Genomic DNA, 112,503 nt, shown 5'->3' with positions numbered 1-112,503 from the left:
AGCGCCGCTGCGGCCTCCAGCAGGGCTCGGGCGTGCTGGCGGGCCTCGACGTCGTGCCAGGGGTTGGGAGCGGGGCGGGCGAGCAGGTGCGCGGTCAGGAGCAGGGCGTCGGGCTCACACGCGTGGCCGACGGCGCCGTTCGGCGACGGCGTCGGGGCCTTCCTGGGCCGGGGTGTGCTCGGCGCCGGCACGGGCTGGCGGCAGCCACACCCCGCCCGGGAGCGCGCTGTCCGCGAAGACTCCGGCGCCGGCCAACGCGCCGGGCGGCAGGCGGCAGGCGGCAGGCGGCAGGCGGCAGGCGGCAGGCCAGCGTCGAGCGCGGCCCACCACCACACGACCGCCGCGTCCAGGACTGCAACGGCGGCCGGTTCCGGCGCGGTGTCGTCCGGGCCGGAGCGGTGCGGGGCGCGACAGGCAAGCGCCGCCAAGAGCCGGGAGACGGCCGCCACGCCGCCCGGCCCAGCGGCCGAGGTCGGCGCCGGTGCGCCACAGCTCAGCGTCGGCGGGGTGGATGGTCCGCACCAACTCACGTAGCAGGTCCGCGACCTCGTGGCCGGGCAGACGGGCTGCCATCTCTTGCTTGACCGCCTCCTCCACCTCCAGGTCGGCGAGAGCCTCCGTGCGGGCGCTGCCGAGTGGGCCCGCGCCGGTCTGAGCTCACTCCTCGGCGGCGTAGGCCCGCTCCAGCACCGCCTGCAGGACCAGGCTGCCGGTGTGCTCGGCGTCCACCGCCTCCTGTAGCAACTCCTCGACCCTCGGACCGTGTTCGGGATGCCAGCGGTCCACGCACCAGTACGGCCTCGGCGGTCTCCGCCAGGCTCGCCACGGAGTCGTCAAGTCCCCTGGGAGGAGAGCCAGTCGGGGTCGCACAAAAGGAGACCGTCGTCGGGGGCAATGGGCAGCGTGTCGCCGGTCAGAGCCGCGTCGGCGAGGCGGGCGGGCAAGTCCGCGCAGGGCAGGTCGAAGAACGAGTTCGACGTGCTCGGCCAGGGAGGGCGGGAGGCAGGGACGGTGCGCAGGGCGTCGACTGTCAACACGTGCGTCGCTTCCTTGAACGCCTCGTCGGTGAGCACGCTGAAGATCCGTATCGGCTCGCCCAGGTTCTCCCAGCCGACCAGGTCCAGGAGTCCGGGCGCGACCTGTAGCGCGGGTGGTTCATCGGCCCGCAGACGCAAGGCGATCAGCCGCCGGGGCCCGTACGGAAAGGCGACCAGGATCAGGGATCGCTCGCACACCGTGTCCAGCAGCCGCAGGGCTTCCTCGGAGCGGTTCCCGATCATTGAGCGTGCCCTCCTTGGCCCTTCGGCCGCGCCACTGGAGACGAGAGCGTGCACCAGTTGCGGCTCGAGGAGACGCAGGGTCAGGTCGCGGCCGAGAGCCACGGTGCCCGGGTCGGCCCCCGCGTCGTCCTCGGCTCTGTCCGGCAGTCGGCCGATCACCAGCCGTGCCCGGCCGCTGTAGTCCACGGAGCGGTGCAGGAATGCGTCGCGCAGTGACCCGGTGGTGGCGGTCGGGCGCGACAGGAGTGAGTCCGCGAGGCCGCGCAACGCCCTGCCGTCGTCGTCCTTGAGGGGTTCGGGCTTCCTGGCGTTGTCCAGGAGCGAGTCGACCTTCGACTGGAGCACGCGGTGGGCGCCGAGCCACAGGTCGAGGAGCCCGTAGTCGATCTGACGGCTGAATGACTCGATGCAAGAAAGCACGCCGTGGTAGAGGGTGTTGAGGTCACTGGTCCATGTCCGGCCGTCCTCCGCGCGGACGTGGGGGCGCTGTGCGGGAGGCACTACGGGCAGCCGTTGGAGGAGGACCGTGTCGGGAGAGGGTGTGGCCGGGTCAGTGGCGGCCGCCCGTTCCAGGAGGAAGCGTACCGCCGCGCCGCCTGTCACCGCCGTGGCCTGGCTTTCATAGAACGCGGAACGCCAGTCCTGGGGATCCACCAACTGTCCCGTGCGCAGCATTGTGGGCCCGGGATCGGTAATGAGCAGGAGGTCGCAGTGGGCGATCTGCCGCAGTTCCTCCTCGGTGACGCGCAGCGAGAGGGCGAGCTGGGTGCCGGCCTCGCCGGTGAGGTACCAGGGGTGGATCACCGGCGCGGGAAGCTCGATGTGGCCGAAGCGGCGGCCGCGCTCCCGGGGCGTGAGCAGGGTGCGCCCGCACCGGCCGCACGCCTGGCCCGCGTCCCGGGGGCGGTGGCGTTCCCCGCAGGCGCACTCGTCGGCACGGTCCGGGCCGAAGATCTCGCGGCACAGGAGCCCGCCGGGCACCGGCCGCCCGGTCCACATGTCGAGGAGGGAAGCGTTCACCACTTCGCCGTGCGAGAGGCGCAGCACGTCGGTGTCGGTCATCGGGCGCAGGTGGACCCGGTCGGTGTCGAGGCGCGGCTCGATCCGGGCGCCGCGCAGCGACAGGTCGAGCCGGCGGACGGAGTACGACGGTGCCTCGGGAAGGGCACTCGCCCGGCCCTCAGGGGGACGTAGCGGTCCGCCGCCCGACTCCAGCGCGGCCCGCAGCTTTCCGCGCCAGACCGTGCAGTCGCTGCGCGGCCCGTAGAGCTCCATGGCCAGATGGCGCGCCCCCTGGCCGACGAGCCACCGGAAGTCTTCGGGCTCGACCATCTGCGCGCCATTCCCGTCGGTGCTCTGCATCGGCTGGTTGGTGACGATGGAGTAGTCGCCGACGGAACGGGCTCCGGTGTCCGGCCCCGCCAGGCCGTGGGCTGCGAGGCGGACGCGAATGGTGCGGGCGGTCTCGCCCGCGGGCGGGGCCCAGGGGTGGTCGGGCGCCACGACCAGATCTGGTTCGTCCGGGCTGCCTGCGAAGCGTCTGAGTGCGGGCCCGGTGAGGACACCGCACACGACCGCGCGGGCACCTGACTCGTCGTCCAGGGCGTCCCCGTGCTGCAGCGGCTGGTCCACGGCGACCGTGACGCTGACATGGGTCTCGGGGTTGCCGACATGGGTCAGGTGCCTGCCGAACGTGGTGGGGATGGCGTCGGTCACCAGGGCACCGGTGATCCGCTGCTGAAGGATGTGCCCGGGGAGCCGACCGGGCATCGTCAGCGAGGTGTCGCGCAGTGCCTCGTCCCCGAAGACGGCGGCCAGCAGGCGTTCCTCGGGCGTGCGTGGTGGCCTGTCACCCAGGGGTGAGGCGGCTCCGACGAGTAGTTGTCCGGGCAACACCTCTCGGCCTGGGGTGGCCAAGCCGCACGGTTCCAGAACCGACGCCCGCTCGTCGGCCGTGAGTGGAGGTCTCGCGGTGAGGACGGTGCCCTCGCGCAGCGTCGAGCACACCTGGTGCAGTGTCGGGACGGTGAGCGCGTCCGGGCCCGACAATCGCTCGTTGACCAGGGCGGCCGTGCCCTGCAGCCGGGGTGAGGCGACGATGGTGACCTGCGCGGACACGCCGCCGTGGCCCACGAGATCACCGATGTCGAGGTCGCGCACGCCCACGCTGCGCAGCCGTAGCCAGAAGCCGCGCGTGTAGTTCCTGCCGGGCAGCCAGTCACCGTCCGACAACTCGCTCACATTGCGCAGCAGATCGCGGCAGAACCGGGCGTACGAGCCTCGGTTTCCCAGCAGGGTGCGGCGCAGCGCTGCTTCGAGGAGCGGGCGCAACTGGGTTCGTCCGTCGTAGCGCAGCGTGTCTTTGAGGCCGAGGAACCGGTCGCCCTCGTGGTGGTCGGACCCCTCGTCGTCCCAGAAGACGGCGGGCGCGTCGAAGACGATCTCGGCGTCCCGTTCCCGCACGCCGAGGGGGAGCGGGACATTCATCAGCCGCAGGCGCCTGTGTCGGGTCGTTCCCTGAGGGTCCTCGACCACGAGGTCCAGTGTGAGCGGCACCTTGAAGGCGTATGCGTGCGCCCCGTCGCGCCGCAGCCGCCACAGGTTCGCCAGGGTGACCCGGGTCCCGCAATCGGGACAGACGGCGTAGCCGACGGGCCCTGTGCAGGTGGGCCGAGGGCAGTCCGCGGTCGTACCGGTGATCCTGCCGTGCCCCGATACGGCCCCACACGGGCAGGAATGGTCGTAGCGCCGGGCGAGACCGGTCAACCGCCCGCAGGAGCAGCTCCATTTGCCGAGCTCGTAGCCGGCCAGGCGCAGGCGGATCCCGTCGGTGGCGGGGGCGCTGTCGGGGAAGAAGCGGCTTAGCACCGCGGGCAGTCCAGTGCCGGTCCGCTCGTGCGGGAGCCGGTCCACCTGGAGGAAGTCGGCGTACTCGCGGCAGTGCTCTTGTGCGAGTGCGCTCTCGGGCGTGCCGAAAGGGTGCTGCTCCAGGAGAAGCACCTGGACGTATCTCAGGAAGTCGGGCTGCCGGGTCAGGAAGTAGCTGCGCGCCACGTGCAGATCGCCGCGCAGCGCGTTGACCCCGAACATGCGCCGGCGCAGGTGCCGGAAGCGCTCGTCGAGGATCGTGTCGTGCAGGTCGTCGGGCCGCTCTTCGTCCGCTGCCAGCCGGACGGTGTTCTCGATCGTGTACGGCGTGGGGCACTGGCGCCAGTTCCGCGCATGGGCAGCCAGAGCGCCGCGGATCCGATTGCCGGCCACCAGCGCGTTGACGTCGTCACGCAAGGAGCGGTCGGACGGCATCGGCTATCCGATCCCGGCGCGGCCCCGGAAGTACTCCCGGAACCGTGCGTGGCAGAAGCTGTACTCCTCGTTGCCCCGGTGCGGTGCGAGACCGGGCGCGGCCCGGCGGTGGACAAGCAGGAAGCGGTGGATCTCCCGCAGGATGCTGTCGAAGTTCAACCAGGTGAGCCCTTCGATGAGGGTGCACAGGTCCATCCCTGAGAGCGTGCCCGCCTCCAGCAGGAACCCGAGGATCTCGACGTGCTCGGCGCGGTGGGCGCTGCGGTTGAGCTGTTCCAACTGCTGGTCCAGGTAGCCCTCCAGGCCGGTGGGGACGCGCTCGACATTGTCTGGGGTGAGCACACCCGTGGCCGCGTCCTCCACCAGGAACCGCACATAGAACGGGTCGCCGGCCGAGACGCCGTGCATCTGCGCGACGAAGTCCTCGTCCCGCGCCAGGTCGGCCGCCCTGCCGCCCGCCATCCGCAGCAGTTCGACGAGCGCCTGCTCGTCCAGACCGGCCAGGCTCAGATGCAGGCCCACGTCGGACGGGGACAGCGCGATGTCGTCGAGACACGACCGGTCGCCTTGTGCCCGGCCCGAGAGCACGAGCACCAGCCCCTCCGGCAGCCGCCGCGGCAGCAGGGTCCGCAGCTGCTCCGGCGGCTCCAACTCGTCGACTGCGTCCAGCACGACTACCGTCGGCTCCTGCGGCGGACGCTTCATGAGGGCGTGGAACTGCCGCTCCAGGCTCTTGAGACCGCCACCGCGCACATGGGCGGGGTCCAACTGCTCACACAGGCAATCCAGTACGTCCTCGGGGCTGGTGGGGTCGAATCCGCCGCCCCTGCGCCGATAGGCCTGGCTGATGAAGTGGTAGCGGAACTCGGGGTGTTGGCGAACCAGGTCCGCAAGGAGAGAGGTCTTGCCGTATCCCGAAAGCGCCTCCACGAAGACGTAGCCGGTGGCGCGGTCCTGGATGAACTCCATGACCTGTGCGCTCTCGTTGCGGCGCCCTGCGAACAGCCGGGTGTGCTGTTCGATGAGATCGCTGAAGAAGTCCCGCGTCAACGGCTCGTCCGGTGCTCGCGCTTCCTCATGCTCACCGTTCACCGCCTGCCGGTGCAGGCGCAGCAGCGGGTCCGGATCCGTGCGCAGGGCCTTCGCCAGGGCGATCACGGTGGCCCTGGTCGGGATGCCCGGTCCGTTGAGTGCCTTGCTGACGGTGGTGTGACCGAGACCAGCCGACCTCTCGACAGCGTGCATCGTGATGCCGAGCGCTGCCCGCCGGTCCCGCAGCAGCAGCTTGAGCTCCTCGAGGGGCCGCGCCGCCCCACCCCGCCCGTCCGTCATGGCAATGAGTGACCTCGTACAGATTCGTTCGCGCGAACGCCGGTGTACGACGTCTCCGGCATGGTCGTGCTCGGACAACTCCTCTACAAGGAACGGAGCTTGACCGTGTCTGTCGCGCTGGTCTCCCCGCCCGTCTACGCCCTCACTCTACTTGTCGCGGTCCTCGCAGCGGCCCTGCTCTCCCTTTTGATCGCCGTGGTCGCAGGGCTGCTCGCGCGCTGGGACGGCGCCTCCCTTCCCGGCGCCCTGCTCCGCGCGGGCGCGGTCTTCGGCGCCGCCATGACCCTGCTCTGCGGCCTGATCGCCCTGGGCGTGGCCGCGACGACCTGAAGCCTGTGATGCCTGGGCAACACGCTCCGAAAATCACTTGCAGTGCCTGCTTAGAGTGCGGACATGCCAGTTTCGCTGCACCTGCAAGAGGTCACCCCCGACAACTTCGAGACCGCTGTCGACCTGAGGGTCCGCCCCGACCAGGAACACCTGGTGGCACCCGTGGTGAAGTCGCTCGCCGAGGCATACGTCCACCCCGGCATCGCATGGCCCCGGCTCATCTGCGATGACGACGAAGTCGTCGGGTTCCTCATGGCCTTCTTCGACATCGACTGGACCGGCAAAGGCACCGACTTCCGCTCCGGACTCTGGCGTCTCAACATCGCGGATGGAAAGCAGTGCCGAGGCTACGGACGCTTCGCAGTAGAGTCCGTAGCCGGCGAGATCCGGCGCCGAGGAGGCACACGCCTGACGACCACCTGGCACCCCGGAGCGGATGGCCCAACAGGCTTCTATCTGGCCCTCGGCTTCCAACCAACCGGAGAGACCAGCGGAGACCAAACGGTGGGCATGCTGGAACTGAACTGAACCCGCGCTTCTGCCGCACCTGCACTGATCACGCACGACGATATCCCGGCCACCGGGACCCCGGGGGACCTGCCACGCAGCAGTCCGCCCGGGCCAGGCCGAGCCTGATCTACTCAGCACAGGTAGAACCGCACTCGATGAAGCCCGCGCAGCCTGGCCATCCACCAGCGTCCGAGGCTCAGCCGAAGTCCTGGCCGTGAGCGCCCGTATCCATGCGGGCTGCGGCGACCGCGGCATCGCAGCCGAACTTGCCTCACGCGCCGTCGCCATCTCCATCGCCACCCACACCGGATCAGCGAGGAGCCCTGCGCGCCGCACTGACCGCCATGAACAGGTGAAGGGCACAAGAGGATCAGCCGTGCTGAATTCCCGAAATCGGCTCCGTCCCAGCAGTGCTGTCGAGTTGCGGATCCTCGCTGTCGGGCACGAACTCAATCGGACGGCGTCACCGGGGACCACATGCCGAGCCACTGCTCGGCGCCCCAGGCCTCGAACCGCTCCACCTCGGTGAACCCCAGCTTCGCCGCGAGGCGCATCGAGCCGACGTTGGCGGTCTGGGTGGCGAGCACCACCGGCTCGCCGGGAAGCGTGCCGGCGAGCCAGCCGAGTGCCGCCGCGCACGCCTCGGCGGCGTACCCGAATCCCCACGCCCGCGGCAGGAACATGTAACCGAGATCGGCCTTCCCCGCAGCAGTCGGGCGACGGTGCCCCGTTGCTCTCCTGAGCAGGATCTGGCCGATCATCGCCCCGTCGAGATCAACGACGAAACTCCCCGGCCACCGCTCCGGCACTTCGGGCAGTTCGCGCTCAAGCTCGTCACGCGGCCGGGGGCCGCCGAGGTAGGTGTGCACCTCTGGCGACGCCAGCAGCTCGATGAACGCGGCACGGTCCCGGGCCTCGGGCTCACGGAGCACGAGCCTCTCGGTCCTGATCGGGGCAGGTGGCCAGGCGACGGGTCCGAGTTCAGTCACGGCGACCAACCAATCAGGAGCCTCGGCAGCGATCAAGACTCGCGGACCGATCGACCCACCGGGGACACCCGTAGAACGGTCGGGTCGGTGCTGATCGTTTCGACCAGCCTGGCCGCCTTGTCGACGGCAGGGTCGGGCGCGGGCCGGAAGTCGCGCAGGAGCGTTGCTGCGAGGTGGAGTGCGGTGTTCACGCAGGGTTCGGCGATGATCACGTCTGCTGCTGCCCGCGCCGCCGGGCCGGAGATCTCTTCGATGTCCAGGACTCGGTCGGTGAGGGTGGACACCGGGGCGGTGAGGAACGGGCGGAAGCCGCCGGGTCGGAATCGCAGACCGAGTGCCCGGCCGGTAGCGGAGATCTCTCGGGTGAACGTGTCGCTGACGATGCCTGAGATCTGGACCTGTCCGCCGGTGGTGAAGCTGAGGTGGACCACCGGGTGGGTGAGGACTTGCTGCCGGTGCGGTTCGGTCGGGTCTCAGTGGAGAATCCAGTAACCGTCCACGAACGGGGTCAGATCCGTAGGGGGCGGCTCGTGGTCGAGTCGCAACCGCTCAGCCGCGGTGCGCGGGTCGAGGATGGCCCGCTGTCGCGTTTCTTCAATACCCGTCATCGTCGTCCTGTCTACCGTGCCTATGGGCAAACGGGGAAGGAAGGAATGGCATGGAGACGAGATCGGTGATGGCCCGAGCCTCGAAGGCGGCGGTGGACATCGTCCGAGGGATCGGGCCGGACGCGTTCGACGGGTGCACACCGTGCCCGGAGCTGAAGGTCGGGGCACTCCTGAATCACCTGATCTTCTTCACCGGCGTGCGGGGGCACTCCGCGGGACTGAAGCAGTCCCCGCAGGCTCCGGATGAGGTGGCGCAGGGGCATGACTTCATCGCGGAGCCGGATTGGGCCGAGGCGTATGCCGCCCGGTCGGCGGCGACCGCCGCCGTCTGGAGCGCTCCGGAGGCATGGGCCGGCGAGACGGCGCTGACCGGGAGCGGGCGGATGCCGGCCCGCTTCATCGGTGGGATCGTGCTGGGCGAGTGGCTGCTGCACGGCTGGGACCTGGCGGTGGCGACCGGGCAGAAGCTGAACGTGGACGACGAACTCGCGGCAGCGCTGTACGAGGACATCGCGGGCCCGGCCGAAATGGCCAGGCAGTACGGGGTGTTCGGCCCCGAAGTCAGCGTGCCGGAGACCGCGCCGCTGTTTGACCGCGCTCTGGGACTGGCGGGCCGTGACCCGTCGTGGAAGCGCCCGGCTGAGCGTATGTGAAGGGAGGCAGGGAACCCCCTGTGGTCCTGCGGATCGCAACCCACGTTCCCCCAGCTGTGGGTAGGGCGCAGCGGCCGGCAGTGTTTGTGATGCCCTCGTCGAGCCCACCGGGGCGCTGCACCTCGGAGACAGCCAACACGGCGGGGTTCGGCCAGTTCGCCTCGGGGTCAGGAACACGGGCCCGGCTTCCTGCGCTACGACCTCGATGCCGGCTCCGCACAACAAGCTCGGGCACGGCGGGGGCTACTTCTGCTTCCCGCTGCCCGGCGCCCCGCTTGCCTGGCCGTTTGCGGCCGGGTTGCCCGTGCCGCCGGCGCCGTTGCCGGAGTCGCCGGTGCTTCCCGCCTTGCCGTTGCCGGCGGGCCTGCTCGGCGCGGCGGTCGCCCGCGCCAGCTGCTCGGAACAGTATGCGGCGACCTTGTCCTTCCCGCCGGCGGCCGTGACGAGTCGCTGCCAGGCCGTTCCGTCGAGCGCTGTGCCGTGATCCTTGACCTGCTCGTAGGCGCGGCAGTGGGCTTCGGTGTCCTGGGCGGTGGCCGGGCGGTCCGTCGGTCCGGGGACGCCGGAGGACGCCGAAGGGGCCTCACCGCCCGGCTGGTCCGGGGCGACCGCCGACGGGTGCGCGGTCTCGCGCGCGGCGCCGTCACCGTCCGTGGACGAGCCGACGGAGCCGATGGCCGCGACCGCGACTCCACCCAGCGTGAGGCTGGCGAACACCACGCCGAGCGTTATCCTCACAGGACGCCTGGCACGTCGCTCCGCGGGCAGCCGCCAGTCGTCCCGGCGCCGGGTACGCGCCCGGTGCGCGCTTTCTTCATGGGCGTCCCGGAAGGCGGTCAGGGCCCGCTGCTCGGCCTCGGGGTCGAGATGGCCTTCGCGTAGGACGGCGCCCAGCTCCGTTTCCAGCGTGGCGGCGTCACACACCTCCGACAGGGCGGACACGGCGCCGCCAGGGTACGCACGTCGACGGCCCGGAACTCCGTCACCGCCCAGCCGTTCACCCATGTCCGCTTCCGTTCCTGTTCGACCGATTCGCTTCGTTCGGCGTTCCGGGTCTGATGCCTGTCCGTCGGTAACTGTTGCCGACGTCGTTCATTTCGACTCACCCAGCGTCGAGGAAGCCTCATTCGTCACACCCGTGTCCGTTTCACCATCGACGCCCAGCTGACGGGCGAGGCGTTTCAGCCCCCGGTGGGCGGCAGTTCGCACCGCTCCCGGACGCTTGCCGAGGACGCGTGCGGCGGCGGGACCGTCCAGGCCGACGACGACCCGCAGGAGCACGGCCTCGGCCTGGTCCCGCGGCAGTCCGCGGACCAGTTCCAGCGCCCGTTCGGTGGACAAGGACTCCAGGGCCTCTTCATGGGTGTTGTGCCGACCGGGCAGGTCCAGTACGTCCCGTTCGGTCCCTCCTGCCCGGGGCCGTACGCGCTGGCGGCGCAGATGGTCCAGCGCCCGGTGCCGGGCGATGGTCGAGGTCCAGCCGCGGAACCCGGACCCGTCCCCCTTGAAACGGCCGAGGTCCCGGGCGATCTCGAGCCAGGCGTCGGAGGCCACGTCCTCCGCGTCGTCGCCGACCAGGCCGCGCAGATAGCCGAGCAGGCCCGGCTGCACGATCCGGTACGCGACCGCGAAAGCGGCCTCGTCGCCGTCCTGGGCCCGCGCGACCGCCGCGCCCAATTCCCCAGTGCACTCGTGTACACGCCGGGGTTGCCGTACCTGGCCCAAGACTGTCCTCGTTCGTACCGGGTTCATGGCGAGTGCGTGCCGCCCGCCGTGCTCCGGTCGCATCGACGGCCCCATGGCTACCAGCGCCCGTCCTTACAGAAGTGTCACAACGCTCCGGGCGCCCCACCCCCGCGCGCACGACGGTCGAGGCGGCTTCCCTCAAACGGGGTCCGTCGGCCGCGTAATGCTTCGGCGCCCCCGTGCGCTCTCTCTGGCATGAGTACGTACCTCCGCCTGCGAGCGGTGCCGCCCCCCGCACTGCGCAACAGCACGACCTGGCTTGAACGACTCTTCGAGGACGACTCGGAGACCGTCCGGCACCGGGTCGTCCGGCACCGTGAAGAGGCGCTGGACAAGCGCTATCTGGACCAGCAACGCATCTACGCCGCCGCTCCCCCGCGTCGTGTCGAAGACCGGCCCCAGGCCCAGGTGGTGCTCGGCGGTCGGCCGGTGTTCCGCGCCGACCGGCACAAGCCGCCGTTCCTGGTGCTGACGGCGGCTCAGGCCCGCGGGGTGGCCAGGTTCCTGGCGATGGCCGACTTCGACGCACTGTGGGATTTCGCCCGCGCCCAACTGCTGCCGCACTACGGCGGGGAGACCGCGGAGCCCGAGACATGGCATGCGTTCGCAACGGCGCACCAGGAGCTGAGGGCGTTCTACGCGCAGACGGCCGAGTGCGGGGACGCGGTGGTGAAGTGGCTGCCGACCTGAGGCGCGCGAAGGATCCCGCGACAGGCGCCGTACGACGGCTCTCCAAAGACGGCGCCGTACGACAGCTCTCCGCAGACCGCGCCGTACGACCCCGGCCCGCACCGGCACCGTACGACGGCCTTCCACAGCCCTCCCCCTACCCCCGCTCTCCGGCAGCCCGGACCCTCCGAGACACCACAGTTGTACTGAGAAGGACAGTGATCAGAGTCCATGAGCGGAAACCGGCGCCGACCGCCGCGGCGCTTCGACGGCGGCCCGCGGGCCGGGGGTGACCGCGCCACAGGCCGCCGGGCCTCACGTCGTGACCAGGCTCCCCGACAGGACATGCCGCGCCCCGTCCGGAGAAGGGCGCCGCAGGAGAAACGCTGGATCGACCACCCGCGCCGGCGCAGGATGGGCCCGCGTCGGCGGCTGCCGTCGGTGCACCAACTGCTGGCGCTCTTCCTGCTCCTCCTCGGCGACATGGCAACGGCCGTCGGCAATGCCTACGCCACGGTCACCATGCCCAACCCCGATCCCACGGCACTGCCGCAGAACAACGTCCACTCCTGGTCCGACGGCACCGTCCTGGCGACCGGCGGCAGCGTCAACCGGCAAAAAAGATCGGAGCGTTCCTGGACGGCGTGCCGCTGACAGTGCCGCTACCGCACCGGTCCATGGCGAGAACTGGAATGACTGCCCCGCACCGCCCTGTGACGTTTGAGACTGCAGCTGCGCTTGATGTACCGGGCTGCCTCTGTGACGGCTGTGCCCAAACCATGGCAGCTGATGGCCAGGAGGATGCGGATGGCTCCGCGTGCGGCACGACACCGGCGTTCAGTGAGACGGCGTGTCATCGCCGGGGTTTCTGTCGCCGCGACGGCCGGAATCGCGGTCACCGCGACGGTGACCGCGAACGCCGAGGCCGCGTGGACGTCGGCGTCGAATGTGTCGGCCTCCGGCTGGATGGCCGACGACTCCCCCAGGGTCTCGGTCGACCGGCAGGGTGACGCTCTGCCGGCCTGGACGGCCGGGTACCCCAAGTCGACGCCCGCCCGAGCTCCCAGTTCACGGTGACCTGGCAGCAGGCCACCCATCCGGGCACGATCAAGTCCGTCACCGGTCCCTGACCGCCGTCGGGGCGGCACCCGGGAGCGCACTCGTGCCGGAATGGCAGCGCGAAGCCGTGAGCCACATGGATCGGCTCCCGGGAGGCACCCCGGTCGTCAGCGACCGCCTCGTGGATGGCAAAGGTCACCTACGAACTCGGAGGTGACCTTTCCGCGGTTGCGCGGTGGGTCGTCGCCCTGGCGCTCGATCTACGGCGAAGGGAAGCGCCTGGGCTCCACCGGCGCGGCCCGATGCTCCGCAGCCGACGACAAGCTCAGTAGACAGCAGGACAGGAGGACAGAAGGACAGGAGGACAGAAGGTACTGATGGCCATCGCGCTCGTTCTATGGTTCCTGCTGCCCGTCGCCTGGGCGGCGCTGCCCTGGCTGCCTCCGAACCGGACGTTCGGCTGCTTCGTGGCAGCGGCGCAGCTGACGCTGTCCGTAGCGACCCTCTCCGTCGGAATGCCGGCGGAGAATCTGCCGGCATGGTTCCTCATTCCAGGGCTGGTCTCCTCCGTGGCGAGACTGGCATCTGTGCCCTTGATGCGCCAGAGGCAAGGATGAAGCGAGGCTGGGCCGCGTCGTGGCTGACCTGCAGGATTGCCGTCTTGGCTGCGGCCCGCCTGAGCAACCGCCAGGCCCCGGAGTCCCCGCTCCTCCTGTTCGGGCTGAGACTGGCCGGCCGTGAACACCGACATCAGCACCGGCACATCGGCGAGCTTCGTGCCGTGTCCGCACACCCGCGCGCGAATGGACGGCCCGGCCGTAAGTGTTGCGCCCGTCGTACACTCGGCAACTGCCTCCGCGCCGCGTGAGGCTGCCGACAAAAGGGGCGAGTTTCGTGTTTCAGGATGGGCCGATCTACCGGCAGCTTGTCGCCGAGCGTGGCGACATTTTGACGCAGGTGCGCGGCGAGGCCGAACGGATCAACCGGGATCTTCAGCGCGTGATGCCACCCCTGAAGACCTCCGCTCATGCCGCGACCGGACGCGCAGACGCACCGGCCGGACTGCCCGCACGCTGACCGTATAGGGAGCTCAAGCAGGGTGGGAGGGAGTGCCGACGGGCCCGGAAATTCACGTAGTTCGGCACCCGGGCCCGCCCGTCCACTGCGGCCCGCACCGCTCCGCTGTCGATCCGGGCGCCGGCCAGGGCCGCGCTGGTGTACCCGCCGGAGGAAGAACCCGGCTTTGCCCGCCCTGCTCCGCAGGACCCCGATTCCTCCCCCGTCTGAAGACCGGGGTTCCTCGGAAGAACCCGGTGATTCGGTGATCATGAGGCCCCGTTGCCCTGATGATCCCCGAAGTTCGACCATTGCCTTCCCCTGGCCGGTATTGACGGGAATCATGCGCGGCATGAGGCGTACGCGAATGGTGGGGATAGCGGCGGTCGTTGTGCTGGCGGCCGGGGGTGTGGCCGGCTGCTCCAGCGGTGGGGGTGGGGAGGATGCGGATCCGTCCGCGTCGGCACCGTCGGGGGTGGTGAATCCGCGGGCTGCATTGGAGACATACAACGATGTGACGGCGCCCGGATGCACGGATGCTCCGGATTGTCAGGCGTTCATGACGCGGAAGCTGGCGGCCGCGGACAAGGTGCGGGCGGCGATGAAGGCGGCGGATGCGGCCTTGTACGCGGAGCCCATCGGGTCCGTGGACGAGGCGGCCCGGCAAGCTGACCAGTACGGGCAGGACAGCCTGGGGGAGAAAGAGAACATGCTGTCGGTTTCAAAGCCGTTGGAGCGGATGGTCACGTGGTTCCGGGAGCATCCGGAGGGCTGAAACACGTGGACCCCGCCACGCTCCCGGAGGGTGGGGGCGGGCGGGGCCGGGTGCTCGGCCTCCCGAGCGGAAAGGCGGACCGAGCGCATGGCCGGGTGATCTGGCCGTACCCATGTCGGTGAAGCTGCGCACCTCTTCCCAGCATGGTGCGCAGCTGTCCGAGGAACTCCTCCAGCCGCTCGGCGAGGAGCGCGTCAGGGTCGGGGACGCGGGTGTGGAACGGCCCTGTCGGCCATATAGAGCCATTGCAGCGACTTGACGGTTCTGCGGCGGTTCAGTGGACATGCCCAGTCGGGAGGCCCGTCGGCGGGAGGTTCGCGGACCGATGAGGAGCGTCAGACCGTAGAGGATTGCTGCAGGCGCCGCTGGGCTGCCGAGGCGAAGCACGGCCGCCGGTCTCGGAGTGGTTGAGTCTTTGCCGGGACGGCCACCATCCACTGCGCGTAGCGTGCCTTCGCCCGCCGCTACACCTTCAGATGACGCTTCAACGACGACGCAGTCGCCTACCGAGCCTGATCGGGCAGCGTACGGTTTCAAACAGTGGTGCTACGCACGCCAACTGTCTCAATAGTGTGCCGCTCAGGTACCAGCCAGCGAATGGGGAACGGGTGGACAACGAAGGGCGCCGTCCTGATTCAGCGGACATCGGGATGGCCGGATGCGGATGGCTCCTGATCGTGGCCGTCATCGCCATGCCCGGACTCATCCTGAACGACGGACCACTGACCGTGTACCTGGTCGTTGTCGGCGGAGTGATCGGGCTTCTTTGGGCGCGTAAGAGGCTCCTCCGCTGACGGGTGACGACCAGGGTGGCATCGCCGAACTTGCGCGGCTGCCGCTGACAATCGTGCAGGCCCGGGAGATGACGGCCGGGTTGCGCGGGGCGATGGACGACGTCCCGCGCTCGGCGGCGGCGCTCAGCTCAGAGGTGGCCGTCCAGGAACTCCCGTACCTCCGCGATGGTCATAGGCCCCGTGCCGTGCGCCACCGCCTCTCCCTCCTTCAGCAGGACGTAGGACGGGGCTCCGGTGATCCCGTATCGCTCGGTTGCGGCCGGACAGCGCGTAATGTCGGCGCGGACGGCCGTCAGGCGGCCCGTGTACTCGTCGGCGATGCCACCCACAACGAGGTCCATCGCCCGGCAGGGCTCGATTGCCTTGGGCCATGTCCCGGTGAAGTACGCGAGGACCGGGACTCCGCTCATCCTGAGGATGAAATCGAACTCCGCGTCCTCACGGGGTTGGTGAACCCGCTTCGCCATGGAAGCTCCTGACCTCGCGTTCCGTCATTCCGTCCCCATCATCCCCCGCGCGGTGCGGCAGACCGACCCGGTCGGTCGTCCGGCTGACCTGTCGGAAGGGAGGGACAGGGCCGGCCGCGCGTGGTCCCTGGCAATGGGGGCCACCACCGTACGAGCGCAGGGAGTGCGCCGGACTCACGGCGTCAGGTCGAGTTGCGGGAGGCGCACCGTCTCCACCCAGCTCGGGGGCTGCGGTGCGGTGGAGCCGATCAGAGCCGCGATGACGCGGCAGGGCGGGTTCTCGTCGGGCCAGGGGGTGATCCCGTCGGTGAGCACGACGATGATGTTCGGGCGGTCCGGCGTCGCGAGCGCCGCGGCTATACCGACGCGCATGTCCGTGCCGCCTCCGCCGCCCAGGGTGATCTGCTCGGTGGCCGCAACCCGGGACACGGCCTGCACATCGGCGTCGCACGCCAGCACGGTCACGCGATTGCCCCGTACACCCACCTCGCGCAGGACGCCCGTCACCTCCGCGAGGGCGGCGGCCAGTTCGCCGTCGCTCATCGAACCGGAGGTGTCGATGACCACAGCCACCCGCGGCAGCGGCCGGCGCAGGCTCGGCAGCACGACACCGCGCAGTGCCGGAGTGCGGCGCGAGGGGCGGCGATACGTGTAGTCGACGGCTCCGCCCGCCCATGCGGCGGCTTCCCGGACCGCGCCCGACAGCGCCTGCCGCCAATCCACCGTGGGTTCCAGGATCTCCTGGGCCCAGCGTTGCCAGCCCCCGGGCAGGGAGCCACGGCTGCGCTGGTGGGCGCGCATCGCCTCGGCGGTCTGCCGCCGCAGGGCCTGCGCCTCCACCTCGCCGATCCGTGCGGTCCCGGCGGACCCCGGCAGGTCCCAGGGCGCGGGCCGCCCGTGGGCACCCGATCCGCAGTCCGGCGTACGCACCTGCGGCGGCAGGCGGTCGACGTACACCTCGAACAACTGGCCCTCGGGCAGGCCGAACAGCCGGGGTTCCATGCGCCCCTCGGGCAGCCGAAGGCCGTCGGCGAGCAGATCGTCGTTGATCTCGCAGTCCTGAGCGACGTTCACGCGGTGCCAGTCGCGCTGGGCGGCGGCAGGCAGCCGTTCGGCCCGGCCGTGGTGGTCACGCAGCAGATGCGCCACCTCGTGCACCCACACACCCGCGAGCTCGGGCACCGCCGTCGCCTCGACGAAGGCAGGGGACACATAGCAGCGCCAGTGCCGGTCCACCCCCATAGTCGGCACCTCGGTGCTCGGCACGACGGTCAGGCTGTACAACGCCGCCGCCAGATACGGCCGGTCGCTCGCCGCCCGGTAGCGGGCGGCCAGCAGTTTGGTCATGTCCAGTGTGCTGCCGCCGTCTCCCGTGGTCCCCGCGCGGCTCACCGGCTGCCGCCGGGCAGCGCCCCCGACATCTGCAGCAGGTCCAGGAACCCGTCGATGCCGGGCGGTACGGGCCAGTCGAGGCGCCGCATCGCGGCGAGGTCGGTGGCGGCCCGGGCGGCCACGTCCGGTACGCCCGCGTCCACCGCCTTGGCCAGCACCGTCCAGCCGGCCTCCCAGCGGGGCCGGGTGAGGTCGCTCTGGATGGCGGCGACCACCGCGATGAGGAACGCCAGTTGCCGGTCGCCGCGGTCGGGCAGGGCGAAGGCGTCCGGGTCGGCGAGGACCCGGTCGGGGTCGGGCAGATCGAGGTGTTCGAGGTAGGACAGCAGCTCCAGGCCCGCGCCGTCACCGACGGCGCCGGTGAGCGCGGCGGCCAGTGCCTCGCGGCCGACCCCGGCCGCGTACCCGGTGGCGAGCAGCTTGAGAGCCATCTCCCAGGTCCGCGGGGACGGCCAGGACCGGCCTCGGCTCTCGGCGTCGCCGGGTAGGTGGTGGACCAGGCCGGGCCGGGCCGTGAGGAAGCCGGAGATCGCGCCGCGGGCCCTTGCGACCGCACCCGGCACCCTGGCGGCACCGACGACGGGCACGGTCACCTCCGGCCAGGTACCGGCCATGCCGCGGGCGACCGTCCGGGGGTCGTGGGTCCATTGCAGATGGACGAACCGGTTGGCGAGCGGCGGGCTGAGATGCCAGCCGTCCGCCGCGCTGGACGGCGGGTTGGCGGCCGCGACGATACGTACCGCCTCCGGCAGGACCAGACTGCCGACCCGTCGTTCGAGCACCACCCTCAGCAGCGCTGCCTGCACGGCCGGCGGTGCGGAGGACAGTTCGTCGAAGAAGAGCAGGCCCTGTCCGGCCCGAGCGAGGCGCACCGCCCAGTCCGGCGGAGCCATCGGGACTCCGGTCACGGCCGGGTCGTCACCGACGATCGGCAGTCCCGCGAAGTCGGAGGGTTCGTGCACGCTGGCGATGACCGTCTCCAGCGGCAGGCCGAGCCCGGCGGCGAGCTGCTCCAGTGCGGCCGACTTGCCGATACCGGGCTCGCCCCACAACAGTACGGGCTGATTGGCCGTCACGGCGAGGGCAAGCGCCTCCAGCTGCGGGTTCGCGGCGGGCTCGGTCCGTCGCGTGCGCAGCCTGTGGTTGAGGTCGTCCGCGGCCGCCAGCGGGCCGGACGACGTGGTGGGGGCGGCGGTGCGGTCGGTGCTCACGCGGGCTCTTCCTCGTCATCGGGCTCATCCGCGTGTCGCGGCTCCGGCTCTTCCATGGGCTCATCCCCCGAGAAGAGCTCTGCCGCCTCGCCGGGGTCCTCCACGTGTCGCGGCTCCGACTCCGGCTCCTCCATCGGTTCGTCCCCCCAGAAGGGCTCTTCCACCTCGTCGGAATCGTCCGCGTGGTACTCCGCCTGCTCGTCCATCCATTCGTCCCACCACTCGGCGCCGACGCCCGGATGCTCCTCGCCTACGCGGTCCTGGAGGAAGGCCAGGTCGGGCCGCTTGTACCGGCGGACGAGCTGGGCGAGCGACAACTCCGACTCGTCGGTCACGTCGAGCCGCGCCCCGGCGGCGACGAGCGCCTCCACCAGCTCCTTCGTGCCGAGGTCGTTGACGGCCACGAACAGCGGCGTGCGCTCCCGCCGGTCGCGGGCTTCGAGATCCAGTCCCTCCGCGAGCAGCCGCGGCAGCAGCGTCTCGTGGTCGAGCAGATTCAGTACGTGGAGCAGGGTGCGGCCGCCGGCGTCCCGCACCCGGGGATCCACACCGGCGTCCAGGAGCTCCAGCACGCCGGGGGTGTCACCGTGCTGGGCGCGCAGGAACAGTTCGTTGCGCTGCGCCCGCAGTTCCTTCGGCAGGCGGCCTTCTCCGGATGTCCACGTCTGTTCCACGGCGAAGCATCCGGCGACGGCACCGCCGAAGGCGCGCAGGGCGCGTTCGCGCCGCTGCTCCTCGTCACTGTGCGGCATGCACAGCAGGGATCCGGGCCGGAAGCCCACCTCGTGCCATTGCCCGTGGCATCTGACCTGTACGGGTGCGGGCGCCGTCGGCCCCGGCGGGCCGACCGGGCCTTGCGGGACCTGGAGAGCGGGGAAGAGTGCCTCACGGACGAGCGGATGCAGATGCTCCGGTGCGACGCCTCCGGCGCGCATCAGATCGAGGTCGGGGAGCCTGCGCCACAGGGCCTCGGCGAGGGTGGGCTCGCCCTTGGCCTCGTCCCGGTCGACGATGCGCGCCAGCAGCCCGCCGCCGTCCGCGGGCTCCAGCAGGATGAAGGTCCGCCAGTGCGTGGTGGGGACGAGGAAGCGATCGGAGACGCCCTCGGCCGCCTGCCGACGGATCTCCGGCTCCAGGCGAGAGTGGTTGAGTGCGATCCCGTCCAGGAGCCGCTCCGGCTCCTCGCGGTACCGAGACCTCTTCGGGGAAGTCAGGTCCAACTCGATGCCGACGGCGGCGCACGCGGTCCGGGTCTCGCCCCTCTGGTGCAGCAGCGTGGCCCACTCGGCCCGCGCCGCCGGGTCGCCGTCGCCGGGATCGGCCTTCGGCAGTTCGTCGGTGTCGCGCGGGGTGGCGTCGGCGTGGAAGAACGGCGGCCGATCAGTGCCGCCACCGACCCGTTCGCGCAGCTCGGCGGTGTGCCGGACATCCCACAGGTGTCGCGCGTCGCGCCAGTCCTGCGTGGTCTGCCCGAAGACGCCCGCGGCCCCCTCGTCCTTGACGGCCGCGAACCGCAGGGTGATCCGCTGCGGTCCGTCGATCATCGCGGGAGTGGTGATGTGCAGGTACGGCGTGGCCGGGCGGCCCGCGTCAGGTGTTCTCGGACGGTAGTGCGCGAGGACGACGGTCGTGTCCTTGGCGAGTGTGGTCCGCCCGCCGAGTGTGCGCGGCAGGTGCCAGCGCAGCAGGTCCGGGGCGAAGTGGCGGAGGTCGTCCTCCAGCACGGCTGCGATGTCCTCGCCCCAGTGGCCCACGACATCGGACAGGTCGAAGGTGACATCGACGTCGGCCGCCGCGCAGGACCCCCGCCAGTCGCCGGCCAGACGGCATTCGCTCGCGCGCTCGATCATCCAGCGGGGCACCGCGTACCGGCGGATCCGGCGCCGGCTCGACACCTCGTCCGGGAGGAAGCAGCGCAGGTCGCCACGAGAACTCAACGGTAGACGCTCCCTATCGCGCGCAGGTCGGGATGCGCCCCGGCGGCGGGCCGCAGACGCCGGGTGAAGGACCGCTTCACGTTGCGGGGCAGGCCCGGTCCCAGACCGACGTACTCCAGGGGCGAGTTGTCGGGCACGGCCGCCAGCAGTGTTTTCGCGCCTCGCCCGGTCAGGCCGGTGTGGCACAGCTCCAGTCGGCGCAGCGGGCTGCCCGGCAGGGCGGCGGCCAGCGCGTGGGCGCCTTCGTCGCCGGGGGTGTTCGCGGGGGCGCCGAGGCTGCGTTCCGACATGGGCCGGCCCAGGTCGAGTGCTTCGATCCCGTCGAGGCGGTCGGCGAGGGCCCGGACACCGGCGGGACCGATCCCGTTGCCGCCCAGGCCCAGGCGCACCGGCCGTACGGGGTCGGCCGCGGCGGCGAGGATCGCGGCGCCTTCGTCTCCGAGGTGGTTGGCGGGGAGATACAGCTCGCGCACACCGGCCTCGCGGATCAGCGCCGCCAGCAGGGGGGCGGCGTCGGCGGTCAGGCCGTTGCCGCCGAGGAAGAGGCGTTCCACTGGGTTGGTCCGGTTGGTGAGGGCGTCGAACAGGGCCCGCAGACCGTCGGTGGTCAGACCGGTGTTGACCAGGTCGAGGGTGCGCAGCGTGGTGTTGCGGCGCAGCATCGCGGCGAGCGCGCGGGCGCCGTCGTCACCGACCGGGTTGCGCTTGAGCCACAGGGCGCGAACGGTGCCGTCCGTCGTCAGCGCGTCGGCGAGTGCGGTGACACCCTCGGGGCCGATGCGGTTGCAGCCGAGGTAGAGCGTGCGCAGGCCATGGCCGTCGACCAGCGCGTCGGCGACCGTACGGGCGCCGTCGTTCCCGATGGCGTTCGTGCCGAGCAGGACGTGCGCGGCGTACGCGGAAGCGGCGGCGACGGGCATCAGCCGCGCGGCGCCCACCGCTCCGAGTCCCTGCTTGCACAGGTCGATACGCCCGTCCGCCCGCACGGTGCCGAGCGGGAAGACCTCGTCGGCCTCGACCGGCTCCACGGACCGCAGCCGGTCCAGCAGAGGCTGCAGAGCGGCGGGGTCACTGACCGGGATGTCCGGGTGCTCGATCGCGGGGCAGCGTACGGGTGTCGGCTGCGTCATCACCACTCCACCGGTCCATCGCCGGTGCCCGGCTCGCCGAGGGCGGCATCGCCCTACGACCGCCCGGGACGAACCGACGCCAATCGACTTTCCTCCACGACAAGGGCGGCAAGGCTGGCCGGATTCGAACCGACGTCCTCCAGCTCGATGCTTGGGCGCGACGACCTCTGCGCTACAGCCTTGCCGCGAAGATCATAGCAACTTTCATCCTTGCGTTCGAACCCAGTTGGGCGCATCAGGGATCGAACGAAGGCCGGGTGGGGAGGTCCGCCGGGCCGCTTCCGGAGCGAGCCACGTCGCTCGCCCGGTCACCCGTGCTCGACCTCCTCGCCCATCCCGCTCACCGCTCTCGGCCATGACATCCGCGCATGTCCGATGGAGCGCTCGTGGCGCGAAGTCGTCCAGGCCACGGCGCCCACTCGGCGTCGGATGCCGGCGTTCAAGGGCACCCGCCCGTTGGCCCCGCGGACACCGCCGACGCCGACCGCCGACCGCAACTCCCCCAGCGCACCGAAGCGTTCGACCGGCCCAGCAACCCACCGATGCCCGGCCACAGGTGCACGAGCCGCCGGTCACGCTTGTCCGCGGGCTCGCTCGTGCGGACGGGGCCGGCGCTCCTCAGAGCGGGGCGGCCGGCTCAAGGGCCTCGACTGCGGCTGCCGCGGCGGCGGAGTCCCGGCCGTAGAAGATGTCGATGTCGACCTCTTCGCCGCCCATGGTGAGTGTGTCCCAGGCGCCGCTGAGCACCAGCATCCGCAGCGTGCTGCCCTCCAGGGTCTCCAGCCGTTCCAGGATCGCCTCGTCGTCCGGCAGACCCGGCATGCGCTTCGCCAGCCGGGTACGGATCTCACGCAGCCGCTCCAGCAGCGTCGCGGTGTCCGCCTCGCGATCCGGCTCCTCGGCGATGCCGTCGATGCCGTGCGCAATGATGTCCTTGATGGCCCAGGTGGCGCCCTGATCGTCGGTGGTCACCATCGCCTTCCAGGCGCGGCTCTTGTGGCGGTACTGGAGCATGGACATGGCGGCCTCGTGGCGCAGGAAGTCCGCGTCCCGGAAGGGCTTGCCGTTCCATGCCCCGTTGAGCGACCGTGCGAGCGAGATCGCGGAGGCCAGGCCGCTGTTGAGTCCCCGCCCCGGCCAGAAGTGGATGGCGTTGGCGGCGTCGCCCAGCAGAAAGCCGTACGTACCGGTGGAGTTGGCCGTGGGCGGCAGCAACTCGGCAGTGAAGCGGGGGCGTTGGACCATATCCAGACGGAAGGAGGTGACCGCGCTCAGGTCGTGCGACTCGACGCCGAACAGGCGCAGCCCCTCGCCCACCCGCTTCCACAGGGCCGAGCCCTTGATGAGGGCGGGCAGGAACAGGGTGCTGTGCGTGGAGCACTGGAAGTCGCCGTACTCGTCACGCCCCATCAGGCAGGGGCGAGAGGCGATGCACTCTTCGAAGACGCGGCGCACCGGATCGATACCGACGACCTCCGCGGCCTCCGCATCCGTCAGCCGCATGTTGAGGAAGCCCTCTCCACGCAGGGAGTTCAGCAGGAACCGGTTCTGCCCGACGGTCAGCAGTACCGCCATGGGGTCGCTCAGACCCGATTTCACGCGCAGGCCGAGCACCACGTCCTGGAGATGACGGTCGTTCAGCGAGTAGATGGACTCGTCCGCTCTGCCGAACTTGGCGGCGAAGTGCTCGCGGGTACGCGACCGTCCGCCGTCGCAGATCGCCAGTACGTGCTGGGTGGCCAGGGCCTCCTGCTGCTCATCGGTGCTGAACAGGGCGGGCACGAGTCGGATCCGGCCCGGTTTCTCGTTCGCCACCTCCAACAGCCGGTCCTCGATGTAGGCGATGCGCATGTTGCGCGGATGGTGATCGCCGATCGAGTCGGGGCCGGAGGGCCACATCTCGGTGTAGCTGTCCGGATCGAAGAGCCGGGTCTGCACCTCCTCGGGCAGGCTGAGGTACTGGCGGCTCTGAACGGTCACCACCTGCTGGCGCCGCACATTGCCCCGACTCGCGTCCTTCCAGACGACCTTGCGGCCCTGCTTGCGCCACCGGCCGTCGTAGACGGTGATGTCCACCTGGGTACCGAGGAAGCGCTCCAGCAGCAGGGCGAGGGACAGGCCCACGGGACCCCCGCCCGCGATGGTGACCCGCAGTACCGGCCCGCGTTCGATCTCCTCGTCGCCGTGGGTCAGCGACCTCGGCAGGGAGAGCGCCATGATGGTCTCCATGGCGTCCGGCACCTCGAAGCGGAACTCCTGGTCACCGATGGTGATGTCGTCCCCGGGCTTGAGAAGTCGGACATCAATGTCCTCACCGTTCACCAGCGTTCCGTTGCTGCTGCCGCAGTCGCGCAGCACGTAGCCCTGAGTGTCGTCGAGGACGATTTCCGCGTGGAAGCGTGAGACGTTCAAGCTGGAGATGACAAGGGTGTTTTCCGGATTGCGTCCGAAGGTGACCCTGGTGCCTATCACCGGTATGCGCTCTCCGGCCAGCAGTCCTTCTTTTCCAACAAGCACCGGTGCCACGGCACTTCCTTCCGAGATCGACGACATGGCCGCTGCCGCGGTGCCACCAGAACGCACCGCTGCGCGGGCTAGACCGGGCAGCGTGTGACGGTTGGGAGAAAGGGGTGTCCGCTCGACGTATCCGAAGGGGGAATGGATCACTTTGACGACGGCGTAGCCGTCGCTTGACCGGTACAGATGACCCATCATGCCCGATTCCGAAGCCGTACGGGAGAGGCCTTCAGGCGACGGCGGAACGGACCTCGCCGGAAGCGCGTCAAGGTCCATCCCCCCCCCACCGGACACCAGCCGCACGCGATGTCAGCCGAGTGGCGTCGCACATCGACGATCACGGCGCTTTGCGCCACCCGGCACCCAGCACCCAGTACCCGCGGGCCGGCGGACATGGACGACCTGGTAGAGGGCTGCGAGGGAGAATGTCCGGCGGGACTCCTCCAGCACGGACGCCGACTCCTGCTCGAAGGCCGGGACCCACCGAGCGGCGCGACGGTCGGCGCGCAGCTGCGCAAGCAGTTCGGCCGGAGCTCCCGTGGCGGCAACGAGGTCGCGCAGGTGGGGCAGTAGACGCCTTACGCGCGAGTCGGGGGCGTTGGCCGCACATTCCGTGGAGCCGAGCGACCCCCGGATCAGGGGTAGCGGATGCCTACCTCGTCGCAACCCCCAGGCAGCCATCACAGCTTCCCTCCGGCAGGGGCGGGAGAACGACGCCGAAATACCCTGCCGGATTCGGGGGCGATGCCGGGCAACCGTTCGTACGCCTCAGGAGTCACCTCCCGAAACCCCCTGGTCCCCGCCCAGTTCCGTCGTCCCACTTGGAGCCCGCCATGCGTACGCACCGCCGATCGGCCGCCGTCCTGGGCTGCGCCCTGTTGTTGGCGGTCGCGGGGTGCGGCGCGAACGAGCCCTCCGACCGCTCGTCCCGTCCCGCCGCGGGAAGGCCCGCCGAACGCCCCGACCCCGGCGACTTCAACGGCGACGGCTACGACGACTTCGTGGACGTCGTGGAGTCGAAGTCCAAGGACGGCGAGAAGTACGCGGCGAACCTGGTCGTGGTCTACGGATCGCGCTCGGGCCTCGACGCCGCCACGGCACAACGGACTCCGGCCGGCACCGAGAAGTACGCGATGTTCATGTCGGAGCCCCTGCGCACCGACCTCGACGGCGACGGTTTCACGGACCTGGTCGGCAGCCGTGGCGCGAGCAGGACTCAACTCGAATCCTTCGCGTTGTTCGGCGGCGCGCGCGGGCTGAGCACCGCCCGCCGGCTCGATCTGCCCGACGGTTTCCGCCCGCTGGCCGCCGCCGACTTCGACGGCGACGGCTCCGTGGACCTGCTCGACGGCGGCCAAGGCAGCTCGGGCGACCCCAACGCCACGGGTACGAAGGGCGACGGCCTGCTCCTGTACGGCCCCTTCGACCGCAAGGGGGCACCGAGCCGGCGGGCCGTGCTCGACCTGGGCCAGCACGGCTACACCACGCCCGGCTCGGCCACCACCGGCGACTTCGACGGCGACGGCAGGGCCGAGGTGGTGTTCACGTACTCGTTCGACGCCGAAGAGGACGAGAGCGCGCCCGCCGACCTGCACTCGATCGGCGTGTACGAGGGCGGCGAGCAGGGGCTGGTGCGCAACACCCGTCAGGAGGAGGCCATCGCAACCCTGACGGCGACCAACGACGGCCCAAGAGTGCCGGCCACCGGGGACGCGGACGGCGACGGCCTCCCCGACCTGCTCGTGCCCACCCTTCTCCCCGTGGCCCCGGCGGACATGCCCGGCGCGGGCGGCGCCCTGACGATCCTGTACGGGGCGAAGTCCGGTCTGGACACGGGCCGCGAGCGGACCGTGATCGGCGGCATGGGCACCGCCGACCGGCGCCGCATCGACTTCGGCTCGTCGCCCGCCGTCGGCGACGTCGACGACGACGGGAAACCCGATGTCGTCGTGAACACCCCGCGCTTCCGGCGTCACGACGGCAAGGTGACGCTGTTGCCCGGTGGAGCGGACGGGGCGCAGTCCCTCGACGGCGAGCAGGTGACCGACGCGGAGACCGACGGCCTGCCCGGCACCCCGAATCCGTACTACTGGAACGCCTTCAGCCACCGTCCCCCGCTGCTCGACGTCAACGGCGACGGCCACGCGGACGCGGTCGTCTTCGGTCCGCTCTACGAGAAGCGCAAGGGCGCGTTTCTGGTGCTGCAGGGCACGGACCACGGGTTCGACCCCAAGAAGGCAAGGCTCTTCACACCGGACGACCTCGGCGTACCGCTCCTGCTCAGTGAGCGGGAGTGAGCCCGTATGCGCCAGAACCTCGGAGAGTCCCTCCTGCGCACGCGGGGATGGTCCCGGCCTCGCGGCGCCGCCTACGGGCAGCGCGAACGGATCCCGCTCCACACTGTGCACAGCTAGGCCGAGAAGCAACGGTGCGCCGCGGCCCGCCCCATGCCCACCACGCCCGTCGGCGCCGACGCCCCCGCGTCGTCCGCCGACAAGGGACTCCTGGAGATCCCACCGCCGACCGCACCGGGCGTACGAGCGGGACGCGCCGTCCCGCTGGACCGAACCACTCACGACGGTCACGACGGGGCGCGGGGCGCCTGGAGAGCGTGCAGTCCCTCGCGCCTCGCCGCCCTGCCCACTCCCCCAGCGGCATCCCGTGACGGCCCGGGTGCTCGACCACGTCGCGGCTCGGCCGCAGCCCGCTGCGCCCCGGACCGGCTTCAGGGACGACGTCCCGCGGGGTCGGGGTTGCGTGGCCCGGGTGGAATCCGCCCAACACCCCTTTCTTGCCAGGTGTGTTGGGTGGCACGGGATCGAGCGCGACCGACGAGCCCGAGCAGGAAGCCGGCCGGAATGGTGATCAGCCCCGGGGTCTGGAGCGGGAACCAGTGGACGTCGTGGTCGGGGAAGATCGCGATCGGTGTGCCCGACACCGCGGGGGACCCCGCCAGCAGCAGCACGACGAGCGGCAGGTTCCCGTAGACGGTCCAGCGCACGCCGGTGGCGGAGTAGCCGGGCAGGAAGAGTGCGTAGAGCAGGACCGGGGCGAGCACCGAGGCTGCCACGGCGAACGACAGCGAGATCAATGTCAGTCTGCCGCGGTCCCCGAGGCTCGCCGACAGGACGACGGCGACGGCTCCGACCAGGACGATGCCCAGCCGCGCCCGGCGGATCTCTCTGGCGGGCGCACGGTCCCCGGTCCCGTGGGCGGGCCAGGCACCGAAGTCGCGGGCGAGACTGGAGGCGGCCGCCAGGGTGATGCCCGCGACGGCCGCGAGCGTGGTCGCGAAGACGGCGCAGGCGACGATCGCGAACAGCATGCTGTGCCGGGCGCCCCCGGCGACCGGGTCGAGCGCACCCGTCACCATCAGCAGGGCGGTCGCTCCCCCGGGGTCGGCGGCCCGCACCAGGTCCCGGCCGAGCAGGGCGCAGGCACCCAGCCCGGCCACCACGACTCCTCCGCACACCACCGCGACGGGTCCCACCGCCCAGCCGACGGCGCGCCGCGCGGTGCGGGCCTCGCTGACCGGGTGCAGCCTCATGGTGATGTGCGGCAGACAGGCGGCGCCGATCAGGAGGGTGCCCTCGAAGCTGATCAGGTCGAGGCGCCCGGTGAGGGAGTGACCGAAGTGGAGTCCGGGGTGCGCGTAGTCGGCACCCGCTCCGGAGCGGTCCGCGGCGGCGTCGAAGAGGGCGGACGGTGACCATCCGTAGCGGGCGAGGACGATGCCGGCGAGGAGCAGCATGGCGGTGAGAGCCACACCGACCTTCAGGATCTGTACGTATCCGATGCCGCGCATCCCTCCGAACGCGGCGTAGCAGACCATCAGGGTGCCTCCGGCGACGGTGCATCCGGTGAGCGCGCCGTCGGGGAGCCCGAACATGGCCGCCATGATGCGCCCGGCGGTGGAGAGCTGCACCAGGAGCAGCGGAGTGAGGACGACCAGGGTGGTGACGCCGAGGCCCCGGCGTACCGAGGGGGCGCCGAGCCGGGCGGCGAGGAAGTCCCCCAGGGTGAACACGCCTTTGCGGCGCAGGGGTTCGCTCAGGATCCGCATGACCAGGTAGAGCGAGACGACGGTGGCGCAGGCGAAGAGGATGCCGTCAGCCCCGTCGAGCGCGACCGCGCCCGTCGTGCTGAGCAGGGTGGCCGCGGAAATGTAGTCGCCGGCGATGGCGAGCCCGCCTCCGACCGGGCCGAAGGCCGCGCTGCCGCCCGCGTAGAAGTGTTCGGGGTCGTCCAGATCGGCCGCGGCCAGGCCGCACAGCAGCAATGACACGGCCACGAAGCCGAGGAAGACCACGACGGCGAACGACTGTCCGTCACCGGCGCTCATGAGCGGCGCTCCGGTGCCGCTGGTGCGTGCACGACTGTCGTTGCGCCAGGAACCGGAGGTGAGGGAGATGCGGGAGATGCGGGAGACATGCCGGGCATGGCATCAGCCGCCCGGTACCGCGTACAGGGGACGGCGCGTTCGGGAGGCGGGTGCACAGCGGTACCGGGACGGGGTTGTGCGGCGGCACACGTGCCCACAGGCCCACACGCCCACGCCCACGCCCAGCCGACCACCAGCACCAGCACCAGCACCAGCACCAGCACCAGCACCAGCACCAGTCAGCGTCACGGGCGGAGCGGTGCAAGCCGTCTACCCGGCTTGAGCGGGAGCACCGCGTTGGTCCATCGGGATGATTCACCGGCGCCACGGGGTGAAGGATGAGCCGGTACGCCCCGCGCGGGCGGCAGCGAGTCCCTCGCGGTCACTAGCGTTGCTCCTTGTGTCGATGAGCTATGCCTTTGTGAACCTGAAACCCGGAGTGGGCAAGACGACGAGCGCGGTGTGGTTGGCTCACGCACTGCACGAGTCAGGCTTCTCACCGCTGCTGGTGGACAGCGACCCCGCGTCCTCGGCGCTGCGGTGGAGCGAACTGGCCGGGGGGTTCCCGTTCCCCGTGTTCTCCCTTCCGGTGGGTGACGTGCACCGGCGCGTGAACGACTTCCTCGGCGACCGGCAGGCCGTGGTGTTCGACGCCCCGCAGATGGAGGACCACGCCCACATCGCCCGGAGCGTCATGCGGTACGCGAGCGAGTGGATCGTTCCGGTCACCCCGTCCCCCATCGAACTGGACCGGATGGCACCCATCGGCGGCGAGATGGGCGACGTACAGTCCCTGCGGGCCAGGCCGGCCCGCTCCGCGGTGCTGCTGAACCGTACGAACCGTCCCGACGCCACGCGTACCGGTCCCGATGCCGACGCACGCGAGGCGCTCACCGAGCGCGGCTTCGACGTGTTGTCCACCCACATTCCACGACTCGACCTGTACTCCCAGTCGTTCGGCAGCCCGGTCGAGGTCAAGGGATCGGCGTACATGGACCTCGCGGACGAGCTCATCAAGCGTCAGGACACGATGTGAATCAGCGCAAGGACACCTACCGAGCAGCCTTGCAGCGGGAGCCGGACGTCGCCGCACCCCGCCACGCCAAGGTCGCTCGGCTGCACACGCGATACGTCCGCGTGACGATCGAGCTCGATCCCGCGTTGCCGCGGGAACTGACCCGCTGGGTGGGACCCCCCGTGTCCGCCGTCCTGCGCGTCGGCGCGGCCGTGCTGCGCCCGTTGACGGGCACCGCGTAGACACGTCGACGCTCGCCCTAGGAGCGAGGAGCGAGGCCCAGGGTTGGGGAGCAATTGTCAAGGCTTGTGGTTGGGAGCCGTACCGACCCAGCGGTGATAGGCGTCCATGTCGACGTTGCTGCCGCACACGATGACGACCACGTGCCGGCCGGCGAAGCGGTCACGGTCTTCGAGGATCGCCGCGATACCGAGCGCGGCCGACGGTTCGACGACGAGGCCGGCGTGGTCGAGGAGCATCCTCATCCCGGCGGTGATCGACGCCTCCTGGACCAGGACGGCGTCGTCAGCGACCAGGAGGAGGTCGTCCAGGACGGCCGGGATGGGACGCCGGCCGGCGACGCCGTCAGCGATGGTGTCGGTCGAGTCGGTGGTGACGACACGCCGTTGGCGCCACGAGTGTGTCATCGCCGGTGCGCCCAGCGGCTGGACGCAGATCACCTCGACTTCGGGCGCGCAGGCCTTCACCACATGACCCACGCCGGTGGCCATCGCCCCGCCGCCGAGAGCGATCAGGACGGCGTCGAACGACGGCACGGTGTCCACCAGTTCCAGGCCGATGGTCGCCGCGCCTTCGCAGGTCTCGATGTCCAGGCTGTCTTCGACCAGCCGGACGCCGTCGTACCGCGAGATGGCCGCCGCCCGCTCGCGAGCCATCTCGTGGTCGCCGTCCACCAGCTCCAACCTGGCGTCCAACGCGCGGATACGATCAAGCTTGGCCACCGTCGCAAAGCGGGATGCCACGACGGTCACGTCGAGTCCCCGGCCGCGACCGGACCAGGCGAGGGCTTGGCCCAGGTTGCCCGCGCTGGCGCACACCACGGCCGGCGAGCCCTTGTCGGCGAGCCGGCTCGCGACCACCTCGGTGCCGCGGGCCTTGAAGCTGCGGACCGGGTTCGCCGTTTCGAGCTTGATGCTCACCGTGCACCCGAGCTCGGGCTCCAGCGCCTCGCAGCGGTACAGCGGAGTGTCGAGAAAAATCGGGTCGATCACCCGGCGGGCCGCCCGGATCCGAGCAGTGTCGAGGCGCGTCTCCTGCACGACACAGCAGCGTAGTGCCGCCGATGCTCGTCCATCGAGTAACGGTCCATTCCTGTGCCGGGTGAGCCGGGTGACGGTGGCCGGCGAGAGGCCGGCCCCCGAACTGACGCCAGAGAACGGGGGTTGAGGTAGTAGCCGGCGCCGTGTCAGCGGGGCCGGTCCTAATCGCGCAGGGTTGTCCCACGGCTTAGTGGTCGAGCCCGTAAGTTCCTCGGGGGCTGGCGTGGGGTCCCGATCATCCTGCGCAGCGGCTCACCGGCATCGGCACGGTGCACGCTCTGCTCAGGAGCCTTCACCGGAGCGGACTCTTCGCCTGTCCCGGCATCGGCGCGCTCACCGCTCTCGTCCCGAAGCCGGTGGCTCACCGATCGGGCTGGCCTCCTCGCGGTGGCCGTCCTCGACGCGGGCCACCCGTGTCCACTCCTCGGGGGACAGCGCGAGGAGCCGCCGCACGGCCCTGCCGTCGGGCAGCGGCCCGTGGTCCCCCGTCACCTTCAGGGCGGAGACGGCCGTGATGTGGCCGAGGCGCAGGGCGCGCGTCGTGGTCCCGCCGCTGAGCAGACCGGCCAGGAAGCCTGCGGCGAAGGCGTCGCCGGCGCCGACGGGTTCGACCACCAGCGTGCGCAGCGCCGGAACCGCGATGACTTCCCCGTTCAGTACGGCGGCGGTCGCCCAGTCGGCGCCGTCCTTGACGACGACGATCCGCGGGTGCGGCAGCAACTCCCGCACGCCGATGGCCGTGAGGTCGGCGCCCCACAGGTTCTGTGCCTCGTCCAGGCCGACGAAGACGACGTCCGCGCGGTCGGCGAGGTCGCGCAGGACGGTACCTGCCGTGCCGTCACGCCACAGGGCAGGGCGGTGGTTGACGTCGAAGCTGACGGCGTACGGCCGTTGGGCGGGCGGTGTGGCGAGCGCTTGGGTCACCAGGTCCCGGCAGGAGGGGGACAGGGCTGGGGTGATCCCGCTGACGTGCAGGACGGAGGCGGTGCGTACGGGGTCGGTGTCCAGGAGGCCGGGGCCGAGGGCGGAGGCCGCGGACCCGGACCGGTAGTAGTGGACGCGGGTTCCGGTCCGGTGGGGGTCCTTGAGGAGCAGGCCGGTCGGGCGGTCCGGGTCGGTGCGGACGTGGGTGGTGTCGACGCCGGCGGCAGCGACGGCGGCGCGGACGCGCCGGCCGGGCGCGTCGTCGCCGAGGGCGGAGAGCCAGGCCACCGGTATGGCGTGGTCGGCCAGGTACATCGCGACGTTCGACTCGGCCCCCGCCACGGTCAGGCGCAGGTGCTCGGCGTCCTCCAGCGGGCCGGACGGGTCGGGGGCCAGGGCCGCCATCGTCTCGCCGACGCACACGACGGGACCGGGAGCGGGCCGCCATTGCACGGTCATGCGGGCTCCCCGGGCAAAAGCGGCGGCACGGTCGCCGTGTCGTGGAGGCGGAAGGCCGGCGTCGGCGTTCCGGGCACGTCCACGCGGACGGAGAACACGGCGCCGTCCTCGGGACGCGGGTCGGTGAGGCCCAGCCGGGCGGTGGTGATGTGCAGGACGTCGTGCTCCAGGCACACTCCGGCGGGCCGGCTCGCGGGCAGCCGCAGGACACGGTCGGGGATGCCGTCCGCGAGGTAGCGGCGTACGGTGCCGGTCCCCCATACGGCGACCCACAGGGCGCCCTCGCTGTCGACAGTCATACCGTCGGGGCTGCCGTCGTCAACCGTGGCGAACACCTCAGGCGTGCCGAGGGCGCCGGTGTCCGGGTCGACCGGGTGGCGCCGGATGACTCCGCGGGCGCTGTCGGCCAGGTACATGCCCTTGCCGTCGGGGGTGAAGGCGGGCCCGTTCGGGATGGTGATGCCGTCCAGGACCCGGACGGCGGTGCCGTCGTGGTCGACCCGGTACAGCGAACCGGCGTCCTCTTCGGCGTCGTAGCCCATGCTGCCGGCCCAGAAACGGCCGGAGGGGTCGGCGACCGCGTCGTTCATGCGCATGCTGCGTGTCGCACCGTCCTCGGGCCGGGCGAGCCAGGTGGTCGCGCCGCAGGGCGTCAGCAGACAGATCCCGGTGTCCGCGGCGGCGATCCAGGTGCCGGGGCGCCCGGCCACCGGGGCCACCGCACCGATCGGGAAGGGGAGTTGGGCCAGGGGTTCCAAGGGGGCGGCCGGATCCTTCGGTGCCTTGAGCAGGCGGCCCGCGAGGAGGTCGACGAGGACGACCTCCTGGCCCGTCCAGCGGACTCCCTCGCCGAGTTCCAGGAGGTCGGGGCGGGTGGTGTGCGCGGAGGTGCTCATCGTCCGGACTCCTCTGCGATGGCACGGTAGGCGCGGGCCCGGTCACGGAGCGCGGCGAGGCTGCCTCCGTCGGCGGCGTCGCCGACCAGGGGCGAGCCGACACCGACCGCGATCGCGCCGGCCGTGAGGCAGGCGTGGGCGGCGAGTGCGTCGATTCCGCCGACGGGAACGAAGGGCGCGTCCGGGAAGGGACCGCGCAGCGCCTTCAGATAGTCCGCTCCCCCGAAAGGCGCGGCGGGGAAGAGCTTCAGTGCCTCGGCTCCGAGCGTGCGGGCGGCGATGACGTCGGTCGGGGTCAGGACTCCGGCGAGGACGGGCAGACCCAGGTCCCGGGCCGCGCGGACGCCGTCGCCGAGTCCGGGTGTCACCACGAAGGCGGCTCCCGCGCGGTGTGCGGCGCGGGCGTCGTCGGCGCTCAGTACGGTCCCGGCGCCCAGCAGTGCGTCCGGGCCGAGGGCGTGCCGGGCCCGCTCGATGACGGTGAGGGCGTCCTCTCCGCTCAGGGACACCTCGATGAGGTCGACGCGCTCTTCGGCGAGGGCCAGCACCGTGCGCAGCGCGGCGTCCGCGTCGCGTCCGCGCACGATGGCCAGCAATCGGCGGGAGGCCAGGGCGGCTTGCAGATCCACGGAAGGTAACTCCCTTTCTCGGCAGCGGTGTTCAGGTGCAAGGGCAGGCGGTGCTTAGGGTGAGGCGCCAGCGCACCTCGCCGGAGGCGGGGACGCGGGCGGCGTCGCCGGGGCCGGCCTCGGCCAGGTCGAAGACCCGGCCGAGCATCGGTTCGACGCCGGTGCTCCGGTAGGGGTCGTGCCGGGGGAAGCCGCCGAGGTTGCGCCACAGGGCGACCGAGACCGGCTGCCCTTCGGCGTGCACGGCCAGGTTGAGGCGGTGGGGGCCGTCGTGGACGCAGGCTTGCCGGGCGTCGACGACGGCCCCCACCGCGGTGCCGTCGTCGGGGCCGAGCCGGTCCAGCGGCACTCCTGAGGGAGCGGGCCAGGCGCCGCTGATCCAGGGGGCGCCGTCCGGCCAGGGCCGGTCGACGAGTGCGGCGGCCTCCGGGAACAGGCGGGTGGGCGCGCCGTCGGGCAGGTGCAGGGTGGTGTCGGCCGACAGGTCGAGCAGGGCGTGTGCGGCCCAGATGAAGCGGAACCCGGGCCCGGCGGCGAGGACGTAGTCGGCCTCGGCCCCGTCGGCCGTGGCGCGGATCGTGCGGCGGAGGGTGAACTCCTCGCAGCGGATGGACTCGGCGGCGCCGTCCCGGGTCCAGGGCCGGGACCAGACGTTCCCGTGGTCCGGGTCGCCGCGGACGGTGGGGACGCACTCCTCCAGCCCGCCCGCGTCCACGAACGCCGCACCGGGGGCGGCCTGGTGGCGCTTCGGGTCGGGGCGGTGCCAGAGCCACTCGCGGCCGGGTGACGCGAGGGAGGTCCAACGGCCGCCGTGGACGGGGTCGGTGACGATGTCCAGCGGCACGGTCACCACTCCGCGAACGTGCCGTCGGGGTGCCGCCACACGGGGTTGCGCCAGGCGTGCCCGGCGCGGTCGGCGGCGCGGACGGCGGCCTCGTCGACGGTGACGCCGAGGCCGGGCGCGGTACCGCGCGGTGCGTACCCGTCGACGAACCGGAAGGGTTCGGGGTCGACGACGTAGGAGAGCAGGTCGGCGTCCTTGTTGTAGTGGATGCCCCGGCTCTGCTCCTGGATGAGGAAGTTGGGTGTGGCGAAGGCGACTTGCAGGCTGGCCGCGAGGGCGATCGGCCCGAGGGGACAGTGCGGGGCGAGGTGGGCGCCGTAGGTCTCGGCGAGGGAGGCGATGCGGTGGACCTCGGAGATGCCTCCGGCGTGGGACAGGTCGGGCTGGGCGACGGCGATTCCGGCGGCGAGCGGAGCGAGGAACTCCGCTCGGGAGTAGAGGCGTTCGCCGGTGGCCAGCGGCACCGGGCTCGTGGCGACGAGGCCGGGCAGCAGGTGGTTCTGCTCGGGGACGACCGGCTCCTCGACGAACAGGGGGTGCAGGGGGGCGAGTTCGTTCAGGACGCGGCGGGCATTGGCGGCGGTGAACCGGCCGTGGAAATCGACGGCGACGTCGCGATCGGGCCCGAGGACGTCGCGGGCGGCCGCCACGCGGGCGACGACCGCCGCGGTCTCGGCCATGGTGGCAGCCGGCCCGACACGTCCGGCGCCGTTCATCTTCACCGCGGTGAATCCCGCCTCCACCTGCGCGGTGATCTGCTCGGTGAGTTCGGCGGGTTCGTCGCCGCCGACCCAGGCGTAGACGCGGACCCGGTCGCGCACGGGGCCGCCGAGCAGGGCGTGCACGGGGGCGCCGTAGGTCTTGCCCGCGATGTCCCACAGGGCCTGGTCGAGTCCGGCGACGGCGCTGGAGAGAACTGGTCCGCCGCGGTAGAAGCCGCCCTTGGTGAGGACCTGCCAGTGGTCCTGGATACGGAGCGGGTCCTGGCCGAGGAGGTATTCGGCGAGGACGTCGACGGCGGCCCTGACCACCTCGGCGCGGCCCTCGACGACAGGTTCGCCCCAGCCGGCCACACCCTCGTCGGTCTCCACGCGGCAGAACAGCCAGCGTGGCGGTACCAGGAAGGTTTCGACGCGTGTGATCTTCACCGGCCACCGGTGCCTTTCGTGTCGTCGGGCCCGTCGATGCGGTCCAGGTCGCGTCCGGCCTGGTCGAGCAGGGCGCGCATGGCCGCCTCGGCGGCCCGCGGGTCCCCGTCGCGTACGGCGTCCAGGACGGCGCGGTGGGCGGGCACGGGGTCCTCGCTGTGAGGGGAGCTGTGCACGATGCGGTCGCGGTGGGCGAGTCCCGACTCGATCACCACCTCCATGCGTTCCAGGAGTTCGTTGTGGGTGGCGGCGAGCAGGGCACGGTGGAAGGCGAGGTCGGACTCGACGGCGTGGGCGGCGCCGGTGCCGTGCTCCCCCATCGCCGTCAGGGCGTCCTCCAGGGCCGCGAGGTCGGCGTCGGTCCGGCGTTCGGCGGCCAGCCGGACCGCGGCCGGTTCGACGATGGCACGCACCTCGGCGAGGTTGCGCAGCAGGCCTCGGTCGGCCTCGGCGGAGCCGGCGCCCTGGATCTGCCAGCGCAGCACGTCGGCGTCGAGCAGGTTCCAGTCGGAGCGGTCGCGCACGAATGTGCCGCGTTTCTGGCGGGCGTCGACCATGCCCTTGGCGGCGAGGACCTTGAGGGACTCGCGCAGCGCGGTGAGGCTGACGTCCAGCTCCCGCTGCAGCGCCACGAGGTCGAGCGTGGCCCCCTCGGGGATCTCGCCGCCGAGGATGCGGCGGGCGAGGAACTCCACGGTCTGACCGTGCACGCCGCGGCGGGCGTAGGGCGTCATGTCGTACAGCCTTTCGGTGATCGGGGCGCGGTCATGCGGAGGCCTTCAGGACGCTCCAGCCGCCGTCGACGAGGAGGTGCGACCCGGTGATGTAGGAGGCCTCGTCGGAGCCGAGGAACGCGATGGCCGCGGCCACTTCGGCGGGAGTGCCGAAGCGGCGGGCCGCCGTCTCGGCGACGCTGCGCGCGCGGTCCTCGGGCGGCACGCGGTCCCAGGCGGCCGTGAGGATCGGCCCCGGCAGGACGGCGTTGACGCGGACCTGGGGCCCGTACTCGACGGCGAGCTGGCCGCACAGGGACAGCAGGGCGCCCTTGGACGCGGCGTAGGCGGGATGTCCGGGGATGCCCTTGTGGGCGTGGACGGACGAGGTGAGAACGACCGCGCCGCCCCGGTCGCGCAGGTCGGGCAGGACGGCGCGGACGCCGAGGAAGCAGGCGGTGAGGTTGACGTCGAGCTGGCGGTGCCAGGAGGCGAGGGAGAGTTCGTGGGCGGGGTGGACGTCGACGGTGTAGGCGTTGCTGACCAGGACGTCGACCGGTCCGAAGGAGTGGGCGGCGGCGACGATGCGGCGCCAGTCGTCCTCGGCGGCGACATCGGCCGTGACGAAGCGGGCCCGGCCCCCGTCGCCGGTGATCCCCTCCGTCACGCCGCGGCCCCTCTCCTCGTCGATGTCGGCGAGCACGACGGTGGCTCCCTCCTGGGCGAGGCGTGCGGCGGTGGCGGCTCCGATGCCGGAGGCGGCTCCGGTGACCACGGCCGTGCGGCCGGTGAAGCGGGCACCGCCGCGTCGTGCGGGCTGGTCCATCGTGGGGTACGGCTCCTTCGAGGGTCGGGCACAAAGTGCGGGTCCGTGGGGCTGGACGGGTCGAATCTATGCCGGTCGCGGGCCCGGGTGACGGGTCAGGACGACCAGTTCGGCGTCGTGGTCGGCGGTCCACGCGAACGGCAGCCCGTAGTGCAGGAGGTGGGCGCCGGCGTAGGTGGTGCCGGATGCCTCGTCGCGGTAGCGGGCGCCGGGGTCGAGGCCGCACAGGCGTAGGCGGGCGGGACGTCCGGGTACGAGGGGAGCGCCGTCCAGCCGTCCCGTGTTCAGGGCGGCGACGACGGTCCGGCCGTCCGCGCCGTCGTACTGGACGCCGCAGGTGGCGTCGTCCGGGCTGCCGAGCAGGTGGGCCTCGCCATGGTGGATCACGTCCCGTATGTCCTTGTAGCGGGCGATCCACCGGCCGGCCTCGGCGCGGCGCTGCGGGGGCCAGGTGCGCAGGTCGGCGCCGACGCCGAGGACTCCGCACATCGCGGTGACGAAGCGGAAGGCGAGGCTGCGCGGGCGGGGATCGAAGATTCCGGGGGCGTCGGTGACCCAGGAGCTCATCACGTGCGGGGCGTGGGCGTGCAGGAAGCCGTACTGGATGGCGAGCCGGTCCAGGGGTGCGGTGTTGTCGCTGGGCCAGACGACGTCGGTGCGGGCGAGGGTCGTGTGGTCGATCCGGCCTCCGCCGCCGGCGCAGCCCTCGACGCTCACGTGGGGGTGGGCGGTGCGCAGGTGGTCGAGGACGCGCAGGTATCCGTGGACGTGGGCGGCGTCCAGGTCGAGGCGTTCGGCGGGGGTGTCGCCGGGCCGGCCGCGTTCGGTGGGCGGCCGGTTCATGTCCCACTTGAGGTAGTCGACGCGGTGCTCGGTGAGCAGCCGGTCCAGGGTGGCGATGACGAAGTCCTGGACGTCCGCGCGGCCGAGGTCCAGGAGCAGTTGGTTGCGGACCAGGCGGGCGGGGCGGCCGTCGATCCGGTAGGCCCAGTCGGGGTGTTCGGCCAGCAGCCGGCTGCCGGGGCTGACGGCCTCGGGTTCGATCCACAGGCCGAAGTCCATGCCGAGGGCGCGGACGTCCTCGACGAACCGGCCGAAGCCCCCCGGGAAGGCGGCCGGATCGGGGTGCCAGTCGCCGAGGCCGGCGGTGTCGTCCACGCGGCCCGTGAACCAGCCGTCGTCCACGACGAACAGCTCGATGCCGATGTCGGCTGCGGACTTGGCGAGTTCGAGCTGTCCGGCCGAGTCGACGTCGAAGCCGGTCGCCTCCCAGGAGTTGTAGAGGACCTTGCGGGGGCGGTGCAGCCGCGCTCCGGCGAGGTGGCGCTCGTAGCGATGCCATACGCGGGACAGGCCGTCGAGTCCGTCCGCGCTGAACGCGCAGGCGAGACGTGGCGTGGTGAGGGTCTCGCCGGGCGCGAGGAGGACGGCGCCCTCGTGGGGCACGCGCCCGGCGCGGACCCGGACGGCGCCGCCGGCTTCGGCCTCCGCGGTGATGTGCCAGTTGCCTGGCCACTCCAGGGCGATGCCGTAGGCGGGCGCGTCGTCCGCGGCGAGGTTCTGGACGGCGAGCCAGGGCGCGTAGGCGTGCCCGGGGGTGCCCTGGGTGCTGCCCATGGTGAAGGTGCCCCGGGTGAGGGCGAGTTGGGTGCGCTGGAACTCCTGGGACCACTGGCCGGCGAGATAGGTGAGCCGGGCCCCCACGGTGACCGGCACGTTGACGGCGCCGGAGTCGAACCGTTCCAGACGCAGCTCCTGCCCGCCGGTGCAGGCCAGTTCGGTCCAGCGGTGCAGGACGTCGGTGCCGGGGACGACGGCGTAGCACAGGGTGGTGCGCAGGCCGAGGAGGTCGTCGGTGAAGGTCAGCCGGAGACCGCCGGTGTCCTCCTGCGCCCCGGTGAACTCCCACCAGACGCCGCGTTCCTGTCCGGGGCGGGCTGCGATCAGGTCGGCGCCGGTGAAGGGCCGTTGCCCCTGGGGCAGGTACTCGGCGGGGGCGGCGTCGGCGGGAGTGATGAAGTGGGTGCGGTGCGACCAGTCGAGGGCCGACGGGCCCTCCTCGACCCCGTGCGGGCCCCAGGCGTCCAGTTCGGCCCAGGGCCCGTCCGGGGACAGCCGCACGGTGTAGCTGGTGCTCTCGGTGCGCAGGGTCCAGCGGTCGTACACCGTCACTTCACAGCTCCGAGGTTCAGTCCGGCCACGAAGTGACGCTGGAAGCGGAGGAAGACGGCGACTGTGGGGGCGGCGGCGATGACGGACCCGGCGGCGATCACGTTCCACATGGACACGTACTGTCCCTGGAGTCCGATCAGGGCGGCGGTGATGGGCATCCTGCTGTCGCTGCGCAGGACAGTGATCGCCCACAACAGGTCGTTGAAGATCCAGGTGAAGGACAGGGCGCTGAGCGCGGCGAGGGCGGGACGGGTGAGGGGGAGGATGATCCGCCAGAAGATCTGCCAGGGGCCGGCTCCGTCGACCACCGCGGCCTGCTGGATCTCGGCGGGGATGGACCGCATGAAGCCGTGCAGGACGAAGACGTAGAAGCCGACACCGAAGCCGACCTGCACACCGATCAGCGCGGGCAGTGTGTCGTACACACCCATGAGCTCGCTCAGCCTGGACACCGGGATGAGCAGGATCTGCGGCGGGAGCAGGTTGCCGCCGAGCATGAGCAGGAGCAGGGAGCGACGGAGGGGCATCTCGTAGCGGCTGAGCGCGAACGCGGCCATCGCGGCGAGTGCGAGGGTCACCACGACGCACGGGACGGTCACGGCCAGGCTGTTGATGAGGGCGCGCTGCTGGCCGCCGTCGACCCAGGCCTGCTTGAAGTTGCCGAGGGTGAAGGACCGGGGCCGACTGCCCAGCCCATGCGCGGCGATGTCGTCGAAGGACCGCAGGCTGGTGACCAGGACCAGGGCGATCGGCAGCAGCCACAGCAGGGACAGGGCCCCGGCCCCGGCGTGGAAGCCGGCGGTCGACAGGCGGCGCCGGCGCAGGGCGGCAGCGGAGGAGGTGCGCGCAGTCGTCATCAGTCCGCCTCCCGGAAGGCGCGCACGAGGTAGGAGGCGATCACCCCGAAGGCCAGCAGGAAGATGACGACGGCCAGGGCCGAGCCGTAACCGAGCCGCAGGGACTGGAATGCGGTGGAGTACATGTAGGTGCTCAGCAGTTCCGAGGAGTGATAGGGACCGCCGCGGGTGAGAGACCACACCACGTCGAAGGAGCGCAGCGAGTCGATGACGATGACGGACAGGACGACCGCGTTGACGCCGCGGAGCTGGGGCAGCGTCACATGGCGGAAGCGCTGCCAGCGTCCGGCCCCGTCGACCTTGGCCGCTTCGTACAGGGCCGGGTCGATGCCCTTGAGGCCGGCCAGGTACAGCACCATGACGTAGCCGATCTGCCGCCACAGGGCGGGCACGATGACGGCGTACAGGGCGGTGTCCTGGTCGGCGAGCCAGGCGTGGCGCAGGCTGCCGAGGCCGACCGCCTGGAGGAGCTGGTTGAGGACGCCGTCGGGCTGGTAGATCGCCTGCCAGACGAGGGCGGTGGCGACCAGGGAGAACACCACCGGCAGGAACAGGGCGGCGCGGTAGAAGCCGACCCCGCGGCGTTCCTGCTGGAGCAGCAGGGCGGTGGCGAGGCCGAGCAGCGCGGACAGTCCGCCGAACAGCAGCAGCCACAGCACGGTGTCGACGGCCGCGGTGCGGAAGATGTCGTCGTGGATCATCTCGCGGAAGTTGCCGAGGCCGACGAAGCGCGGTGCGGAGATCCCGTCCCAGCTGGTGAGGGCCAGGTAGAAGCCCTGCAGGGCCGGCCAGAACACCCAGAGTGCCTCGGCCAGCAGCGGGACGAGCACGAACGCCAGGACCAGCGGAGGGGTGCGGCGCGGGCCCTGGGCCCTTCGGCCGCGGGGCGGCGTCGGGGTCGGGGTCGGGGCCTTGCGTGCGACCGTGGTCAAGGCGGCCACGTCACGCTCCCCAGATCTTCTGGGCATCGCGCTGCCAGTCCGTCAGGATGCTGTTGATCTCCTTGGGCTTGGCGATGAACTTGGTCAGGGCAGCATCCGCGGTGGGCTGAAGGGCGTCGCTGGAGTCGCGGTTGAAGAACTGGGTGATCTCGACGGCCTCGTCGATGTGCTTGCGGCCCTTCTTCACCAGCGGGGTCCCGGTGTCCTTGGCGTCGGGGTGGCACGGCAGCGCGGTGCCGGAGGAGCCCTTGAGGTAGATCTCCTGTGCCTCGGCGCCGGCCAGATAGCGCAGCAGGTCGAAGACCTGCTCGCGGTGGCCGGAGCGGGCGCTGGCGAAGTACCCGTCGGTGGGGGCCTCTTCGGCGAGCGGAATCTTGGGGTCGATGACGGGGAAGCGGAAGAAGTCGATGTCGTCCAGGGCGTCCTTCGGTGCCGCGTCGGCGAAGAACGTGCCGATCAGCATCATTCCCGAACGGCCGTTGAGCAGGGCGGTGGTGGCGTCCTGGAAGGCGACGGCGGTGCCGTTGGGGTCGAAGTACGGGAGCACCTCCTTCCAGCGGTCGAAGACCTTGTGGACCTCCGGGTCGTCGAACCGGTGCTTGCCGGCCAGGAGCTCGCGGTGGAACGGGGCGCCGTTGATGCGGATGTCGAGGTAGTCGAACCAGGCGGACGCGACCCAGGCGGTGTTGCCGCCCGCGCCGAGGCCGATCGGGGCGATGCCCTTGGACTTGAGCTTGTCGCACAGGTCGAGGAAGCCGTCCCAGTCGGTGGGCGGGCTCACCCCCCACTTCGCGAAGTTCGACTTGCGGTAGAACATGCCCCACCAGTAGTAGGTGGTCGGCACGAAGACCTTCTTGCCGCTGCTGGAGGTGCACAGTGTGTGCAGGGCCTTGGAGTAGCGCTGCAGGTCGGACGAGGTCCACACCTCGTCCAGTCCGAGCAGGAGGTTCTTGCGGGCGTACGCGTCCGCGACCGAGCCGGGGTACCAGGTGTAGACGTCCGGCGGGTTGGCGGAGGTGAGGTACGTCGGCAGTTGGGTGCGGAAGGTCTCGGCGGCGACGGTGTTGAGGTCGACGCCCCCCTTCTCCTTGTAGGCGGCGACCAGGTCCTGCATCGCGGCCTTGGCCTGTGGCGCCGAGAGGTTGGACTGCAGGGAGACCGCACCCTTGGAGGAGGCCTTGGACGAGGACGAGGTGGAGGTCACGCAACCGCTGAGCAACGCCGCGGTTCCGGCGGCGCCGGCTCCTGCGAGCAAGCGCCGACGGCTGGTCTGTGGAGAGGTCATGGAAGGCTCCTGCCAGGTCAGGACGATTGGATGATCTACTTGAAGGTGATGCGGTGCACGGTGCCGTCGACTCCGCGGTAGACCGCGTCGACCGCCTCGTTCGCACCCGCGACGGCTCCGAGTGCCCCGTCGAACGCGGCGCTGGGGAACTCCTGCCGCTTCGACCAGCCCTGCCAGGCACCCGCCTCGTACCGCTGCTGCCAGAGCGTGTAGTCACCGGCCCGCGCGTACAGGAGCACCTGGTCGCCGACGGTGACGAGGGTGGGGCTGCCACTGACCGTGCCGCCGAGCGCGCTCCACACCGACCACTGGCCCGAGGTGTCCCGGGAGACGGTCCAGATGTCGTCCGACGCGGTCCGCACGGCGACGTGCACCCGGCCAGTGGAGTCGACCGCCGCGGACGGTCTGCCGTACGTCACACGGCCGTCGGGGGTGCCGAGCGAGGACCAGCCGGAGGACGTGCCGCGCTGCACGATCCGGCCTTCGCCGTCACGTGCGACGAGCGTCCAGTGGCCGGGGTCGGTGAACGCCACCGACGGCGCGTCGCTCAGCCGTCCGCCCAGGCTCTGCCAGTCGCCCCAGCGACCGCCCGTGTAGACCCGCCGGTAGGCACGGGAGTCGGCGCCGCGCACGAAGACGTCGATACGGCCGTCGGCGGAGGCATGGGCGGAGGGCTGGCCGAGGATGCCGCCCTTCACCGGACCGCCGAGGTCCCGGGTGCTCGGTGCGCCGCTACCGGTGTCCGTGTGCTGGACCAGCGTGCCGTGGGGCCCGCGCAGGAAGGTGTTCACGGTGTCACCGGAGCGCGCGACCGCTGGGTCGGCGGTGGTCCGCTCCCCCAGGCCGGTACCGGGCAGGGCGTCCGCGCCGGTGAGTTCGAGGAACGCGGTTCCATGGGCGGGCACTTCGACCGTGTAGGAGTCGGTGTGGACACCGCGGTCGGCGCGGGCGCGCAGGTCGCGCACGGCGACGGGTCCGCCGAGGGCGGTGTCGGCGAAGCGTACGGTTCGCTGCGCCGGCTTGTCGGACCGGTTGAGCAGGACGACCGCCCGCCTGCCCCGGCCCGAGAGGACCTTGCTGTACACGTCACCGGTGTCGTCGGCGGCGACCCGGACGCCCTGGATGCCCAGGGGGTCCTGGTCGACGGCGATGATCTCCGGGTTGCGCAGGGTGGCGAGCATCGACGCGTTCAGGGTGCGCGGGTCGGAGCCGAGAACGAGCGGGGAGGCCATCTCGGCCCACATCACGAACTGGGTGGTGGACTCCTCCTCGGTCAGCTCCGGTGTGCCGTCGGACGTCGGGCGCATGGGGATGAGGTAGTCGGGATCGTTCCAGTGACCGGGGCCCTGTGCCTCGGGGTGCCAGGCGTTGGCGTCCATGTTGCGCAGGATGTTGGGCCACTCGCCCGGGGTCGGCGTGCCCCAGGCGATGTCGGTGCCGGTGCGCCAGGAGTCCGCGATGGCCGGGGCGTAGACGAACGTGTTGTGGGCGTCCTGCTCGGGGGTGTGGGGCAGGCCCCAGTCGTCGGTGAGCGGATTGCACAGGTTGAGCAGCATGCGGCGGCCGGACTTCGCGACCGCGTCGCTGAGTTCCTTGAACGCGGGGCCCGGATCGAGCTTCGCGCCGATGCCGCAGAGGAAGTCGGCCTTGATGGCGTCGATCTTCCAGCCGGCGAACTGCCGTGCGTCGGCGTCGTAGTGGCCGCGGCTTCCCAGTCCGCAGCTCTTCCCGCCGTCGTACGTGCCGGCGTCGGTGTAGATGCCCGCGCGCAGGCCGCGCTGGTGCAGATACGACACGAGGGCGGGGATGCCGGAGGGGAAGCGATCGGGGTTGGCGACCAACCGGCCCTGCGCGTCACGGGGGTTGTCGGCCTGCCAGCCGCCGTCGAGCCAGACGATGTCGTAGCCGCTGTCCCGCAGGCCGCTGCTGACCAGCTTGTCGGCGACGGAGCGTACCTCCTTCTCGGTGGGCGCTCCCAGTCCGTAGTAGGTGTTCCAGCCCATGTAGGGGGTGGGGGCGAGTCCGCTGTCGTAGAACGCGGGCGCGCCCTGGTCCTGCGAGGCGGAAGCGGAGGTGGAAGCGGTGGCGGAGGCGGAGGGTGCCGCGGTCGCCGCGACGACCACCATGACGGCGGCGGCGACGCTACGGCGGGTGAGGCGGCGGAGCCCGGGCCTCGGTGCGGGTGCTTGCGAAGTCACGTGCCACTCCCGGGGGTTGGGAAGCAGTAGGGGCGTGACGCGGGCCGCACTGGGCCGGGGGCCTCGGCGTCACGGCGACGACTTTGGACCGCGGCTGAAACCCTGTCAATATTAATTACTAATTTAGTAGAAGCGACTGTCCGACATCTACTGATCTCAGTGACGGGACTACTCCCGCTGCAGGCGCCGCGAGAGCAGCCGGTCCATGTCGCTGACCGCCTCGCGTTGCGTGTCCCGGACCAGCGAAGCACTGGGCTGCGCCACGCTGTCGCCAGGGCCCTTTAGGCTGACCGGCGCAGTCCGGCGCCAGCCGGTGGAGCGGAGCGAAGAGACGTGAGCGACCACGCGCAGGAGCTTGCCGACGTGCAGCGGCAGCACTGGCAGAACACCTACACCGCCGTACGGCGAGCAGCCCTGCACGCCCGCTACCTACGCTGCCGAGGTGTTTCGGTCCGCGGGTGCTGGTGACGTGCTGGAGCTGGGAGCCGGGCACGGTCGTGACGCGCTTTCTTCACTCGCTAGGGCTTCACCGTCCAGGCCACCGACTTCAGCCCCGTCGGGCTGGACCAGATGCGGGACGCCGCTCGTTCCCAAGGAGTCGAACATCGGGTTTCGACCGCGGTGCACGACGGGCGGGACCCGCTACCTCTGCCGGACGCGTCGGTGGACGCGGTTTACGCACACCTGCTGCTGTGCATGGCCCTGTCGACCAAGGAGATCCACGCCGTGGTCGGCGAGATCAGTCGCGTACTGAGGCCGGGCGACGTGTTCGTCTACACCGTCCGTCACACCGGCGACGCCCACTACGGTGCCGGTACCCCGCACCGCGACGACGTCTTCGAGCACGGCGGCTTCGCGGTGCACTTCTTCCCTCGCCACCTTGTCGACTCGCTCGCTGAGGGATGGACGCTCAACGAGGTCCACGATTTCCAAGAAGGCGATCTCCCCCGCCGCTTGTGGTGCGTCACGCAGACCTTGCCCCGGTGAGCGAGGCTCCGATCCCCACAGCCGACATCACCGTCGACGGCACCGGCCTGCTGTGCATGACGCTCCTGCTGCGTCTCCGCAAGCCGATCGAAGCGGCAGAACCAGGCACCGTCGTGCACGTAGTCGCCGCCGACCCGGCCGCACCCCTCGACCTACCAGCCGGCTGCCACATGGTCGGCCACGACTACCTCGGCCCTACGCCCGGCGATCAACCGGTGTACGCCCTCCGACTGGCCACCGACACACGTCCCACTCGCCCCGACGCACCTTGGCACGGGGCCCCGTAACGCCAGAACCCTTCGTTCCAGCTACGGGTCACGAGGCGACCGTGCCCCAGTCGTGCCCGGTCGAGCGGGAAACAGCGCTGAACCGCGGGCACTCACGGGCGGCAGGCAGCACGACGGCCCCTGACAGGAAGCTGGTCAGGGACTCGCACCCAGATAGTCCAGCCGCTCTCACGCGCGCTTCGCGACTCGGATCAGCGGACCGAGTGCTGTGGGTTCCGGGCTCCGGGCTCCGGGCTGCGGGCTGCGGGCTGCGGGCTGCGGGCTGCGGGCTGCGGGCTGCGGGCTGCGGGCTGCGGGCTGCGGGCTGCCGAGGAGGTCAGCCGTGCTGCAGCGCGGCAAGACCCTTCTGCATGTCTTCGGTGTTCATCACCGGCTGGATCTCGATCTTCGCTCCGAGTCTCTCGAAGAGCGGCTCCGCGATCGTGGGCAGCAGTGAACTGTCCTGCATGTCGAAAACGAAGGTGCAGGTCCGCCCGCCCTCGCTGGGGCCGAAGTAGGCCGCCTCGGGCTTGAGTAGTTCCATCATCGACAGCATGATTTTCGACAGTGTGCCGTTCTTGACTGCCTCATTCGAGATCTGGGTGTCCAGATGGGCTCTCAGCATGACCCTCATCGCACGCGCTCCTTCCGTCCACCACGACCGGCGCGGTCCCGTCCGCGCTCACTGAGACCCGGTGACGTCCCGCTCAGCCTCTCCTCGAGTGATCAGGGCAGCAACATCTCGTCCTCCGTCCGTGTCGCAGGTCGCAGGTCGCAGGTCGCAGGTCGCAGGTCGCAGGTCACAGGTCACAGGTCACAGGTCACAGGTCACAGGTCACAGGTCACAGGTCACAGGTCGCAGGTCGCAGGTCGCAGGTCGTGAGCAAGGACGACATCGTCAGCAGGTAACTGTTCCGAAGGGCGTGACTCGGTCGCAAGGCAGTGGTCGATGAGTCGAAGTCGGCGTCATGCCTACGCGCCCGAAGTGTCGGGGTGAAGGGCTTGCCGGTTCTGCCGCTCCGAAGACGGCGGCCTGCTTTGTGTGGCCAACAAGTCCTCTCCACTGGGCCGGCTGCCCCGTTCTGCTCGGGAGGCGGCCACTGCCACTGAATAGTCGCCCAAGACGGCAGCCCCGGCGCTGACGGCTACGAGTTCACTGCTCGGGCCGGTTCACGCGGATGAGTGTCTGCTGCCCGTTGGCGACGAGCTTTCGCGCGCCGTCTTTTTGAACACCGAACACCTCCAGCTGGCACACGGTCAGCGTTCGGCCGGACTTCAGGACTGTCCCGACCGCCTCGATGTAGTCACCGGTGGCCGGTGCGAGGAGGTTGATCTTGTATTCGACGGTGAGGACTTCGGCGCTCTCGGGGAACAATGTGTAGGCGGCGTATCCGCCGGCGCTGTCCGCGATGGCGCTGGTTGCCCCGGCGTGGAAGTAACCGTGCTGCTGGGTCACTTCGGGGCGCGCGGGAAGCGTGATCTGAACGCGACCCGGAGCGATGCGGCTTATCCGTGCACCGAGGTGGGCCATCAGTCCCTGGCGGTCGAAGCTGTCCTGGATGCGCTTTTGCACCTCGGGGCTCGCCTGGTCCTGCTGAGTCTGGTCTTCCACGTGCTCTCCTTCGGCGGACATCACGCTGTGCAGGGTGTGAGACGGGTTGTCATCCGACCAGACGTTCCGCAAGCAGGAACCCGCCGATGGCGATCATCATGGCACCGGAGGCGTGGGTGACAGCTCGTGCCGCCGACGGCCGCGTCTTCAGTACGGTGCGGGCGAGGACGCCGACGGCGAGGTAGACCAGGGCGCAGGCGGTCATGTGGAGCGTGCCGAGCAGTCCGGTCTGCGCGGCGATGGGCCAGCTCGCAGCAGAGTCGATGAACTGTGGGAACAGCGAGAAGTACAGCAGCAGCGCCTTCGGGTTCAGGCCGCTGATCCCGGCGCCCTTGAGTGCGACCTGCCAGCGCGAGGAAGCCACGGCTCCTGCCTGCGCGGCCGTGGCCAACGTGGTGGGCTGTCGCAGTACGCCCCAGCCGAGCCACATCAGGTAGGCGGCCCCGGTGACGGTCAGCGCAGTGAGCACGGTCGGCGAGCTCGCCACGATCACCACCAGCCCTGCCACGGCGAGCAGGGTGTATCCCACGTATCCGGCTACCAGTCCCGCGACCGCAGGGACGACCGATCGCTCCCGCAGCCCCGCCGAAATCGCATAGGCCCAGTCCGCGCCCGGAGTGAACACCAGCAGCAGATCCACCACCAGGAAAGCCGCCACCGTTGTCGTGTCCATCGCTCCCTCTCCATTCGTTGCCCTGGAAGGGAAGATTAGGCACGATGGCCCGGAAGGTGTTCCTTTCTTTACCCCGCGATCGCGCCGTATAGGGGAGAATCTTCTTCATGGATGCCCTTGATCGGAAGATTCTTACCGAGCTCCAGCAGGACGGCCGCCTGACGGTCACCGAGCTTGCCGCCCGCGTGCAGCTGAGCGTCTCGCCCTGCCACCGCCGGCTACGCGACCTCGAACGCGAGGGGGCCATCCGGGGCTACCGTGCCATCGTCGATCCGGCCGCCGTCGGCCTGGACTTCGAAACCCTCGTCTTCGCCACTCTGCGCTGGGAGAACCCCGACACCGTCACCGCCTTCGAAGAAGCCGTGACCGCCATCCCTCACGTCATCCAGGCCCAGCGCCTCTTCGGCGAACCCGACTACCTCCTACGCGTCGCCACCGCCGACCTGGCCGCGTACCAACAGCTCTACGACCAGCAGTTGGCCAGGCTGCCCGGCGTCCAGCGCCTGACCTCCACCCTCGTCATGAAGAACGTCATCGACGATCGCCCCCTGCCCGGGCATGGATGATGACTTGCCACCCGCGAGTTGACGCACCCGCAACCGCACCACAACCGCACTAGACCGAGCAGGGATCAGCGGGAAACCACAGCAAAAGCGTCCGAGACCGACGAAGCCGCACCTCAACCGTTCGCCCAGGTCAGCGCCCGAATCGGCCGCGAAGGGGACGCGACTTCCCAAGCAGAGGTCCTCCGCTCCTGGTTGGTCCCAGAGTCGCTGCCGGTGGCGTCTTCTCCTGCCACCCTCACGGGAAGCCACTTCCAAACCGTCGTCGACCTGGACGCCACACAAGCAGACGCTCCACCCCTCGGAGCCAGCGCCCTCGACTGGCTCGTCGAGGAGCCAGCGCCCTCGACTGGCTCGTTCAAAGAAGGGATGGCCCGGGCCGAGCTCACCGATCGCGTTCCCGGGGCGCCTCTGGGCCCCCGCCCGGTCTTCTCTGGGTGAAGGCGGTCAACCAGGAGGAACGCCCCTCACAGACGCGACTCTTGACGCGCAGTCGGCCAGACGTGGTTCCTGGCGTCCAGGTCGTTCGTACAGTGGTGCGCTCCACCTGGATGCCAGGACCCACGCCCGCTCCACGGTGTGTGGTCGACGGCAGACGGGATGGGAGCTGGGGTGAGTGTTGGGCTGCTGAGGAGTAGCTCATCCTGCACGGGAGCAGCTGACACTCTGCGTGCGGGAAGGGCGCGTCAGGAGGAGAATGGGACGGAGGGAGTTGAGGACATCATGACGTTCCCCATGACCCCGGAGTACCAGTCATATCTCCGTACCTCAACCGCGAGACACCCGAACGAACGCGCAAGGCTCGTAGTCGCCGTAGGCTCCGTGTGGATCGCCTTCGGCTTCATCCTGGTCATCGCGATCTCGACGGGAGGCATCGGCCTTCTGTTCCTCTTCTTGATGATCCTTTTCGTCATGCTAGCCGAGTGGTTCTTCCACAGGCTGCGAAAAGCCCACCTTCTCGGCCGCGCCATCAAGGTGACACCTGACAGCTTTCCGGAGATCCACGCGGAAATTGCCGAACTCCAGCGGAAATTCGACTACCACCGGCCGGTCGACGTCTACGTGCTCGACGAGGTCAACGGGAAGATGACGGTGACCAGCCTGCTCGGGACGCGGGTACTCCTCATCCAGGGAGGGTTCGCAGCAGACCTCCAGCAGGATGGACCCGCGGCCCTGCGCTTCATGCTGGGCAACTTCATCTGCTGGCTCAAGGCCCGGCACGGGCGGCTGACCCTCTCCGTGATCATTCTCGAGCACTTGAAGTGGCTGGCGTATGTCGCCCCCTGGATGCTTCCTTACTGGCGTTGCTCGGTATACACGTGCGACCAGTCCGGGTATCTGTGCGCCGAGGACCTTCATGCGTCCCTCGGTGTGATAGCCCGGCTTGCCGCCGGGAAGGAACTGGGTCCCAGCATTTCCCCCACGGGCGTTCTCGAACAGGCCTATCAGGTGTCCCGGCGTCCCCTTTCGCGCTACGCCGAACTGACCCAGCTGGAGCCGCACTTGGTGAACCGCTACGTCAACCTCGTCGCCTTCGCGCGGTCCCTGATGCCTGCCGACTACGAAAGGTTCCTCGCCGGCCTGGACGAGAAGGGCCGCCGCCTCCTCAGGGACCTCCTGCTGCAAACCCCTCACCGCCAGTCGTCCGGCTCGATCCCCCGGTCGACGACCGGACCCAGGTGAGCGAAAAAGGCGGCGTAAGCCTCGGGCGAGACCCCGGGCAATGCCGGATCAATCCGCTCCGCCTACGCGCACCTAACCGACCCGGTCGCCACAGCTGACCGTCCGCTGTGCACAGCCACGCGTCGACTCGTGCTTGCCGGGTCCCGAGGTCTCGTCGAGGACAGAGTGCTCAACCGGATCACAGCATCTGAGGCACTGTTCATCACGCGTCTCAACCTGAGGGACCCCAACGGTAGGAAGTCGATCCTTATCCAATCCGGCGCCGATTGCAGGGGCACAGGTCAGAGACCCGACCCTTCACTTCTTCGGCATCTGAGGTCACCGCAAGTGAGAGCCCGCGTGACGCTGTCCGCTCACCTGCAGCAGCAGGGGTAGCAGTAACACATGACGGCCCCGAAGCGACCGGTCTCGAAGGAGTACTGGACACCGGCGGGGATGAACATCCAGTCCCCCGCCGTCAGTTCTTGCCCTTCGTAGGTGATCGAGCCACTGACGACGAACCGGATACCATCGCCGTCGTCGTGTGAATGCATAGGTGTTTTTGCGCCGGGCTCAGCCACAGTGATGAACAGATGGGAAGGCTTGTCCAGCCAAACGGGGAGCTGCCACTTCTGGAACCCTGGTGGGACGTTGTCGATAGAAAGGGCCCGCACGGCCTCATCCATCTTCGGATCTCGGGACGTGACGATTCTGCCTTCTGTGCGTAGTCCCACTTTTTGCACGGCCTCTCGAACGGCCTCCACGCAGTCCGCAAAGCTCCGCCTGTTGGGGTCGAACTCGGTCGTCGTCATCGCTTCCTCCTTGGTGGTCAGACCTGTCCATGAGTACCGCGACAATTAGGCATTAAATCCGGCAAACGAGGCCCTCACTCGAGTAGACGCGATCTTCAGATCACGGCAGCAGCAGGATTCAACAGGGCGAGGTTTGGTGATCCCGGACGCCAGCCCCCTCGGCAGGAGCACCAGCCCCAACGTCCCTGGCGACGGCCGCTGCTCAGCTACGCCAGCGAATCCGTCTCTGACTACCGGCTTTGTAAGCGAGCGGGGGTGGTTGCTGTACAGCAGCGGAGTACAGCAACCACAGCAACCGACCATGACCGGCAGTCGCTCTAGAGGTCCTGACAAAGGCGTTGGACGTGTCGGTGGGTGATGAGGCAGGTGGCGAGGCCGAGGAAAGCTTCGTGGATGTCGTCGTCGTTCCCAGCGGATGCGTAAGCGGCGAAAACCGTGGAGCCAGGAGAGGTGCGCTCTACCACCCAAGGGAAAGTGCCCAGGCCGGAGCCGTGCTCGACGCCGCGTTCGGCGATGACCGGGCGGATGCCGCGCTGCCACAGCAGGCGCCGGTACTTGTTTCTCCGCCTCTCCCCGGCACATGTACCCCACCCGGCGCGGGAGATGAGGACCAACGGCCCCTGCCGCGGGAACCGGCCCCCGGCGATCCTGGCGGGGACGACCTGGTCCGGGCACCACGGCCACGAGACAGGCGACGCGACTGTCTGCGGGCACTTATGAGGAGCCGAGAAGACCATGCCTACGATGCCCCGCCCCCCGAAGCCGGAACCCCCGACAGGCAAGTCCCCGACGCACGGCCGAGCGGGTGAAACGCAGGAAACCACCGGTTCGCCCCCGTCCTCCGACCCCGCCACGAACGCGCAGGCTCCACCGTCGGTCGGCCGGCGGCGGCTGATGCTGGCGCTTGCCACGGTCGGGTTCGCGGTGAACTTCTGGGCCTGGGCACTGCTCAGCCCGCTCGGCCCGCGGTTCAAGGACAGCCTGCAACTGAGCGCGTTCCAGCAGGCGTTGCTGGTCGCCGTGCCCGTGGTGGTGGGCTCGCTGGGCCGCATACCGGTCGGTGTGCTGACGGACCGGTTCGGCGGCCGGGTGATGTTCCCGCTGGTCTCCGCGGCAACCATCGTCCCCGTCCTGTATCTGGGGCTGGCCGGACACTCTTCCCTGGACCAGCTGCTGGTGGGCGGGTTCTTTCTCGGTGTCGGCGGCACCGCGTTCGCGGTGGGTGTGCCCTTCGTCAGTGCCTGGTTTCCGCCCGAGCGCAGGGGACTCGCGATCGGTGTCTTCGGCGCCGGGATGGGCGGCACCGCCATCAGCGCCCTGACCACGGTGAATCTGGTCAAGTCGCACGGTCTGGCCACCCCGTTCGTGGCGACCGCGATCGTACTGGCCGGCTATGCGCTGGTGGCTGCGGTCCTGCTGCGCGACGCTCCAGGCAGGACCGTACCGCCCGGGACCATGACGGGCCGGCTCGCCGCCACCGTCAGGCTCGGTGTCACCTGGCAGGCATCCGCGCTGTACGCGGTCGCGTTCGGCGGATACGTCGCCTTCTCCGTCTATCTGCCCACCTACCTCAAGTCCGGGTACGGCCTGGCACAGGCCGACGCGGCCAACCGGATGGCCGGGTTCGTCCTGCTGGCGGTGATGATGCGGCCGGTCGGCGGCTGGTTGTCCGACCGACTGGGCCCCACCCGCGTGCTGGCCATGGCGCTCGGCGTGGTCACGCTGAGTGCGGCCGTTCAGTCCTTCGCCCCGCCGCTGGCCCCGCTGGGCACCATCACCTTCCTGACGATCGCCGCCGCGCTCGGCGCGGGCAGCGGTGCCACCTTCGCCCTCGTCGCCCTGCTCGCCCCGGCCGGCAAAGTCGGCGCCGTCACCGGCGTCGTGGGCGCGGCCGGTGGGCTGGGCGGCTTCGTCCCACCACTGCTGATGGGTTCCCTCTACGGCGCCTACGGCACCTACGCGCTCGGGCTGGCCCTGCTCGCCCTGATCGCCGCCACCGCCCTGGCATTCACCGCGACCACTGTCCGCAAGGCCGTCACCCGCGGCACCCACCGCACCCCGACGGCTGTCAACCCGGCGTGAGACGAGTCACCATGTGTGAGTACTGCGGCTGCCAGGCACTACCCGAGATCGCCGAACTGACCCGCGAACACGACCTGGTCGTCAATCTCATCGGGCACGTCCACACCGCGCACTGCGACGCGGACATCCCCCGGATGGCGTGGATCGCGCGCCGCGTATCCGCCGTTCTCGTGCCGCACACGGCAGTGGAGGAGCTGGGTCTCTTCCCGCCCCTGGCGGAGGAGTTTCCCGACGGCATCGCGGCGCTTCGGGCCGAACACCGGCACATCGAGGCCGTACTCGACGAGGCCGCCGTGGGCGTCCCGGCCGACCCCGCCTGGCCCCTGCGGCTCCTGGACGCCCTGGACCTGCTGCGCAACCACATCCTCAAGGAACAGGACGGCGTGTTCCCCGCCGCCCTGGCCGGGCTGAGCACCGAGGACTGGGAGGCAATGGACGCGGTCCGCACCCGCGTCGGAACGTTGTGCGCGGATTTCGCCACAACGGGATTCGCCACGACGGAGTTCTCCCCGGAAGCCGGTGTCGACAAGCAGCACGCCGGATCACAGCAGGACGGGCCGCTGACGCCCGGGAAGGCGGCATCATGAGCCCAGGAACCCCAGGAACCGACCCGCAGGCACGACAACCAGCCGGTCTGGACGGAGAGTTGGCGGACGCGCTGGTGAGCACCCGCCGGTTCTTCACCCGGGCCGAGGTCTCGGCCGACCACCGCACCCTGTACAAGATCGGCGGCCGGAAGGCCGACGACTTCTACCGGGACCGGTGGAGCCACGACAAGGTGGTGCGCTCCACGCACGGGGTGAACTGCACCGGCTCGTGTTCGTGGAAGGTGTACGTCAAGGACGGGATCATCACCTGGGAGTCCCAGCAGACCGACTACCCCACCGTCGGCCCGGACAGCCCGGAGTACGAGCCGCGCGGCTGCCCGCGCGGCGCCGCGTTCTCCTGGTACACCTACTCACCCACCCGCGTCCGCTACCCCTATGTACGCGGGGTGCTCCTGGAGATGTACCGGGAGGCCAGGGCCCGGCTCGGTGACCCGGTGCTGGCGTGGGCGGACGTCGTCTCCGACCCGGAGCGGTCCCGGCGCTACAAGTCGGCGCGCGGCAAGGGCGGCCTGGTGCGGGCGAGTTGGGACGAGGCGAGCGAGATGATCGCCGCCGCCCATGTGCACACCATCAAGGAATACGGTCCTGACCGGCTGGCCGGGTTCTCGCCGATACCGGCGATGTCGATGGTCTCCCATGCCGCAGGCGCCCGCTTCTACTCGCTGCTCGGCGGGGTGATGCTGTCGTTCTACGACTGGTACGCCGACCTGCCGGTCGCCTCCCCGCAAGTCTTCGGGGACCAGACGGACGTACCCGAGTCCGGCGACTGGTGGGACGCCGGCTATCTGATCATGTGGGGCTCGAACCTGCCGGTGACCCGCACCCCGGACGCGCACTGGATGGCGGAGGCCCGCTACCGGGGGCAGAAGGTGATCGCGGTCGCCCCGGACTACGCCGACAACGTGAAGTTCGCCGACGAGTGGCTGCCCGCCGCGCCGGGCACCGACGGGGCGCTGGCGATGTCGATGGGGCACGTGATCCTCAAGGAGTTCTTCGTCGACCGCCAGGTCGGCTACTTCACCGACTACGTCAAGCGGTACACCGACCTGCCCTTCCTCGTCACCCTCGAAGAACGCGGCACCGGGGCGGACGTGAGGTACGCCCCGGGGAAGTTCCTGACCGCGGCCGACTTGGGCGGCACGGCGGCCGAGGCGGAGAACGCGGAGTTCAGGACCGTCCTGCTGGACGCCGCCACCGGCGAGCCGGTCGTCCCGAACGGTTCGCTCGGCCACCGCTACGGCGAGTCCGGAGCCGGGAAGTGGAACCTCGACCTCGACGACACCGACCCGCTTCTGACCGCCGCCGACGGCGGTGAGGACGCCGTAACAGTGGAGCTGACCCGGTTCGACACCCCGGACGGGACCGCCGGACAGTTGCGGCGAGGTGTCCCCGTACGCCGGGTCGCCGGGCAGTTGGTGACCACGGTGTTCGACCTGCTCCTCGCCCAGTACGGCGTCGCCCGGGACGGGCTGCCGGGGATCTGGCCGACCGGCTACGACGACCCTGACCAGCCCTACACCCCGGCCTGGCAGGCGGCCATCACCGGCGTGGCCGGTGAGACGGCGGCCCGCATAGCGCGCGAGTTCGCCACGAACGCGGAGGAGTCCAAGGGCCGTTCGATGATCATCATGGGGGCGGGGACCAACCACTGGTTCCACTCCGACACCATCTACCGCTCCTTCCTCACCCTGACGACGCTGACAGGCTGCCAGGGCGTCAACGGCGGCGGCTGGGCCCACTACGTGGGGCAGGAGAAGGTCCGCCCGATCACCGGCTACTCGGCGATCGCGACGGCCGCCGACTGGCACCGGCCCGCCCGGCAGATGATCCAGACCGCGTACTGGTACCTGCACACCGACCAGTTCCGCTACGACCCCTTCAGCGCCGACACCCTCGCCGCCGCGGGCGCGGGCGGCACGTTCGCCGGGAAGAGCACCGCGGATGTCATCGCGGCCTCGGCCCGGATGGGCTGGATGCCCTCCTACCCGACGTTCGACCGCAACCCGCTCACCCTCGCGACGGACGCGGAAGCCGCCGGCCAGGAGGTTTCGGAATACGTCGTGGACGAACTAAAGGCAGGCAGGCTGCGGTTCGCCGGTGAGGACCCGGACGCACCGGAGAACTTCCCCCGGGTGCTGACCATTTGGCGGGCGAACCTGCTCGGCTCCTCCGCCAAGGGCAACGAGTACTTCCTCAAGCACCTGCTCGGCACCGACTCCGCCGTACGCGCCACCGAAGCGCCGCCCGGCGCCCGCCCGCGCGATGTGGTGTGGCGCGACGAGGCGCCGGTGGGCAAGCTCGACCTGCTGCTCACCCTGGACTTCCGGATGACCAGTACCACCGTCTACTCCGACATCGTGCTGCCGGCCGCGACCTGGTACGAGAAGCACGACCTGAACACCACGGACATGCACCCGTTCGTGAACTCCTTCAACCCGGCCATCCCACCGCCGTGGCAGACCCGCACCGACTGGGACGCCTTCAACACCGTCGCGGCGGCGTTCAGCCGTCTCGCGGAGGGGCGGCTGGACACCCTGAAGGACGTGGTGGCGGCGCCGCTGCTGCACGACACCCCCGACGCGATGGCCACCCCGCACGGGCGTGTCCGGGACTGGAAGGCAGGCGAGTGCGAGCCGGTCCCCGGCCGGACCATGCCCAGGCTGGTGACGATCGAGCGCGACTACCCAGGCGTCGCCGACCGCATGACCGCCCTCGGCCCGCTCCTGGACACCCTGGGCGCCACCACCAAGGGCGTCACCTTCGACGTACGACAGGAACTGGAGTACCTGCGGCACAAGAACGGCACCGTGCGCGGCGGTCCCGCGGACGGCCGCCCCTCGATCGCCCGGGACGTGCAGGTCTGCGAGGCGATCCTGACTCTGTCGGGAACCACCAACGGACACCTGGCCACCCAGGGCTTCCGCACCCTGGAGGCCCGTACCGGCGTCAAGTTGGCCGACCTGGCCGCCGAGGCCGAGGGAAAGCGGGTCACCTTCGCCGACACCCAGGCGGGCCCGGTCCCGGTCATCACGTCGCCGGAGTGGTCGGGGACGGAGTCGGGCGGGCGCCGCTACTCGCCGTTCACCATCAACGTCGAACGGCTCAAGCCCTGGCACACCCTGACGGGCCGTCAGCACTTCTTCATCGACCACGACTGGATCGCCGAACTCGGCGAGTGGATGCCCGTCTACCGGCCGCCGCTCAGCATGCACGCCCTCTTCGACGAGCCCGAGGTGGGCGATCAAGGCGAACTCGGCATCACCGTGCGCTACTTGACCCCGCACAACAAGTGGTCCATCCACTCCGAGTACCAGGACAACCTGTTCATGCTCTCGCTCTCCCGCGGCGGCCCGACCGTCTGGATGAGCAAGGAGGACGCGGCGAAGATCGGCGTGCACGACAACGACTGGATCGAGGCGGTGAACCGCAACGGCGTCGTCGCCGCCCGCGCTGTCGTCTCCCACCGCATGCCGGAAGGCACCGTCTACATGCACCACGCCCAGGACCGGCTCATCGACGTCCCCCGCACCGAGACCAACGGCCGGCGCGGCGGCGTCCACAACTCGCTGACCCGGCTGCTGGTCAAACCCAGCCACCTCATCGGCGGCTACGCCCAGTTGACGTACGCCTTCAACTACCTCGGCCCGACCGGCAACCAGCGCGACGAGGTCACCGTCATCCGCCGCCGTACCGACCAGGAGGTGACGTACTGATGGCCTCAAGTGCGGCGCCCCGCCGCCGGGTCATGGCGCAGATGGCGATGGTGATGAACCTCGACAAGTGCATCGGCTGCCACACCTGCTCGGTCACCTGCAAACAGGCATGGACCAACCGCCCCGGCGTGGAGTACGTGTGGTTCAACAACGTCGAGACCCGCCCCGGCCAGGGCTATCCGCGCCGCTACGAGGACCAGGAGAAGTGGCGCGGCGGCTGGGACCTCAACAAACGCGGCAACCTGAAGCTGAAGGGCGGCGGCCGGTTCAAGAAGCTGATCAACATCTTCTCCAACCCCACGCTGCCCTCGCTCGACGACTACTACCAGCCCTGGACGTACGACTACGAGACGCTGACCAACGCGCCGCTCCAGGAACACACCCCCGTCGCCCGCCCCAAGTCCCTGATCACCGGCAAGGACATGAAGATCACCTGGTCGGCGAACTGGGACGACAACCTCGGCGGCTCCGCCGACCACGGCGACAAGGACGTGCTGCTCGCCGGCATCGCCGAGAAGGTCAAGTTCGAGTTCGAGCAGACCTTCATGTTCTACCTGCCGCGGATCTGCGAGCACTGCCTCAACCCGTCCTGCGTCGCCTCCTGCCCCTCCGGCGCGATCTACAAGCGCTCGGAGGACGGCATCGTGCTGGTCGACCAGGACCGCTGCCGGGGCTGGCGGATGTGCGTGTCCGGCTGCCCGTACAAGAAGATCTACTTCAACCACCGCACCGGCAAGGCCGAGAAGTGCACCTTCTGCTTCCCGCGCATCGAGGTCGGCCAGCCCACCGTCTGCGCCGAGACCTGCGTCGGTCGGCTCCGCTACATCGGCCTGGTCCTCTACGACCCCGACCAGGTCCTCGAAGCCGCCTCCACCCCCGACGCCACCGACCTGTACGAGGCACAGCGGAAGGTCTTCCTCGACCCCGACGACCCGCAGGTGGCCGCCGACGCGGAACGGTCGGGCATCTCACGGGACTGGATCGAGGCCGCCCGGCGCTCCCCGGTCCACGCCCTGATCAACACGTACAAGCTCGCCCTGCCGCTGCACCCGGAGTACCGCACGCTGCCCATGGTCTGGTACATCCCGCCGCTGTCCCCGGTCGTGGACGTGATCCGCGACACCGGCTACGACGCCGAGGACCGCGGCAACCTGTTCGCCGCGATCGACGCCCTGCGCATCCCCGTGGACTACCTCGCCCAGCTGTTCACCGCCGGCGCCCCCGCCCCCGTCGACGCCGTGCTGCGCCGACTGGCCGCCATGCGCAGCTACATGCGCGACATCAACCTCGGCCGCGACCCCGACGCGACCATCCCCGCCGCGGTGGGCATGACCGAGGAGCAGATGTACGACATGTTCCGGCTCCTGGCGCTGGCCAAGTACGAGGACAGATACGTCATCCCGCCCGCGCACGCCGAACAGGCGCACGGCCTGGAGGAGTTGGCCACCGAGTGCAGCCTCGACTTCGAGGACGGCCCCGGCATGGGCGGCTCCGGTCCTTTCGGCGAGGCGTCCGGCGCTCCGGCCCCGATCGCCGTGGAGAACTTCCACCTGCTGCGCGACCGCCAGACCGCCGACGCCGTGGACACCCCGGCGGCCCCCGGCGACAAATCCACCCGGCTCAACCTCCTCAACTGGGACGGCAACGGCCGCCCCCAGGGCCTGTTCCCCCGCTCCTCCGGAGACGAGGACAGCGACGGGAACAGGGACGGCGAAGCACCGAACACGAACACCGAGAGCGAGCCGCGTCCATGACCCCCACGAGCAAGCGCAACGCCGCCGCCCGCGAAGACACTGCCCGGCACGCCGCCGCCTGGCAGGTCCAGTCGCTGCTCCTCGGCTATCCCGACGAGCGGCTCCTCGAACAGGCGCGGCTCGTACGGGCCGTCACCGACACGCTGCCCGACCGGGTCGCCGAGCCGCTGCGCCGATTCCTCGGGCACCTCGACCGGACGCCCGCCACGCAACTGGCGGCGGACTACGTCGCCACCTTCGACCACCGCAAACGCAACTGCCTCTTCCTGACCTACTACGCCCACGGCGACACCCGCAATCGCGGCGCCGCGCTGCTGCGCCTCAAGCAGACCTACGCCGCGGCCGGGCTGCGGCTGACCGACGACGAACTGCCCGACCACCTCTGCGTCGTCCTGGAATTCGCCGCCACCGGCGACCCCGAAGCAGGCCGGCGCCTCCTCACCGAGCACCGGGCAGGACTGGAACTGCTGCGCCTGGCGCTGCGCGACGCGCGCTCCGCGTGGGCGGACGTCCTGGACTCCGTATCGGCGACCCTGCCCCCACTGGCCGGTGACGAGCGCGAAGCCGTCGCCAAGCTCGCCGCCCAGGGACCGCCCGAGGAACAGGTCGGTCTCGCGCCGTTCGCGCCACCAGAGTTCATGCCCGCCCCGACGGGAGGCCGGTCATGATCCCGGACCCGGACGCGCTCGACGTCGTGCTGTGGGTCGTCCTGCCGTACATCGTGCTGTCCCTGTTCGTCGTCGGCCATGTCTGGCGCTACCGCTACGACAAGTTCGGTTGGACCACCCGGTCCAGCCAGCTGTACGAGAGCCGGCTGCTGCGCGTCGGCAGCCCACTGTTCCACTTCGGGGTCCTGGCGGTGGTGCTGGGCCACATCGGCGGCCTGGTGATCCCGAAGGACTGGACCGGAGCCATCGGCGTCAGCGAGCACGCCTACCACCTCATGGCCACCGGGTTGGGGACCATCGCCGGTGCCGCCACCCTGGCCGGGCTCGCGATCCTCGTCTACCGGCGGCGTACGGTCGGGTCGGTGTTCAGCGCCACCACCCGTAACGACAAGCTCATGTACGTCATGCTCACCGTGACCCTGGCACTGGGGCTGTCCGCCACCGTGGTCAGCAACATCATCGGCGGGGGGTACGACTACCGCACCACCATCTCGCCCTGGTTCCGGTCGGTCTTCTCCCTGTACCCCGACCCGGCGCTGATGGCCGGTGCGCCGATGCTGTTCCGCCTGCACGTGCTCAGCGCCCTGCTGCTGTTCGGCATCTGGCCGTTCACCCGGCTGGTGCACATGCTCACCGCACCGCTCGGCTACCTCACCCGCCCGTACATCGTCTATCGCAGCCGGGATGCGCAGTTGGGCTCCCGCGCGCCCCGGCGCGGATGGGAACGCACCTGATGAGCACCCACCACAACGGTCCTGCCCGGTCTCCCGAGACACATCTGGCCGCCGGTGAGGTCACCAATCTGCCGGCCATGGGAGAACAGTTGCTCGCCGATGCCAGGTCCGCGACCGCCGGGAACTCCGGGAGGGCGGCACGAACCGTCGTCGCCCTTCCGGGACTTCGCGTCACCGTGATCGCGCTCGCGTCGGGTTCCGAACTCGCCGAACACGAGGCCCCGGGCGCCGCCACCCTCACCTGCCTGACCGGTCGGGTGACACTCAACACCACCGACCGCACGTGGCCCCTCGGCCAGGGTGACATCGTCGCCATTCCCGACCAACGGCACAGCCTGACCGCCGAGACCGACGCGGCGGTACTCCTCACCGTCCGGCTCGCATGAACACCGGCGGACAAAACGCATCCACCACACCCGCGGAGCGACTCGATTCCAGGACCTCGGGCAAACTGCACGCCGCGTGCGCCGGCACCGCACCGCCACACAGCACGGACAACCGGAACCGGCGCAGAAGATCTCGGGTACCTCGCGCCATCCCCTCCGTGTGCCCTGAAGAGCGGTAAACCACGATCGATCCGGGAGACGCGCGAGGGCGGCACCAGCGTCGCGACCGGCGCTCGCGCGGTGTCGCGATGTCGGCTGTCGCAGCGGCCATCCGGGCTTGGTTGCTCAATCCGCAAGCCAGTTGCCGTGGAAGCCGTACGGCACGCGGGCCGGCAGGTGAACGGTTGCGACCGGGTCGGCGGCGAGGTCGCCCGCGTCCAGGATGACCAGGTCGCTGCGGTCGGTGCCGGCGTCGTAGACGTACGTCATGAGCCAGCCAGGGCCGCCCGCCGCGTCGCCGGCCGGGGCGAAGGCGGCCTCGCCGGGCGTGCGGCGGGGCCCGAAGTCGTGCGCCGTCGCCGCGCCACTGCCCAGCTCGTATCGGACCAGTGAGCTGCCGCAGGTCACGTGCCCGTATGTGGCCTCCAGCCCGGTCAGCCGGTCGTCGACCCGGGGGAACTCGCCGGGACGGTCGTCGCACTGCTCCTCGCGGACCGTCCCGGTGGCCGGGTCGATCGTCCACTTCCAGAGCACGGCCTCCTGCCTGCGGTCGATGACGTCGCCGGTGCGCCGCCACAGCTCCGGGTAGCGCATGACGTGCAGCACGATGGTGCCGTCCGGCGCGTCGTAGGCGTTGAGCGGGTGGAAGACGTAGCACGGGTCGATGCCGAACCAGCGCACCTCGCCGTACGGGTCGTTGCGGCGGAGCACCCCCAGCCGCGCACCGTAGCCGTCGTCCCAGTGGTAGGGCATGGTCCCGGCCATGGCCAGGTCCAGGTCGAAGACGACGGGCAGGTCCATGAAGACGACGTGCTCCGCGGTGAGGTTGAAGTCGTGCATCATCGTCGGCCCGGGCACCTCGACCGGCCTGGTGATCACCAGCTCGCCCGAGGCATCCGCCCGGTGGTAGGTGAGATACGGGGTCTCCAGCATTCCGTAGCCGAAGAGGTGCAGCTCCCCGGTGACCGGGCACACCTTCGGGTGCGCCGTCATCGCGGTGCCCAGCTTCCCGCCGAAGTCGTATGCGCCGACCGTGTCCAGGTCGCGGGTGAGCTCGTAGGGCAGGGCCGTCTCGACCAGGGCGAGGGTCCGGCCCGCGTGCCGGATGACGTGGGTGTTGGCAGGGCCCACGGTGAGGTCGCGGCGGCCCTGGTCGTCGTAGGTGCGGGCCCCGTCGGTGAAACTGCGGGTGCGCACCCAGCGGTTGCGGTACGAGACGGCCCGGCCGCCCTCCAGCCGGACGCCGTGGATCATGCCGTCGCCGAAGAACCAGTGTCCGGAGGCGGCGTCGGCCGGGTTCGGCCCGTTGCGGAGGTACCAGCCGGCCAGCTCGGCCGGGATCCGCCCGGTCACTGGCAGGTCGTACGCGGTGAGTTCTTCGCCGACCGGAGCGTAGTTGCCCGCCAAGTGGGGCCGGGCCTGTTGCGGGGAGGTCATCGGGTACCGGCCTTGGCCTGGACGTGGGCGACGTAGCGGACGGTGAAGATCATCGGGACGGCGAAGCCGGCGACCTGGATGAGCGTGGCGGGGGTCGAGTGGGCGTTTCCGGCATGCGCCACGAAGGCGAGCACGACAGCGGTCAGGGCGAAGGCCGCGGTCCAGACGGCAGTGATGATGACGTTGGTCCGGATGAACGGCTTGAGCCCCCAGACCTCGCGCGGGGTGGTGCGTTTGGCGATGCCCGACGTGAACGGCTTGCCGATGGCCAGCGAGACCCCGGCGATGACTGCCAGCGTGCCCGCCGACAGCGCCGCCGAGTAGTCGTGCACGCCCGAGTCGGGGTTGGCGAAGGCGATGACGGCCAGCACGGCGAAGAAGACCGCGGAGCCGATCTCGATGATCAGCGCGTCCGGTCCGACGCCGGACCGTATCTGCTGGACGATCACGGCCACCGCGACCACCAGGGCGGCCACCGCCGCCCACTGCCAGTTACCCGAGGGCAGCACGGCGAAGACGATCCACGGGAGGAAGGTGCGCAGGTAGGACATGAGATCTCCACTGCTTCAGTATTTCTGATCTGACATGTCGAAAGTAGAAGGTCCAGTAGTGACATGTCAAGAGTGGAATGTAGACTGGGTGACATGAGCCTTCGACACGCGCTGCTCGGGCTCCTCTCCGAGCGCCCCGCCAGCGGCTACGACCTGCTGAAACTGTTCGAGACGTCGCTGGCCACCGCCTGGCCTGCGACCCAGAGTCAGATCTACACCGAGCTGACCAAGCTGGCGGGCACAGGGCTGATCAAGGTGGCAGCCGAGGGTCCGCGAGGCCGCAAGGAGTACGCCCTCACCGACGAAGGGCTGGCCGAACTACGGCACTGGCTGACCGAGACGAAGCCGCAGCGGAACACCCGCAGCGACATTCTCCTGAGGGTGTTCTTTCTCGGGGTGCTGACGCCCGAGCAGGCACACGGCTACCTCGCCGAGCTCATCGAGCTGTCCGATCAGGGGTACCAGAGTCTGCGTCGGCTGGAGGAGTCCGTCGACTGGGATGACGGCAATCTTTCGGTCTACGGCCGGATCGCCCTGGAGTACGGCCTGCGGTTCAACGCCATGCGCCGCGAGTGGGCCGAGTGGGCGGCCGGCCAGATCACCTGACGGCGGGCGGACCGACGGGAGCGCTGCAGGGACCGGACTTCCCCGCGGAACCGCCCCCTGCGACGGCGTCGAGCGCACCGGTCCTGGACTACCAGCTGAGCTTGTAGTCCACTTCGGCGGAAGTGAGTTCCTGGAGACCGCGCGTGAGTTCACGGGCTTCACGACATCCCCGGATTTCCGCCAGCGGCTCACCGGTCGCGGCGATCATGCGCGATCAGCTCGGTCCGGTGATGGAGAAAACGCTGCTGGTCGCGATCACCTTCTGAGTCTCCAAGTGCGCGACAACCACCGCAGACCCAGTCAACTGCGGTCAGGCCAGCGCAAGCATGAAGCCGCCGCGGGCCGTGCCCGAGGACAGCAGGGCAGACCAGTCGAGCACCTCGGGCAGTTGCTCCAAAGACAGAACGACTGCTCCGCCGGCCTGCTCGGCATCCGCGCACCAGTCGGCCATGTCGTTGGACTCGGCACCATCGTCGGTCCCGCCGATCACCGGCGCGGCGAGAGCGGGGACGACGAGTCCGTGGTCCTCGGGCCCGTCCACGACACACAGAGTGAGGCGGGGGACGATGCTCCACCCCTCACACCGGGGCACCGACCCGTCGGGCACGGCCAAGAGCGGCAGGGCATCGTGGACAGGCGCGCCAGCCAGCAGGAGCACGGGCGTGGCACCACGGACGAACAGAGTGTTCTCAGGATCCAGCAGCACGGGAACACTCTCGCAGGCCAGGGAGCAGGAGCGGCGGGCGGGTACCCAGGAGGCCGACTTCCCTGGCGCCCTTCAAGCGGCCGACCAGCATGAACCGCCGGAGCATACGAGGCTTCCTGAGCCGTGTGCGAGTGGGCGAGGCCTCGGATTCCAGGGCCGATTCAAGAGCCGCTGTCGGGCTCGTCAGCACGCCGGCCGTGTGGCGTTCGACCAGGTCTGCGGGTCCCCGGGCTCGGCGCGTCCCTGACGCAGGCTCAAGTCTCCATCGGGTGGCCGCCGTCGCCTTCGACCACGACCCGGTCGACTCCGGGCTCGTCGGCTCGTTCGACCATCGTCACGTCGATCTCCCCGTCGCCGGTGGTGTCGAACTGGTAGAGATCGGCCTTGCCGTCACCCGTGGTGTCGGTCATCCAGACGTCCGTCTTTCCGTCGCCGTTGGTGTCGGCGCTGAGGACGACGTGATGCTCGTCCCCCTGGGTCTCGATCGCTTCGTCCGTGCCGTCATTCGTCTCCATGACGGCCGGTTGCCCCGGTGGGCAGGTCCAAAACTTTGGCCCGGCGCGGCCTGGAGGGAGATGCGCACGGCCCTGGCCGGCGGCCGGGCGACGGCTGGACACCCGGTGCACGACCGCCGGGAGGCGACTGAACCGCTCAGGCCAGGAACTGCGTCAGCAAACCGTTGAGTTCGTCCGGTTGTTCCGTGGGCAGGGAGTGGTGGGAGGCGTTCGGAAGGAGGACGACGCTCGCCTCGGGCATGAGTCGGCGGGCCTGGGCGGCCACCCGCCGGACGTTGTGGACGCGGCTGCGCCCGGCGAGGAGCACCAGGGCCCGAACGGCGCAGGCCTTCAGATCCTCCGGCCTCGGGCGTCGCATGGCGACGACCTTCGGCCGGCGGGCGGTGGCGGTGCTTCCCAGGAACGCCTGCCAGGCGGGGTTCTCGGGGGTACGGCCCGTCTCCCACCGGTGGAACGCCTCCACGCGTTCGGCGCTGGGTGCGATCAGCATCGGCAGGGCGCGCAGGAGGTACACCGGGCTCATGCCGGCGAAGCAGTTGGTGGGGTCCAGCAGAGCGAGGCGGCGGAGGCGGTGGGGTGCGTGGAGCGCGTAGTTCAGGGCGATCCAGGCGCCGTAGGAGTGGCCGCCCAGGTGCGCACCGTCGAGACGGAGCTCGTCGAAGAACGTGTCGAGCCAGGTCATGAGGTCGTCGGCTCCGCGCAGGGGCGCCCCGTCGTGCACGCTGCGGCCGATGTCGCCCATCAGGTCGGGGGCGTACACCCGATGGGTGGTGGCCAGGGAGCCGATGTTGGCGAACCACCCGACCGAGGTGGTTCCGCCGCCGGGCAGCAGCACGAGCGGCGCGCCGTCCTTCGGGCCGCTGATGTGGACCCGGGTACTGCCGTACGGAGACGGCACATCGACTGTGTCGACCTCCACGGGCCAATGCCGCAGAACGGTGTCGTACGCCGAGAAGAATGCCGCCTCGCCACCCATGATCGCCGCCTTATGATTACTCGACCACCGATAGTCTCGATAAACGAGACAATATCACCGGGAGGGACAGCATGGACGATCGAGACCCGGACCTTCAACTGGTCCATCTGCTACGAGGTGTCACTGTCGAACTGGAGCTCTTCGCCGCCGAGTTCGCCGGCGTTCATGGGCTGCATCCGACCGATGTGCGTGCGCTGATCCACCTCCTGGACGCCGGACGGGCGGACACGCCCGCCACACCTGGGTGGCTCGGTGCGCAGCTGGGGGTGAATTCGGCGTCGACCACCGCGCTGATCGACCGGCTGGAACGTATGGAACTCGTCCGCCGGGATCGGGACACACACGACCGCCGGCGGGTCCTGCTCACCGTCACGGACAGGGCCGTCACCCTGGGCTGGTCGTTCTTCGGGCCGCTGATCAACGAGATGGTCGCCTCGATGCGTACCTTCGACGAGAAGGACCTGGCCACGGTGCGGCGTTTCCTGCTGGCCATGCGCGATGTCGCCGAGACGGTGCGCAGGGACCAGCGGGACGGCACTGCCGGACAGTGAGACGACCACTAGCATGTCTCGAGGTCGGCCTTCCCTCTCTTCCGTCCGTCTCTTCCGTCCGTCTCCCCCTGTGCCTCCTCCCCCTCCGCCTCCTCCCTCGGCCACGCTCCGAAGCAGCACGTCAGCAACGCGTCGCCCCCCCCGGGCCGGCGTACCGGCGCTTCCTGCGTAGGGCAGGATGGATGCCATGACCGAGATCCGCACCCCCCGCCTCCTGCTCCGCCGCTGGAACGACGACGACCTCGCCCCCATGGCGGACATCAACGCGGACTCCCAGGTCATGCGCTGGATCGACGACGGCTCGGTCCGCGACCTGGACGAGACGGCCGAGGCCATCGAGCAGTGGGAAGAGGAATGGGACGAGGAGGGCTTCGGCCTCTTCGCCGTCGAACTGCTGGCCTCGGGCGAGATGGCCGGCTTCGCGGGACTGTCCGTGCCCGAGTACCTGCCTGAGGTCCTGCCCGCCGTGGCGATCAGTTGGCGGTTCGGCTCACAGTTCTGGGGCCAGGGCTACGCGTCCGAAGCCGCCCACGCCACGCTGGAGTTCGCACTCCAGGATCGCGGCCTCGATCGTGTCATCAGCATCAGCCGGATGGGCGACGACGCCTCGGAGAACATCATCCGCAAGCTCGGCATGAAGTCGGAGAGCGAGATGACACATCCGGTGTACGGCTTCCCGCTGAGCATCCACGCCATCGATCTCACCGAGTTCCAGGCGTGAAGCGCCCCGACTGAAGCGTCCGCCCGGGAAATTCGATGCGGTCGGCGTGGCTCTCTGAGTTCTCAGGACTCCGGTGAGGCCGGTGCGGTCGGCGGGGTAGGTGAGTCGTCCGGCCCCGTTCGCCCCGTGGGCCAACCGGGCGTGGTACGGCGAAGAGTCTCGGCGACCGCCGTGTTCACGACCAGGACGATCGCCATGACGACGGCAGCCACGGGGTGCCCGACTCCGTACACGGCCGCCGCACCGCCACCCAGGACCACGGCCTTGACGACGAGTACGAGGGGCAGCCGCGGCCGCAACCGCGCCTTCGGTGCCGCGAACAATCCCCAGAGCACCGCCGCCGACAAGGGCGTCCCCACACCGAGCAGGACGTGCAGCCCCAGGCCATGGCCAACGGTGAAGCCCCACCAGCCCAGACAGGCCAGAGCGGCGACCTCCAGCACGAACGCCAGGAGTTCGTTGGCGGCGAACCACCGCCGCTCGACGAACACGGCTATGTCGGGGTTCGTGGACATGGAGCCCTCTCGTTGCGCCGGGATGCCCAGCATGACAGGGCGACAACCCCCTGTGTGCCTGTTCGACGAACCGCCGTGCGCCCCCTCGCGCGAAGATCCTCAGCGGTAGGACACGACTCAGCCCCGCAAGCTGACCGCGGCCGCCGACCGGTCGGCGGCGAGTCAGGGCGGGAGTCGGCGGGTCAGAACAGGAGTCGGCGAGTCAGGGCAAGAGTCGGCGGAGCCGCACCCAGACGAGAAGTTGATCCCGTGCCGGGCTCGGCTCCATGTAGGTGACGAGCCAGTCCAGATGGGCCGTCAGGTTCTTGTGCCGCCGCAGCTCGCGGATCTGCTCGATGGCCAGGTCACGCCAGCCGTCGGCGAGCGCACGGGCTTGCGAGGGCGGGAGATCGAGTGCGGCGAGCGTCTCCGACGCCAACGTCTCGGGGTTCCATTCGGGGTCGGCCCTGTCCGGGCCGAGCTGGTCGATGACCCACATCCGGAGCATGAAGTCCTGGTGGATCCCACGTGGTTCACCTCCCCCGCTGTCACTCTGCATACGCCGGTTCGCCAGCAGTGACAGCTTGGCCCACTGCCGACGAGCCTCCTCGGGCTGATCGGATCGGTAGGCATGTCCCTGCGCGACCACGCGTACTGCCTCGAGCTGCCGACCACGAGTCGCCATGGCGAACGCCTGAAGACGTGCCAGGGGCCAAAGGCCAAGATCGTGACCCGGCTCCTGCCGCTGTCCACCGACGCTCATCGATCCTCCTTCCAAGTAAGTCGTTTGAGGTGCACGGCAGATGGCCTGGACGAGGGCCGGGCTCGGGCCGCCGGAGGGTCGAGCCTCAAGCGCCCGCGGTAACTGCCTTGAGTCCCGCCAACGACTCTTCGATGAACCGCGACAGGTCCTTGTCCTCGGTCCGCTCGACCCAGCGCCGGAACGCGATCTTGAAAATCGCGATGCCCACTTCCGCGGCAAGGCTCGCGGAGGCGTCGTCGACACCGCGCTGCCGCAACGCGTCAGCGAGCGCCGCGGCCAGCGAGGCGAGTTTGATCAGTTCGCGTTCCTGCAGTTCGGCGTTGGCGTCGATCACGGCCTGCCGCCTACGAGCGTGCTCCTGCCGTTCCTGCAGCACACCTGCGGCAGCCGCGAGGGCCGCCGCCACGGCCTCCATCGGGGTGGCGGGCCCGGGAGCGCGGGCGACGGCGCCCACGAGGACCTCCTGCAGCGCGCTCGAACCCGCGAACAGCACTTCGCGCTTGTCCGCGTAGTGCCGGAAGAACGTCCGCTCCGTCAGCCCTGCCCGTTCGGCGATCTCCGCGACCGAGGTGCGCTCGAAGCCGCGCTCGACGTAGAGCTCCAACGCCGCCCGTTCCAGGCGGCCACGCGCGTTCGGCTCCCATCGACCCATGCCCGGCATCGTACTCGATGACAGTCACTGACATCGATGCTACGGTCTGATGACAGTGACTGACATCGCTCGGTCGCCCGGCGCGCATTCCGTGTACTAGGGCGATCACTCAAAATTGAAGGCATCCTCATGCGCGTTTTCGTCACCGGGGCATCCGGATGGATCGGCTCCGCACTCGTACCCGAACTGATCGGCGCGGGTCACCAGGTCGTCGGGCTCGCCCGCTCGGACACCTCGGCCGCCGCTCTCACGAAGGCCGGGGCCGACGTGGTGCACGGCACCCTCGACGACGTCGACGTCCTGCGCGACGCCGCCGAGGCGTCGGACGGGGTGGTCCACCTCGCCTTCAAGCACGACATCGCCTTCGCGGGAGGCTTCCAGAACGCCGCCGACGCGGATCGCCGCGCCGTCGAGACGTTCGGTGAAGCGCTCGCGGGTTCCGGCCGGCCGTTCGTACTCGCCTCCGGGCTGCTCGGACTGGCCCCGGGCCGTGTGAGCACCGAAGAGGACGGACGGTCGTCCGACGCGCTGCCCGCGCATCTGACGGGCGGCCCGCGAACCCGGATGGGCACCGCCCAGTTGACCCTCGCCCTCGCCGACCGGACCATCCGTTCGTCCGTTGTACGGCTTCCCCCGACCGTGCACGGTGACGGCGACCACGGGTTCATGGCGGCTCTGATCGGCATCGCCCGCGACAAGGGCGTCTCCGGGTACGTGGGCGACGGCTCGCAGCGCTGGCCCGCCGCGCACCGTGACGATGTCGCGCGCCTCTTCCGGCTCGCCCTGGAGGGCGCGCCGGCCGGATCGGTCCTGCACGCGACCGCCGAGCAGGGTGTGCCGATCCGCACGATCGCCGAGGTCATCGGCCGCCACCTCGACCTGCCCACCCGCTCCGTCTCAGCCGACGACGCCGCCGAGCACTTCACCTGGCTGGGGGGCTTCCTGGCCATCGACAGCCCGGCCTCCAGCGGGCCGACCCGCGATCTGCTGGGGTGGCGACCGACGCAGCCGGGCCTGATCGAGGACCTGGACAAGGGCCACTACTTCCGGGCCGACCAGCAGTAGTCGCTCAACCCTCCCGGCCGAGCGAGGACGCCAAGGAGCCGCACGGCAGCCGACTCCCGCATTCATCCCGCGGGGTCGCGCGAAGCCGCCCGCCAGGTTCTGACCGGGCAGAACCGGGGCACAGTGGCGAACATGCCTCTCTCACTGCATCACCTCGTCATCGACGCTCACGACCTCCCCTCCCTGGCCCGGTTCTGGGCCGACGTGCTGGGCTGGCGGATCCTGTCCGAACGGGAGCGGGAGGTCGTGATCGGGCCGGACGAGACGGCCCCGGTGGGCATCTGCTTCATGCCGGTGACGGACCACAAGGTCGTCAAGAACCGACTCCACCTCGATCTGACCTCCGCGGCCGAGGACCGGGAGGCCGAGATCGAGCGCATCCTCGCACTCGGCGCCCGCCGAGTGGACGTCGGGCAGAGCGGCGAGGAGTCATGGACCGTGCTGGCCGATCCGGAGGGGAACGAGTTCTGCGTGGTCCGCCCGAAGACGACCCTCATCGGCTAGGACTTGTTCGGCCACAGCCCAAAGAACTCCTAACGAAATGATCTTCGGGGTGGTTGGATCACTCGGGGGGCGTTGATCCGGGGGTATGAGGTGGCTCGGCCGAAGCCGTGGCAGGTAGATGACGAGTTGTGGGCGGTGATCGAGCCGCTGCTGCCGAAGGTCGAGCGGCGGGCCGGCATCCGGGACGCAAGCGTCATCCGGACCGGTTGGTGTTCCAGGGCATCCTGTTCGTACTGCATACCGGGATCGCCTGGGAACACCTGCCGCAGGAGCTCGGCTTCGGTTCGGGCATGACGTGCTGGCGGCGCCTGGCCGAGTGGACGGAGGCCGGCGTCTGGCCCCAGCTCCACGTAGCGCTCTTGGTCAAACTCCGCAGCGCGAACGCCCTGGACTTCTCCCGGGCGGCGGTCGACGGCTCCCACATCCGGGCGTTAACAGGGGGTCCAAGACGGGACGAAGCCCTGTCGACCGGGGCAGGACGGGCAGCAAGCACCATCTGATCACGACGCCACCGGCATCCCGCTCGCCGTCACCCTGACCGGCGGCAACCGCAACGACGTCACCCAGCTCATCCCGCTGCTTCAGGCAGTGCCGTCCGTTCGAGGCAAGCGCGGCGGCCCCGGCGCCGCCCCGACATCGTGCTCGGCGACCGCGGCTACGACCACGACAAGTACCGCCGCCTCGTCCGCGCGCTCGGCATGAAGCCACTGGTCGCACGACGCGGCACCGAACACGGCTCCGGACTCGGCACTCAACGCTGGGTGGTCGAGCGAGCCTTCGCCCACCTGCACTGGTTCCGCCGTCTGCGGATCCGCTGGGAGATCCGCGACGACATCCACGAAGCAAATCCAGTCGTCCGGAGGACACCTCGTACGGGCAGGGCGGTCCACCGTCTCCCCCGCCGCCTGGCTGGCGCTGACTACTGGGGTTCGTGGGCCGTCAGGTCGATGAGGTGACGCTTGCCCTGCAGCAGGCAGGTGACCTCCCAGCCCGTGCGCCTGCCGACGACCCCCTGGGCAGGCACGTGCAGGCGCTCGGCCAGTTCGGCGACGTACACGTGGACCGACGCCTCGATGAGGGCCGCGTAGGCGTCCACACCGCTGCGAATACGGAGCCGGGCGGTGACGTACGTGGCGACGGCCAGCGGTAGTGCGGGCCACCACCAGACCGCGAGGACCGCGTACAGGACCGCCCAGGCCACCAGGGTGGTGGCCCGGTCGAGGGCTTCGCGGGCCGTTTCGATCTGCTGGCGCGGGGCGTCCGGGAGGAGCTGCCACAAGGCGGGCCACACCGTGGCCAGGTCCAGGTCCAGGTCGCGGGCGAGGCGCAGGGTGACCGCGTGCATCCGGTCACCGGACCAGGTGGGCCGATGGGGCTCCTCGGGCGAGACGCGGGCCACGGCGAGCCGGGCGGGCCCCAGGTCCGTCCCGCCGCCGGGCGTGCCGGAGGCCAGCAGCTCACCGAAACGCCGCCGCTCCCGCCCGTACGCGGCCACGGCACCGGCGCGCCGCTGCCGGCGCCTGGCCACCCGCCACCGCGCGAGGGCACGTAGCGGCCGGGGCCAGGAGCCCCAGTCGGCCGCGAACCACAGGCGCTCCACGAGTGAGCCGAGCGTCTGGGCCACGAGGCCCACGGCGGCGGCCAGCAGCGCCACGACCAGCAGGAGCACCGCGAGCCGTGCTCCTGCTCCCGCACCGGGCGCCGGGCGCCACGCCTGTGCCTCGCCGACCAGGAGGTCCAGGTCGAAGGCGTGGGCGTGGCCGAGCGTCCGGGCGGCGAAGGCGGCGGCCAGGAACAGCGCGCCCGGGAGCACCAGCAGGGACATCCACCGCTCCGCCAGGCGTTTGCCCAGCTCCGTCAGCAGGCCGCCCATCTCAGCCCTTGACCCAGCGCAGCGGAACCGCGCCCATCCGGCAGCGCGGGGCCTCCCGCATCGTGGGCTCCGCCCACTCCACGCGTGCGCAGGCGCCCAGGGGGCAGAGGAAGGCGACATCGGCTTCGGCGCCGGGCCCCACGCCGACGGGCCCGGGCTCGGGGACCGTCCGGGCGCTCGCCCCGTAGGCGCCGCGCGCGTCGCCGTCCGCGCGAACGATCCGGTCGATGGCGTCGAGCGGCGTCGCAGGGTCCTCGTTCCCGTCGACGACGGCTCGCTTCAACCGGTCGAGTTCCTCGGTCCGGCCCAGTTCGGCCAGGTGTTCGCGCAGCGCGTCGAGGTGTTCGCAGACGTACGACAGGCCTCGCCTGACCCTTGCGGTCGATTCTTCCTCCGTCATCCCGACTCCCCCCGCGCACTGGTGCTTTCAGGGCATCATGCATGACCGGGGCGGCGATGGAAGGTAGTTGGTGGGCGACTGTGGTGGGCGAACCGGGCCGGGAATCACGTGACGAGCTGCTGGCGCGGGCCGTGCGGGCCCTGCAGACGCTGTGGGCGGGGCCCTCCCCCGACCCGGACCCCGGCTTGATGGCCGACCTGGCGCGGCTGGTCGCCGACGATCCCACGGACGAGCAGGTCACGGCCGTCCTCGGCCATCTGTACTGGCACCGGTACGAACGGCACGGCGCGCAGTCCGATCTCGACGACGCGGTGCGCATGCTGGCTCCGCACTTCTTCCCCGACCGGATGTTCCTCATCCCCGACGGTCTCAGGACGGAGATCGCGGACGCGCACAGCACGCACGTGGACACCCAGCTCGCCCAGGCCCTCACCGGCGAGGGCGACGTCGGGGAGAACCTGTCCGAGCTCGCCGCATGGTGCTGGTTCCTGTTGGAGCACGCCGACCCGGACAACGACCAGTACGGCGTCCATCTGGGCGGCTTGGGAACGGTGCTGTACACGCGGTACGACGTCCTGGGCGACGTCAATGCTTTGTTACAGGCCATCGGCCTCCTGAGCCGGGCCGCGCGGGTCACGCCGGTCGGCCACCCGAGCGGGCCGGGCATCCGGGGCAACCTCGCCATCGCCCTGGCCCGTCGCCACGGGCTCACCGGGTCCGCTAACGACCTGCGCACCGCGTTCGAGGCGTGCGTCTTCGCGCTGCGGGATCCCCTCACCACCGGTGACCGGGACGGTCTCATGGGGATGCTCGCCTCGTTGCTGCGCGACCGGGTCCTTCGTGCGCGGGCGGAACACCGGTGGGACGACGTGCTGGCGGCGGGCCGCACGGTCCTGGACTTCCCCGAGTTGCGCTCGTACGCGCGGGAGGCGGTCGCGGAAGGCCTGGAGGAGCGCTTCACGACGGGCGCCGACAAAACGGACCTGGACGAGGCGATCCGGCAGTGGACGGCGCTTCAGCGCGAGGTGCCGGACACATACACGGTGCACGAACGTGCGTACGTGACGATGAGGCGGGCCAACGCCTACTGGCTGCGGTACCAGCACGATCAGCGGCCGGACGATCTGGACGTCGTGGTCGACGCCCACGAGCAGGCGCTGGCCCTCATCCCGGACGACGACATCACCCTCCGCTGGGACCTTCTCCGCAAACTGGCCATCGGCCTCCTGGAGCGCATCGAGCGGCAGCCGACCGCCGACGACGTGGAGCGGGCCGTCACGGTGATCCGTGCCGGACTGGCCGACCGGGACGGCCACCAGGCGTCGCCCCACCTTCGGGCTGTCCTGACCCGGGCGCTCCCCCGGGCCCTGTGGTTCCGGTACGTCCTCGCGCGCAGGCCCGAGGACCTCGACGAGGCCGCTGAGCTTCTGGGTTCGGCCGCCGTCCGCGAGGTGTCCTCGGCCGACGGCGTGCTGTTGTTCGGCTGGCTGGCCGCCCAGGTGCACCGCGCCCGGTACCGCGCGGGCCAGGGGCTCGACGCACTCCGGGAGGCGGTCGCCGCCTGCCGCGAGGCGCTCGGGGCGGCCCCGGACGTCCATCCCGCACGCCCCGGTGTGCTGGTGCAGCTCGGCATGTCGCTGGTCTACCTTTACCAGCACACCGGGGACCTGGCCGCGTTGGACGAGGCGGTCGACCGCGACCGCGAGGCCGTGCGGGCCGTGGGTGAGGACCAGCTCCACGGCCCCGTCGGGGTGGACGCCCTGTACCACCTCGGCACGGCCCTGGCCGAACGGGGCGCCCGCACCGGCAGCCTCGACGACCTGAACCACGCCGTGCGGACGCTGCGGCGGCTGCACGCCACTGCCGCTGCCATCAGGACCCGGGAGCTGCACGGGCTCGGGTTCGCGCTCGAGCAGCTCTTCGACCGCACCCGTGACTCCACACAACTGGACGAGGCCGTGGACCTGCTGCGGCGCGCGGTGGAGTCGTGCGAACCGGACGAATCCGAGGCGCCGATCGTGCTGTCGGGGCTCAGCAGCGCGCTCCTGCGCCGTTATGGCCACAGCGGCGGACCGGCCGATCTGGACGAGGCCCTTGTGTACGCACGGCGCGCCGCCGACGCGGTACCGGCGAACGATCCGGTCGCGCTGCCGACGCTCACCTCTCTGGTGGGCGCACTCCTGGAGGAGCGGCGGCGAAATCCCGAACGGGTCGATGTGGACGACCTCGTCGCCCTGTGCCGACGCGTCGTCGACCTCGCACCGCCCGACCACGCCGCTGTCGGGATGTTCCACCACAACCTGGGGATCGCCCACAAGGAACAGGCCGAGGCGACCGAACCGGACGCGATGTTCCGGGCGTTCAGCGAGCTCACTGGCAGGACGGTGATCCCCTTCGGCATCGTGGAGGCCGTCGCCGATCTCGAAAAGGCGGCCGACAGCGAGACCCTCGCGGCGTCCCATCGCATCCGCTCGGCACGGGCGGCCGCGCTCACGCTCTATCCCGTGGACGTGCTGGCCGCTCTCGAGCTCCTGGAGTACGCCATCGAACTGATCCCCCTCGCCGCCCCGCGCCGGATCGCGCGGGCCGATCAGCAACACGCGGTGAAGGACCACTCAGCCCTGGTCACATTCACCGCGGCCGCGGCCCTCGACGCGGGCGAGCAGCGGCGCCCGGACGTGCCGTACCTGCCCCTCCTGCCGTACGCCGCGCGCAGCGCCCTCCAGAGCCTGGAACAGGGGCGCACGGTCCTCCTCAGCCAGATGCTGGACACCCGCGGTGACATCTCGGACCTGCGGCGGAGCCATCCCGGGCTCGCCGACCGCTTCGTACACCTGCGCAACCTCCTCGACAGCGAGGACGACGGGACCCTGGACCGGCCCCGGGCCGCCACCGAACTCACGGCCACGATCGAGGAGATCCGCGGCCTGGAGGGCTTCGCCTCGTTCGCCCGGCCGCCGGAGCCCGAGGCGCTCCTCGCCACGGCGGAAGCGGGACCGATCGTGGTGTTCAACTGTGACGAGACACGCTGCGACGCCCTCCTGGTCACCAGCGGCGGTGTGCGGCACCTGCCACTGCCCCGCCTCACGCACGCGGAGCTGACCTCACAGACCGACCTCTTCCACCACACGCTCGCCGTCGTCGCGGACCCGGAGACCGACTGGCGTGCCCAGCGGGAGGCGCAGCGGACCCTGAGCGGCATCCTGGGGTGGCTCTGGGACGTGGCCGCGGAGCCGGTCCTGCTGGCGTTGGGCATCGGCCCGGGTTCCGGGCGCGGCGGTGAGCCGCCCCGTGTGTGGTGGTCCCCCGGCGGCCTGCTGGGCTCGCTGCCGCTGCACGCCGCCGGGCACCACGCCGAGTCCGCCGGGGGCGGTGACCGTACGGTCCTGGACCGGGTCGTGTCCTCGTACACGCCCACGATCCGTGCCCTGCGGCACGCCCGGCGCCCGCGGCCGGCCGGTGGCGGGCCGGGGCGCTCGCTGATCGTCGCCATGCCGGCCACCCCGGGTGCCCCTCCGCTGTTCGGGGCCTCGGAGGAGGCGGCCGCGGTGGCGGCGGTGCTGCCGGACCCGACGGTCGTCACCGGTGCGGCCACGCGGGCGGCGGTCCTGGCCGGGCTCATCGACGCCCGGGTGATCCACCTGGCGTGTCATGCGGTCACCGATGCCGTCGATCCCTCGCGCAGCCGACTGCTGCTGTGGGACCACGAGACGAGGGCGCTGACCGTCGCCGGGGTCGCCTCCGTGGCGCTGGAGCGGGCCGAGCTGGCCTATCTGTCGGCCTGCCGGACGACGTACACCGCCGCGTCGGATCTCCTGGACGAGGCCATCCACCTGACCAGCGCGTTCCAACTGGCTGGTTTCCGGTATGTGGTGGGCACGCTGTGGGAGGTGGACGACGTGATCTCGGCGACGGTGGCGAAGGGCTTCTACGCGTCCTTGTCGGACGCCGAGGGCCTGCACTGCGCCCGTTCCGCGGCCGCGCTCCGGACGTCGGTCCTGGCGCTGCGCGACGAGTTCCCCGGCACCCCGTCGCTCTGGGCCGGGTACCTGCACGCGGGCGCCTGACCCACCCCCGGCCCCACCCGCCGCAGCCACCGCTCCAGCGGGTGCTCGACCCAGTGGTAGGCGGCCGCCGACAGGGCGAGGCTCAGGGCGAGGACGAGCGCCCACATCACCGGTGTGTCACCGATCCGGCCCACCACGACCCGGATGACGATCTCGTGGATCAGGTACCAGGCGTACGACCAGTGGCGCAGTCGTCCGGAGGAACAAGCGGCACCCGCACCGTGACCATGGACCCCGACTCGTGTCCTCCACGACCACCTCAGGGCAGTCGCGCTCGCCTGCAAGCTGGATGAAGACGGACGGCCCGTTGCTCATCTCCATCCAGGCCACGTCCTCGCCGGCGTCGAGCTTGTCCAGCGCATCCGCCCAGCTCTCCAGCTTCGATGAGTACAGGATCAAGTCGATACGGCCGGACACCAAGGGCGTCTGGACCACGATCTCGGTCTCCAGTCCGGCGCTCCATCCCGGATCGCGCCCCAGCACATTGACGGTGACGCTGTTCCCCTCGTCATAGGCGAAAGAGATGAGCTCCCTCGGAGCGATGTCGCCCATAGCTGCCCCTTCATCGGCGAGTACCGGGAGATCGTCGCTCTGTCAGGAGCGCAGCCGCCACCCCATTTCGTTAGGAGTTCTAAGTCCGCACGGATGCCGGCCGCCGCAGCAGATAGACGGCCGCGACGGACACCAGGACGGCCATGCAGGCGATGAACACGAGCCCCGCGCCCTCCAGGCCGATCGGGCCCACCAGCACGCCCACGCCGATAACCGGCACCGAGATGCCCGCGTAGGCCACGACGAAGAGGGTGGAGATCACCGCCGCGCGCTGGTGCTCGGGAGAGGCCCCGGCCACGGTGGCCAGCGCCCCGCGGAATGCCAGCCCCTGGCCGCCTCCGCCGACGATCGCGCTCAGTACCACCAGTACCAGCAGGTCCCATCGCAGCGCGCCCGCGAGCAGCGCGAGCCCGCCCAGGAGCGCGAGGCAGCCGAGGGGCAGTGATCGCCGCACTCCGACCGGGCCGACGGCGAGCTGCCCGGCGGTCGAGGCGAAGAAGGCGAGTGCGACGACCAGTCCGCTCACCGCGTGGCTGTGTACGTCCAGGGACGTCGCGAGGAACGCCGGGCTGACCGACGTGAAGACGCCGAACAGGGCGAACCCCACGAACGCGGCGATCGCGGGCGGCCCGAACACCGGCCGCACCTCGGGGGGCAGGCCGGGCCGTTGCGGTCGTACCGTGCTCAGTGGACGGCGTTCCCGTACGGTCTCCGGGAGCCGCAGCAGGACGGCGGCGGAGCAGACCACCAGGGCGAGGTGTACGGCGAACGGCAGGTACAGCGGCCAGGGTGCGTACTGCGCGAGCAGCCCGGCGAGCAGCGGGCCGCAGCCCAGTCCGCCCATGTTGGCGGCCGTCGCGACGAAGGTGGCGCGGGCGGCGCCGCCCGGTGGCGCCAGTTCCATCACGTACGCCGTGGCGGCGCCGGTGAACAGACCGGCGGACAGTCCCGACAGCAGCCGCCCCACGTACAGCCAGCCCAGCCCCGTGGCGCAGAGGAAGCAGACGGCGCTCGCCGCCGCGAATCCGAGGCCCCAGAGCAACACCGGCCGCCTGCCCACCGAGTCCGAGGCGTTGCCCGCCAGCAGCAGTACGCCGATGACCCCGAAGGCGTACACGGCGTAGACGACGGTGACCGTCAGCTCGGAGAATCCGAACTTCTCCTGGTAGAGACCGTAGAGGGGGGTCGGCAGCGTGGTGCCGGCCATGCATACGGCGAACACCGCCCCGCTGAGCAAACACTGGCGCCACCCTCGGCGTTCACCGTCCATGGCGGCGACAGTAACGTCGCGTGCCGCCGCGGTCCGGCCCGACGTGCCGAGGAGGGCAGGTGGCGGCCGGTTGCTCGTGCCCGCCGTCCGGAACGCTCGATCCCCCGCCGGTCCGTGACGAACAAAGCGCGGTCGGCCCCAACGGGCAGGGCATGGCCGCCCTCCCTCTGCGGGGAGGGCGGCCATGCGACGACCCGTCAGCGGGCCGGGGCGAGGCGTGCCCGGTGCGGCGGGGAGACGTGTGCCGGGCGCCTCGTCGTCAGGAGCAGCCGGCCGGAGTCGGCTGTGACGCGTCGTGGATCAGCGCCTCGTGGGCGGCCTTCAGCCGGGCCACGTCGGGCTTGACCACCTCGCGGTCGTACGTCACCAGTCCGTTCAGCTCTCCTTCCACGTCCGAGATCTGGGTGTAGACGGCTCCGTTGCCGCCCTTGCAGGCGAGCTTGTGCACTTCTGCCAGCCGGGCCAGGTAGTCGTCCGTGTACGTCGCGGGATCGACGTCGACGTAGGACTGCTGGACGGACCAGGCGTGTCCGGGCACCGCGAGTCCGAGACCGCCGTACTCGCCGCTGACCAGGGCCCGTCTGCCGTCGGGTGCCGGTGGCAGCGCGGGGCTCGGATAGCCGTGCTCGTCGATGATGTCGCCGGTGCCGCCGTCCACGCCGAGGTTGATGCCCGACATGGAGTTGATGAGGCGCGTCGGGTCCCAGGCCTTGGCCTGGTCGGCGATGCGGGCCTCGTCGTACTGGCCCCAGCCCTCGTTGAAGGTCACCCACATGACGATCGACGGGCTGCTGATGTGCTCGTCGATCATCTGCTTCATCTCGCGCTCGTACTCGGCGCGGGACGCGGCGTTCGGGGTGACCCCGGCGGTCATGGCGGGCATGTCCTGCCAGACCATCAGGCCGAGCCGGTCGGCCCAGTAGAACCAGCGGTCGGGTTCCACCTTGATGTGTTTGCGGACCGAGTTGAAGCCCATCTCCTTGTGCATCTTCAGGTCGTACGCCAGGGCCTCGTCGGTCGGGGCGGTGTGGAGGCCGTCGGGCCAGAATCCCTGGTCGAGGGTGGCCATCATGAAGACGGGTTTGCCGTTGAGGACGGTGCGCGGGGTTCCGTTCACCTGTTCCACCGCGATGGACCGCATCCCGAAATAGCTGCCGATGCGGTCGGCGCCGACGCTCACCTTCAGGTCGTAGAGGAAGGGGTCGTCGGGTGACCAGAGGTGCGGGTCGGTGATCTTCAGGACGAGCGGCTGCCCGGTGCGGCCGGTCACGGTGGCGACCTTGCGGTGTCCGGCGTACGCGGTGGCGGTGACCGGCACTCCGTTCCGGACGCCCTGCGGCTCGACGGTGAGCCGGCCGTTCTTGACGTCGGGCGTCAGCTTGAGCGTGTCGACGTGGTCGGCGGCCACCGGTTCCATCCACACCGTCTGCCAGATTCCGGAGGACGGGGTGTACCAGATGCCGCTGGGGTCGAGTCGCTGCTTGCCGACCGGCGGGTTCTCGCCGCCTTGCGCGTCGGTCGGGTCGTAGACGCCGACGATGAGTTCCTGGGTGCGGCCGGGCTTCAGCGCGGACGTGATGTCGGCGCTGAACTTGTCGTAGCCGCCCTGGTGTTCGGCGACCTTGGTGCCGTTGACGTAGACCTCGGCCCGCCAGTCGACGGCGCCGAAGTTGAGCTGGAGGTGCTTGCCGGAGCCGACTTTCCAGTCGGACGGGACGGTGAAGGTGCGCCGGTACCACATGCGGTCCTCGTGCCGTTCGATGCCGGAGAGCTGGGACTCCACGGGGTAGGGCACGAGGATCTTCTCGGCGAGTTTCCTGCCGACCGGCGGCTGCTCGCCGGCCTCGGCCGCGGCGAACTGCCACGAGCCGTTCAGGTTGCGCCACTTGTCCCGGGTCAGCTGCGGCCGGGGGTACTCGGGGTGCGCGTTGCGCGGGCCGACGTCGTCCGCCCACTTCGTGCGCAGTTGGTGGGTGGAGTGGTTGGGGCCGCTGCTCCAGAAGGCGTTGACAACGTTGCCGTTCGTCCCGGAGAGGCCGCCCTTGCCGTCGTAGCGCAGGTCGGCGGTGCCTCGGGCCGTGCCGGTCTTGTTGCCGACGACGGGCTCCTTCAGGCCGACGAGCAGGGACTTGGGGTCGGCGGGGTCCAGTTTCACCGTGGTCAGGGGCCACTTGGCGCCGCCGATGACGGCTTCGACGTGGTCGGTGAGACCGGCCGGGGGCGCGGTCAGCGGCTGGGCGAAGTCGAGGCGCAGGGTGCGGCCGTCGCCCTGGACCGTGGTCGCGATGGCGCCGTCGTAGGCGTATCCGTCGGGCAGCCGGAGTGCCGACTGCGGGACGGCCGTCTTGGCGCCGCCGGGCGGGGTCCAGCGCAGGTGCAGGTTCGAGCCGCCGAAGTGCTCGAAGTACTCGACCTTGATGTCGTAGGCCTGACCGGCCGTCAGGTCGAGGGGCGGGGAGGTCTGTTCGCGGTCCCAGTCGTCGACCCAGTGGTCGATGGCGAGGTGTCCGTCGACCCACAGCCGGAAGCCGTTGTCGCCGATGATCGAGAAGGTGTGGGCGCCGGTCTTCTCGGGGACGATCCGGCCGGTCCAGCGGACGTTGGCGTCGTCCGACTGTCCGGTGGCGAAGGCGAGTCGCGGCTCCAGGTTGTCGAAGTCGAGTTTCGTGTCGAATCCGGTGGCCTTCAGCTCGTGGAAGTCGAAGGCGCCGGGGGCGGACTGGGTGTAGTACTCGCCCTTCAGGCCGTGGACTTCCACGGGGTCGTCGGCGGCTGTGGCGGCCGGGGCTGCGGTGAGCCCCGCCAGGCCGAGTACCGCGACGAGCAGGAGTGCCAGTTGGGTTCTGATGCTTCTGGGATTTCTGATGCGCACGGATCCTCCTTGGCTGAGGAAGGGTGGCGGCTCGTTGCTTCAGTCTGTACAACGTTGGAAGGAACGGGAGTTGGCATCACAGCACGGGTCCCGGCCTCTGTCCAGGGTCATGACAAACGCCCAGGTGACAGGGGCGCACATCGATGAAGAGGAGATCCCTTGCGGGTCAGCCTGAAGGACGTCGCCGAGCACGCCGGCGTCTCGATCAAGACGGTTTCGAACGTCGTGAACAACTATCCGCACGTCACCCCGGCCATGCGGGCACGAGTTCAGGAGGCCATCGACGAGTTGGGCTACCGGCCGAACCTCACGGCGCGCCATCTGCGCAAAGGGCGCACGGGCATCATCGCCCTCGCCATCCCCGAGCTGGGCAACCCGTACTTCGCGGAGCTGGCCGGAGCCGTCATCGACGCCGCCGCCGAGCACGAATTCACCGTGCTCCTGGACCACACGCGCGGCGACCGCGAGCAGGAAGTGCTGGTGAGCCAGGGTTTCCGGGCCAACGTCATCGACGGCCTGATCCTCAGCCCGCTGGAGCTGGAGGCGGAGGATCTGCGCTCCCGCACCGACGACGTGCCGCTCGTGCTGCTCGGCGAGCGGCAGTACGAACTGCCCTACGACCACATCGCGATCGACAACGTGGCGGCGGCGCGCAGCGCGGTACGCCATCTACTGACCCGGGGCCGCTCACGGATCGCCTACCTGGGGGCCCGCACGGATTCGGCCAACCGGCCCGCGCATCTACGACTGGCGGGCTGGCGTGAGGAGTTGACCGAGGCGGGGGTGCCCGCGCCCGATGAACTGGTCGTGCCGGTCGGGGGCTGGGACCGCGACGAGGGCGCCCGGGCGATGGCCCGTCTGCTGGATTCCGGAGTGCGTCCGGACGCGGTCTTCGCGTACAACGACCTGGTCGCGATCGGTGCGATGCGGGTGCTGCACGAGCGCGGTCTGCGGGTGCCGTGGGACGTGGCGGTGGTCGGTTTCGACGACATCGAGGAGGGGCGGTTCGGCGCGGTCACACTGACGACGATCTCGCCGGACAAGCAGGCCATCGCGCGGATGGCGGTGGCGTCCCTGCTGCGCAGCCTGTCGGGCCGGACCGAGCCCGGCGGACGTGAACTGACCGCGGATTTCAGGCTGGTTGAGCGCGAGAGCACGTTGGGGCGGCGCTGACGAGATTTCGGACGGAAGGCTTTACAGCCTCCTTCCAACGATGTAAAAACCTCCCCGGAACGACGTGTACACCGAGTTGACCGCAAGAGCCGATCATCCCCGGGAGCGCTCTCAGCGCCGGGGCCGCGCCGTTTGGGGACTCCATGAAGCCGATCGCACCACGTCACCGCACCTCCGCCCGGACCCTCCTCGCCACCGGCCTCATCACGAGCCTCGCGCTCGTCTCCGGATGCGCGAAGTCGGAGGACGACGGCGCCGACAAGGACAAGAACTCCACCAGCCAGGGCGACTCGGGGCAGGTCGTCGCCTCGCCGTCCACCGGTTCGGGACCGACCTGCGCCATCGACGCCTACGGCGCCCAGAAGATCGATCTGAAGACCGCCACGGTCGGCTTCTCCCAGTCCGAGAAGGAGGCCAACCCCTTCCGGATCGCCGAGACCGCGTCGATCAAGGCCGAAGCGGACAAGCGGGGCCTGAAACTGCTGACGGCCAACGCGCAGTCGCAGTTCTCCAAGCAGATCAGCGACGTCCAGGACCTCATCGCCAAGGGCGCCGACCTGCTCGTGATCGCACCGCTCAACTCCGACGGCTGGGAACCCGTCCTGCGCTCGGCGTCCGCCAAGCACATCCCGATCATCACCATCGACCGCAAGATCAACGCCACCGCCTGCAAGGACTACGTGAGCTTCATCGGCTCCGACTTCGTGGAGCAGGGCAAGCGGGCAGCGGACCGGATGATCGAGGCGACCGGTGGCAAGGGCGACATCGCCATCCTGCTCGGCGCCGCGGGCAACAACGTGACGACCGAACGCACCAAGGGCTTCCAGGACCGCGTCGAGGAGAAGGCTCCCGGCCTCAAGATCGTCTTCAAGCAGACCGGTGAATTCGCGCGGGAGAAGGGCCAGTCGGTCACCGAGAACCTCATCCAGTCCAAGCCCGGCATCACCGGGATCTACGCCGAGAACGACGAGATGGGACTCGGTGCGGTCAACGCCCTCAAGGGGGCCGGCAAGAAGCCGGGCGCGGTGAAGATCGTCACGATCGACGGCACCCGCAACGCCGTCCAGGGCATCGTCGACGGCTGGATCGACGGCGTCGTCGAGTCCAACCCCCGCTTCGGGCCGCTCGCCTTCCAGACCCTGGACACCTTCACCCAGGGCGAGAAGGTCACCCAGGACATCGTCATCCAGGACAGCGAGTACACCACGGACAACGCCAAGTCCGACCTGGGCAAGGCCTACTGACATGTTGTCGGTGACCGGCCTGTCGAAGACCTTCCCCGGCGTGAAGGCCCTGTCCTTCGTGGACTTCACGGCCCGCGCCGGGGAGGTGCACGCACTCATCGGAGAGAACGGCGCGGGCAAGTCGACCCTCATCAAGGTCCTCACCGGCGTCTACCAGCCCGACGAGGGCGAGGTGACCTACGACGGCGCACCGGTCCGCTTCGCCACGCCGCTCCAGGCGCAGCACGCGGGAATCTCCACCATCTACCAGGAGGTCAACCTCGTCCCGCTGATGAGCGTGGCCCGCAACCTCTTCCTCGGCCGCGAACCCCGGGGCCGGCTCGGCCTGATCGACTTCCGGCGCATGCACCGCCAGGCCGAGGAAGCCCTGCGCGAACTCGGTCTGCGCGTCGACGTACGCCGGCCCCTGCGTGAACTGGGCGTCGGCGCCCAGCAGATGGTGGCCCTGGCCCGCGCCGTCTCCGTCGACGCCCGCGTGGTCGTCATGGACGAACCGACCTCCTCGCTCGAACCACGCGAGGTGCGGACCCTGTTCGGGGTGATCCGGATGCTGCGCGAGCGGGGCATCGCGGTGATCTACGTCAGCCACCGCCTCGACGAGTTGTACGAGATCTGCGACGCGGTCACCGTGCTGCGCGACGGCAAGGTTGTGCACACGGGCCGGATCGCCGAACTCGACCGGCTGAGGCTCGTGGCGCTGATGCTCGGGAGGGAGATCGCGGACGTACGACAGGACGGCCTGACCAGGTTCGCGGGCAGCCACGACACCGAGGCCGAACCGGTCCTGGAGGCAAGGAAACTGACCGTACGTCATCAGCTGCACGACGTGTCCGTCTCCGTGCGGCCCGGCGAGGTGGTGGGGCTCGGCGGGCTGCTCGGTTCGGGCCGCACCGAGACCGCCAAGGCCATCGCGGGCGCGCTGCCCACCGACTCCGGGCAGGTGGTCGTGGCGGGCGTCCGCGTGCGCACCGGCTCGACCCCCGCCGCGATCCGCGCCGGCATCAGCCTGCTCCCCGAGGACCGCAAGGCCGAGGGCATCGTGCCGGGCCTCTCGGTCCGCGAGAACATCGCGCTCGCCGCTCTGCCCGGCCTCTCGCGCTTCGGCCTGGTCGACGAAGCGCGCATCGACCGGATCGTGGAGACGTTCATGAAGCGGCTGCGGATCAAGGCGGCGAGCCCCCACCAGAAGGTGGGCGAACTGTCCGGCGGCAACCAGCAGAAGGTCCTGCTGGCCCGCTGGCTGGCCATGCAGCCCAAGGTCCTGCTCCTCGACGAGCCGACCCGGGGCATCGATGTCGGCGCCAAGGCGGAGGTGCAGAAACTGATCGACGAACTGGCCGACGACGGACTCGGCGTCCTGCTCATCTCCTCGGACCCCGAGGAACTGATCGAGGGCAGTGACCGGGTGATCGTCCTCAAGGACGGCGCGGTCGTCGAGGAGCTGACCGGCGACGCCGTCACCGAGGACCGGTTGATGCGTGCCATCGCCTCCGCACACACCCCCACCGCACACACCGCCACCTCACCCGCCACCTCACCCGCCGCCCCCATCGCCACGGCTACCGCCGCGGGCACCGGCCCGGGAGGCCACGATGACTGACCTGACGCTGGGCCGGGTGACCGCCGACCGCGACCGTCTGCTGCGCCTGCTCCAGGAGTACGGCGTCTACCTGGGCGTCGCGGTCCTCTTCCTGGTGAACACCGTGTTCACCCCGCACTTCCTGTCCACGGAGAACTTCCGCACCCAGGCCGTCCAGGTCGCTCCGGTCCTGATCGTGGCGCTCGGCATGGCGCTGGCTATCGGCAGCGAGGGCGTCGACCTGGCGGTGGGCTCGGTGATGGCCCTGTCCACCTCGCTCCTGTCCCTCTACCTCGGCTACGGACCGGGGATCGCCATCCTGATCGCGCTGGTCGGCGGCGCCGTGATCGGGGTCGCGAGCGGATCACTCATCGCCTTCGTCGGTGTCCAGCCGATCGTCGCGACACTCGCTCTGATGGTCGCCGGGCGCGGGCTGGCCCTGGTGCTGCTCCCCCAGCTCAAGGACGTCCACGACCCGGCCATGGCGGACCTCGGCTCGGGCGATGTGCTGGGCGTCCCGTATCTCGTGCTGATCGCCGTCGCCCTGGCGCTTCTCGTCGCCTTCGTCGTGCGCCGCACGACCTTCGGCCGACAACTCCTGGCCATCGGGGACAGCCGCCCGGCGGCCCGCCTCGCCGGACTGCCGGTGCGCCGCGTCCTCATCCTGGTGTACGTCTGCTCGGGCGTCCTCGCGGCCGTCGCGGGCGTGCTGGCCACCGCCCGCCTCACGGCCAGCGACCCGACCTCGCTCGGCAACCTGATGGAACTGTCCGCCATCACCGCCGTCGTGGTCGGCGGAACCCCGCTCAGCGGAGGCCGGGTCCGCATCGGCGGCACGGTCGCCGGCGCCGTCCTCATCCAGTTGCTCACCACCACGCTCATCAAGCACGATCTGCCGCCGTCGTGGACCCAGATCGCCCAGGCCGTGGTGATCGTCCTCGCCGTCTACGCGGCACGGGAACGAGGAAAGCGATGACGACCGACGTGGACACTCCGGTGCGCGCCAAGGGCACGGCCGAGGAGGAACCGTCCGGCGCCGGCCGCTCCGATCGGCTCAGCGCCCTCGCCCAGCAACACGGCGCGCTGGTCACGCTGATCGTCGCGATGATCGTGGCGTCCCTCAGCTTCGACACCTTCCTGACGGGCGACAACCTGGAGAACATGGCGCTCTCCTCGGCGTTCCTCGCCGTGGTCGCGCTCGGGATGACGTTCGTCATCGTCACCGGCGGCATCGATCTGTCCGTCGGCTCGCTCTTCGCCCTCGGCGGGGTGCTGGCCGCCTGGGGATCGCAGTACGGAACGGCGGTCGCACTGCTGCTGCCGCTCGCCGTGTGCGGACTGATCGGTCTGGTCAACGGCCTGCTGATCGCCCGCTCGCGACTGGCGCCGTTCATCGTCACGCTGGCCGCGATGCTGGGCGCCCGGGGCATCCTGCTCTCCGTCACCGACGAGGGCTCGAAGACGTATCTCGTGGACAAGGAGTCGTTCTTCGCGAAACTCGGACAGGGCACGTTGCTCGGTGTCGGTGTACCCGTGTGGATCACCGTGGCGCTGTTCGTGCTCGGCGCGGTCGTGCTCCGGCGCACCCGGTTCGGGCAGTACGTGTACGCGGTCGGCGGGAACGAGGACGCGGCGGCGCTGATGGGCGCCCCCGTGGCCCGTACGAAGATCTCGGTCTACACACTCTCCGGGCTGTGCGCGGGGCTCGCCGGAGCGCTCAACGCGGCCTGGCTGGTGTCGGGTGTGACGATCCTCGGCTCCGGCATGGAACTGGAGGCGATCTCCGCGGTCGTCATCGGCGGCACCCTGCTCACCGGCGGGTTCGGCTTCATCAGCGGCTCACTGGTGGGGGTGCTGCTGCTGAAGGTCATCCAGAACGTCATCAACCAGATCGGCTCCCTCGACTCCGCCTACCAACAGGTCGTCAGCGGCGCCTTCCTGGCCGTCGTGGTCATCGCACAGACCTGGTTGGGGCGCAGACGCCGGGTGCTGTGAAAACCGCGGCCCGCACCGGTTGCCGGGCGCAGCCATGAGGGGTCCGGGTCCGCGTGCCGGAACGCAGAGGACCCGCACCGTGTGGTGCGGGTCCTCTGCGGCTGTGCCGCCCTGCGGGCTCCTGTTCTTCACCGGGTCCGATGGGGCCCGGAGCTACAGCCGGTCACCTCCACGACCTGACCGGATGCCACCCGCGACAGCGTGAACGGCTGTGGTTCCAGAGGCTGTTCAGCCGCAGTTCAGGCGTGGCCCTGACCGTGACCCTGGCCCTGGCCGTGACCCTGGCCCTGTCCCTGTCCCTGTCCCTGTCCCTGTCCCTGGCCCTGGCCCTGGCCGTGACCCTGGCCCTGTCCCTGGCCCTGGCCCTGGCCCTGGCCTTGGCCTTGGCCGGGAGCCTGGCCGTGGCCGCGGTTGTCGCCATGACCACGGTTGTCGCCGTGACCGCGGTTGTCCCAGTGACCACGGTTGTCGCCGTGACCGCGGTTGTCCCCGTGACCACGGTTGTCCCAGTGACCGCGATCGTGGTCGTGGTCACGCCCGTGGCCTCGGTCGTCGCCGTGGCCGCGGTGGTCGCCGTGACCGCGGTGGTCGTCGCGGCCGTGGTCGCGGTCGTGGTGCCGGCCCCAGGAGACGCTGTCGACGAAGCGGCCGCGCTCGGTCTCCAGCGTGGCGGTGTCGGAACGGTTGTCCCACACCTCGTTGCGGCGGTCCTGGTAGAGGTCCCGGCTGGTGTCGCGGCCGTAGCCGGTGTGGATACGGACGGTGGAACGTCCGGCCAGCCGGTAGTGGTTGAAGGTGTAGCGGTTGCCGTCCTCGTCCGACAGCGTCCAGCCGTTCAGGTTCACTCCGCCGAATGCGGAGTTGGTGATTTCCACCCACTCGCCGTTCAGGGAACGGCTTGAGCGGTTGTCAAAGCCCGGCGCGTCGCTCTGGACCCGGCTGATGGCGACGTGCGTGCGCTCGTAGCGCGGCTCCGCGGCGGAGGCGGACACGGCGGCCGAGCCGACCAGTGCGCCTGCCGCGATGGCCGCGGCCGCCACACGGCGGGCCGTGACAGACGTGGAAACGGACATGAATGCTCCTCAAGGTTCGAGAGCCGGCTCACCCCGTAGCAGCACCCCCATGCGGGGAACTGCACGGTGCGAACCTGTGCGAGTGTCCCGGCCCGGTGGCCGAGGACTCATAAGTTCCTCCACGTCGCCGCTCCGGACGAGCGACACCCGACCGCTGTTACCAATTACGGACATATCAGTTACAGGCGGCTGTATCAGGCTTTTATCTGTAGAAAGATGAAGATTGACGGCTTGTCATCGCCAACTCCCTTACCCCCGCAGCATCCAGCCCTTATCCAGGCATCCATCGCATCCGCGCACCGCACTCACCCGTCACCCGAAAGTGAGTAACACCCTTCCGGCCCGATCCGGCCGCAGGACAGCACGCCGCACCTGCTTCAGGCTCGCTCAGGGACGGCGACACGAAGGTCCAGGAGCTGCTGGGTATGCCTGGGCACGTGGTCTTCGGCGAGGCCGTCGATGAGGGCGGCGAGGGGAACCGGCTGGTCCAGCACGAGTTCGTCGCCGGACAGGAGGAGTGAGGGCACCAGCACCGCGGCGGCCGGCTCGCCGAGTTGGTCGGCGATGGCGCACAGGACGTCGGCCTGGCTCCGGAGATGGGCTGTCAGGTCCGCCCTGCCCGCGTGCTCGGCGATGATCCGGTCGAGATTCCACGGGTCCAGGGAGATGCGGTTGTCGAAGGTCGGGCGTGAGCCGGCGACGACGCCGAGCGCGACAGCCGCCACGGCGGCATCGACGCTGAGGAGATGAGCCAGGATCTGATCGGCGTTCCATCCTCCGTCGTCGGCGTCACCGAGGTCGGACATGGCCGCGACATCGAGCAACCTGTCGTAGGCGGCACGAAGCCCTGTCGTATCCATGAGCGCTTCCTTTCAGGCGGTCCCAGGTGGGCGAGAAGCCTGTTCCGCGGTCTCGGCGACACGCTTGATGTCCGCGAGCCGTCGGTCCCAGTCGGCCGCGAGCGCGGCCATCCACCGTGCGGCCGCGTCCAGCGGCGCGGAGCGCAGCGCGTACCGCACTTCACGTCCGACCCGGTTGCCGGACACCAGCCCCGCGGCGTCCAGGACCGCGAGGTGCTTGACCACCGCCTGCCGCGAGACGGGCAAGCGCTCGGCAAGGGTCGTCGCGGTGGCCGTGCCCTGTTCGGCCAGCAGATCGAGCAGCTGACGTCGCGTCGGGTCGGCCAGCGCACCGAGGACGCTGTCGACGTCCTCGGCGGCGCCGCCCAGCTGTTCCTCCCTCACGGCGAGGGCTGTTCGGCGCGCTTCCTGAGCGCGTCGAGCTCCACGGGCCAGCCCTGACTGTGGTCCTTCAGGTTCTGGCTGCGCAGCTCCTCGGACCCGGCCAGAGCGGCGAACCCGCTCTCCACCACGCGCAGCCTCGTCCGGTCGCCCTCCTGGGTCAGCGTGAACTCCACGAGCGTGCTGTTGTCCTCACGCAGTTCCTCTCCGGGGAACGCGCTGGTCCAGCGGTAGGCCAGATACGTCGGCGGCTGAACCTTCTCCACGCGTACGGGGAAGTCGCCGTGCTCGGCGTTCTTCGCCACCATCGACTCACCCTCCTTCGCCACGGTGCCGGGCAGGCTCGCCTTGTCGGCGACCCAGAATCCGGGTTGGGCCACCAGCGACCAAACGCGTTCCAGCGGCGCTTCGATCAGGGTTTCGCGTTCGATCCGGTCCTCGCTCATGAGGGGCCTCCTTCATCGGCACGATGTGCATCGCCGCGATCAGATGCAACTCCAGGGTTGCACAAGACTCCCTGAGGTGCAACCTGAGAGTTGCACTCTGCCTGAGCTCGCCCGGTCGGGCCCACTGCTCGGGCGACTCGACCCGTCGATGGCCACGGCCCGGAAATCGCGTCGCCTTCTCCATATGCGCTGCCTACGCGCGAAAGCCCCGGTGCTGTGCTCAGTTCTCCAGGCGGACCGGCATCAGCAGGGAGAACGTGTGCTCGTCGTCGGGCCGTCGGATCGCGATGGGCGCGGTGGGGGCGCCTAGCTCCAGGACCAGTCGGTCCCGGGCTCCCGCGGCGAGCGCGTGCAGCAGGAACGCGCGGTTGACGGCGACATGGTTCTGGTCGTCGCCACCGTCCTCGCAAAGGGTCACCGTGCCGTCGGCCGTCACCTTGAGCACGCTGAGGTCGGCGGACGTGTCGTCCTGCCCGCGTACATCGCTCGTGCGGACGGGACCGGTCTCCACCGCCTTCCGGAAGGTCGCCACATCGACAAGGGCGCGGCGGCCGGCCGGTACGTGGACGAGGCGACGGTAGTCGGGGAAGTCGTGGTCGAGGCATTGACCGGCCGCCTGTCGGTCCCCGGTCTCCAGTGTCACGCGGTCACCGTCCACGGCGAGCCGGACGGGTTCCTGGCCACTGAGCAGTGCCCGCATCGCGTCGGCGAGCGGGGACGGCACGATGACCTGCGCGCGGGGACCGGCGTACCCGCCGGTGCCGACCTGTGCGACGGCCATCCGGAAGCGGTCGGTGGCCACGACGTGGAGTGTCTCCCCGTCGATGTCGAACAGGACGCCGCCGAGCATGGGCAGCTCCGGGTCGGTACCGGCGGCGAAGCGGACCGCGTCCAGCGCGGCGGCGAGCTCCGGCGCGGAGACAGCCAGGCGGACGGCGGTGGTACGGGGCAAAGACATGGGTTTCTCCCTGCGTTCGAGGAGTGCTCGGAGCGTGGAGAACTCACCGCGGGCATCGGACAGTCCCGACTCAAGACGGCGCACATGCGTCTGAAGGAGCTTCAGCACCAGGTCGGTGTCCGCGCTGGACCAGCCGGCGAGCACCAACCGGATGTCCGCCAACGGCATACCGGCCCGGCGCAACCGTGCCAGCAACCGGGCTTCGTCGAGTTGCCCGGGGTCGTACCAGCGGTAGCCGCTCACCGGATCCACCCAGGCGGGGACCAGTACCCCACCGCGGTCGTAGAACCGCAGGGCGCTCACGCTCAGTCCGCTGTCCCGGGCCATCTCGCCAATGCTGCGCATCTCGCTCTCCACACCCAGAACCCTGAGGCCTCGACCAGGTCGAGGGTCAAACCGCTCGGGCTCGGCCGGGCCCAGGCCGCACCTCGATCGGCACAGGGAGGGTCCTCGGTCGCTGCCGGGTGGTCAAGGGCCGGGATCGGCCGGGCCGGAATCAGGCCCGGCCGATCCTCGATCAGGTCCAGTCGATCGCGATCAGGCCGGGCAGTCGGCCAGCGTGCCGATCGTCCCCCAACGGATCATCATGTAGCTGGAGCCGCCTATCTCCGCCACCGCGTAGCGGGAGTACGGCCACGCGTCGCCCGCGCTGTCCTTCTGCTTCACGAGTGCCCGGCACGCCTCGCCCGCCGTCATGTCCGCCCAGGTTTCTACCTGTTTCTGGTTCCATGTGCCGTATTCCGACCACACGTACATCGTGGAACCCCCAGGGTCGAAGCCCACCTTGAGATCCTGGTTGCCGAGCAGGCGATCGGTGCCGAGCGCCGCGCTCATCGCGTTCGTCCGCTCGACGATCCTCCGGGCGGCGCCGTCCGCGACCTTGATCTCATCCCTGTCGGTGCTGGGGATCATGGCCTCGCCGAGCCCCTGTTGGTCCGGCTCCCAGTTCTGCCCGGCGTCGGAGGCCTGACCGGTGTCGTTGTCGGCGGCCGACGTGCACTGCGTATTGGCGAGGAAGTCGTCGTCCCACGTGACCTGCGGGTCATGGCCCGACGCTTCCTTCACCATGACATAGCTGCGGTACGGCAGATCCGGGTGCAGGCGCAGAACGACGTCCCGCAGCGTCTGGCACATCAGACCGGCGACCTCCGTCTCCGCGTACATCGTTCCCTGCTCGTCGGAGGACAGCCGGTACGAGAGGTAGACCTCCCGGCGCGACGCGTGGAACCGGACGGCCTTCGGGGAGAAGTCGAAGCCGTCGCCGAGTTCCTGGACGAGAACTCCTTGGTCGTGCAGGACGGCGCGCGCGACGTCGTGCTCGCCCGCACCCTGGGCCGTCCGTGCCTCGGCCCAGCTCTCCGCACTCGCCGGGCCGTCGATCGTGCCCTGCTTCCGCTGCGCCGCCGTGGTCGCCTTCGCGCTCGCCGCGGGCGACTGCGTGGAACCGGTCGGCGAGGCAGGAGGAGCGGAGGCCGTGTTCGAGGTTCGGTGACTGCCGCCCCCCGTCTTGTCGGGCATCAGGGCCACCACTCCGCCGGCCAAACCCCCTATGACCGCTGCCGCGACCACCACCATGCCCGCCCATGGTCTTCGCGGTCGGCCGACGGGCGGCGGCCATACCGGATCGTTTCCGGTGGGTATGTCCCAGACTGCTGTGACCATGTCCTCGGCGCGCGTGAACAAGGTGTCGGCGCGCACCACTTGGGTCACCTGGGAGGCCAGAAGCTCCACGCACTCCTGGGCGGCGTCGGCGGCCGTCGGGCGGTCGCCGGCCTCCTTGGCCAGTGCCCGCTGCACGATCCCGCGCAGGGGTGCGGGGAGGCCCTCCAGGTCCGGATCACCCGACATCACGCGGAACGCGACCACGTCGGGTGCGCCGTTCCCGAAGGGCGTTCTTCCGGTGCCCGCGTAGGCCGTGAGCGCTGCCCAGGCGAACATGTCGCCCGCGGGCCCGGTGGCCCCCGTGCGGTACTGCTCAGGGCTGATCCAGCCCGGGGTGCCGGTCATGACTCCGGTACGGGTGACGCTCGTGCCGTCGGCGGCGTGCGCGATCCCGAAGTCCAGGACGCGGGGGCCGGAGGGCGTGAGGATGACGTTCTGCGGTTTCACATCGCGGTGCACCACGCCGACCGCGTGGACGGCGGCCAACGCCTGCGCGGTGGCGGCCGCGAAAGCGTACAGACTTGCTCCGGTGAGCGGTCCGCGCGCGAGCACATGCTGGTTCAGCGTCGGTCCGGGGACGTACACGGTGGCCAGCCATGGGTTCTCCGCGTTCGCGTCGGCGGCGAGCAGGGGGATCAGGTACGCGTCGGTGACTCGGGAGGACAGTTCCACTTCGCGCCTGAACCGGGCCCTGAACTCCGGCTCTTGGGCCTGCGCGGGATGAATCACCTTCACCGCCACGCGCATTCCGTCGGGGGCGACTCCGGCGTGGACGGTACCCATGCCGCCTGCGCCGAGACGGCCGATGATCCGATACGGACCTATACGGGAGGGGTCGCCGGCATGAGCCGGCTGGACTCTTCCAGAGGATCCGGTTTCGCTCACAGATGGTTCCTTCGTGCGGGACTGAACGCCTGAGCAGGCGGAGATGTGACGGGTGTTCGGGGGTCGGGTCCGGGCCCCAGCAGGCTGCCCCAGCAGGCCCTTTGGGTGAGTTCTCGTCCGGATGTTATGCCCTGTCCCGCCTCCTGGATAGAGAAACCCCTGACCAGCGGGTGTGCCCGGTCCCGCCCGGCGACGACGCGCTTGCGGACCGCGTCGCGGTCCCGGAGCGAGGAAGGCGCGCATCCCAGGAGCCGCGGGTGAGTGCGCCGGCGCGGCGGGCGGGACACGGCGGCCGCGGACCCCGGAGAGTCGCGCTGCCCGTGCCCCGGTCCCGGTCGACAATGGACGTACGGCGGGGACGGACGGCCCCGGGGAGGCGCCGGGGAAGGAGCGTTCATGCCGAAGCGGCCCCGCACCCCCGGTCGCGTACGGGCCGCGCGGCAATCGGCGCGTGTCACCGTCGCCTCCCTCGCCGGGTTCTACTCGGCCCTGTACGCGCTGGATCAGCCGGTCGTCGCGGTGTACGCCCTCTTCACGCCGATCTCGCTCGGCGTCCTGTCCCCCATCCCCGGCGGCGGCCGGGACCGGGCACGGACCGTCCTTTTCGTGCTGCCGGTCGCCGCGGCGCTGACAGCCCTCGGCACCGCTCTCGCCGTGACGACCGCCTCGGCCGTGGCGGGCATGCTGGTGGTCGGCTTCACCGTCTCGTTCGCCGCGGCGTACGGACCGGCTCCGGCGAGTGTGGTCCCGGGGCTGCTGCTCTTCTACGTGCTGGCGTGCTTCCCTCCGTACGCGCCGGACACCCTGTCGCAGCGGCTCGCCGGCCTGCTCGCAGGTGGCGCTCTGCTGGTCCTGTGCGAGTTGCTGCTCCTGCCCGCCCCGCCTTCTCAGCCGTACCGTGCGCGGGTGGCCTCGGCCCTGGATCTCGCGGCCGCCGCGGCGGTCGCGGCCGCGCAGGGCCACCGGCACGGTCCCGAGCGGGCACGGCGCCTGCGCGAGGCGGGGCAGGCACTGCGTCTGTCGCAGGCACCACCGGCTTCCCGCCCGACCGGGGCGGGCCGCACCGCCCGCGGACTGGCGCAGGCCGGAGCCGCTACACGGCGCGTACTTGATCAGCTGGCCCGGATGGCCGAGCGGCCGGAGTCCGCGCCGGTCGGCGATCCGCACTCCGAGGTGCTGCTGCGCGGTGTCGCGGCGGGATGCTCGTCGACGGCGAGCGCTCTCCGCGGCGCGAGCGCCGTTCGTGGACCCGAGGCGCTGGAGGAGATGGTCGCCGACTTCGTCGCCGTACGCGGACGTCCGTCCGGTGCGGTGGCCGATACGGAGGTCAAGGCGTCGCAGAAGCTGCTGGAGTACCGGTCCGATGTGCTGGCCAGCGCGGCCTCGGCCATGACGGTGCAGGCCGCTGTCGCCGTGGCGATCGGTGGGCGCCGCCACGCGCCGGGACTGCCGCACGGGCAGTACTGGTACGCGGAGCCGCCCGCGGCACGACTCTTTGCGGTGCGGCTGACCGGCAACCTCACGCTGCGCTCGGTCCTGTTCCAGAACGCCGTACGCACGGCCGTGGGGCTGGGCGCGGCCCGTCTTGTGGCCGGAGTCCTGGGCCTCTCGCACGGCTTCTGGGTGCTGTTGGCCGTACTGACGCTGGGGCGCACGACCGCGGGGGCGACCTGGTCCACGGTGCGCTCGGCGGCGGTCGGCACGCTGGTGGGCGCGCTGGCCGCCGGGGTGCTGATCTTCGAAGCGGGCGGCACCGTCGACGTGTACGCCGTGGTGCTGGTGCCGGCGATGTTCGTGGCCTTCTTCGTGGGGCCGATCGCGGGGCCGGCCTGGGCGCAGGGCTTGTTCACGCTGGTCGTCGCCGCCGCGTTCAGCCAGCTCACTCCGGCCTCCTGGCGGCTGGCGGAGACACGGCTGCTCGACGTCCTGACGGGCTGCGTGATCGGACTGGCGTGCGGCGTGCTCGCCTGGCCCGCCGGAGCCCGGGCCGAGGTTCGACGCAGTATGGCGGAGCTGTTGCGTGCGGTGGCTCCCCTGGTGCGGCTCACTGTGCTCGCCGCGGTCGGCGCGCCCGGGGATCCAGTGCCTCGGCGCGCCGCGGCCGAGGACGCGCTGCGGCTGACCCGGCACCGGCACCGCATCGCGGAGGGGGCCTACGCGCAGTTCCGGACGGAGGGCGGCAGGCATCCCGTCGACGGCGGACCCGACTGGCACGTGGCACTCAACTGCGCCTCCCACGCGGTGGTCGGATCGCTCTGGCTGACCCGGCAGGAGTACGGTCCGGCGCCGCCTGACGCGCTCCGCTGGGCGCGGGAGGCTGTCGAGCAACTGGCCACGGCGATGGACCGGGCGGCCGCATTCCCGTCCGGTGGTGTACGGGCACGGCCGACGCCCCTCCCGCCCGAGGTCGTCTCCGCGGCCCCTGCCTCCGTCCTGCCCGTGCTGGTCGACATCGACAACTGGCTGCACACCCTCGCGGCGGACCTGGCGGCGATCGGCGGGGGCCGCCCGGACGAGACGCCTCCGGTCCAGGACGCGGGAACGGCCCCGGGCAGCCCCGCGCACTCGGGTGTCGCGTCCTCGGCCGGGTCGCGCCGTCCGCGGAGGTGAGCACTCGCTCCGGCCCCTGTCCGATGCGACTCCCGAGTCCCTGTCCGCTGCGACTCCCGATCCGATCCGGCTGCCGATCCGATACGACTGTCGATCCGATGCGGCTGCCGTATCGGCCGACCTGGATCGTGGGGGCACCCGGGCGCGCTACCCCTGCTGGCACCCGTCCGTCGTGAGGGCCCGTTCGGGCGCCACCTCGTGAGCGGCGTCTGCCCCGCCTTCACCCAGGACTCGCGCCGCCTCCGCCGTGCCCGAACGCCTCAACCATTCCCGGTAGGCCGGCGCCTGACGAGCCGCCTCCCAGTAGGCCTCCTTCAACTCGTCGTATCCGTTGTCGAGTTCGGCCTCCGTGCGTGCGGCGAGCAGCAGTCGCACCCCTATCGGGTCGCCCTGCAGCGGCCTGACGGCGACGTCGGAGCGCGGGCGTGCGGTGGGCTGGCTGACCGTGACCACTTCGCCGGTGGCGGCCAGGGAGTACGCGGTGAGGTAGTCGCCGTGCAGCATGTCGGGTTCGAGCCCGGCCTCGCGCAGGACGCGGCAGAGGCCGTCCCATTCGCCGTCGACCGTTGAATCCACCATCCAGTGATCGTCGGCCAGGTCGGCGAGCCGCACCTCGCGGCGCTCCGCCGCGGGGTGGTCGGCGGCGAGCGTGACGAACTGCGGTTCGCGTTCGACCAGTACACGGATACAGAGCCCGGACGGGATGCACAGGGGACTGCCCTCGACCTCGTGCACGAAGGCCAGTTCGAGCCACCCCCCGGCGACCATGCGCAGGAGGGAGTTCGCGGACACATCCATCCGGATCGAGGGTTCGGTCCGGGGAACGCGGGCGCGCAGCCGACGCAACCAGCCGGGCAGGGCCCGGCTCGCCGTGGCGCCGATACGCAGTCGGCGCTCATCCGCGGCTCTGGCCACCGCGGCCCTCGTCTCCGTGACGATCGCGGCGAATTCGGCGACGAGAGGCCTGGCACGGCTCAGTACCGCGTGGCCCAGCGGCGTGGGGCGGCAGCCCGTCAACGCGCGGACGAAGAGCTGACCGCCGAGGGCCTGCTCGATGCGGCGCAGTTGGGTGCTCAACGAGGGCTGGGCCACACCGAGTTCCCGGGCCGCCTTGTGCAGACTGCCCGTGTCGGCGATGGCGCACAGCGCACGTAAGTGCCTCACCTCGAGCTCCATGCGGGAAGGCTAGGGCGACGCGAGGCGATCCACCAGATGTTCAAATGGCGACGAATTCTGACGAGTTGGCCCCGGGATAGCTCCGCGCTATCCCCGGTTGGCATCATCCGCAGCCCCATTGACCTACTCGAGACTCCTGCTGAACCCATCGTTCACCACCCCACACGAACGAGTAGGAGCACCCCCCATGCAGTCCTCGCGCTTGAAATCGAAGGCGTCACGGAGACTTCTGGCCCTCGCGCTCGGCCTCGGTCTGGCATCCGCCGCACTGGGCACCGCTGTCCCGGCGAGTGCCCAGCCGGCCGACTCCGCCCCGGCGGGTTCCGCCGCCGCGAGCGTCCGGTACGCCGGCTCGGCGGAGAACACCGCCGCGAACGAGGCGTTCTTCAACGCCGTACTGAAGTCGGTCGCCAAGAAGCAGGCGGCCAACCCCTCCGTGCAGTCGGTGACCGTCTACTACAACGCCTCCCAGGCGCCGAGTTTCCGCTCCCAGATATCGAGTTCCGCCTCGATCTGGAACAGCTCCGTGTCGAACGTCAAGCTCCAAGCGACGTCGGGCGGTGCGGACTTCACCTACTACGAGGGCAACGACTCGCGCGGGTCGTACGCCTCCACGGACGGCCACGGCAGCGGCTACATCTTCCTCGACTACGCGCAGAACCAGCGGTACGACTCGATCCGTGTCACCGCTCACGAGACCGGTCACGTCCTGGGTCTGCCGGACCACTACAGCGGCCCGTGCAGTGAACTGATGTCGGGAGGCGGCCCTGGTACGTCCTGCACCAACCGCTACCCGAACGCGACCGAGCGCTCCCGCGTCAACCAGCTCTGGGCCAACGGTCTCGCGAAGGCACTCGCCCAGCTGAACAAGACGCGCTGAACATGACGCGCTGAACAAGGCGCACCGAGCAAGGCGCACCGAGCTCGCGCCCTGCGCAAATTCATCGACCCCGTGCGGGCCGTGGCCTGGGACCACGGCCCGCACCGGGCTCGTCCTGGTGCGGACCGCGGTCCCCCGCACGGCCCGTACCGGGCGGCGATCCGGCCGGACGGTGATCCGGCGGGCGCATGATCCGGCCGTGGCGTCGCTCAGGGCCGGCGGCCGATGAAGGCGAGCAACCGAGTCTGCACGTCGGCGTCTTCGGGGACCTCGACCCGCGGGCCGTACTGCCCGCTCTGGCGCAGCACATCGTCGAGCGGCAGCATCCCGTCGAGCAACTGGGCGCACTTGCCGGGGTCGAGGCGCTCCTCCTGGCCGCTGGCCCGGGCCAGGTCCCAGGTGTGCATGAACACGTCGGCGGTGTAGAAGCGGTCGACGGCCTGGTCCAGCGGGACCTCTCCGATGTGCGGGTTCGACAGCGTCTTGTGCGCCGTGGCCGGATCGTCGAGGAGTGCCTGCACTCCGTCGCTGTGCACCGTCCAGGCGGCCACGGGGTCGTCGTCCACCGACGGCCCTTTCGGCAGTTCGACTCCGGCTCCGGCCTTCACGAAGTCCGGGAACCACTCGACCAGGTGGCGCACCACGTCCCGGGCGACCCACCCTTCGCAGGGCGCCGGGTTGTCCCATGCCCCGGGACGCACTCCGCGTACGCGGTCGGTGAAGGCCTCCGCGACAGTGCGGTACTCGTCGGCTGCGCTCGTCATGATCTCAAGCCTTCCGTCTCGGTCCGTCATCCCGCGTCGCCGCTCCGGCGGCCGCGAGCAACTCGTCCAGGCGTTCGTGGCCTTCACGGACGCCGCCTTGCATACCGCTTCTGATCATCGAGTCGCGGGCCTCGATGGAACCCATGAGGGATGTGGTGGTGACCCGGGTACGTCCGCCGAGATCCTCGAAGACGGTTGTCTCCAGGCTGACGCCGTCCGGGAAGCCGTCGAAGGCGAAGGTCTGCACGATGCGCTCATCGCGACGCACCTCGTGGAAGACGCCGCGGAACCCGTACTCCGTCCCGTCGTCCTCGCGGTGCACATAGCGGTACGAGCCACCACTGCGCGCCTCGTACGCGTCGATCCGCATGGTGAGCCGACGGGGGCCGAGCCACTGGACGACGAGCTCGGGATCGGTGTACGCCCGGAACACACGCTCTGGAGAAGCGTCGAACTCCCGGGTGATGAGGATGGTGGGCAACGCCGGATCGGCCACGATCCGGGTCTCGTGCCGAGTGTTCGCCTTCGCGGTGTTCACGATGCCGCCTTCTTCGTCGTGGCGCCCTTCACCGGCTGGTCCTCCATCTGTTCGAGGACGGCGTCGAGCCGACGGAAACGGTCCTCCGCCTCCCGGCGATAGCGCTCGATCCATTTCGTCATCAGGTCGAAGACCTCACCCTCGAGGTGGCAGGGCCGACGCTGGGCGTCCCTGCTGCGACTGACCAGACCGGCGTCCTCAAGGACCCTGATGTGCTTGGACACCGCCTGCACGGTCACGTCGTACGGCTCGGCCAGTTCGTTGACCGTGGCATCCCCGGTGGCCAGCCTGGCCACGATGTCGCGCCGGGTCGGGTCGGCCAGTGCGGAGAACACGCGGGACAGCCGGTCGTCGGCCACCTCTCACCCCTCCTATTCAACCAATCGGTTGAATAACCGTACGACCAGACCCGCGCCGTTGTCAACCAACTGGTTGAGTAACAGCCGAACGGCCGAACGGCCACCGCACCGCGGTCAGTCCTCGGCGGGGGCCGGTTGCACCACCGCGAACTCGGCGGGCCCGACCGTGAGCGTCCCGTCGGACAGCGGGCGGCAGCGCACACCCCCACGGTCGCGCAGTGCCCGCTGCGCGCCCGGACCGAGCGTGGTGTCCATCCACGCGCAGGGCCTGGCCGCACGGCGTACGGCCAGCACCACAGGCCCCGTACCGCAATCCAGCGAGACGGTCGCGCCGACGTACGCGTCGATGTTCACGCCCCGCAGCAGGACATTGCGCCGGGTCAGCCGGAGGTCCGCGCCCGCGGCCAGTCCTTCCGGGAAGCGCTCGGCGGCCATGAGGGTGATCGACGCGTTGCGATGCGCCGGACGATTGAAGTACCGGTCCCCGACGATCCCGAGTCCGGCCCGCACCTGGGCCGTCGTCACCAGTTCCGCCTCAGACAGTGCGGGCGCCCCGTCGCTCGGACGGCCCTCGAAACGGTGCACAGCCGAGACCAGCAACTGAACGATTTCCACACGATGCACCTGATCGAGCCTAGGCGACGCCCTCGCGTCCGGCCGACCATGTCACCGATTCGGCTGCCCGCGAGGCGACGCGGGCATCGAAGGGGTCGTGTGCCGGACATCCCGCTGACACGGAGGCGCTCCGCGTGACAGGGTCGGCGGTGATCGAAGACAGCAGCGGCAAAGGGGGCTTCCGTGGACACACGAACGTGGGACACGCTGGTCAGCTCGATGAAGACCACGTACGTCAACGGAGTGGGCGAGGGCGCGGTACCCCGGCCGGTCATCATGCCGCTGGTGCGAGGCGAACTGGTCGGGCTGATCTGGGTCCGCCCGATCCAGCCCGGCGACGACGCGCTCACCGGCATCGCGGCACTGTCGAACATCGCCGCGGCGGCCGGCGCGGACGAGGTCGTCCTCGCCTGGGAGACACATGACGTCGCCACCGTCTGCCGACTGCCCGTCACCGGCCCCGCCCCCTGCCTGAACATGGTCCACGCCACCCCGGACGGTCATGTGCTGCACCAGTTCCCCTACACCGAGGAGCTCCCGTCCCCCGGCTCCGAGGACGAGGCCACGACCACGCTCGACTGGAAGCCGGCTCCCGCGCCCCAGCCGGGCGGCGAACTTCCGCCTCCCGTCAAGGCCGCCGTGGACTACGCCTTCACCCCGATGGAGCTGGACCATCCGAACCCGTTCGGCGTCACCGTCGTCCTGATGGAGGACGACGGCTACACCGTGCGCCTGACCGACAGCTTCGACCACTGACCGGGCGGCGAGAACGCGCGAGGCCGAACGGGGCGGCGCCCACTCCTGCCGTCCCGCGTGCCGGTCTTCCTACGAATGGGTCCCTGCGACGCGCCGCTGCGGCCTCCGGCCCCTAGGCTGAGCATGCCCGGCAGGCCCGCGCGCTCTCAGCGGGCGATCCGTGATCGCAGCACAGGAGGAATCGTGTCCGGTCAGTTCGAGGCGACAACCGAGATCAACCGACCCGTCGAGGAGGTCTTCGCCTTCCTCGCCGCCGGCACGAACGACCCCAAGTTCAGTCCCAGGGTGCAGGAGATCACGAAGACACCGGAGGGTCCGACGGCGGTGGGCACGATCTTCACCAGCACCGTCAAGGACGCCGGCATGAAGACGGCCCGGAAGTTCCGGATCACCGAGTTCGAGCCGCCCCGCCGCATCCGCTGGGCGGAGGAATCGAAGAACACCGTCACAGCGGACGAGGGCGGCTACGACCTCGAGTCCACCGGCGCCGGCACGACCCGTGTCAGGATCTTCAACCGGCTCGAGGGTCATGGCATCGGCAAGGTGCTGGTGGGCCTCGCGCTGAGTGCGGCCCGCAAGGACGCGGACGCCTTCGGCAAGCGGATCAAGGCGGCCGTGGAGGCTTCCTGAGGGACCCCGGTCCTCACATCCCGAGGATCAGGCGACTGGTCCGGCTGTCCGGACCGGCCTGTTCCGGAACAGCCGCGGAAAGCGCCGAAGCGCCGCCCTTGTGTTCCGACGTCTCGCACGGACCAAGCGGCCGGTCGGCGGGCGCGGAGGCACCGTGACCGGCCTCCTCCGCTGCCATGAGTGCGCTCGCGGTCAAGGGCGGACCGTCGCGGTCGGACGCCGCTGCCATCAGCCGGGCCGCCGACGCCGCCCCGGTCTCGGGCGGGATGACCAGGAGATCCCAGCGGCCGATGCGGTAGGAGAGCAGCAGCAGCTTGTGCGGGTCGATTTCCGGGGTGAACCAGCCGACCTTGACGATATGACCGGCCACGGGAACCTGGCGCGGGATGACCGGCCAGAGTTGCGGGTTGACGGCGATCCGGGTGATGCGGCCCCACAGAGGGTCCAACGTCTGGGTCAACGCGGGCAGTTCACTCAGCAGATCCCGGGAGCGGGGCCACCAGGCCCCGTCCAGGAGTCCGTGGGAGGCGCCATCGGTCTTGAGGGCGAGTCGCGCGGCCGGGGCGGCGACGGACTCGACGTGCGGCAGGGGCGGGTACAAGATCGCCGGCATGGTACGGACCCGTCTCCGGGCCGCCTCTGCGGCGACCCGGGTTTCGTGTCTCGCCGAGAACGACCCGGCACCGAAGCCGGTGCACGAAGTGCCCTCGGTGCTCTCCACCCTACTGCGCGCCCGGCCGCGACGCGGTGCTGCGGCCGGGCGGATAGAGGGCAGTTGGGGACGGACCTCCCATGAACGGCCCCGGGCGAGCCGGAGTTCGCCGGACGGATGGTCCGGGCCGGGCGGAGAGGCGGAGGACCCCGCCGAGGCCCTTGGAAGGGCGTGGCCCTGAGCCGAACCGTCGGCCACCGTCCGCCGCAGGTCCGTGCAGACGCGGTGGTCACGCGATCCGGTGCGCCCCGCTTCGGAGCGTGCGGGAGTACGGTGGACGAAGCGACGACGCCTGCTATGCCGCTGTCCGGACCCGTCCGGTTCTCGATTCCCACGATTCCCGTCACAGGGGCAGCCCTTGACCCCGGCCGCGCCACCCGCACCGAGGCCGAGGAGTTCCCCATGCCGCTCATGTCCGGCACATCCACGACAGCCGTTCCGTCGGACGGCCCTTCGCCGCCCCAGGTCTACGACGGGACGTCCCCCTTCCCACCGGACGGCTCGGTACCGGGGCGCGGCGGCGGGGAGCGGCTGTATGTGACGGTGACGGCGGTCATCGTCGTGCTGCCGTTCGTGGCGCTCGGCCTGGCTGGATGGCTGCTGTGGGGACGCCTCATCCATCCCGCCGACGTCCTGCTTGCCGCCGTTCTCTACACGGTCACCGGCCTCGGCGTCACCGTCGGTTTCCACCGCGGTCTCACCCACGGCGGTTACCGGGCCGTGCGCCCCGTGCGCGTCGCGCTCGCGGTGGCCGGGTCGATGAGCTTCCAGGGCGACGTCATCGGCTGGGTCGCCACGCACCGCCGCCATCACGCCTTCACCGACCGGCCCGGTGACCCGCACTCGCCGTACCGCTACGGCACCCATCTGCGCGGCCAGTTGCGCGGGCTGTTCCACGCGCACGTCGGCTGGCTCTTCCGCAACGAACACACACCGGCGGAGCGTTACGCCCCGGACCTCCTCGCCGACCGCGACATCCGGGCCGTCGCCCGGGCCTTCCCCGCACTGTGCGTCCTCACCCTCGCGCTGCCGTTCGGGCTGGGCTGGGCGATCGGCGGCACCTGGGTGTACGGCGTAACCGGCCTTTTGTGGGCGGGACTTGTCCGCATCGCGCTGCTCCATCACGTGACCTGGAGCGTCAACTCGCTGTGCCACATGATCGGCGAACGTCCGTTCCACACCAAGCGCCACGACAGGGCCACCAACCTGTGGCCGCTGGCGCTGCTGTCGTTCGGCGAGAGCTGGCACAACCTCCACCACGCCGACCCCACGAGCGCCCGTCACGGCGTGGACCGCGGCCAGATCGACCCGTCGGCCGCCGCCATCCGCGTCCTCGAACGGCTCGGGTGGGTGTCCGAGGTGCGCTGGCCGACTCCGGAGCGTGTCGCCGCCCGCCGTGCCTGAGGTCAAACACTCATCCGTGTACGGCAGTTGGCAGGAGCCTCGATGACCACCGCACGGCAGCCTCCGTTTCCCTGCGACCCCCTCCTCCGTCTGCGCCTGGCGCCTCACGGCGGCCTGCCCCGGGCCATCGACGGAGCGTGGTGGCCACGCTCGTACGACCTGCTCGCCGAACTTCCCCACCTGCTGGCCGGGGTGCCCCGCGCGTGGGGCCACATCACCAGCGTCACGGTCAGCGGGGCGGCATGGTCCGCGTTGCCCGGCCGCATCGTCGTCGTCAACCAGGTCGTGCGCCTGCGCACGAGCCTGACGGCATCCGCTCCGCACGCCATCGTCCTGATCGCTCCCGGCCTGGGGCGCTGGGACCTGCTGGTCGTGCCTCCGGATACGACGGCGGAGGCCGCCGAACCCCTCATGGCATCCGGCGCGGGTGGTCACGGCTGACCCGCCCCGAGACGGACCGCGTGCCGGCCGTCAGCACACCGACGACCGGGGCGGTGACGACGACCGTCAGCTGCCCAGCACCAGTCGGCCGGGGCGGCCGGCGTCGGACTCGTACGCCAGGGGCATTGCTCTGGCCTGTTCCGCCGCCATGAGGGCGGTCGCCGTCAGCACCGGGCCGGTGCTCCTGCTCGCGGCGGCCATCAGGCGGGCCGCCGCGGGGGCGCTGGTCTCCGGGGGGATCACGAGGAGGTCCCAGCGTCCCGCCGTGTAGGACAGCAGCAGGATCTTGTGCACGTCCTGCCCCGATGTGAACCAATCGACCTTCACCACCTGGCCGTTGACGACCAGCCTGCGCGGAATGATCGGCCAGCGGCTCGGGCTGACGGCGATACGGGTGATCCGCCCCCACAGCGGATCCAGCACGTCTGCCAGAGCGGAGAGTTCCAGCGTCAGGTCATGTGAACGAGGCCACCAGGCGCCGTCCAGCTCGACACGCCCCGGTGACGGACTCACGGACTTCAGGGCCAGGCGCGCGGTAGGGGCCCTGAAGGGCGCGACCCGCGGCGCGGAATGGTCGGCGGTCGCGGACATCGCGCGAACCCGTCTCCGAGCCACCACTCTTCGGCAGTTGCCCGGCGTTGTTGCTCACCGGGAACGACACCGGCGTCGGGGCCGGTGCGCGGAATGCTCCCGATGGCCTCACGCTACTCCTGGGAACGGCCGAACGTACCGTTCCTGGACGCCGGCTCCCTTCCGTCGGAAGGCTTCCCCGAGGAGCGGCTGGTCTCCAGCCAGGAGCGTGCCGGTTCCGCCGGGTGATTCGTGTCGACGGTGAGCTGGAGTCGCGTGCCCCCGTCGGTGCTCGCGGGATAGCTGCGCTGCTCGGTGGCGGCGAAGCAGCGCCGAAGCACCTCCGCCACACGACGGGCGACCTCAGGGGACGCCGCGACGACGCGTACCTCGGCGTGTCCGTCCGACAACGATTTCGGTGACTGCATGGCGCCCTCGTCGTTCGGGGCAGAGCCCCACTGTTCGGGGTAGAGATCGGCGGCCTGGATCTTTCACTTTACTCCCGCGGGCCCCGCAGACCCCGCGGGCCATGAGGAGCCCGGGAAGCGGCGGTGATCAGCCGCGGCGATCCCCGGGCGGGACCGGTGCCGGGATGGTCGCGGTGTCGAAGCCCCCCGAGATGATGCGTAGGGCGAGATCGGACAGCCGCAGATGCCGGGCGCGCGCGTAGGACCGAAAGGCGGTGAAGGCGTCGTCGACGGAGGTGTCCCAGCGTTCGGCCAGTACTCCCTTGGCCTGTTCGATCAAGATGCGGCTGGTCAGCGCGGTCTCCAGCTGGCTGTTCTCGACGTGCGACTGTTCCAGCGTGCGCTGCTGCAGGATCGCGATGGTCGCCACGTCCGCGAGTGCCTGGGAGAGCGCGATGTCGTCGTCGCCGAGGCGGTGCCGGGTGGTCTGGAAGAGGTTGAGCGCGCCGACGACCCGGTTGCGCAGGCGCAGCGGGATGGCGTGCGTGGTCGCGTACCCCGTCTCCCGGGCCCGCGCGGCGAAACGCGGCCAGTCGACGGTCGCCTCCGGACGCGTCAGATCGATGTTCGTCCGTGCGGTGCCGGAGCGGTAGCACTCGACGCACGGGCCTTGGTCGTGCTGAAGGGCGAAGAGTTCCAGGAGGCGGGTGTGCTCGTCCGAGGCTGCGATGATCTGCAGTTCGCCGTGCGCGTCCGCGAGGAGGATCCCGGCCGCGGATACGTCGAGCAACTCGACGCAGCGCGCCGACAGCCGGTGCAGAAGGTCGATGACGTCGAAATCCTCGACGAGGGAGTCCGCGACCTCCACGAAGATCTGGGCCAGACGTCGTTCGCGAGCCATGCCGATCATCCCTTTCCACCGTCGGGCGAAAACGGCCCGCTCTTATCGTCGTCGAAGTCGTCATTGAAGTCGTCGTCGAAGTCGTCGTTGAAGCGGAGCCTTCGGGCGACCACGTCCTCCGCGACCTCGCCGAGCGGGCGCTCGCTGCCGTAGGCGTGGGTGCGCAGGCGCAGGAGGGCCGTGTCCATGGGCACACCCAGTTGGACGCTGATCATTCCCGTGGCCTGGTGCACGACCGCACGATGGAGCTCCGAAGGCCACTCCAGCATCATGCGGAGCGCGGACACGTTCCCGTCTCCAGTCGTGCCTCCGCGTTGCTCCGCGTTCAGGAAAGCGCCGGTCAGCGCCGCCGCCAGAGCGGTCGCGTCCGCTTGCTGCTGCTCGCTCAAGCGCCGGTCCGCATCGCACAGCATTGTCAGTACGCCGACCCGGACGGCCCCGACGCCCAGCGGAAAGCAGCACACACCGTGGACGCCCATCTCCAGCGCGAGCGGCAGCAGGACCGGCCACCGTCCGAGGCGTACCCGACGCAGGTCCGGCTCCACGACGGGCGAGCCGGTGCGGACCGCGTCCGGTCCGGGGCCCTCCCCCAGGGTGAACTGGAGTTCCTCGAAGCGCGCGCTCAGCTCGGGGCGGCACCAAAGCGGCTCGGCGGTCCGGTGCGGGCCGACCAGCAACGAGAGCGAGAGACCCTCGGCATCCAGCGCCCGCAAGCACACCAGTGCCGGATCGCCACCGCCCAGGCGCAGCGATCGCAGTGCATCGGCCATGCCGTCGCTGATCACCTTGCTCCGCTCCACCGCGGCCGGGGCTCTCTGTCACGAGACACCGCCCGAGTTGCAACGTACCTCACGTGTCCCGGTCCGCGGGGGCACTGTCGGCGGGTGCGCGCGGGGATCGTTCGGCGCCCGGAAGACGGTGGGCGGCGGCCAGGAATGTCACGTACTCGACCGGGACGAACCCCGTCCGTCACACGCGCATCAGCTGCGGCGATTCGGCCATCAGCGCGTGAACTCCCGCCGCTGTGCTTCCGGAAGGGTGCGCCCCGGCTCCCCACCGCGCACGGATTCCGATGCGGCCGAAACACGTGTGTTCGATATCGCGAGGCCTGTCGTTGAGCCAACTGAAGTCGTCGTCCTCATCCCCATCACATCGCGCAGGGAGACGAGCAGTTGACCTCACCTTCCGCATCCATGCCACCGCCGCCTCCCGCTGAGATCACGTACTCCGGGCAGTACTCGGTCAACCCACTCGGCGAGGTCAGCTTCCGAGCCCTGTGCTCCCAGCTCCCACGGGTCCTCGGGCGCATCGCCGGCATGGCCTGGGGGATCGATCGCCGGGCCGTACTGCTCATCCTCGCCTGCCAGTTGGCCACCGGCGTCACCGCCGCCGTGCTGCTGGCGGCCACGGCGAAGGCCATGTCCCCCGTCCTCCGGGGCGGAGCGATGGCGGACCGTCTGCACGAGGCGCTTCCCGCATTGGCGGTCGTCGCCGGGGCGAGTGCTGTCGCCCGGCTCTCGGTGGCCGTGGCCGCGTACGCGGAGCGACGCATCACCCCGCTGCTGACGACGACCACGGACTCGGCCCTGGTCGAGGCCGTCTGCCGGGTCGAGGCCTCGGCGTACGCGGTGGACGGTTTCTCGGACCGTCAGGAGGCCGCGGAGATGGGAGTGATGCGTACGCACGTCATGGTCATGGACGCCCAGCACTTCCTGTCCGCCCTGATCAAGATGGTCACCGCGGGCGGCGTCCTGTCCGTACTCAATCCCCTGATGCTGCCGCTGCTGCTCCTGGCCGTCGCCCCGGCGGGCGTCGGTGCGATCCTCACCGCGCGGGTCGACTACGAGATCCACTACGCGAACGTCGCCGACCGCAACGTCCGCGGGATGACGCGCTGGTGGGCCACCACGCCGAAGTACGGTGACGAGGTCCGCGCCAACGGCATGACCGACTACCTCCTCTACTGGTACCGGGCCCTGTCCGAGCGGGTCGACCGACGCACACTCGACGCGGCGCCCCGGACGCTTCGGATCGCGCTGCTCTCCTCCCTCACCGGCGGGGCGTTCCTCGCCGCGGCCTGGGGAATGCTCGCGTGGCTGGCCGTCACGGAACGGATCGCGCCCGCCATCGCCGCCACGGCGGTCGTCGCCGTCCAGACCACCCTGGCCGCGCTGTCCCAGGTCGTCGTCAACGGCGCCGCGGTGTTCCACACCAGCCTGTACCTCGGCGACATGCAGGCATTCTTCGACGACGCCGCCGAACGCGCGCCCAAGCGCGGGCAAGCAGCCGTCGTGGCCCCGGTGGAGGAGATCCGGTTGGAGGAGGTCACCTACCAGTACCCGGGGAAATCCAGGCCCGCGGTCGCCGGCGTCTCCCTGACCCTGCGACGCGGTGACATCCTCGCCATCGTCGGCGTGAACGGCTCGGGCAAGAGCACCCTGACCCGCCTGATCACCGGTGTCTACCTCGCGGACAAGGGCCGGGTCACCTGGAACGGCGTCGACCTCGCCCACGCCGATCCCGCCACGACCTGGAACTGCACCGGCCTCGTGCCGCAGATCTTCGCCCAATGGCCCCTTCGGGCACGCGAGAACGTGACCCTGGGGCAGCCCAGATCCGGCGACGACCGCCAAGTGTGGGAAGCCGTCGAGGCGGTGGGCATGCGCGAGGCCGTCGAGGACCTTCCCGCCGGGCTCGACACCCTTCTCGCGCGCGAGATCTTCGGCGGCGCCGAACTCTCCGGCGGGCAGTGGCAACGCCTCGCCTGCTCCCGGGCCCTGTACCGACGGCCCCCCTTGCTGATCCTGGACGAACCCACCTCACAGATGGACCCGCGAGGCGAGCACGGCATCTTCGAGAAGATCAAGACCATCGCCGCGGACCGCATCACCATCGTCGTCACACACCGGCTGGAGAACACCCGGATCGCCGACCACATCGTCGTCATGGAACAGGGCCGTCTCACGGAACAGGGCACGTACGACGACCTCGTCCACGCCGGGGGCACCTTCGCCGATCTGCTGCGCCTGTCCCAGGAACGCTGAGCACCGGCCCAGGCCTCACACCCCGCGCCACCCGCCCGCTCCACCCGTCCGCTGCACCCACCCGTTTCGCTCCCTGAGCCTTTCGCGATCGCACGACAGGAAAGGACACTCCGCATGACCGCCACGAGCCCCGCCAGTACTCCGCCCAGTCGTCGCACCATCGAGGTACCCGGCACAGCCGCCCTCCTCGTCGACGACTCCGGGCGCTACCTGCTGCACCTGCGCGACGCGAACAAACCCATCTGGCGTCCCGGGACTTGGGCCTTGCTCGGAGGAAACACCGAGCCCGGCGAGACGTGTGCCCAGGGCATCGCCCGCGAGCTGCGCGAGGAGACCGGCCTCACCGTCCCCGACCTCACTCCCTTCGTCACCGTGGACACCCTCGACGCCTCCGGCACGCTCACGAACCGCATCCTCGTCTACCGGGGCACCCTGAATCGGCCCGCCCACGAGATCCCCCTCCACGAAGGTATCCAGCTCCGCTGGACCCACGCCGGCGAGACGGCGTACATGACGTTGGAACCCGGTGCGGCCGCCGCCATCCACGAGCACCAAGCGCACCCGCATCCCCGCCTCGACAGCGGCGGCACACCAGCGACCGTGCGCGTCCGGGAGGAGAGCGAGCGGCGGGAGCGGGAGCGCAGCATCGTCGGCGCCCACCTCGTCCTCGTACGCAACGGCGCGGTCCTGCTCGGCAAACGGCACCCTGACAGTGCCTTCGCGCCCTCGGCCTGGCACGTGCCGGCCGGACACCGCGAGCCGGGCGAGTCCGCGCTGGCCTGCATGGTCCGAGAGGCGTCGGAGGAAACCGGCATCACCATCGCGGCGAGCGACCTCTCCCTCGTGCACACCCTGGATCAGCGCAACCCCTGGAGCCCCGTCCCCCGCGTGCAGCTGTTCTTCGCCGCGTCCCGCTGGAGCGGGGAGCCCCAGGTCCTGGAACCCGACCGGTGCACGGAGTGGCGGTGGTGGCCGCTGGACGCGCTCCCCGGCCAACTGGTCGACTACACCCGCACCGCGCTCGCCGCCATCGCCTGCGGAAGGCCCTACACGGACATGGGCTGGACGCAATGAACTCCGCCGGTTCGGCGCGGACAACAGCCTCGGCGTACGGGAACGGCTCGGGCAAGCGGGCCGACACCGCCTGACCATCGGCACGACCGAGGCCGACCTCGGCAGCGCAAGGACTGTCCCGGACTGTCCCGGCCCGTCCGGATCTCGCCGCTACGGGCCCTCGGCCCGGGACGGTCCGGTCGGCTGGGCACGTGGTTCGGGTGGAGCGGACAGATGGCTCGGTGAGCGCCCGGACGGCTCGGGTTCGGGTTCGGGGCGTGCGCGGAGTTCGCAGATCACGGACCAGGCGACCGACACCATCGGTACGGCCACGACGGCGCCGATCACACCGGCCAGGATGCTCCCGGCGATGACGGACAGGGCCACGACCACGGGGTGCAGGCGAACCGCCCAGCTCAGGACGAGCGGGTGCAGTACGTGACCCTCCAACTGGCCGATGACGACGATCAGGGCGAGCACGATGATCGCGACGACCGGACCCCGGGTGGCCAGGGCCACGACGGTGGCCACGCCGAGCGCGACGGGCGAGCCCACCAGCGGGATGAACGCCGCGAAGAACTCCAGCAGGGTCAGCGGCAGCGCCAGGGGGACGCCCAGCACGTAGAGGGCGATTCCGACGAGCACGGCGTTCGTGGCGGCCACGATGATGATGCCGCGCGTGTACCCGGCGAAGGTCCGCCAGGCCGCCCGCCCCGCCCGGTCCCACGGGTCCCGCGCGCCCTGCGGCAGCAACCCCTTGAACCAACGCCAGAACTTGCCCCCGGAACGGATGAAGAACAGCGAACAGAACAGGGCGAGCACCAGTCCGGTGACGAACTCCACCGCCCGGCCGGCACCGCTGAGGGCGCTGCTGATCAGTACGGAACGGTGCTCGGAGACGAAGGTGGCCACCTTGCCCTGGAGATTCGACATCACCGCGTGGCTCAGATGAAAGGGGGAGCCCTCCAGCCAGCGTTCGATCCGCCCCACTCCCCCGGCGAACTCATGGCCCAGACGCCCCGACTCGCCCGCCACGACACGACCGACCAGCGCCATCACACCCAGCACCAGCAGAAGGCTTCCCATGATGCTCACGATCACGGCCACGGTCCTCGGCATGCGACGCGCCAGCAGATCGGCGAGCGGACGCAGCACCGCCGTCACGACCAGCGCGAGGAACAGCGCCACGGCGACCAGTTGCAACCTGCCCAGCAGGGCGAAGATCACGTAGACGACCACTCCGACGACGAGCAGCCGCCACGCGTACGCCGCGGCCACCCGCAGCCCCTGGCTCACCGCCACGCCCTCACGGTCTCCGGGACGCCGCTCGGGCGTACCGGCCGTACGCGCCCGTGCCACGGCCCACGCACCACGGGAGGAACGGTTCCCCACGACGACGTACCGCATCCGGCGCCCGCCGCGCCCCGTGCCGGGCGAGCCCGGCCGCCGGTGAGGACGACGCGATCCGGCGTTCACCTGTGTGCCACCGTCCTCCCGTCGTCGGAACCGATCGCCATGTGCTCCCGCGCGGGGACCGTCGCGCGACGCCGGAGGAAACAGGCGACCGGACCCGAGCCGTCGATCACGCGGGCGTCCAGGCCAGCGTGGTGGTGCGTACCGGGCCCCGCAACCCGGGAGACGTACGGCCATGCGCCCCGGCCGGCGGGCCGATGCCCCTCTTCCGGAGCCGGCCGGATGTCCGGGTGCTGCCGCCGTACGAGCCGACCGCGACGTGAGGCGCACGCGTCGGCGCCCCGGGCCGCGCATGCCCCGGGCGCCCGCGCGTCCCCGACGGCGAGCCGGCCCC

103 protein-coding genes, 1 tRNA gene and 5 pseudogenes are annotated in these 112,503 nt (G+C 70.5%); 43 read left to right on the top strand and 66 right to left on the bottom strand.

Going from position 1 to position 112,503, the window contains the following annotated elements; all coding sequences use genetic code 11:
- Positions 1-114 precede the first annotated feature (114 nt).
- The 4 genes from ABZX90_RS30660 to ABZX90_RS30645 form a co-directional block, all read right to left on the bottom strand.
- Positions 115-573 (bottom strand): hypothetical protein, encoded by a 459-nt coding sequence (locus ABZX90_RS30660; protein WP_355210188.1) that lies wholly within the window; start codon positions 571-573, stop codon positions 115-117.
- An 84-nt stretch (positions 574-657) separates the two neighbouring features.
- Positions 658-786, bottom strand: coding sequence for a hypothetical protein (locus ABZX90_RS30655; protein WP_355210185.1), 129 nt, complete (start codon positions 784-786; stop codon positions 658-660).
- A gap of 47 nt (positions 787-833) precedes the next feature.
- A complete protein-coding gene (locus tag ABZX90_RS30650) occupies positions 834-4,583 on the bottom strand; it encodes a hypothetical protein (RefSeq protein WP_355210182.1) in 3,750 nt (1,249 codons plus the stop codon).
- Positions 4,584-4,586: 3 nt separating this feature from the next.
- Positions 4,587-5,915, bottom strand: coding sequence for a helix-turn-helix domain-containing protein (locus ABZX90_RS30645; RefSeq protein ID WP_355210179.1), 1,329 nt, complete (start codon positions 5,913-5,915; stop codon positions 4,587-4,589).
- 105 nt (positions 5,916-6,020) lie between these two features.
- On the opposite strand from ABZX90_RS30645, the gene ABZX90_RS30640 reads away from it, so the two are divergent.
- Both ABZX90_RS30640 and ABZX90_RS30635 read left to right on the top strand, forming a co-directional pair.
- Entirely contained in the window at positions 6,021-6,245 is a 225-nt protein-coding gene (locus tag ABZX90_RS30640) for a hypothetical protein (RefSeq protein ID WP_351127743.1), read from the top strand.
- 63 nt (positions 6,246-6,308) lie between these two features.
- On the top strand, positions 6,309-6,773 hold the full coding sequence (locus ABZX90_RS30635) for a GNAT family N-acetyltransferase (RefSeq protein WP_355210176.1): 465 nt from the start codon (positions 6,309-6,311) through the stop codon (positions 6,771-6,773).
- Between the two features lie 431 nt (positions 6,774-7,204).
- Here ABZX90_RS30635 and ABZX90_RS30630 read toward each other — a convergent pair whose 3' ends face one another.
- The 3 genes and pseudogenes from ABZX90_RS30630 to ABZX90_RS30620 all read right to left on the bottom strand — a co-directional run bounded on the left by ABZX90_RS30630 (position 7,205) and on the right by ABZX90_RS30620 (position 8,352).
- The gene (locus ABZX90_RS30630) at positions 7,205-7,744 is read right to left on the bottom strand and encodes a GNAT family N-acetyltransferase (protein WP_355210173.1); all 540 of its coding nucleotides are present in this window, start codon (positions 7,742-7,744) and stop codon (positions 7,205-7,207) included.
- Positions 7,745-7,776: 32 nt separating this feature from the next.
- Positions 7,777-8,196: pseudogene (locus ABZX90_RS30625) on the bottom strand (DUF6597 domain-containing transcriptional factor); the annotation flags it as partial.
- Positions 8,197-8,217: 21 nt separating this feature from the next.
- Entirely contained in the window at positions 8,218-8,352 is a 135-nt protein-coding gene (locus tag ABZX90_RS30620; RefSeq protein ID WP_355210170.1) for a hypothetical protein, read from the bottom strand.
- A 50-nt stretch (positions 8,353-8,402) separates the two neighbouring features.
- On the opposite strand from ABZX90_RS30620, the gene ABZX90_RS30615 reads away from it, so the two are divergent.
- Positions 8,403-9,005 carry a TIGR03086 family metal-binding protein gene (locus ABZX90_RS30615; protein ID WP_355210167.1) on the top strand — a complete coding sequence of 201 codons (603 nt, stop codon included), beginning with the start codon at positions 8,403-8,405 and terminating at the stop codon, positions 9,003-9,005.
- 243 nt (positions 9,006-9,248) lie between these two features.
- On the opposite strand, the gene ABZX90_RS30610 is transcribed toward ABZX90_RS30615, so the two are convergent.
- The gene (locus ABZX90_RS30610) at positions 9,249-9,947 is read right to left on the bottom strand and encodes a hypothetical protein (protein ID WP_355210164.1); all 699 of its coding nucleotides are present in this window, start codon (positions 9,945-9,947) and stop codon (positions 9,249-9,251) included.
- Between the two features lie 150 nt (positions 9,948-10,097).
- On the bottom strand, positions 10,098-10,682 hold the full coding sequence (locus ABZX90_RS30605) for an RNA polymerase sigma factor (RefSeq protein ID WP_355210162.1): 585 nt from the start codon (positions 10,680-10,682) through the stop codon (positions 10,098-10,100).
- Between the two features lie 264 nt (positions 10,683-10,946).
- Here ABZX90_RS30605 and ABZX90_RS30600 point away from each other — a divergent pair, with 264 nt between their 5' ends.
- From ABZX90_RS30600 to ABZX90_RS30575, 6 genes are all read left to right on the top strand, one after another.
- Entirely contained in the window at positions 10,947-11,441 is a 495-nt protein-coding gene (locus tag ABZX90_RS30600; RefSeq protein ID WP_355210159.1) for a DUF1877 family protein, read from the top strand.
- 324 nt (positions 11,442-11,765) lie between these two features.
- Positions 11,766-12,074, top strand: a complete 309-nt coding sequence (locus tag ABZX90_RS30595) for a hypothetical protein (protein ID WP_355210157.1) — start codon at positions 11,766-11,768, stop codon at positions 12,072-12,074.
- Between the two features lie 186 nt (positions 12,075-12,260).
- The gene (locus ABZX90_RS30590) at positions 12,261-12,497 is read left to right on the top strand and encodes a hypothetical protein (RefSeq protein ID WP_351127588.1); all 237 of its coding nucleotides are present in this window, start codon (positions 12,261-12,263) and stop codon (positions 12,495-12,497) included.
- 359 nt (positions 12,498-12,856) lie between these two features.
- Entirely contained in the window at positions 12,857-13,096 is a 240-nt protein-coding gene (locus ABZX90_RS30585) for a hypothetical protein (RefSeq protein WP_355210154.1), read from the top strand.
- 277 nt (positions 13,097-13,373) lie between these two features.
- Positions 13,374-13,556 (top strand): hypothetical protein, encoded by a 183-nt coding sequence (locus ABZX90_RS30580; RefSeq protein WP_351127590.1) that lies wholly within the window; start codon positions 13,374-13,376, stop codon positions 13,554-13,556.
- 538 nt (positions 13,557-14,094) lie between these two features.
- Positions 14,095-14,310: a hypothetical protein gene (locus ABZX90_RS30575; protein WP_351127591.1), complete on the top strand. Its 216-nt coding sequence runs from the start codon at positions 14,095-14,097 to the stop codon at positions 14,308-14,310.
- A gap of 922 nt (positions 14,311-15,232) precedes the next feature.
- Here the strand turns inward: ABZX90_RS30575 and ABZX90_RS30570 are convergent.
- From ABZX90_RS30570 to ABZX90_RS30535, 8 genes and pseudogenes are all read right to left on the bottom strand, one after another.
- Entirely contained in the window at positions 15,233-15,571 is a 339-nt protein-coding gene (locus tag ABZX90_RS30570; RefSeq protein WP_355210150.1) for a thioredoxin domain-containing protein, read from the bottom strand.
- A gap of 174 nt (positions 15,572-15,745) precedes the next feature.
- Complete coding sequence (locus ABZX90_RS30565) at positions 15,746-16,918, bottom strand: VWA-like domain-containing protein (RefSeq protein WP_355210147.1); 1,173 nt, start codon at positions 16,916-16,918, stop codon at positions 15,746-15,748.
- Positions 16,919-16,959: 41 nt separating this feature from the next.
- Positions 16,960-18,174 carry an AAA family ATPase gene (locus ABZX90_RS30560; protein WP_355210144.1) on the bottom strand — a complete coding sequence of 405 codons (1,215 nt, stop codon included), beginning with the start codon at positions 18,172-18,174 and terminating at the stop codon, positions 16,960-16,962.
- Positions 18,171-20,111, bottom strand: coding sequence for an ankyrin repeat domain-containing protein (locus tag ABZX90_RS30555; protein ID WP_355210141.1), 1,941 nt, complete (start codon positions 20,109-20,111; stop codon positions 18,171-18,173). The genes ABZX90_RS30560 and ABZX90_RS30555 overlap by 4 nt, the downstream gene beginning before the upstream one ends.
- Positions 20,108-21,241, bottom strand: coding sequence for a gala protein (locus ABZX90_RS30550; protein ID WP_355210138.1), 1,134 nt, complete (start codon positions 21,239-21,241; stop codon positions 20,108-20,110). Before ABZX90_RS30550 ends, ABZX90_RS30555 begins: the two co-directional genes overlap by 4 nt.
- A 109-nt stretch (positions 21,242-21,350) precedes the next feature.
- A tRNA-Arg gene (locus ABZX90_RS30545) sits at positions 21,351-21,423 on the bottom strand.
- 436 nt (positions 21,424-21,859) lie between these two features.
- Positions 21,860-23,794 (bottom strand): FHA domain-containing protein, encoded by a 1,935-nt coding sequence (locus ABZX90_RS30540; RefSeq protein ID WP_351127597.1) that lies wholly within the window; start codon positions 23,792-23,794, stop codon positions 21,860-21,862.
- Positions 23,795-24,154: 360 nt separating this feature from the next.
- Positions 24,155-24,328, bottom strand: a pseudogene (locus tag ABZX90_RS30535) (DUF6247 family protein); the annotation flags it as partial.
- Positions 24,329-24,591: 263 nt separating this feature from the next.
- Between ABZX90_RS30535 and ABZX90_RS30530 the strand changes: the two are divergent.
- The gene (locus tag ABZX90_RS30530; RefSeq protein WP_355210135.1) at positions 24,592-26,055 is read left to right on the top strand and encodes an FG-GAP and VCBS repeat-containing protein; all 1,464 of its coding nucleotides are present in this window, start codon (positions 24,592-24,594) and stop codon (positions 26,053-26,055) included.
- A gap of 428 nt (positions 26,056-26,483) precedes the next feature.
- Here the strand turns inward: ABZX90_RS30530 and ABZX90_RS30525 are convergent, their stop codons facing one another.
- A complete protein-coding gene (locus ABZX90_RS30525) occupies positions 26,484-28,100 on the bottom strand; it encodes a cation acetate symporter (protein WP_355210132.1) in 1,617 nt (538 codons plus the stop codon).
- 445 nt (positions 28,101-28,545) lie between these two features.
- Here ABZX90_RS30525 and ABZX90_RS30520 point away from each other — a divergent pair, with 445 nt between their 5' ends.
- Both ABZX90_RS30520 and ABZX90_RS30515 read left to right on the top strand, forming a co-directional pair.
- Entirely contained in the window at positions 28,546-29,175 is a 630-nt protein-coding gene (locus ABZX90_RS30520) for a ParA family protein (protein ID WP_261705162.1), read from the top strand.
- Positions 29,172-29,396: a hypothetical protein gene (locus ABZX90_RS30515; protein WP_351127600.1), complete on the top strand. Its 225-nt coding sequence runs from the start codon at positions 29,172-29,174 to the stop codon at positions 29,394-29,396. Before ABZX90_RS30520 ends, ABZX90_RS30515 begins: the two co-directional genes overlap by 4 nt.
- 57 nt (positions 29,397-29,453) lie before the next feature.
- Here the strand turns inward: ABZX90_RS30515 and ABZX90_RS30510 are convergent, their stop codons facing one another.
- The 13 genes from ABZX90_RS30510 to ABZX90_RS30450 all read right to left on the bottom strand — a co-directional run bounded on the left by ABZX90_RS30510 (position 29,454) and on the right by ABZX90_RS30450 (position 44,254).
- Complete coding sequence (locus tag ABZX90_RS30510) at positions 29,454-30,434, bottom strand: pyridoxal-phosphate dependent enzyme (protein WP_355210128.1); 981 nt, start codon at positions 30,432-30,434, stop codon at positions 29,454-29,456.
- A 333-nt stretch (positions 30,435-30,767) separates the two neighbouring features.
- Positions 30,768-31,817: a sugar kinase gene (locus tag ABZX90_RS30505; RefSeq protein ID WP_355210125.1), complete on the bottom strand. Its 1,050-nt coding sequence runs from the start codon at positions 31,815-31,817 to the stop codon at positions 30,768-30,770.
- The gene (locus ABZX90_RS30500; protein WP_355210122.1) at positions 31,814-32,713 is read right to left on the bottom strand and encodes an SMP-30/gluconolactonase/LRE family protein; all 900 of its coding nucleotides are present in this window, start codon (positions 32,711-32,713) and stop codon (positions 31,814-31,816) included. Before ABZX90_RS30500 ends, ABZX90_RS30505 begins: the two co-directional genes overlap by 4 nt.
- Positions 32,710-33,342 carry an aldolase gene (locus ABZX90_RS30495; protein ID WP_355210119.1) on the bottom strand — a complete coding sequence of 211 codons (633 nt, stop codon included), beginning with the start codon at positions 33,340-33,342 and terminating at the stop codon, positions 32,710-32,712. Before ABZX90_RS30495 ends, ABZX90_RS30500 begins: the two co-directional genes overlap by 4 nt.
- A 31-nt stretch (positions 33,343-33,373) precedes the next feature.
- Positions 33,374-34,192, bottom strand: coding sequence for a hypothetical protein (locus ABZX90_RS30490; protein WP_355210230.1), 819 nt, complete (start codon positions 34,190-34,192; stop codon positions 33,374-33,376).
- Positions 34,189-35,334 (bottom strand): galactonate dehydratase, encoded by a 1,146-nt coding sequence (dgoD, locus tag ABZX90_RS30485; RefSeq protein ID WP_355210116.1) that lies wholly within the window; start codon positions 35,332-35,334, stop codon positions 34,189-34,191. Before dgoD ends, ABZX90_RS30490 begins: the two co-directional genes overlap by 4 nt.
- The gene (locus ABZX90_RS30480; protein ID WP_355210113.1) at positions 35,331-36,068 is read right to left on the bottom strand and encodes a FadR/GntR family transcriptional regulator; all 738 of its coding nucleotides are present in this window, start codon (positions 36,066-36,068) and stop codon (positions 35,331-35,333) included. Before ABZX90_RS30480 ends, dgoD begins: the two co-directional genes overlap by 4 nt.
- 31 nt (positions 36,069-36,099) lie before the next feature.
- Entirely contained in the window at positions 36,100-36,873 is a 774-nt protein-coding gene (locus ABZX90_RS30475) for an SDR family NAD(P)-dependent oxidoreductase (RefSeq protein WP_355210110.1), read from the bottom strand.
- Positions 36,874-36,939: 66 nt separating this feature from the next.
- Complete coding sequence (locus tag ABZX90_RS30470; RefSeq protein ID WP_355210108.1) at positions 36,940-39,045, bottom strand: alpha-galactosidase; 2,106 nt, start codon at positions 39,043-39,045, stop codon at positions 36,940-36,942.
- Positions 39,042-39,902 (bottom strand): carbohydrate ABC transporter permease, encoded by an 861-nt coding sequence (locus ABZX90_RS30465; RefSeq protein ID WP_355210105.1) that lies wholly within the window; start codon positions 39,900-39,902, stop codon positions 39,042-39,044. The genes ABZX90_RS30470 and ABZX90_RS30465 overlap by 4 nt, the downstream gene beginning before the upstream one ends.
- Positions 39,902-40,843 (bottom strand): sugar ABC transporter permease, encoded by a 942-nt coding sequence (locus ABZX90_RS30460; RefSeq protein WP_355210102.1) that lies wholly within the window; start codon positions 40,841-40,843, stop codon positions 39,902-39,904. The genes ABZX90_RS30465 and ABZX90_RS30460 overlap by 1 nt, the downstream gene beginning before the upstream one ends.
- Before the next feature lies 1 nt (position 40,844).
- Positions 40,845-42,128, bottom strand: a complete 1,284-nt coding sequence (locus tag ABZX90_RS30455) for an extracellular solute-binding protein (protein ID WP_355210099.1) — start codon at positions 42,126-42,128, stop codon at positions 40,845-40,847.
- A 35-nt stretch (positions 42,129-42,163) separates the two neighbouring features.
- Positions 42,164-44,254: a glycoside hydrolase family 27 protein gene (locus tag ABZX90_RS30450; RefSeq protein WP_355210227.1), complete on the bottom strand. Its 2,091-nt coding sequence runs from the start codon at positions 44,252-44,254 to the stop codon at positions 42,164-42,166.
- Positions 44,255-44,866: 612 nt separating this feature from the next.
- On the opposite strand from ABZX90_RS30450, the pseudogene ABZX90_RS30445 reads away from it, so the two are divergent.
- Together ABZX90_RS30445 and ABZX90_RS30440 are read left to right on the top strand one after the other, a co-directional pair.
- Positions 44,867-45,313, top strand: a pseudogene (locus tag ABZX90_RS30445) (class I SAM-dependent methyltransferase); the annotation flags it as partial.
- A complete protein-coding gene (locus tag ABZX90_RS30440) occupies positions 45,310-45,600 on the top strand; it encodes a sulfurtransferase TusA family protein (protein WP_355210096.1) in 291 nt (96 codons plus the stop codon). The pseudogene ABZX90_RS30445 and the gene ABZX90_RS30440, both read left to right, overlap by 4 nt.
- Before the next feature lie 316 nt (positions 45,601-45,916).
- On the opposite strand, the gene ABZX90_RS30435 is transcribed toward ABZX90_RS30440, so the two are convergent.
- The 3 genes from ABZX90_RS30435 to ABZX90_RS30425 all read right to left on the bottom strand — a co-directional run bounded on the left by ABZX90_RS30435 (position 45,917) and on the right by ABZX90_RS30425 (position 47,864).
- On the bottom strand, positions 45,917-46,213 hold the full coding sequence (locus ABZX90_RS30435) for a DUF3303 family protein (protein ID WP_351127626.1): 297 nt from the start codon (positions 46,211-46,213) through the stop codon (positions 45,917-45,919).
- Between the two features lie 519 nt (positions 46,214-46,732).
- Positions 46,733-47,191, bottom strand: a complete 459-nt coding sequence (locus ABZX90_RS30430) for a PaaI family thioesterase (RefSeq protein WP_355210092.1) — start codon at positions 47,189-47,191, stop codon at positions 46,733-46,735.
- A 49-nt stretch (positions 47,192-47,240) separates the two neighbouring features.
- On the bottom strand, positions 47,241-47,864 hold the full coding sequence (locus ABZX90_RS30425) for a LysE family translocator (protein ID WP_355210089.1): 624 nt from the start codon (positions 47,862-47,864) through the stop codon (positions 47,241-47,243).
- A gap of 107 nt (positions 47,865-47,971) precedes the next feature.
- On the opposite strand from ABZX90_RS30425, the gene ABZX90_RS30420 reads away from it, so the two are divergent.
- Both ABZX90_RS30420 and ABZX90_RS30415 read left to right on the top strand, forming a co-directional pair.
- Positions 47,972-48,430: an Lrp/AsnC family transcriptional regulator gene (locus ABZX90_RS30420; protein WP_351127632.1), complete on the top strand. Its 459-nt coding sequence runs from the start codon at positions 47,972-47,974 to the stop codon at positions 48,428-48,430.
- A gap of 609 nt (positions 48,431-49,039) precedes the next feature.
- Positions 49,040-50,110, top strand: coding sequence for a hypothetical protein (locus tag ABZX90_RS30415; RefSeq protein ID WP_355210086.1), 1,071 nt, complete (start codon positions 49,040-49,042; stop codon positions 50,108-50,110).
- A 353-nt stretch (positions 50,111-50,463) separates the two neighbouring features.
- Here the strand turns inward: ABZX90_RS30415 and ABZX90_RS30410 are convergent, their stop codons facing one another.
- Together ABZX90_RS30410 and ABZX90_RS30405 are read right to left on the bottom strand one after the other, a co-directional pair.
- Positions 50,464-50,901, bottom strand: a complete 438-nt coding sequence (locus ABZX90_RS30410; RefSeq protein WP_351127636.1) for a cupin domain-containing protein — start codon at positions 50,899-50,901, stop codon at positions 50,464-50,466.
- 317 nt (positions 50,902-51,218) lie between these two features.
- Positions 51,219-51,539: pseudogene (locus ABZX90_RS30405) on the bottom strand (IS5/IS1182 family transposase); the annotation flags it as partial.
- A gap of 256 nt (positions 51,540-51,795) precedes the next feature.
- Here ABZX90_RS30405 and ABZX90_RS30400 point away from each other — a divergent pair.
- From ABZX90_RS30400 to ABZX90_RS30370, 7 genes are read left to right on the top strand one after another with little or no spacing between them, the layout of a single operon-like run.
- Complete coding sequence (locus ABZX90_RS30400) at positions 51,796-52,983, top strand: MFS transporter (protein WP_355210224.1); 1,188 nt, start codon at positions 51,796-51,798, stop codon at positions 52,981-52,983.
- A gap of 11 nt (positions 52,984-52,994) precedes the next feature.
- Positions 52,995-53,570 carry a hemerythrin domain-containing protein gene (locus ABZX90_RS30395; RefSeq protein ID WP_351127638.1) on the top strand — a complete coding sequence of 192 codons (576 nt, stop codon included), beginning with the start codon at positions 52,995-52,997 and terminating at the stop codon, positions 53,568-53,570.
- The gene (locus tag ABZX90_RS30390; RefSeq protein ID WP_355210082.1) at positions 53,567-57,304 is read left to right on the top strand and encodes a nitrate reductase subunit alpha; all 3,738 of its coding nucleotides are present in this window, start codon (positions 53,567-53,569) and stop codon (positions 57,302-57,304) included. Before ABZX90_RS30395 ends, ABZX90_RS30390 begins: the two co-directional genes overlap by 4 nt.
- Positions 57,304-59,058: a nitrate reductase subunit beta gene (narH, locus tag ABZX90_RS30385; RefSeq protein WP_355210079.1), complete on the top strand. Its 1,755-nt coding sequence runs from the start codon at positions 57,304-57,306 to the stop codon at positions 59,056-59,058. The genes ABZX90_RS30390 and narH overlap by 1 nt, the downstream gene beginning before the upstream one ends.
- Positions 59,055-59,726, top strand: coding sequence for a nitrate reductase molybdenum cofactor assembly chaperone (gene narJ, locus ABZX90_RS30380; protein WP_355210076.1), 672 nt, complete (start codon positions 59,055-59,057; stop codon positions 59,724-59,726). Before narH ends, narJ begins: the two co-directional genes overlap by 4 nt.
- Complete coding sequence (gene narI, locus ABZX90_RS30375) at positions 59,723-60,460, top strand: respiratory nitrate reductase subunit gamma (RefSeq protein WP_355210073.1); 738 nt, start codon at positions 59,723-59,725, stop codon at positions 60,458-60,460. Before narJ ends, narI begins: the two co-directional genes overlap by 4 nt.
- Positions 60,460-60,846 (top strand): cupin domain-containing protein, encoded by a 387-nt coding sequence (locus ABZX90_RS30370; RefSeq protein WP_355210070.1) that lies wholly within the window; start codon positions 60,460-60,462, stop codon positions 60,844-60,846. The genes narI and ABZX90_RS30370 overlap by 1 nt, the downstream gene beginning before the upstream one ends.
- Positions 60,847-61,131: 285 nt before the next feature.
- Here the strand turns inward: ABZX90_RS30370 and ABZX90_RS30365 are convergent, their stop codons facing one another.
- Positions 61,132-62,442, bottom strand: a complete 1,311-nt coding sequence (locus ABZX90_RS30365) for a carotenoid oxygenase family protein (protein ID WP_355210067.1) — start codon at positions 62,440-62,442, stop codon at positions 61,132-61,134.
- Positions 62,439-62,993: a hypothetical protein gene (locus ABZX90_RS30360; RefSeq protein WP_355210064.1), complete on the bottom strand. Its 555-nt coding sequence runs from the start codon at positions 62,991-62,993 to the stop codon at positions 62,439-62,441. Before ABZX90_RS30360 ends, ABZX90_RS30365 begins: the two co-directional genes overlap by 4 nt.
- A 93-nt stretch (positions 62,994-63,086) precedes the next feature.
- Between ABZX90_RS30360 and ABZX90_RS30355 the strand changes: the two genes are divergently transcribed.
- Positions 63,087-63,599 carry a PadR family transcriptional regulator gene (locus ABZX90_RS30355; protein WP_355210061.1) on the top strand — a complete coding sequence of 171 codons (513 nt, stop codon included), beginning with the start codon at positions 63,087-63,089 and terminating at the stop codon, positions 63,597-63,599.
- 310 nt (positions 63,600-63,909) lie between these two features.
- Here ABZX90_RS30355 and ABZX90_RS30350 read toward each other — a convergent pair whose 3' ends face one another.
- The 3 genes from ABZX90_RS30350 to ABZX90_RS30340 form a co-directional block, all read right to left on the bottom strand.
- Complete coding sequence (locus ABZX90_RS30350; RefSeq protein WP_351127654.1) at positions 63,910-64,140, bottom strand: hypothetical protein; 231 nt, start codon at positions 64,138-64,140, stop codon at positions 63,910-63,912.
- 419 nt (positions 64,141-64,559) lie between these two features.
- Entirely contained in the window at positions 64,560-64,820 is a 261-nt protein-coding gene (locus tag ABZX90_RS30345) for a hypothetical protein (protein WP_351127656.1), read from the bottom strand.
- Positions 64,821-64,956: 136 nt separating this feature from the next.
- Positions 64,957-65,796, bottom strand: a complete 840-nt coding sequence (locus tag ABZX90_RS30340; RefSeq protein ID WP_355210057.1) for an alpha/beta hydrolase — start codon at positions 65,794-65,796, stop codon at positions 64,957-64,959.
- A 71-nt stretch (positions 65,797-65,867) separates the two neighbouring features.
- Here ABZX90_RS30340 and ABZX90_RS30335 point away from each other — a divergent pair, with 71 nt between their 5' ends.
- On the top strand, positions 65,868-66,347 hold the full coding sequence (locus ABZX90_RS30335; RefSeq protein WP_355210054.1) for a helix-turn-helix domain-containing protein: 480 nt from the start codon (positions 65,868-65,870) through the stop codon (positions 66,345-66,347).
- Between the two features lie 187 nt (positions 66,348-66,534).
- On the top strand, positions 66,535-67,068 hold the full coding sequence (locus ABZX90_RS30330; RefSeq protein WP_355210051.1) for a GNAT family N-acetyltransferase: 534 nt from the start codon (positions 66,535-66,537) through the stop codon (positions 67,066-67,068).
- Positions 67,069-67,130: 62 nt separating this feature from the next.
- On the opposite strand, the gene ABZX90_RS30325 is transcribed toward ABZX90_RS30330, so the two are convergent.
- From ABZX90_RS30325 to ABZX90_RS30315, 3 genes are all read right to left on the bottom strand, one after another.
- Positions 67,131-67,583 carry a YrdB family protein gene (locus ABZX90_RS30325; protein ID WP_355210048.1) on the bottom strand — a complete coding sequence of 151 codons (453 nt, stop codon included), beginning with the start codon at positions 67,581-67,583 and terminating at the stop codon, positions 67,131-67,133.
- Positions 67,584-67,785: 202 nt separating this feature from the next.
- Entirely contained in the window at positions 67,786-68,247 is a 462-nt protein-coding gene (locus ABZX90_RS30320) for a hypothetical protein (protein WP_351127666.1), read from the bottom strand.
- A 163-nt stretch (positions 68,248-68,410) separates the two neighbouring features.
- Complete coding sequence (locus ABZX90_RS30315; RefSeq protein ID WP_355210045.1) at positions 68,411-68,977, bottom strand: TetR family transcriptional regulator; 567 nt, start codon at positions 68,975-68,977, stop codon at positions 68,411-68,413.
- A 129-nt stretch (positions 68,978-69,106) separates the two neighbouring features.
- Between ABZX90_RS30315 and ABZX90_RS30310 the strand changes: the two genes are divergently transcribed.
- The 3 genes and pseudogenes from ABZX90_RS30310 to ABZX90_RS30300 all read left to right on the top strand — a co-directional run bounded on the left by ABZX90_RS30310 (position 69,107) and on the right by ABZX90_RS30300 (position 71,502).
- Positions 69,107-70,042, top strand: coding sequence for an SDR family oxidoreductase (locus tag ABZX90_RS30310; protein ID WP_355210042.1), 936 nt, complete (start codon positions 69,107-69,109; stop codon positions 70,040-70,042).
- Between the two features lie 132 nt (positions 70,043-70,174).
- Entirely contained in the window at positions 70,175-70,546 is a 372-nt protein-coding gene (locus tag ABZX90_RS30305; protein ID WP_355210039.1) for a VOC family protein, read from the top strand.
- A gap of 90 nt (positions 70,547-70,636) precedes the next feature.
- A pseudogene (locus ABZX90_RS30300) lies at positions 70,637-71,502 on the top strand (IS5 family transposase).
- Here ABZX90_RS30300 and ABZX90_RS30295 read toward each other — a convergent pair.
- Both ABZX90_RS30295 and ABZX90_RS30290 read right to left on the bottom strand, forming a co-directional pair.
- Positions 71,466-72,419: a hypothetical protein gene (locus ABZX90_RS30295; RefSeq protein WP_351127674.1), complete on the bottom strand. Its 954-nt coding sequence runs from the start codon at positions 72,417-72,419 to the stop codon at positions 71,466-71,468. The pseudogene ABZX90_RS30300 and the gene ABZX90_RS30295 overlap by 37 nt on opposite strands.
- 1 nt (position 72,420) lies before the next feature.
- Positions 72,421-72,819 (bottom strand): hypothetical protein, encoded by a 399-nt coding sequence (locus tag ABZX90_RS30290; RefSeq protein ID WP_351127676.1) that lies wholly within the window; start codon positions 72,817-72,819, stop codon positions 72,421-72,423.
- A gap of 41 nt (positions 72,820-72,860) precedes the next feature.
- On the opposite strand from ABZX90_RS30290, the gene ABZX90_RS30285 reads away from it, so the two are divergent.
- Positions 72,861-76,886: a CHAT domain-containing protein gene (locus tag ABZX90_RS30285; protein ID WP_355210035.1), complete on the top strand. Its 4,026-nt coding sequence runs from the start codon at positions 72,861-72,863 to the stop codon at positions 76,884-76,886.
- A gap of 117 nt (positions 76,887-77,003) precedes the next feature.
- Here ABZX90_RS30285 and ABZX90_RS30280 read toward each other — a convergent pair whose 3' ends face one another.
- From ABZX90_RS30280 to ABZX90_RS30270, 3 genes are all read right to left on the bottom strand, one after another.
- Positions 77,004-77,438 (bottom strand): DUF5959 family protein, encoded by a 435-nt coding sequence (locus tag ABZX90_RS30280; RefSeq protein WP_355210032.1) that lies wholly within the window; start codon positions 77,436-77,438, stop codon positions 77,004-77,006.
- Positions 77,439-77,517: 79 nt separating this feature from the next.
- Positions 77,518-78,708: an MFS transporter gene (locus ABZX90_RS30275; RefSeq protein ID WP_351127682.1), complete on the bottom strand. Its 1,191-nt coding sequence runs from the start codon at positions 78,706-78,708 to the stop codon at positions 77,518-77,520.
- Positions 78,709-78,967: 259 nt separating this feature from the next.
- Positions 78,968-81,580, bottom strand: a complete 2,613-nt coding sequence (locus ABZX90_RS30270) for a PA14 domain-containing protein (protein WP_355210029.1) — start codon at positions 81,578-81,580, stop codon at positions 78,968-78,970.
- Between the two features lie 159 nt (positions 81,581-81,739).
- Between ABZX90_RS30270 and ABZX90_RS30265 the strand changes: the two genes are divergently transcribed.
- From ABZX90_RS30265 to ABZX90_RS30245, 5 genes are all read left to right on the top strand, one after another.
- Positions 81,740-82,753 (top strand): LacI family DNA-binding transcriptional regulator, encoded by a 1,014-nt coding sequence (locus tag ABZX90_RS30265; protein WP_351127686.1) that lies wholly within the window; start codon positions 81,740-81,742, stop codon positions 82,751-82,753.
- Between the two features lie 143 nt (positions 82,754-82,896).
- Positions 82,897-83,997 (top strand): ABC transporter substrate-binding protein, encoded by a 1,101-nt coding sequence (locus ABZX90_RS30260; RefSeq protein WP_355210026.1) that lies wholly within the window; start codon positions 82,897-82,899, stop codon positions 83,995-83,997.
- Between the two features lies 1 nt (position 83,998).
- The gene (locus ABZX90_RS30255) at positions 83,999-85,597 is read left to right on the top strand and encodes a sugar ABC transporter ATP-binding protein (RefSeq protein ID WP_355210023.1); all 1,599 of its coding nucleotides are present in this window, start codon (positions 83,999-84,001) and stop codon (positions 85,595-85,597) included.
- A complete protein-coding gene (locus ABZX90_RS30250; protein WP_355210020.1) occupies positions 85,590-86,552 on the top strand; it encodes an ABC transporter permease in 963 nt (320 codons plus the stop codon). Before ABZX90_RS30255 ends, ABZX90_RS30250 begins: the two co-directional genes overlap by 8 nt.
- Positions 86,549-87,571 (top strand): ABC transporter permease, encoded by a 1,023-nt coding sequence (locus tag ABZX90_RS30245; RefSeq protein WP_355210017.1) that lies wholly within the window; start codon positions 86,549-86,551, stop codon positions 87,569-87,571. The genes ABZX90_RS30250 and ABZX90_RS30245 overlap by 4 nt, the downstream gene beginning before the upstream one ends.
- 239 nt (positions 87,572-87,810) lie before the next feature.
- On the opposite strand, the gene ABZX90_RS30240 is transcribed toward ABZX90_RS30245, so the two are convergent.
- The 6 genes from ABZX90_RS30240 to ABZX90_RS30215 form a co-directional block, all read right to left on the bottom strand.
- Positions 87,811-88,644 (bottom strand): lamin tail domain-containing protein, encoded by an 834-nt coding sequence (locus ABZX90_RS30240; protein ID WP_355210014.1) that lies wholly within the window; start codon positions 88,642-88,644, stop codon positions 87,811-87,813.
- A 377-nt stretch (positions 88,645-89,021) separates the two neighbouring features.
- On the bottom strand, positions 89,022-89,504 hold the full coding sequence (locus tag ABZX90_RS30235; protein WP_355210011.1) for a hypothetical protein: 483 nt from the start codon (positions 89,502-89,504) through the stop codon (positions 89,022-89,024).
- A 12-nt stretch (positions 89,505-89,516) separates the two neighbouring features.
- Entirely contained in the window at positions 89,517-89,888 is a 372-nt protein-coding gene (locus ABZX90_RS30230; RefSeq protein ID WP_355210008.1) for a metalloregulator ArsR/SmtB family transcription factor, read from the bottom strand.
- Positions 89,885-90,331 carry an SRPBCC domain-containing protein gene (locus tag ABZX90_RS30225; RefSeq protein ID WP_351127702.1) on the bottom strand — a complete coding sequence of 149 codons (447 nt, stop codon included), beginning with the start codon at positions 90,329-90,331 and terminating at the stop codon, positions 89,885-89,887. Before ABZX90_RS30225 ends, ABZX90_RS30230 begins: the two co-directional genes overlap by 4 nt.
- Before the next feature lie 220 nt (positions 90,332-90,551).
- Entirely contained in the window at positions 90,552-91,634 is a 1,083-nt protein-coding gene (locus tag ABZX90_RS30220) for a MerR family transcriptional regulator (RefSeq protein ID WP_355210005.1), read from the bottom strand.
- 192 nt (positions 91,635-91,826) lie between these two features.
- Positions 91,827-93,836, bottom strand: a complete 2,010-nt coding sequence (locus tag ABZX90_RS30215; protein WP_355210002.1) for a serine/threonine-protein kinase — start codon at positions 93,834-93,836, stop codon at positions 91,827-91,829.
- Between the two features lie 396 nt (positions 93,837-94,232).
- Between ABZX90_RS30215 and ABZX90_RS30210 the strand changes: the two genes are divergently transcribed.
- Positions 94,233-96,446, top strand: a complete 2,214-nt coding sequence (locus ABZX90_RS30210) for an FUSC family protein (protein ID WP_355210000.1) — start codon at positions 94,233-94,235, stop codon at positions 96,444-96,446.
- 147 nt (positions 96,447-96,593) lie between these two features.
- On the opposite strand, the gene ABZX90_RS30205 is transcribed toward ABZX90_RS30210, so the two are convergent.
- Positions 96,594-97,622 carry a LysR family transcriptional regulator gene (locus ABZX90_RS30205; protein ID WP_355209997.1) on the bottom strand — a complete coding sequence of 343 codons (1,029 nt, stop codon included), beginning with the start codon at positions 97,620-97,622 and terminating at the stop codon, positions 96,594-96,596.
- Positions 97,623-97,809: 187 nt separating this feature from the next.
- Here ABZX90_RS30205 and snpA point away from each other — a divergent pair, with 187 nt between their 5' ends.
- Positions 97,810-98,502, top strand: a complete 693-nt coding sequence (gene snpA, locus ABZX90_RS30200; RefSeq protein WP_355209994.1) for a snapalysin — start codon at positions 97,810-97,812, stop codon at positions 98,500-98,502.
- 209 nt (positions 98,503-98,711) lie between these two features.
- On the opposite strand, the gene ABZX90_RS30195 is transcribed toward snpA, so the two are convergent.
- The 4 genes from ABZX90_RS30195 to ABZX90_RS30180 all read right to left on the bottom strand — a co-directional run bounded on the left by ABZX90_RS30195 (position 98,712) and on the right by ABZX90_RS30180 (position 100,787).
- Positions 98,712-99,266 (bottom strand): TIGR03086 family metal-binding protein, encoded by a 555-nt coding sequence (locus ABZX90_RS30195; protein WP_355209991.1) that lies wholly within the window; start codon positions 99,264-99,266, stop codon positions 98,712-98,714.
- Positions 99,267-99,270: 4 nt separating this feature from the next.
- A complete protein-coding gene (locus tag ABZX90_RS30190; protein WP_355209988.1) occupies positions 99,271-99,804 on the bottom strand; it encodes an SRPBCC family protein in 534 nt (177 codons plus the stop codon).
- Positions 99,801-100,163: a metalloregulator ArsR/SmtB family transcription factor gene (locus ABZX90_RS30185; RefSeq protein ID WP_351127718.1), complete on the bottom strand. Its 363-nt coding sequence runs from the start codon at positions 100,161-100,163 to the stop codon at positions 99,801-99,803. The genes ABZX90_RS30190 and ABZX90_RS30185 overlap by 4 nt, the downstream gene beginning before the upstream one ends.
- Before the next feature lie 114 nt (positions 100,164-100,277).
- Positions 100,278-100,787 (bottom strand): molybdenum cofactor biosysynthesis protein, encoded by a 510-nt coding sequence (locus tag ABZX90_RS30180; protein WP_355209986.1) that lies wholly within the window; start codon positions 100,785-100,787, stop codon positions 100,278-100,280.
- Between the two features lie 174 nt (positions 100,788-100,961).
- Here ABZX90_RS30180 and ABZX90_RS30175 point away from each other — a divergent pair, with 174 nt between their 5' ends.
- Both ABZX90_RS30175 and ABZX90_RS30170 read left to right on the top strand, forming a co-directional pair.
- The gene (locus ABZX90_RS30175) at positions 100,962-101,534 is read left to right on the top strand and encodes a hypothetical protein (RefSeq protein ID WP_355209983.1); all 573 of its coding nucleotides are present in this window, start codon (positions 100,962-100,964) and stop codon (positions 101,532-101,534) included.
- Positions 101,535-101,717: 183 nt separating this feature from the next.
- Complete coding sequence (locus ABZX90_RS30170; protein WP_351127723.1) at positions 101,718-102,164, top strand: SRPBCC family protein; 447 nt, start codon at positions 101,718-101,720, stop codon at positions 102,162-102,164.
- Positions 102,165-102,177: 13 nt separating this feature from the next.
- On the opposite strand, the gene ABZX90_RS30165 is transcribed toward ABZX90_RS30170, so the two are convergent.
- Positions 102,178-102,885, bottom strand: coding sequence for a DUF5994 family protein (locus ABZX90_RS30165; RefSeq protein ID WP_355209980.1), 708 nt, complete (start codon positions 102,883-102,885; stop codon positions 102,178-102,180).
- Positions 102,886-103,278: 393 nt separating this feature from the next.
- On the opposite strand from ABZX90_RS30165, the gene ABZX90_RS30160 reads away from it, so the two are divergent.
- Both ABZX90_RS30160 and ABZX90_RS30155 read left to right on the top strand, forming a co-directional pair.
- Positions 103,279-104,280, top strand: a complete 1,002-nt coding sequence (locus ABZX90_RS30160) for an acyl-CoA desaturase (protein WP_351127727.1) — start codon at positions 103,279-103,281, stop codon at positions 104,278-104,280.
- A 42-nt stretch (positions 104,281-104,322) separates the two neighbouring features.
- Positions 104,323-104,721, top strand: coding sequence for a DUF5994 family protein (locus ABZX90_RS30155; RefSeq protein WP_355209977.1), 399 nt, complete (start codon positions 104,323-104,325; stop codon positions 104,719-104,721).
- 66 nt (positions 104,722-104,787) lie between these two features.
- Here the strand turns inward: ABZX90_RS30155 and ABZX90_RS30150 are convergent, their stop codons facing one another.
- From ABZX90_RS30150 to ABZX90_RS30135, 4 genes are all read right to left on the bottom strand, one after another.
- Positions 104,788-105,234 carry a DUF5994 family protein gene (locus tag ABZX90_RS30150; RefSeq protein WP_351127731.1) on the bottom strand — a complete coding sequence of 149 codons (447 nt, stop codon included), beginning with the start codon at positions 105,232-105,234 and terminating at the stop codon, positions 104,788-104,790.
- 191 nt (positions 105,235-105,425) lie between these two features.
- Positions 105,426-105,719 (bottom strand): hypothetical protein, encoded by a 294-nt coding sequence (locus ABZX90_RS30145; RefSeq protein WP_351127733.1) that lies wholly within the window; start codon positions 105,717-105,719, stop codon positions 105,426-105,428.
- 127 nt (positions 105,720-105,846) lie between these two features.
- Positions 105,847-106,608: a GAF and ANTAR domain-containing protein gene (locus ABZX90_RS30140; RefSeq protein ID WP_351127735.1), complete on the bottom strand. Its 762-nt coding sequence runs from the start codon at positions 106,606-106,608 to the stop codon at positions 105,847-105,849.
- Positions 106,605-107,369, bottom strand: coding sequence for an ANTAR domain-containing protein (locus ABZX90_RS30135; RefSeq protein WP_351127737.1), 765 nt, complete (start codon positions 107,367-107,369; stop codon positions 106,605-106,607). Before ABZX90_RS30135 ends, ABZX90_RS30140 begins: the two co-directional genes overlap by 4 nt.
- A 423-nt stretch (positions 107,370-107,792) precedes the next feature.
- On the opposite strand from ABZX90_RS30135, the gene ABZX90_RS30130 reads away from it, so the two are divergent.
- Positions 107,793-109,643, top strand: coding sequence for an ATP-binding cassette domain-containing protein (locus tag ABZX90_RS30130; RefSeq protein WP_355209972.1), 1,851 nt, complete (start codon positions 107,793-107,795; stop codon positions 109,641-109,643).
- Positions 109,644-109,757: 114 nt separating this feature from the next.
- Positions 109,758-110,717, top strand: coding sequence for an NUDIX domain-containing protein (locus tag ABZX90_RS30125; RefSeq protein WP_351127739.1), 960 nt, complete (start codon positions 109,758-109,760; stop codon positions 110,715-110,717).
- 150 nt (positions 110,718-110,867) lie between these two features.
- On the opposite strand, the gene ABZX90_RS30120 is transcribed toward ABZX90_RS30125, so the two are convergent.
- On the bottom strand, positions 110,868-112,055 hold the full coding sequence (locus tag ABZX90_RS30120) for an AI-2E family transporter (RefSeq protein ID WP_355209969.1): 1,188 nt from the start codon (positions 112,053-112,055) through the stop codon (positions 110,868-110,870).
- Positions 112,056-112,503 lie beyond the last annotated feature (448 nt).

Source organism: Streptomyces sp. NPDC002935 (assembly GCF_040611295.1).
Lineage (GTDB): Bacteria > Actinomycetota > Actinomycetes > Streptomycetales > Streptomycetaceae > Streptomyces.
Note: the sequence above shows the minus strand (reverse complement) of the source record. Positions and strands in the feature narration are given on the sequence as shown.

Bases quoted from the DNA above. Each gene is read 5' to 3' on its own strand.
- ABZX90_RS30325 (WP_355210048.1), bottom strand. From the start codon at position 67,583: ATGTCCACGAACCCCGACATAGCCGTGTTCGTCGAGCGGCGGTGGTTC.
- ABZX90_RS30370 (WP_355210070.1), top strand. From the start codon at position 60,460: ATGAGCACCCACCACAACGGTCCTGCCCGGTCTCCCGAGACACATCTG.
- ABZX90_RS30305 (WP_355210039.1), top strand. From the start codon at position 70,175: ATGCCTCTCTCACTGCATCACCTCGTCATCGACGCTCACGACCTCCCC.
- ABZX90_RS30280 (WP_355210032.1), bottom strand. From the start codon at position 77,438: ATGGGCGACATCGCTCCGAGGGAGCTCATCTCTTTCGCCTATGACGAG.
- ABZX90_RS30455 (WP_355210099.1), bottom strand. From the start codon at position 42,128: ATGACCTCTCCACAGACCAGCCGTCGGCGCTTGCTCGCAGGAGCCGGC.
- ABZX90_RS30585 (WP_355210154.1), top strand. From the start codon at position 12,857: ATGGCCATCGCGCTCGTTCTATGGTTCCTGCTGCCCGTCGCCTGGGCG.
- ABZX90_RS30450 (WP_355210227.1), bottom strand. From the start codon at position 44,254: ATGGTGGTCGTCGCGGCGACCGCGGCACCCTCCGCCTCCGCCACCGCT.
- ABZX90_RS30425 (WP_355210089.1), bottom strand. From the start codon at position 47,864: ATGGACACGACAACGGTGGCGGCTTTCCTGGTGGTGGATCTGCTGCTG.
- ABZX90_RS30525 (WP_355210132.1), bottom strand. From the start codon at position 28,100: ATGAGCGCCGGTGACGGACAGTCGTTCGCCGTCGTGGTCTTCCTCGGC.
- ABZX90_RS30290 (WP_351127676.1), bottom strand. From the start codon at position 72,819: ATGACGGAGGAAGAATCGACCGCAAGGGTCAGGCGAGGCCTGTCGTAC.
- ABZX90_RS30660 (WP_355210188.1), bottom strand. From the start codon at position 573: ATGGCAGCCCGTCTGCCCGGCCACGAGGTCGCGGACCTGCTACGTGAG.
- ABZX90_RS30220 (WP_355210005.1), bottom strand. From the start codon at position 91,634: ATGCGCAGCATTGGCGAGATGGCCCGGGACAGCGGACTGAGCGTGAGC.
- ABZX90_RS30210 (WP_355210000.1), top strand. From the start codon at position 94,233: ATGCCGAAGCGGCCCCGCACCCCCGGTCGCGTACGGGCCGCGCGGCAA.
- ABZX90_RS30155 (WP_355209977.1), top strand. From the start codon at position 104,323: ATGACCACCGCACGGCAGCCTCCGTTTCCCTGCGACCCCCTCCTCCGT.
- narH (WP_355210079.1), top strand. From the start codon at position 57,304: ATGGCCTCAAGTGCGGCGCCCCGCCGCCGGGTCATGGCGCAGATGGCG.
- ABZX90_RS30330 (WP_355210051.1), top strand. From the start codon at position 66,535: ATGACCGAGATCCGCACCCCCCGCCTCCTGCTCCGCCGCTGGAACGAC.
- ABZX90_RS30550 (WP_355210138.1), bottom strand. From the start codon at position 21,241: ATGACGCAGCCGACACCCGTACGCTGCCCCGCGATCGAGCACCCGGAC.
- ABZX90_RS30410 (WP_351127636.1), bottom strand. From the start codon at position 50,901: ATGACGACGACCGAGTTCGACCCCAACAGGCGGAGCTTTGCGGACTGC.
- ABZX90_RS30565 (WP_355210147.1), bottom strand. From the start codon at position 16,918: ATGACCAAACTGCTGGCCGCCCGCTACCGGGCGGCGAGCGACCGGCCG.
- ABZX90_RS30620 (WP_355210170.1), bottom strand. From the start codon at position 8,352: ATGACGGGTATTGAAGAAACGCGACAGCGGGCCATCCTCGACCCGCGC.
- ABZX90_RS30575 (WP_351127591.1), top strand. From the start codon at position 14,095: ATGACGCGGAAGCTGGCGGCCGCGGACAAGGTGCGGGCGGCGATGAAG.
- ABZX90_RS30650 (WP_355210182.1), bottom strand. From the start codon at position 4,583: ATGCCGTCCGACCGCTCCTTGCGTGACGACGTCAACGCGCTGGTGGCC.
- ABZX90_RS30530 (WP_355210135.1), top strand. From the start codon at position 24,592: ATGCGTACGCACCGCCGATCGGCCGCCGTCCTGGGCTGCGCCCTGTTG.
- ABZX90_RS30365 (WP_355210067.1), bottom strand. From the start codon at position 62,442: ATGACCTCCCCGCAACAGGCCCGGCCCCACTTGGCGGGCAACTACGCT.
- ABZX90_RS30390 (WP_355210082.1), top strand. From the start codon at position 53,567: ATGAGCCCAGGAACCCCAGGAACCGACCCGCAGGCACGACAACCAGCC.
- ABZX90_RS30340 (WP_355210057.1), bottom strand. From the start codon at position 65,796: ATGGGTGGCGAGGCGGCATTCTTCTCGGCGTACGACACCGTTCTGCGG.
- ABZX90_RS30130 (WP_355209972.1), top strand. From the start codon at position 107,793: ATGCCACCGCCGCCTCCCGCTGAGATCACGTACTCCGGGCAGTACTCG.
- ABZX90_RS30615 (WP_355210167.1), top strand. From the start codon at position 8,403: ATGGAGACGAGATCGGTGATGGCCCGAGCCTCGAAGGCGGCGGTGGAC.
- ABZX90_RS30435 (WP_351127626.1), bottom strand. From the start codon at position 46,213: ATGAGGGTCATGCTGAGAGCCCATCTGGACACCCAGATCTCGAATGAG.
- ABZX90_RS30500 (WP_355210122.1), bottom strand. From the start codon at position 32,713: ATGAGCACCTCCGCGCACACCACCCGCCCCGACCTCCTGGAACTCGGC.
- narJ (WP_355210076.1), top strand. From the start codon at position 59,055: ATGACCCCCACGAGCAAGCGCAACGCCGCCGCCCGCGAAGACACTGCC.
- ABZX90_RS30125 (WP_351127739.1), top strand. From the start codon at position 109,758: ATGACCGCCACGAGCCCCGCCAGTACTCCGCCCAGTCGTCGCACCATC.
- ABZX90_RS30240 (WP_355210014.1), bottom strand. From the start codon at position 88,644: ATGTCCGTTTCCACGTCTGTCACGGCCCGCCGTGTGGCGGCCGCGGCC.
- ABZX90_RS30225 (WP_351127702.1), bottom strand. From the start codon at position 90,331: ATGAGCGAGGACCGGATCGAACGCGAAACCCTGATCGAAGCGCCGCTG.
- ABZX90_RS30140 (WP_351127735.1), bottom strand. From the start codon at position 106,608: ATGATCGGCATGGCTCGCGAACGACGTCTGGCCCAGATCTTCGTGGAG.
- ABZX90_RS30135 (WP_351127737.1), bottom strand. From the start codon at position 107,369: ATGGCCGATGCACTGCGATCGCTGCGCCTGGGCGGTGGCGATCCGGCA.
- ABZX90_RS30420 (WP_351127632.1), top strand. From the start codon at position 47,972: ATGGATGCCCTTGATCGGAAGATTCTTACCGAGCTCCAGCAGGACGGC.
- ABZX90_RS30570 (WP_355210150.1), bottom strand. From the start codon at position 15,571: ATGGCGAAGCGGGTTCACCAACCCCGTGAGGACGCGGAGTTCGATTTC.
- ABZX90_RS30205 (WP_355209997.1), bottom strand. From the start codon at position 97,622: ATGGAGCTCGAGGTGAGGCACTTACGTGCGCTGTGCGCCATCGCCGAC.
- ABZX90_RS30520 (WP_261705162.1), top strand. From the start codon at position 28,546: ATGAGCTATGCCTTTGTGAACCTGAAACCCGGAGTGGGCAAGACGACG.
- ABZX90_RS30465 (WP_355210105.1), bottom strand. From the start codon at position 39,902: ATGACGACTGCGCGCACCTCCTCCGCTGCCGCCCTGCGCCGGCGCCGC.
- ABZX90_RS30295 (WP_351127674.1), bottom strand. From the start codon at position 72,419: ATGGGCGGCCTGCTGACGGAGCTGGGCAAACGCCTGGCGGAGCGGTGG.
- ABZX90_RS30285 (WP_355210035.1), top strand. From the start codon at position 72,861: ATGACCGGGGCGGCGATGGAAGGTAGTTGGTGGGCGACTGTGGTGGGC.
- ABZX90_RS30360 (WP_355210064.1), bottom strand. From the start codon at position 62,993: ATGTCCTACCTGCGCACCTTCCTCCCGTGGATCGTCTTCGCCGTGCTG.
- ABZX90_RS30395 (WP_351127638.1), top strand. From the start codon at position 52,995: ATGTGTGAGTACTGCGGCTGCCAGGCACTACCCGAGATCGCCGAACTG.
- ABZX90_RS30635 (WP_355210176.1), top strand. From the start codon at position 6,309: ATGCCAGTTTCGCTGCACCTGCAAGAGGTCACCCCCGACAACTTCGAG.
- ABZX90_RS30320 (WP_351127666.1), bottom strand. From the start codon at position 68,247: ATGGCGACTCGTGGTCGGCAGCTCGAGGCAGTACGCGTGGTCGCGCAG.
- ABZX90_RS30595 (WP_355210157.1), top strand. From the start codon at position 11,766: ATGCCGCGCCCCGTCCGGAGAAGGGCGCCGCAGGAGAAACGCTGGATC.
- ABZX90_RS30345 (WP_351127656.1), bottom strand. From the start codon at position 64,820: ATGGAGACGAATGACGGCACGGACGAAGCGATCGAGACCCAGGGGGAC.
- ABZX90_RS30160 (WP_351127727.1), top strand. From the start codon at position 103,279: ATGCCGCTCATGTCCGGCACATCCACGACAGCCGTTCCGTCGGACGGC.
- ABZX90_RS30355 (WP_355210061.1), top strand. From the start codon at position 63,087: ATGAGCCTTCGACACGCGCTGCTCGGGCTCCTCTCCGAGCGCCCCGCC.
- ABZX90_RS30145 (WP_351127733.1), bottom strand. From the start codon at position 105,719: ATGCAGTCACCGAAATCGTTGTCGGACGGACACGCCGAGGTACGCGTC.
- ABZX90_RS30335 (WP_355210054.1), top strand. From the start codon at position 65,868: ATGGACGATCGAGACCCGGACCTTCAACTGGTCCATCTGCTACGAGGT.
- ABZX90_RS30275 (WP_351127682.1), bottom strand. From the start codon at position 78,708: ATGGACGGTGAACGCCGAGGGTGGCGCCAGTGTTTGCTCAGCGGGGCG.
- ABZX90_RS30540 (WP_351127597.1), bottom strand. From the start codon at position 23,794: ATGTCGTCGATCTCGGAAGGAAGTGCCGTGGCACCGGTGCTTGTTGGA.
- ABZX90_RS30195 (WP_355209991.1), bottom strand. From the start codon at position 99,266: ATGACGAGCGCAGCCGACGAGTACCGCACTGTCGCGGAGGCCTTCACC.
- ABZX90_RS30475 (WP_355210110.1), bottom strand. From the start codon at position 36,873: ATGGACCAGCCCGCACGACGCGGCGGTGCCCGCTTCACCGGCCGCACG.
- ABZX90_RS30600 (WP_355210159.1), top strand. From the start codon at position 10,947: ATGAGTACGTACCTCCGCCTGCGAGCGGTGCCGCCCCCCGCACTGCGC.
- ABZX90_RS30400 (WP_355210224.1), top strand. From the start codon at position 51,796: ATGCTGGCGCTTGCCACGGTCGGGTTCGCGGTGAACTTCTGGGCCTGG.
- ABZX90_RS30315 (WP_355210045.1), bottom strand. From the start codon at position 68,977: ATGGGTCGATGGGAGCCGAACGCGCGTGGCCGCCTGGAACGGGCGGCG.
- ABZX90_RS30480 (WP_355210113.1), bottom strand. From the start codon at position 36,068: ATGACGCCCTACGCCCGCCGCGGCGTGCACGGTCAGACCGTGGAGTTC.
- snpA (WP_355209994.1), top strand. From the start codon at position 97,810: ATGCAGTCCTCGCGCTTGAAATCGAAGGCGTCACGGAGACTTCTGGCC.
- ABZX90_RS30245 (WP_355210017.1), top strand. From the start codon at position 86,549: ATGACGACCGACGTGGACACTCCGGTGCGCGCCAAGGGCACGGCCGAG.
- ABZX90_RS30505 (WP_355210125.1), bottom strand. From the start codon at position 31,817: ATGACCGTGCAATGGCGGCCCGCTCCCGGTCCCGTCGTGTGCGTCGGC.
- ABZX90_RS30250 (WP_355210020.1), top strand. From the start codon at position 85,590: ATGACTGACCTGACGCTGGGCCGGGTGACCGCCGACCGCGACCGTCTG.
- narI (WP_355210073.1), top strand. From the start codon at position 59,723: ATGATCCCGGACCCGGACGCGCTCGACGTCGTGCTGTGGGTCGTCCTG.
- ABZX90_RS30310 (WP_355210042.1), top strand. From the start codon at position 69,107: ATGCGCGTTTTCGTCACCGGGGCATCCGGATGGATCGGCTCCGCACTC.
- ABZX90_RS30255 (WP_355210023.1), top strand. From the start codon at position 83,999: ATGTTGTCGGTGACCGGCCTGTCGAAGACCTTCCCCGGCGTGAAGGCC.
- ABZX90_RS30645 (WP_355210179.1), bottom strand. From the start codon at position 5,915: ATGACGGACGGGCGGGGTGGGGCGGCGCGGCCCCTCGAGGAGCTCAAG.
- ABZX90_RS30260 (WP_355210026.1), top strand. From the start codon at position 82,897: ATGAAGCCGATCGCACCACGTCACCGCACCTCCGCCCGGACCCTCCTC.
- ABZX90_RS30235 (WP_355210011.1), bottom strand. From the start codon at position 89,504: ATGGATACGACAGGGCTTCGTGCCGCCTACGACAGGTTGCTCGATGTC.